Below are 115,343 nucleotides of genomic sequence, written 5' to 3' on the forward strand. Positions count from 1 at the left end.
CGCGCCCGGCCCAGACCAGCCCGACGGCCGCTGCCGGCAACACCACGAGCAATAACGCGATCAGCATGGGCGTGGGTTGCCCTTCCACTCTCGTCGCCGCGCTGACACGGCGACGACGGTCGCACCCCAACGGTCGTACCGGTCGAGTCAACCATCAATCCGGCGACGAGTAACGGGGTTGCAGCCTCCCTTGCGTGGCGCGACGCGGCGCCGACGGGTGGACGCCGTGCACCGTGATCGCCACGGCGATCCGCCTACAACCGCCCCGCCTCCGTCACCCGCCGCAGGAACTGTCGGGTGCGTTCCTGCCGTGGTGCGCCGAAGACCTGTTCGGGTGTGCCGCGTTCGAGGACGACGCCGTCGTGGAGGAAGCAGACCTGGTCGGCGACCGTGCGGGCGAAGGTCATCTCGTGGGTGGCCAGCACCATCGTCATGCCGTCGGCCTTCAGGTCGCGGACGACCGTCAGCACCTCGCCGACCAGCTCCGGGTCGAGGGCCGCGGTGATCTCGTCGAGCAGCAGCAGCCGGGGGCGCAGGGCCAGGGCGCGGACGATGGCGGCGCGCTGTTGCTGGCCGCCGCTGAGGCGGTCGGGGTACTCGGAGGCCTTGTCGGCGAGACCGAGGCGGGCGAGCAGCGTGTGGGCACGCTCCTCGGCCTCGTCGCGGGGCAGGCGGAGCACCCGGCGCGGGGCGAGGGTGATGTTCTCCAGGACGGTCATGTGCGGGAACAGGTTGTAGGCCTGGAAGACGACGCCGATCCTGCGGCGCACCGCGTCCGCGTCGGTGCGCAGGTCGGTGATCTCGACGCCGTCCAGGTGGATCGCACCGTCGTCGATCTCTTCCAGCAGGTTCGCACAGCGCAGCAGTGTCGACTTGCCGGAGCCGGAGGCGCCGATCAGGGCGGTGACGGTGTGCGCGGGCACGTCGAGGGAGACCTCGCGCAGCACGACGTGACGGCGCCCGAAGCTCTTGCGCACCGACTCGAAGCGCAGCACGGGGCCTTCGGCGGGTGGCTGAGGGGACTTCTCCAGGGAGAGGGAGGGGGCGGCCTGAGGGGAGCCTTCCGTGGGTTGTCCCCGGCCCGCGGCGTCGGTCATACGGTTCCTCCCTGGGCGCTGCGGCGGTCGAGACGGGCGGTGATCCAGTCGGTGAGGCGGGTCATCGGGATCGTCAGCGCGACGAAGACCAGGCCGGCGACGACGTACGGCGTGTAGTTGAAGTCCCGGCCCGTGATGATCTGCGCCGCGTACACCGCGTCGACGGCGCCGGCGATGGAGACCAGACCGGTGTCCTTCTGGAGCGACACCAGGTCGTTCAGCAGCGGCGGCACGACACGGCGTACCGCCTGCGGCAGCACCACGTGGCGCAGGGTCTGCGCGCCGGACAGGCCGAGCGAGCGGGCCGCCGCCCGCTGCGAGGGGTGCACGGACTCGATGCCGGCCCGGAAGACCTCGGCGACGTACGCGGTGTAGTTCAGCACCAGCGCGGTGCCGCCGAGCACCACCGGATCGGTGGTGACCCCCTGGAGACGGAGCGCGGGGACGCCGAAGACGATCAGCAGCAGGCAGATGATCAGCGGGAGTCCGCGGAAGAAGTCCGTGTACGCGATGGCCAGCGCACGCAGCGGGAAGAAGACCGGGCCGCGCAGGGTGCGCACGACGGCCAGCAGCATGCCGAGCACGAGCACGCAACTGCCGCAGACCGCGAGCAGTTCCAGGTTGAGGAGCAGGCCCCGCAGGACGTCGGGCAGGGCGATCCGGGCGTAGTGCGCGTTGAAGAAGGTCTCGCGGGTGCGCGGCCAGCCGGGGGAGCGGGTGATGAGCAGGTAGAGCGCCGTGGCCGTCACCACGGTGGAGAGCGCGGCGACGGCGGCGGACCGGCGGGCCCGGGCGCGCCGGTGCCGCTCGCGGGCGAGCCGTCGGGGTGAGGGGGTGTAGGCGTCGGCGGCGTCCGGGCCGGCCTTGGCGGGGGTGCCGGCTCCTGCTTCGGCGTCGGGGGACGAGGCGTCCGGTGTCACGTCAGCTCCGGTGCCGAGACGGCGTCGGAGAGCCACTTCTTCTCCAGACCGGCGAGCGTCCCGTCCTGCCGCAGTGCGTCGACGGCCTTGCTGACGCAGGTCGTCAGCGCGCTGTTCCGGTCGAGGACGAGGCCGAACTGCTCGGCCCGTCCCGAGTCGTCCGGGAGCTGACCGACGATCCGGGCGTCGGTCACCTCGGCCGAGGTGACGTAGAAGGCGGTGGGCAGGTCGAGCACGACGCCGTCCACCTGGCCGTTGCTCAGGGCCTCCTTGACGAAGTCGCTCTTCTGGTAGACGGCCGCCTTCGGACCGGGCTTGATGACGTCGTTCACGGTGTCGAGGCTGGTGGTGCCGACCTGGGCGCCCAGCTTGGCGCCCTTGAGGTCCGCGAGGCTCTTGGCGTGCGCGTACCGGGACTTCTTCAGCGTCACGACGGCCTGGCGCACGGTGTAGTAGCCCGAGGAGAAGTCGACGGCCCGGCGGCGCTCGTCGCTGATCGAGACCTGGTTGATGTCGAAGTCGAACTTCTTCTCGCCGGGGGCGAAGGAGTTGTTGAACGGGACGGTCTGCCACACGACCTGGTTCTCGGCGAAGCCGAGGCGGTCCGCGACGGCGTAGGCGACGGCGGACTCGAAGCCCTTGCCGTTGGACGGGTCGTCGTCCTGGAACCAGGGTGCGTAGGCGGGCTTGTCGGTGCCGACGGTCAGCTTGCCGCGGGTCTGCGTGGCGAGCGAGCCCTTGGCACAGGAGGCGGCGGACGCCCCGGACTTCGACCCCGCCCCGGCACCGTGCGTGGTGTCGGGTTCGGGCGCGCAGGCGGCGGCGGTGACGAGGAGGGCGGCCAGCAGCGCGGAGAGCAACGGCGCGTGCGGCGGGGTACGGAGCGACTGGGGCGTCCGGACGGCGTTCGACATGGCGGGAGCGTGCCAGCAGCCGGGCCCGGCTGTCGAGACGATTCCGGTGTGCGCGGGCGGTCCGGTAGGCGTGTGGACGGCGATCGGTCACCGTCCGTACGCCGAACGCGCCGTTCCTACGCCGACCGAGCGGTTCCCACCGCCCTGAGCCCCATGCCCAGCATCCCCGCCAGCAGGACCAGCGTCCCGGCCAGCGTCGCCGTCAGGCCGAAGGCGTCGGCGCACCGGCCGACCACCACCGGGCCGATCAGCAGGCTGCTGTAGGTGAGGGTGCTGACCCTGGCCAACGCCGCCGGCACTCCGACCCTCGCCGTGAAAGCGGGTCGGCAACGGGCTGTGAAGCAGAAAGCTCAACCCGTGAGGGAAGAATCTCCTTGCGCCAGCTGGGAGAGAGGTCAAGAACCGGTGTCATGCGGCGTGGCGTGGAGCATCGGGCCGGCGATCGGCGCGCTGCTGGATGGTGGCGCGCGCTGAAGGCCGGTCTGTCGATCGCTCAGCAGTATCTGCTGGTGGTGGTCGCCATGGTGGCGCTCGGCGCGATGGCCGGGCGCCACCTGCCGACCGGACCGACGCCACTGAAGCCATCGGCCACGCCGAGGGGACCGACCACTCCGGCCCTGACGCACCGTTGCCGCGAAGGGCCGGAAACTGGCCGACCATCGGTCCTACACAGGCTCCACAGACCTGACTTCCCGCCAGCCCGGCGGTAGACCCGGCCGACTTGGTTGTCGCCGACCAGGCACTGCCGCCTGATCACCGGGCTGGTCTTCGCAAGCTACTTCGTACGGATCCCGTCGCTGAAGATCGAGCTGGGGCTGTCCGACGGCCGGCTCGGCATCCTCCTCATGCTGCCCCTCCTGTCGGGCCTGCTGGCGATGCAGCTGACCGGTCGGCTGGTGGCGCGGCTGGGCAGCGCCTCGATCGTGCGCACCACCATGGTCGCCCCGCCCCTGTCCCTGATCGGTCTCACGCTGGTCGACGGCGCGGAGGAAACGGACTCCCCCGGAGCAGGGCAGAGCGGGAATTCACCCCCGGAGGGAGAGGCCGTTTCGACGGCACCGGAGCCGCCCATGGGACGCGGCTCGGGCGGGTGGGTCGGCCGGGCGGGACAGGTGGCACGCCATCGTCGAGCGCCGTCATCGCGGGGTCGTCCTCTCTGAGAGGCACTGCCGGCGCAGAAGATTGCCATATGAATTGCCAAGGATGCAAAGAGTTATGGCAATATTTGGCAAGGTGCTGACGGCGCTCAGGGAGGGGGTGCCGTGTCGCCGGGCAGCCGGCGGAGCCGCGGCGCCCGGGTCGCGCCGCGGACGGCCCGAGCGTGCGTCGGGCCGTCCGCGTGCGGTGTCACCAGCGGTGGTGCACCTGGGCGCGGATCCGGCTGTCGTACAGCTCGGCGATCTTGGTCAGGGTGGCGTCGGAGAGCGCGGGCAGCTGCGCGGCGGCGGCGTTGCCCCGCACCTGCTCGGTGTTGCGGGCGCCGGGGATGACGGTGGTGACGCCGGGCTGCTGGACGATCCAGCGCAGCGCGGTCTGCGCCGACGTGGCTCCCTCGGGCGCCAGCGCCGCGAACTCCTGGGCCGCGGCCACCCCGGTGGCGTAGTCCACGCCGGAGAACGTCTCGCCCACGTCGAAGGCTTCGCCTTGGCGGTTGTACGTGCGGTGGTCGTCGGCCGCGAAGACGGTGTCGTTCCGGTACCGCCCGGACAGCAGCCCCGAGGCGAGCGGCACCCGGGCGATGATGCCCACCCCGGCCTCCCGCGCGGCGGGCAGGACGCGCTCCAGGGGCTTGCGGCGGAACGGGTTGAGGATGATCTGGACGCTGGCCACGTTCGGCCGGGCGATCGCCGCGAGCGCCTCGTCGCACGTCTCCACGCTCACGCCGTAGGCGGCGATGCGCTTCTCGTCGACCAGGGTGTCCAGCGCGTCGTACACCGCGTCCGAGGAGAACACGGGGGTGGGTGGGCAGTGCAGCTGGACCAGGTCGAGGGTGTCGACGCCGAGGTTCTCGCGCGAGCGGTCGTTCCAGGCGCGGAAGTTGTCCAACGTGAACGCGGCGGGTTCGTGCGGGTCGGCGCGGCGGCCCATCTTGGTCGCGACGAGCATGCCCTTGCCGCGGTCCGGGCCGAGCTCCCGCAGGAACCGGCCGATGAGCCGCTCGCTGCGGCCGTCGCCGTAGACGTCCGCGGTGTCGAAGAAGGTCACCCCCGAGGCCACGGCGGCATCGAGCAGCGCCAGCGCCGCGTCCTCGTCCACCGCTCCCCAGTCGGCACCCAGCTGCCAGGTGCCCAGTCCGACGACGGACAACTGCCGGCCCGTCCTGCCGATCGTTCGCTGCTCCACGGGAACCGTCCTTAGGAAGTGGGGAGGTGTTTCGAGGTGGTGCTGTGGGTCGGTCGTGCTGAGTGGTGCTGTGGTGAGGGGCGTCAAGCATCCTGCCATCCGCGCACGAACGGCTCGTCGGGGGCCGGGAGGCGGAGGTGGCGGAGGCGGCGGGGAACGTACAGGCTGTACAGGTCGCGCGGGCGGTCAGCCGTGTCGACGGTGCGCCGGGCGAACGGTCCGCCGTGTCGACGGTCAGTCGTGCGGACGGTCAGCCGTGCGGGCGGTCAGCCGTGCCGTGCCGTCGGGCCTGGCGCGGTCCGTTCCAGGCAGGCCACGACCTCGTCGTCATCGGTCTGGGTGAAGTCGGCGTAGAACTGCCCGATCGCGAAGAAGTCCAGCGGAGTCTCCAGGCAGACCAGCTCGTCGGCCTCGCCGCCGAGCCGCTCGGCCCAGTCCTGCGGAGCCACGGGCACCGCCAGCACGGTGCGCCCCGCCCCGCGGGCCCGAACGATCCGGCAGGCCGCACGCGCCGTCGAACCCGTCGCCACCCCGTCGTCGATCACCACCACGGTGCGGCCGGCCAGCGGGGTCGGCGGGGCCTCGCCCCGGTAGCGGCGCGCCCGGCGCTCCAGCACCGCGCGTTCGCTCTCCTCGACCTCGGCCAGTTCCTGGGGCGTGACGCGCGCTTGACGCAACACGTCGTCGTTGATCACCCGCACCCCGTCCTCGCCGAGCGCCCCCATCCCCAGCTCCGGCTGGAACGGTGTCCCCAGCTTGCGCACCAGGCACACGTCCAGCGGTGCACCGAGCGCATCGGCGACCTGCCGGGCGACCGGCACCCCGCCCCTGGGCAGCCCCAGCACCACGACGTCCTCGCCGCCGAGGTGCCGCAGCCTGGTGGCCAGCCGGCGTCCCGCTTCGACACGATCCACGAACACGATGCGCTCCTCTCCCTGCGACGGAGCGTGGGCCGCTCTCCCGGACGATCGCCCGCCACCCCGCCGACCGATCACGCCGGCCGCGGGCGCTCGGCAGCCACGTCAGTTCCGCACGCTCCCCTTCCACTGTGACTCCGGTCCGCGGACACGGCACATCCCGTCTTCCGCCCGGCCTCCCGCCGGTGTCCGTGAGCAGAGTGCGGCCGAGCGGACACGCACGGGTGGGCAAAGGCCACGGGGACCATGCAGGGTGTCAAGGAATTGACAGCTTTCGGTGCCGGTGAGGAAGGACGCCGGCATGATCAATTGTCAGCGGTCGTGGCACGAGGTTTGCCGGGCCGACTGAGGGGCGGATACGGTTCAGACCTCGCTGTCCTGCCTCTTTGTCTCTTTGGTCAGCAATCCTGGTCAGCTTCGTGCTCGATGTCCTGGCCGGTGTCAGCGATCTTGGTCAGTATGCAGGGGCAGGAATTGCCTGACTGGTAGGTAACCGGATACATCACCGCACAGTGGGTTCATCATGATGGAGCAGCCGGACTTCGGACGTCGTCTCAGGGAGCTGAGGAGGGAACGCGGGCTCTCCCAGGCCGCCCTCGCCGGTGAGGAGATCTCCACCGGATATCTGTCGCGGCTGGAATCGGGTGCCCGCCAGCCCACCGACCGGGTGGTCACCTATCTCGCCGGCCGGCTCGGCGCCGACCGCACCGTCTTCGACGCGCCGTCCAGCGGCGGATCGCTCACCCGGGCGTTGTCGATCGTCACGTCGTCGGAGGGCGAAGCGGCGATCGAGAGCCTCGTCACCGCGCTGGCCGCATCCGCCGACGAGAAACCGCTGCCGCGCTGGCAGGCCCTGTGGCTCGTCGCCCGGCACTGGCGTGGCCGCGGTGAGCGTGCGAAGGAGCAGCCCTGCCTGGAAGAGCTGGTGCAGATCGCCGACGAGCTGGAACTGCCCGAGTTGCAGTGCCGATCCCGCGCCCAGCTCGCCCGCTGCCTGCGGACGGCCGGTGAGGCGTCGCGCGCGATCGACATCGCCACCGGTGCCTACCGGTTGGCCAAGGACGCCGGGCTGGCCGCCGCCGACACCGGACGGGCCCTGCTGACGCTGGTCTCGGCGGAAACCGAGGCGGGCCGGCTGCCGGACGCCAGCAGCCGTGTCGACGAGCTCGTCGCCCTCGTTTCGAACGACGACGCGCACGGCGCCCTGCGGACCGAGGCCCTCTGGTCGGCTGCCACGGTCCGCTCCCGCCAGGGCGACCACCCGGCCGCCCGGGACTTCCTCGAACGGGCCATGCAGGGCCTGCACATCGAGACCGACCTGACCCTCTGGGTCCGGCTGCGACTGGCCGCGACCTCGCTCTACCTCCAGGCAGAGCCACCCCTGCTGGACCGCGGACGGGCCTGCCTCGCGCAGGCGGAACAGGCCGTGGCGCTGGTCGGCACCCCGGTCCTGCGGCAGGAGATGCTGCTGTTGCGCGGCTGCCTCGCCCTCCTGGAAGGCCGCACCGGCGACGCCCGGACGGCACACACCGAACTCACCCGGGAAGAAGTCCTGCTGGACCACCGCGACCAGATCCGGATGTCCGCGCTCGACAGCCAACTGCTGATCCTGGAAGGCCACCGCGACCAGGGCCTGAACCAGCTGAAGAAACTCGGCGAGCAGGCCCGCCAGGCCGCCAACATCGACCTCGCCGCCTACGTCTGGCGCGTCCTGGCCCAGGCCCTGGAAGCGGTCCTGCCGGCGGCGAGCGACCCCGCCTGACGCCCGCGTCCGAGAGCTGGGGATCGGGGCCTGGGGGCTTCGGGCCCGGGTGGTTTCCCGGTGGACGGCACGGCGCGCCGGACCCCCCGTCCCGGCGCGCCACCCCCGGCCCAGCCCCGTACCCGTTCCGAAAAGCGCCGGGGCGCGGGAGGCGGTCCGGCCCGTCAGCCGCCGGCGAGCGGCGCAGCGGCCGTCGCGTGCGGCGCAGGCAGGGCGGCCAGGCGGTGGTGGTCCAGGGGGGAGGAACGACGCTCCAGGCGCTGCTCCAGGCGGGCGCGTGCCGCGTCGTGACGGCCGCCGGACACCAGCGCGTACAGCAGGGTCTCCTCGACGATCTCGCGCTGCGCGGCGCTGCCGCCCACCGGGCGCAGCCGCGGCAGCAGGTCCTCCAGACGCCGCGCCGCCGCGGACCAGTCCCCCTCGACCAGGTCCGACAGTGCCAGGCACAGCGGTGCGATGACGTCGCGTTGGAGCGCGTCGGCGGCCAGCGCGTGGTCGTGCAGGCGGCGCAGGCCCGGCAGGTCGGCGGCGGCGGCGAGGGCCACGGCGCCGTGCAGGGCGACGAAGGCGTTGGCGGGACGTTCCAGGGCCGATGCGGGGACCACGTCCATGACCTGCTCGATCGGGATGCCGCCCGGCCAGCAGCCGACCGTGCGGGCCCGCCACAGCAGCGAGCCGGAGTCCACCAGGGCCCGGATGCCCGACACCTTCGACGGCGCCAGCTGCTCGCTCCACCTGCGGCGCATCGCGGCACCGTCGGCCAGGGCCAGCTCGTGCAGCCCCGCGTGCCAGGAGAAGTGGGCCCGGTGCGAGCCACCACGGCCCTGGTGCCCCAGCCAGCGGTCCAACTCGCCGCGGCCCTTCTCGTGCTCACCGCGCTCGTAGCGCACATGGGCGAGCGCGTGCATGGCGTGCCCGGAGCCCGGCTCGGCGTTCAGGGCCCGCTCGGCGAGCTCCCCGGCCTCGTCGAAACGGCTCTCTTCCTGGCGCATGAAGGCGAGCAGCGAGGTGTGGAACCAGTGCCCGTCGTGCGCCGGCGCGGTCTGTTCCACCAGCCGCAGCGCGGCGCCGTCTTCGAGGCTGTACAGACCGGAGAAGGCGATGGTTGGCACCGCGAGGGCGAGCGCCAGCGCATCACCCGGGTAGCCGTCCAGGTGGCGCACCAGCGCGGTGTCGCCGTCCGCCGGGGCGCCCTGCACCCGGCGGGCGATGACCTCGGTGAACGCACGCTCGTGCTCGGTGGCCCGCTCGCGTACACAGCGCTGCGCGTCGGCCAGGGCACGCTGGACGTCGACGGCCGCGCCGCACTCGTGGCCGATCAGCGCGAGCGCGGTGTGCGCCAGCGCGAAGCCGGGGTCGAGCCGCGCCGCCCGCAGAAACGCCTCGCGGGCCCCCGCGCGCACCTTCAGCAACCGCTCGACGCCGGTGCGGTAGGCCGCGGCGGCCGCGGCGTGCGTGCTCAGCGGGAAACCGGAGACGTCCAGGGGGCGCCGGCCGCGGCGGGGCGCGGGGGCACCGGGGCCACCGGACGAAACGGCGGCGGCAGCGGGCGCCGCGGGGGCGGGGTCGGCCGTGGCCGCCGGGGCGGGCCAGGCCGTCAGGACGGCCCGGGCGATGCTCTCGGCCTGGACCCGTATCTCCGGCACCGCGGTGGTCTCCCACAGTTCGCCGCGGCGTGGTGCGCCGAGCGTCCACAGGGCACGGTCGGTGCGCCCCGAGGCGGCCACGAGCCGGCCGCCGTCCGTGCCGACGCCCATGCCGAGCGGACCCGGCACGACCGCCCCGCCGGCCAGCAGGCTCTGCCAGAACGGGTCGGTGGTGTCCGTCAGCCGCAGTCCCGGACCGGTACAGTCCAGCACCCAGCCCACTGACAGGGTGCGCAGCTCGCCGTCGTCGTCGATGGTGACGTCCAGGCGGTCGCCGGCCGCCGGGGCGACGGCGGTGATCCGGCCCGCGTAGGGGCGCAGCCGGCGGGTGCGGCGCATCCGGGAGACCGTCTCCGCCGTGGCCGGGGGCATGCGGTGCCGGTGCACGTTCCACAGGGAGCCGTCGCGCTCGATGAACTCGGCCCGTTCCTCGGCCGACAGCGACGCCCACAGCTGTGCGGTCACCGGGCGCAGCCCGTCCAGCGCCGGACGCCAGTCGCCGTGCGCCCGCATCACCCCGGCGATGTGCCGGCGCACGGCGGTGCGCAGCGCGCCCAGGGTCAGGCCCCCGAGCGGGGGGCAGGGCGCGGCGGGCAACGGCGCCACGGCATGCGGCTGCGGCAGCCGCCCGTGCCGGGAAAGGGCGTGCACGGTGCGGCGTGGACGGTCCAGCGTCAGGGCCATGTCGATGGCGGTCAGACCGGTTCCGACCAGCAGGACGTCATCGGGGCGGCCCTCGTGCTCGGCCTGCCGCACGGTGTCGAGGGCGCCCGGCGCCCACGGGTCGGCGATGAAGCGGGCGCTGTCCCGCAGGGCCTGCGGTGCCCAGCCGGCGTCGGCCGCGAAGGGCCCGGTGGCCAGCACCACGCGGTCCGCCTCGACGACGGCGCCGTCGGAGAGTTCGATACGGGCACGCTCGGAGCCGTCCGGCAGCGGCGTCCAGCGGCAGTCGACCGCCCGGGCGCGCAGCCGGCGCACGGTCACCACGCCCTGGGCCGCCATGATGGCGCGGCCGAGGCTGTCGGCGAGATAGGCGCCGTAACGGTGCCGCCGCACGAAGTCGGCGGCGGTCACGGCGGGTTCGCCGTGACTACAGAGCCAGCGCACGAAGTGACCCGGGTCGTCCGGGTAGCAACTCATGTTGCCGGCCGGCACGTTGAGGCGATGGCGGGCGTCGGGGGTCGCGTACGCCGTGCCGCGACCGGCCTCGGGGGCCGGGTCGACCAGGGTGAGGTCGAAGGGGATCCGGCGCCGTGCCGCGGTCTCGCAGAGCTGCATGGCGACCATCGCACCCGCCGCTCCCGCCCCGATGACGACCACGCTCCTGCCCTGCCCGGAAGCCCGCCCCGTTGCTGCCACGCCCAACCTCCCGCCCGGCCCCGCACGTTGGCGCAGCCGCTGGTCGCTGTCGGCGCCGGTCGCAGCGCCGCCGCGATAGTACAGTGTTTCGGTGAACTTAATGATGTTAGCGAGGTCTTGAAGAGGTCAAGGGGTCGCAACGGCGGTGCCCCGTACGGGCGGTGCGCTCGGACGCGTCCGGCGCACCACGCGGATCCTCGCCAGCGCCGTCGTGCGCCCCTGCCCATAGGCCTCTGACCGGGGAAAACGTGGCGGCGTGGTAGGTTGCGGGCGTGCGGATCACAGCCAAGACGGATTACGCGGTCCGGGCGATGGCCGAACTGGCGGCGGCGGACGGCTCACCCCTCACCGCCGAGGAGCTCTCCTCCCGGCAGAACATCCCCATCCGTTTCCTCTTCGGCATCCTGCGCGAACTCCGCCTGGCCCACCTGGTGCGCAGCGTGCGCGGTCCCACGGGCGGATACGCCCTCGCGCAGGCCGCGGCCGAGATTACCCTCGCGGACGTCATACGAGCCATGGACGGACCGCTGGCCAGCGTGCGGGACCTGAGCCTGAGCGACCTGGAGTACCCCGGTGCGGCCGCGGTGCTCCCCGACGTGTGGCGGGCCGTGCGCACCAGCCTGCGGCAGGTCCTGGAAACCACCACGTTCGCCGAACTCGCCGCCGGCAACCTCCCCGAGGTGGTCCGCACCCGCGCCCGCGACTACATCGACGACGTCCGCACCTACGGCGAGTGACGGCCGGAGCGACGGAGCCCCCGCGGGACGGGAGCGTCCCACGACCGGCTCCCGCCCCGAACCGTTGCCGCCGACCGTCCCCGATGTTCGCCTCGATGACACCCCGCCGTGGCCCGGCGTTCGACGCCGCGGCGCCCGCCCGACATGGCATGGGCGTGGCATGGGCGAGGTGCGGACGAGGAGCCGACGGTCCACGCCCGGGATCAAAAACCGGCACCCCGGTTTAGCATGGCGCGCCGGGACGGGCACACCACCCACCACGTGCGCCGCGCCCCGCAGCACGCGCTGATCGCATGACCCCGTACACGCCGAGCGGGGCGTGCGGTGAGGGATGCGCGAACGAGATATGCGGCGAACGGGATGTAATGGAACGTAAGGAAGACCGTACGGCCGAGGCACCTGCCGAAGCCGCCGCGGACCCGCCGGAACGTCGCCGCTGGTACCGGCACCGGAGATGGGCGCTGTCGGCCGGCGCCCTGGTGCTCGCCGCGGCGTCCTTCACCACGGTCGTCCTGGTCACCGGGGCCGACGGCGCCCGCACGGACGACCGGGCGGGCGCGGCCACCCGGATCGACATCTCGCTCGGCTCGTGCGGCGGCGACTGGACGGGCCCGCACCCCGGCACCCAGGTCTTCGAACTGCGCAGCACCATGAACAGGGCCACCGAGGTGCACCTCGTCAACGCGCGCACCGGCGCGGTGTACGGCGAGATCGAGGGGCTCGGCCCCGGCACGACACGCCGGATGACCGCCTCCCTCGGTGCCGGCACCTACCGCTTCCAGTGCCTGCCGGACGACGCCCCGGCGGCCATGGGTCCCGTCGTCCACATCACCGGCGCCGGCCACGCCGGTCAGTCCGGAGTCGTGCCCGTCAACCAGCACGACCTCATCCCGCCCACGCTGGACTACCAGAAGTGGATCGGCGAGCGGATGTCGGACCTGGTCGACACCACGGACCGGTTGCGCACCGCCGTGCACGACGGGGACCGCGCGAAGGCCCGCACCGCCTGGCTCGCCGCACATCTGGTGTACGAGCGGATGGGCGCCGCGTACGGCACCTTCGGCGACGCCGACGAGGCGATCAACGGCACCGACGCGGGCCTGCCGCGCGGCGTCCACGACCCGGGCTTCACCGGCTTCCACCGGCTGGAGCAGGGCCTGTGGCACGGCGAGTCGACCTCCGGACTGCGGCCGATCGCCGACCGGCTCGACAAGGACGTGCGCGCGCTGCGCGACAGCTGGGCCGAGGAGCGGATGGACCCCCTGGACATGGGCCTGCGGGCGCACGAGATCCTGGAGAACACCCTCCAGTTCGAGCTGACCGGACGCACCGACCACGGCAGTGGCAGCAACCTCGCCACCGCACGTGCCAACCTCGACGGCACCAAGGCCGTGCTCACCCGGCTGCGCCCGCTGCTGCGCACCCGTTACCCGCATCTCGCCCGGCTCGACGACTCCCTGCACCACCTCGGGGAGCTGCTCGACGCCCAGCACCACGGCACCCGGTGGACCCCGCTGGACCGGCTGTCCCGGGCGGAGCGCCAGGCGATCGACGCGGCCACCGGAGACGCGGTGGAACGGCTCGCGGACATCGCCGCCATCTGCGACGTACGGAGGACCGCGTGACCGCGACCCCAGACGACGAACGCGACCACACGGGTGCGCAGCGCACCGAAGGCGCCGCGGCGGGGACGCGGTCCCGCAGCCGCCGCGGCTTCCTGCGCGGCGCCGCCGTCGCGGGCACCGTCGGCGCGGTGGGCGCGGCGGGCGCGGCCGGCCTGGCCGCCCGGGACGCCCTGCGCACCGACGACACGGCGGCCCCGGCGACCGGGCGACGGGTGCCGTTCCACGGCGCCCACCAGAGCGGCGTCCTCGCCGCGCCCTGCCGCAGTACCGCCTTCGTCTCCTTCGACGTCACCGCGGAACACCGCGCCGACCTGGCCGACCTGCTGCGCACGGTGACCGACCGGGCCCGGTTCCTGACGGCCGGCGGGACCCCGGAGCCGTCCGGGATCACCGCGCCGCCCACCGACTCGGGCACCCTCGGCCCCGAGGTGCCCGGCGACGGCCTGATCGTCACCGTGGGGGTGGGCGCCGCGCTCTTCGACGAGCGGTTCGGCCTGAAGGACCGTGCCCCGCGGCGGCTGACGAAGATGGCGCCGTTCCCGGCCGACGACCTGGACGAGGCCTGGTGCGACGGCGACCTGAGCGTGCAGTTCTGCGCCGACCAGCCCGACACGGTGCTGCACGCGCTGCGTGACCTCACCCGCCACACCCGCGGCGGGCTTCAGGTCCGCTGGCGCCTCGACGGCTTCTCGGCACCGTCGCGGCCCACCGGAACGCCCCGCAACCACATGGGGTTCAAGGACGGCATCGCCAACCCCGACACGACGGACCGGCGCGCGATGGACCGCCTGGTGTGGGCCGGCCCGTCGTCCGGCGAGCCCGAGTGGGCCACGGGCGGCAGCTATCAGGCGGTGCGGCTCATCCGGATGCTCGTGGAGTTCTGGGACCGGGTCTCGCTCACCGAGCAGGAACGGATGTTCGGCCGCAACCGGGACACCGGGGCACCCCTGGACGGCAACCACGAGACGGACGTGCCGCGCTTCGCCCAGGACCCCAAGGGCGACGTCATCCCCCTGGACAGCCACATCAGGCTGGCCAACCCGCGGACCCCGAAGACCGACGACAGCCGGATCCTGCGCCGCTCGTACAACTACGACCGGGGCATGGACGTCAACGGCAACCTCGACATGGGGCTGCTGTTCTGCTGTTACCAGCAGGACCTCGGCCGGCAGTTCAAGGCCGTGCAGCAGCGGCTCGACGGTGAGCCGCTGACGGACTACATCTCACCCTTCGGAGGAGGCTACTTCTACGCACTGCCCGGAGTGCGCAACGCGGACGACTTCTTCGGCCGCGCCCTGGTGACCTGAGTTCGGCAACGCCGCGCGTCAAGAAGAGATTGCGGCGTGCTGGACAACAGGTAACTCGACCTTCACTTTGGTGTCACGGCAGATCCGCGTCGCGGTCGCGGAACGGTCCGAAACTTCTTGACACGGGCCACCTGCCGACCACAGGTTCTCTTGAGCGAGGGAAGCGAAAACATGGCGAGAGATGCACGACTACCCCAACGCAAGCGCCGGCTGCTGACACGTGTCGGCGGGCTGGCGGGGGCGGCAGCGCTGACCGTGTTCAGCTGTGGCACCGCCTCCTGGGCCGCGCCGCACCACACCGGAACGGCCACGCCGATCAAGCACGTGGTGGTCATCTTCGGTGAGAACATCTCGTTCGACCATTACTTCGCCACGTACCCGAACGCCACGAACGAGGACGGCACCCCCTTCAAGGCGGCCCCGCACACGCCCAAGGTGGACAACCTGGCCAACGCGGGCCTGCTGAAGAAGAACCCGAACCAGTACCTGCCCAAGCGGCTCTCCGCCAAGCAGGGCGTGACGTGCGACCAGAACCACGCCTACTCGCCCGAGCAGTACGCGTACAACGGCGCCAAGGCGGACAAGTTCGTCCAGTACACGGACTCCGGCAAGTGCTCCGGCAACCTCTTCGGCGAGCCGGGCCTGGTCATGGACTACTACGACGGCAACACCGTCACCGCCTGGTGGAACTACGCCCAGCACTACGCGCTGAACGACCACTCCTTCAGCGACGTGTACGGCCCGTCGACGCCCGGCGCCATCAACGTGATCTCCGGCAACACGCACGGCATCGTCTCCATGGACTCGACCACCGGCACGGAGAACCCGAAGCAGACCGACGAACCCGACCCGTACACCGTCGTCTCGCCGGACGAGAACGGCGTCGGCACCATGATCAACGACCCGGACCCGGCCTACGACGACTGCTCCGGCAAGGACCACACGTCGACGGACGCGCTCGGTGCCTACAAGTCCAGCAAGAACATCGGTGACCTGCTGAACGCCAAGCACGTCAGCTGGGGCTGGTTCCAGGCCGGCTTCAAGCCCGGCACCGCATGGGACGGCCAGCAGGGCCACTACGCCGAGTGCGGCTCGGTGACGCACGCCAACTACAACGGCGCGCAGGTCGAGGACTACAGCCCGCACCACGAGCCGTTCCAGTACTACAAGTCCACGGCCAACCCGCACCACCTGCCGCCGAAGAGCGTCAAGGAGATCGGCCACGACGGTCAGGCCAACCACCAGTACGACGTGACCGACTTCGACGCGGCCCTGAAGACGGGCAACCTGCCCGCCGTCAGCTACCTGAAGGCGGCGGCCTCCCAGGACGCGCACGCCGGGAACTCCAGCCCGATGGACGAGCAGCGCTTCCTCATCAAGGAGATCAACGCGATCCAGCAGTCGCCGCAGTGGAAGGACACCGCCGTCGTGCTGGCCTTCGACGACTCCGACGGCTGGTACGACCACGTGGCGGCCAAGGTGCTCAACGGGTCGAAGGACAGCACGGCGAACTCGAAGGGCGACGCCATGGACACCCCCGCCTGCCAGTCAGGACCGGCCGCCGCGGGTGGCTACGCCGACCGGTGCGGGCCCGGAACGCGCCAGCCGCTGATGGTGATCTCCCCGTACAGCAAGGTCAACGCCGTCGACCACACCCAGACCCAGCAGTCCTCGATCGTGCAGTTCATCGAGGACAACTGGAACCTGGGGCGGATCGGCGACTCCTCGTTCGACGCCGGTGCGCGCTCCCTGAACGGCCTGTTCGACTACCGCCACCCGCACCAGGAGCGGGTGCTGCTGAACGACGACGGCTCGGTGAAGTCCGTCAGCCGCACCCCCGCGCACGTCGCCGTACAGAGCGCCGCCGCCGTGGACGCCGCCCAGTACGCGGGCAACGACCTGGTGGTCGCGGACGACGGGCCGGGCGTCCCGACGTACGCGGCAGCCACCGCCGCCGCCGTCGTCGTCCTCGCCGGCGCGGGCGTCGGCTACGCCGTGATCCTCCGCCGCAAGACCCAGGCGGGCGCCGCGGGCTGACGGGCGGTACTCCTACCGACGCACGAATCCGGGGCCGGTCCGCACAGTGCGGGCCGGCCCCGGACGTCGGTGACGGCGGATCAGGTCGCCGACGGCTGGGCGGCCAGGGCCGGTTCCGCCAGCGGCAACAGGGTGCGGTGCGCACCGGTGTCGAGCACCACCGGCACCACCTCGTCGGTCCGGTCGTCGATCACCGTGACCCGCACGGCGGGCCGCGCGGTGGTGTCGACGGTGGCCGAGAGGTCGAGCGCGAACAGCACGCTCACCGGCCGCGCCGCCTCGTCGCCCCCCTTCCCGCCCGCCTGTTGCCCACCCTCGTACACGCCCGTGTAGCGCAGGATGCGCCAGCCGTCCTCGGTCCAGTGGTCGACCAGGGCCGAGCGGACGACGGGCAGGGTGGCCTGCCAGGCGAGCGAGCGCTCCAGCAACTCCACGGAGGCGGCCACCGGAGCCTCGGCGCCGGAGCCCGCCAGCGGGTGCCCGAAGACCTTCAGGCGCATCCGGCGCAGCGGCAGCAGCCACAGCCGGTCCACCTCGTCGGAGAGCACCAGCAGTACCGCGGTGGCCACCACGACGAAGGCCACCGACGCCACCGGGTGCCCGCCGAGCTTCGACCACCACGGGGTGGCCGCGGCCAGCGCGGCCAGCCCGCCGGCCACCACCAGGGCGGCACGGGTGAAGGCACGCCAGCCGATCGGGCCCTCGGACTTCGCGCTGCACCCGCAGGACGACTCGGGCGCGGTCGCCTTGGCGTACCCCAGGTAGCCGAGGAAGCCCACGCCGAGCGCCGTGGCCGCCATGCCGGAGACCGCCGCCGCGGGTGCGGCGAGCAGCGCCGCCGCGACGACGAGCTCCACCGCGCCGGTGGCGCGCAGCACCAGCGTGGCGCGTCCCGCGGTGCCCAGGACACGGAGCAGGACGGTGTTCGCCGCCAGCTGTGCGGTCCGGCGGCCGAAGAGCTTGCCCCCGCCGGTCACGGCCAGCAGACCGGCCAGGACCAGCGGAGCCAGGGAGGTGACGAGTGTGATCATCGGTTCCTCCCTCAGTGACCCGCGGTCACTCGGGCGATGTCGATGCCGCCGTCCTCGGGCCGCCAGGCGCCCAGGATCTGGGCGGTCTGGCCGATCCGCAGCCGGGACAGGTCCGAGGTCTGCGCGCTGCCCAGGTACGACGCGGTCGTGGTGGTCGGGTGGATGTGGCCCACGAGCGCGTGGTCGCCATGAGACAGGTGGAGCCTGTCCTTGGTGATACCGCGGATCGTGGTCACGAGGTTGACGATGTTGACCCAGACGGCATCCGCCGCCAGGGTCCCGTCCGGCATGGTCACGCCCCGGGCGTACATGCCGTCACCGGTGTGGATCGACTCGGCCGTGGTGGTCGTCAGCTTCCAGATGCTGGTGGCGTTGGTCAGCTGGACGAGGTGCCGCTCGCCGTGCGAGCCGTGCACCTCGAGGACGCTGCCCTTGATCTGTCTGACCACCCCTTCGGCGAAGGTGGCCTTGGCGATCGCGGGGTCGAGCGAGGGCATCGGCTCGGCGAACGCGGCATCCGCGTCGATTCCGCCGAGCGCCGTCGCGCCCACGATGGTGGCGCCGCCGAGTGCGGCGGTGGTGAGGAAGCGCCGCCGGTCGAAACCCCGGCGGCCGTCGGACGGGCCGTGCTGGTGGGTGGCACTCATGTCGCTACTCCTCCGCACGCGTCGATCACTCGTAGATGTAGACGGGCACCATGCCCGAGCTGAGGTTCCCGATGGCCGAGAAGGCCGACGGGGTGAGGTCGATGACCCGGTTGGTCCGGCAGGCACCGTTGCAGCAGGTGGCCTCGCCGCAGAAACTCTTCGTCCGGGGACCGCAGTCGGCGATGGTGACGCACACCGTGGCGCCGGAACACTGGTGCTTGACGTTCATCGTGGAACCGCAGCCGCGCCGCGGGATGTTCTCCCCGCACAGGTCGGGGCGGGTGATGTCCCAGCACGCCGCTGAGGCGTTGGGCCAGGCCGCCATGTGCTGGCTGGACTGGCAGGTTCCGCAGGCGCCGGTTCCGGCGCTGCCACAGGATCCCCATGCGTTGCCGCAGCAGAACCATGTGGCTTCCCCAGCCCACAGGCTGGTAGATCCGCAAGCCATCTCGCTTCCCTTCACTGATGCGGTCCGTACGCCGCGCAGGCCGCTGGTGCCGGTGGAGCGGTGGAACGTGGAGCATCCCCGGTGGTGGAGCCGGTGGTGGAGCGAGGTGGCACGGGTGGTGCGGGGTGGTGCCGAGGTGGGGGGAGCCCCGGGTGGGACAGGGCGGCGGAGCGTGGCCGATGCCAGGTCGGCGCATTTCGGTATACAGACCGCGCTGGACTGTTGTGTGGACCGGCACGCGACATCCGGCATCCGCGCGGCCCGCACCTGGCAAGGGTGGGCTCGCGTGATGCCGTGGGAGGGCCGGCGAGATTGCATGCCCATGACAACTCGGCCGCGCCATTGCGACGTTCGCGCATGTCCGGGGGCTGCCTCGTCGGCGGGCCTCCTGCTGGTGCCGGGTGGGGCAGATGCGTCGGCAGTGCAGGTGGAGCACGCACATCATGCTCGCTTCTACGCGCGTCCGCCAGAGGGCGTCGGTCACCTTTTCTACGCGCGTCAGCCACATCCGGCACCCCGCCGCTACGCGCGTCCAGGGGCATCTCCGGGCGTACCGGGACCATCGGGCGCGCCGGCCGCCGCACCGGTGCGGGCGGTGCCGACCGCACCGGCCGGACTGCCCTGAGCGTGCCGGCACGCCACCCGCTCCCGGTTGCAGCGGCCCGGGGCTCGCGCTACCACGGGATAAGACCTCTGCCCTTTGGGAGTAGGTATGGCCACAGAAATACCGTCCCTCGTACAAGGCTCGCGACTGAAGGCCCGGGGCGGTCTCCTGGGCGAGCTCATGGCCGAATTCCTGGGCACCCTGGTGCTCATCGCGCTCGGATGCGGTTCCGTGGCGATGGCCGTCGCCGCACTGCCCGGCTCGGGCCGCACCTCAGGCCCCACCACGTTCTTCCTGGGAGCGGGCGACTGGCTGCTCATCACCTGGGGATGGGCCTTCGCCGTCGTCTTCGGCATCTACGTCGCCGGCGGCGTGAGCGGGGCGCACATCAACCCGGCCGTGACGCTCGCGTTCGCGGTGCGCCGTGGCTTCCCCTGGTACAAGGTGGTGCCGTACTGGTTCGCGCAGTTCCTGGGCGCGTTCGCCGGCGCCGCCCTCGTGTACGCCGTCTACCACGACGCCATCAGCACCTTTGACGCGGCGTCGAAGCCACCGAAGACCAACGGGCACACCCTGGCCTCGTTCTCGATCTTCGCGACCTTCCCGGCGCAGTACTTCCACGGCGGCATCTGGGGGCCCCTGGTCGACCAGATCGTCGGCACGGCGATCCTGGTGATGCTCGTCGTCGCCCTGATCGACATGCGCAACCAGGCCGTCAAATCCAACCTCGGACCCCTGCTGATCGGCTTCGTCGTCGCCGCCATCGGCATCTCGTACGGCGCCAACGCCGGCTATGCCATCAACCCGGCCCGTGACTTCGGCCCGCGGCTGCTCACCTATGCGGAGGGCTGGGGCAGCCTGGCCTTCCCGGGCTCCCTCGCCGGAACCTTCAGCGCGTACTGGTGGATCCCCATCGTCGGCCCCCTGGTGGGCGGCGTGGTCGGTGTGCTGGTCTACGACCTCCTCATCGGAGACGTGCTCAACGCCCGCACCCGCCTGATGGAGAGCCGCGAGGTGGGCGAGGCGGGGCAGCGCTGACGAGGGGGAGCCGACGGGGACGGACAGGAAACGGGGCACGAGCGGTCGTTCCCGGCCCGAACCGGCCGGGAACGACCGCTCGTGTCGCGTGGTGGCCCCTTCGCCCGTACGCCGACCGCGCCGGCACGCGGCCCGCCGCGGTGCACACGCGCCGTGCCGCACCGTGTCGCTATTGGGCCGATCGGGTGAGGTCGCGTAAGAATTGACCGGTGCGGCAGTCAACGAGCGAATCCGGATGGGGTGGGCAGTGAGCGACCACGACGCCACCGACGAGCAGTGGGAAGGACTCGCCCAAGTGGTCCCGCTGCGCGGCGGCCAGGGCTGGCCGAGCTGGCCAGGGCATCGGGCCATCCCCGAGCCACGGACGGAGACGCGCCGCCGCTTCGTGGTCCTGCGGGTCAACGTCTTCGCGGACGCCCGTGAGGTCGCCCAGACCCTGATGGCCCGGATCCCGGTCCTCCTCGACCTGAGCGGCGCGGAGACCGAGGTGGCCAAGCGGGTCCTGGACTTCAGCAGCGGCGTCGTCTTCGGCCTGGGCAGCGCCATGCACCGGGTGGATCGCAACGTCTTCCTGCTGGCCCCGGCCGGCACCCAGGTACAGGGGATGGTGACGGACGCGGCGGTGTGAGGAGCCGCCGGCCCGGGCGGTGGCGGCGTGCTCGTAGGGACCGTCGGGGACCTCAGGACGTCGCGTCCGCCTCCCCGTCCTGCGTGCCCTGCGCGACCGGCGTTTCCTTGCGGCGGCCGACCGCGGTCGTGACCGCGACCACCAGCGCCAGCGCGGTGAGCACGGAGGCGACGAGGAAGCCGCGATCCACCCCGTCGGCCAGCGCCTGGTCGCCGGACGGCGTCCGGTCCGCCGCGACGGTGGTCCAGGTGACCGTGCCGAGCAGCGCCAACCCGATGGCGCCGCCGATCTGCCGGGCGCAGGTGAACACCCCGGACGCGATGCCGGTGGTCCGCTCGTCCACGCCGGCCAGGGCTCCCACCATCAACGGGGTGCCCACCATGCCGAGACCGGCGTACATGAGCGAACTGGGCCCCAGCAGGTCGGTGAGGTAGCCGCCGTCGGCATCGAGCCGGGAGAGCCACACCATCCCGACCACGGCCATGGCCAGGGCGCCGGTCAGCAGCGTACGGGTGCCGAGCAGCCGCATCAGCGGCCCGCCGGCGCGCGCGCCGGCGACCAGCAACCCCTGCATCGGCAGGAACACCAACGCCGTGTTCAGCGGGCTGTACTCCCAGACCCGCTGCACGAACAGGGTGATGAAGAACGAGATGCCCACCATCGCCATGCTGTACAACACGGCGGTGACATACGTGCCCAGCCGGGCGCGGTCGGCGAACAGGTGCAACGGCACCAGGGGCTGCGCGCTGCGGTGCTCCACGGCGACGAACACCGCCATCAACACGGCGGCGCAGCCGAGGGCGCCGAGCACGGTCGGCTCGGCCCAGTGCACCACGCCATGGGAGTCGGCCGCCGCCCTGGTGAGCGCGAGGACCAGCATCGTCATGCCGAGCGTGCCGGTCAGCGCACCCGACACGTCGAAGCCGCGGCCCGGCCGGTGGTCGGTGTCGCGCAGCACGCGGGGCGCGGCGGCCAGGATGACCGCGCCGATGGGCACGTTCACCAGCATGATCCACCGCCAGGACAGGAAGCTGGTGATCAGGCCGCCGACCAGCAGCCCGACACCGCCCCCCGCGGTGCCCAGCGCGGCGTAGATGCTCACCGCACGGTCACGCAGCGGCCCTTCCGCGAACGCGGTGGCGAGCAGCGACAACGTGGCCGGGCTCGCCGCGGCGGCACCGACGGCCTGCACGCCCCGCGACACGATCAGCTGCCAGGGCGCCTGGGCGAGGCCGGCGGTCAAGGACGCCACCGTGAACAGCACGAGACCGATGACGAAGACCCGCCGACGCCCGAAGACGTCACCCGCCCGGCCCCCCAGCAACAGCAGCCCGCCGAACACGAGCGTGTAGGCGTTCTGCACCCACTCCAGCTGGGGCCCGGAGAAGTGCAGACCCGCCTGGATACGCGGCAACGCGATCGTCACGATCAACGTGTCCAGCAGGAACATCATCTGCGCGCCGCAGATCACCGCAAGCGTGACGGTGCCGGCCGCGCGCCCTCCCCCCGAGCCGGCGGGGCCGTCGGGGGAGGTGCGCGCGGTCGGCGCCGGTGTGTCGCTCATCGGGGCGCCGCGGCCAGCTCCAGGCGCTTGCGGAGCGGGGCGCGCAGGATCTTGCCCACCGAGTTCCTCGGCAGCTCCCGCACGTACTGCACCCGGTCCGGACAGCTCAGGCGCGTGATGCCGGTCGCCGCGAGGAACTCGTGGATGGCCTCCAGGGACGGTGGCTGGTCGGTGGGCACGACGACGGCACAGCACAGCTCGACGCCCGGTACCGCGGGGTCGGGATAGCCCACCAGGGCGAGCTCGGCGATGTCGGGGTGCTTCAGCAGCAGCCCCTCCACCTCCAGCACCGGCACCTTGAAACCGGTGGCCCGGACGATCATGTCGTCGCGCCGCCCGACGATGCGGATGCCGTCCCGCCCGTCCGGGCGGGCCATGTCCCCGGTGTCGAACCAGCCGTCGTCGTCCAGGCAGGCCGCGTACGTCTCGTACTGGCCGAGGTAGCCGAAGCACTGGGAGGCGCCGCGTACCAGCAGCCGGCCGGCGCTCGGATCGTCGTCGAGGTCGATGCGCACCTCCATCCACGGCTCGCCCCGCCCGTCGCTGCTGGTCGCCCAGTCGTCCGGGTCGTCCGGGCGGGTCATGGTCACCGCGCCGTTCTCCGTCATGCCCCACAGGGCGTGCAGCGGCACCCCCAGGACCTCGCGGGCCGCGGCGACGAGCTCCGGCTGGATCGGTGCCGAGCCGGTGACGATCCGCGCCAGCGACCCGGTGTCGTGCGGCTTCGCCCGGTTGGCGGCGAGCAGGTCCACCAGATAGGCGGGCGACATGTACGCCCAGCTGACCCGGTGTCGCTCGATCATGTCGAGCAGCCGTGCCATGTCGGTGTGCTGGAGGTCGGCCAGGCACGTGCCGCCCAGGTGCAGCGGCATGAGCACGCCGTAGGTCAGACCCGCCATGAACGCGTGCGGATGGGGCACGGCGATCACGTCGTCCGCGCCGAGACCGCACGGCTCGGACACGCTGCGGATGGCGGCGTAGAGCGTGTTGTGGCTGTGGATGGCGCCCTTCATCCGGCCGGACGTGCCGGAGGTGCACACCATGACGGCCGGATCGTCCGGGCCGAGGGCGAGCGCGGGGTCGGGCGCCGGATGCGTGGTGTCGAGGAAGAACTCGGTGAAGTCCACGGCGCCGGTCGCCGCCGCGTCGCCGATCACCACCCGGTGCCGCAGCGTCTCGGGCGCCGCCTGCTCGAGCCGCTTGCCGAAGTCGGCGGAGTTGAACTCGTCGACGGTGATGCAGACGGCGGCCTTGCTCATCTCCAGGTTGAACGCCAGCTCCCGCTGGGCGAAGAACGGGTTCAGGATCCCGCAGACCGCGCCGATCCGGGCACATGCGTAGACCAGCACGGGCAGCTGCCACAGGTTCGGCAGATACAGGACGACGACGTCGCCGCGTCCGACCCCGAGCGCGGACAGGCCGGCGGCGAACCGCTCCACGAGGGAGGGGAACTCGCCGTAGGTGACCGTGCGCACCGTGTCGTCGCGGTAGGCGATCATCGCGGGATGTGCCGGCCGGGTGCGGGCCGCATCGGCGAGATCGTCGAGGAACGTCTCATCCCGCCACCAGCCGGCCGCCCGGTACTCGGCCAGCACTTCGGCGCTCGGCAGATGGAGTGACGCGACATCAACCATGGTCCGCCTCCGCGTCGTGGCCCCGCCGGTCGGACAGCGAGCCGAGTTGCTTCTCCACCCAGTCGAAGATGCCGGCCAACCCCTCGGTGCAGCCGGGCTCGCCGAACATGTTCAGGAACCCCGGCACCGCGTTGACCTCGAGGATCACCCAGCCACCTGAGGGGTGCGGCAGGATGTCGAGGGCGGCGTAGGTCAGTCCCATGTGCCGGGTGGCACGGATCGACAGGTCGATCAGCTCATCGGGTGGGTCGATGCGCTCCCAGCTGGCACCCTCGTACGTCTTGCACCGCCAGGTGTGGGCCGGCGGCAGCTTCAGCATGTTGATCGGGGTGGTCTCGCCGGCCACCGAGATCCGGTACTCGCCGTACTGCGTGGAGTAGAACGGCTGGCACATCATCGTCCCGTGCGCCTTCAACAGGCCCTCGACCAGGTCGCGATCGGCCGCCAGGTCCGTCACCCGCTCGACGTTGATGCCGCGCAACCCGTACGACGGCTTGATGATGACGTCGCCGTCCCAGTCGGCCAGGGCCTCGGCGACCTCGTCCATCGTCGTCACCGAGCGGAACGGCGGGACCGGGAAGCCACCCTCAGCGAGCCGGTGGAGCATCAGGAACTTGCTCCACACGTTCAGCCAGGTCTCCACCGAGTCGAACAGGCGCGGCCCCAGCGCCCGGCTGATGATGCTGAGCCGTTCGACGCGGTCCCGCCAGGAACTGGTGTCGTGCAACGCGTCGTGCCAGTGGTCGCCGAAGAGGTTCGCACGCGAGATCACCGCGTCGAAACGGTCCGCGTCCACGCCGCCGAACAGCACCTTCGCCGCGCCGTCGGACCGCCGCACGCTGACGTCCTCCAGCAGGAACGTCGACATCTCGTGCCCGTGCGCACGGCCGTACTCGATCAGGCCGGCCCCGTCGGTGTCGATGCCGGATTCGTCCCAGAGCAGTATGCCGACCTTCATGACGTCGCCCCGCCCTCCGCCGAGGCCTCGGCCGTGGTGAGGGTCTCGATCGGTGCGGGGACGCTTTCGGGCGCCAGGGTGAGCAGGGCGAAGTGCTGGGGCAGATGGACGGCGAGGCCGATGCGGCCGCCGGCCTCGATCTCGGCCAGCTCGTCACCGCGGCGCAGGGTCAGCGTGCTGCTCGTGCCGTCCAGGAGCGTGACGCCGGCGCGGAAGTCGCCGAGCAGGACCTGCTCGGGCGCGATCATGCGGGTCCGGGTGATGCGCAGCCCGGCCGCGTCCAGGGTGGGCAGCGCGCCCAGGGCGACCAGCTGCCAGTAGACGCGGGGGTGCATCACCAGTGCGTCGCAGGAGCCGCCCTGGTCCTCCACGTCGGCGGCTGCCGCCATGATGCTGCCGAGCAGGTCCGGTCTGCCCCGCAGATGGCGCAGGCCCGGCAGCCGGAGCAGACCGGTGACGGCGCCGTCGGCACTGCCGTGCAGCAGGACGTCGTTCTCCACCGTGCACAGCCGCACGATGACCCGGTGGTCGAAGAACCTGGCCAGCAGGGCCGGATCGCGGCAGATCTGGTCCGGCAGCGGGACGCGCACGGAGACGGTCGTGAGCGCCGCCTTGACCGCGCGGGGCTGTTGATGGGCCTCGGGAGTGCCGGCGTACGCCGTGTCCCGGGTGGTGACATGGGCGAGGGCCTGCCGCTCCTGGACGAAGCTCACGGACTCGTCGGTGAGCGTGGCCGACTTCAGCAGATCACGGATCGGCGGCCGGGGCCGTGTCGAGGCGAGCGGAAAGTGTCGGGCCAGGGGCTCGTGCACGGTGGTGGCCACAACGCCGGTGCCGGAGCGGCTGGCGGCGATGGCGAGCTCTTCGCCCGGTGTGCGGCTGGCCAGTGCAGGATCGTCGATGAGGTAGTGCACCAAACCTCTTTCTCCGCCGGGCCCGCCGCAGGTCCGGATGCGGACCAGGCGGAAACCCAGAGCCGTGTCGGTGTGGAGGTGTGCCGCGCCGCAGTGAACGCGCTGTCGATAGCGGAACATTCGCGCCACTCGGCAGCCGAACAGTAAACCCACCCTCGGAGTGTTGTGAAGTGACGTGCCCTCACCAATCCCCCATGCCCGGTTCATGCCGATCCGCGCGTCCCGGGCGCCGTTGCGCAACCATTTCCCAAGCTCCAACGGGACGGTGACGGCGCTGCTCAGACGCGCTTTCCGGGGCGCCGCTGACCCGTCGGGAGCAAGGTCAGCAGGAAGTGGGCGTGAGGTATGTCTTGCCAACTGGCCTGGTCCTGCTGTCGGATGACCCGGCACCGGCATATGGCCGGAATGACAGACCGAACGTTCGGACCAGTTGTGGAGGAAGTCGCCGATGACCACACCGACGCGCACCGCACCACTGGCGATCGACGGCGGGCCACCCATCCGCCAGAGCGTCTGGCCGACGTACGACAACGGCGACGCCTACGTCTTCGAGGAAGACATCGCCGCCGTTGTCGATGTTCTACAAAGCCGTCGTTATTTCCGGTATGACACGCGTAGACACGAGGACACGGAGACCGGCGCACTGGAAGCGGCCCTGTGTACCCACTTCGGGTCCGCGCACGCCCTGGCCTGTGCCAGCGGGACGACGGCGCTCGCGCTGGGACTGCTCGCCCTCGACCTGCCGCCGGGCTCGGAAGTGGCCTGCCCGGCCTTCACCTTCGCCGCCACGCCCAGCGCGATCATGCTCGCCGGCCACCGCCCGGTGCTGGTCGAGTGTGACGACAACCTGCACCTGGACGTCGCCGACCTGCGACGCCGGATGGCGGGCGGGGCCCGCGCCATCGTGGTGGTGCACATGCGGGGGTTCGCCAGCGACATGCCGGCGATCTGCGCCGTCGCCGAGGAGTTCGGCGTTCCGATCGTGGAGGACGCGGTGCCGGCGCTGGGTGTCCGGCTGCACGGCCGCCCGCTCGGCACCTGGGGGAGGTTCGGCGCCTTCTCCACCCAGTCGGACAAGGCGCTCAACACCGGCGAAGGCGGATTCCTGGTCACGGACGACACCGAGGCCTACGCCCGCACGCTGGTCTACTGCGGTGCCTACGAGTCGCGGATGGCACGGCACTTCGTCGACCCCCCGAGCCTCGACGACCTGGCGCTGCCGCTGTTCAGCTGGCGGATGGACGAGATACGCGCGGCGCTGGCACGCACCCAGCTCGGCAGGCTGCCGGACCGGCTGGCCGCGCACCGGCACAACTACGAGCGGGTCGCCGCCGCCCTCAAGGACCGCGACGACATCGTGGTACGGCAACCCGTGGCGCCCGGCGCCTACCTCGGTGAGGCGCTGCTGCTGCGGCTGCCGGACGCACCGGTCTCCACGGTCTCCTGGTTCGCGCGCGCCCTGCGGGCCGAGGGCATCTGCGTACGCGCCCTCGGCGACCCGGACGACGTCAACGTCCGGGCGTTCTGGAACTGGCGCTTCCTGTTCCCCGACGCGGCGGAGGCACGCGCCGCGTACCCGGTGACTGCCGCGTTCGTCGACTCGACGGTCGACATCCCCCTGTCGGCGAACCTGACCGACGCCGACTGCGACCAACTCGTCGAGGCGCTCTGCAAGGTCGCCGACGCCCTCCCGGGTCGGCGCCGGTGACGACACGGCCCGTCGTCGTCTACCTGACCGGCTGGTGCCGCAGCGGCACGACCCTGATCGGGAACCTGATCGGCGAACTGCCCGGCGCCGTCCACGTCGGCGAGGTGCATTACCTGTACCGCCACGGCGTCCTGACCGACGGGACCAACGACAGCTGCGGCTGCGGCACCCGGATCGCCGAATGCCCGCTGTGGTCGGGGGTGCTGGCCCGGCTGGGCGCACCGGACTCCGTGCCCGAGCTGACCGGGCGGCAGCGACGGTTGCTGCGCACCCGGCACACCGCGGCACGGCTGTCCGGGGCCGCGGGCCCGCGCCGGGCCACCGCGGCCGCCCTGGCCGACCTGGAGCGTCTGCACACGGCGATCGCTGCGGAGTCGGGCGCGTCGATCATCGTGGACAGCGGCAAGTACCCGGCCGAGGCCGCGACCCTGTGCGGCAGCACCGCCGTGCGCACCCACGTCCTGCACGTGGTGCGCGACCCCCGCGCGATCGCGGAGTCATGGCGGCGTCCGAAGGACTACATCCCGGCGATGTCGGCGTGGCGCAGCACCGCTTACTGGGTCGCGTTCAACCGGGCGTCGCACCTCGTCGGTCAGGCGTTCCCCGACCGGTACCGATGCATCCGGTACGAGGACTTCGCCGCCGAGCCCCGGGAGACCCTCGGCGCCGTGCTGGCGGACTGGGGCCTTGCTGACGAGCCGCCCGTGACGGCGGACGGCACCGCGGAGCTGTCGGTCAACCACACCGTCACCGGCAACCCCGACCGCTTCCGCCACGGCGCGGTGACGATACGGCCCGACGATCGTTGGCGGGCCCGGACACCACCGGCGACCCGGCTCGTCTCCGGGCTCGTCGCCGCGCCCTGGCTGGGCCGGTACGGATATCGGCGAACTGTTGAAAAGGGTTGATAAAGGGAGGTTGACCATGGATCTGGGGATCGCCGGCAGGGTGGCCCTGGTGTCCGGAGCCAGCAGCGGGCTGGGGCGTGCGATCGCCACCACGCTGGCCGCCGAGGGCGCCCACGTGGCGATCTGCGGCCGCGACGCCGACCGTCTCGCGTCCGCGGCGGACGAGGTGGCCGCCGCCGGATCCGGGCGGGTGCGCGCCGACCAGGTCGACGTCCGCGACCACGACGCGGTCCGCGACTGGGTCGACGCGGTCGCGGCCGACCTCGGGGGACTGCACATCGTGGTGACCAACGCCGGCGGCCCACCGGCCGGTCCGGTCACCGCCTTCGACCTGCCGGCCTACCGCGCCGCGGTGGAACTGTCCCTGCTCTCCCACATCGGGATGGTGCAGACCGCGTTGCCGCACCTGCGCGCGGCGGGCTGGGGCCGCGTCCTGCTCGTGGCCTCCGAGACCATCCGCCAGCCCAGGCCCCAGTACGGGCTGTCCAACACGGTACGGCCCGGACTGCTCGGCTTCGCCAAGTCGCTGGTCCCCGAGGTCGGCCCGGACGGCATCACCGTCAACGTCCTCGCCCCCGGCTACCACCGGACGGGAACGCTGGAGGCGCAGTTCGCCGATCCGGACAAGGGCCTGGCCGAGATCGCCGCGACCCTCCCCGTGCGACGTCTTGGCACCCCGGCCGACCTGGCCGCCACCGCCGCGTTCCTGGCCAGCGACCGGGCCGGCTTCATCACCGGCAGCACCGTGCTGGTCGACGGCGGCGCCACGCAGGGAATGTGACCGTGCGCCCCGTGGCGCCGCCGCACCACCGCCCCGAATCCCCCGAACGTGGGAAACCTCCCTGATGTAACGGTTTATCTGATCATCGCGTCCCTACGGTCCTGCGCATGACCGTGCCGACCGCCGCAGCCCCGACCGTCACCCGTCCGGCCCTCACCCGACTCGACCTCACCGCGTTCGCGGGACACCACAACACCACCCTCCAGCTGGCTCCGCTGACCTTCGTGGCGGGCCCGAGCGGCAGCGGCAAGTCCACCGCGCTGGCCGCGTACGCGGCCCTGGCACGGCTGGGCGCCGGCGCCGAGCTGGCGGAGGCGTTCCCCGATCCGCACGCCTGCGTCCCCGAGCGGGCCCGGCCCGAAGCGGGCCGGCGGGGCTTTCGCATCGGCTGCACGGCGGGCGGGCCGGTCGGCCCGGTCCGGCTCGACCTCGCCGTCCAGGTCGAGCCGGACCTGCGCATCGTCGGCGAGCGCCTCACCGCAGGGGGCCTGACCCTCCTGGAGACCGCTCTGAGCCACCCCGGCCGGCCCGCCGTGCAGGCCGCCTGGCACACCAGGGGCGCCGCACCGGTGACCTACGGCCGGCTGCCTGACGACCGGCTCGGCACGGCCCTGCTGCCGCTGCGGGTGGCCGGCAGCACCGAAGGGCAGCGGCGGGTGGTCGCGGCGGCGGAGCAGATGGTGCTGGCGCTGCGGTCGGTCTTCGTCTGCGACCCACGCCCGCGGCTCATGCGGGCCGTCCCTGCGGCGGCGTGCGGGGGACGGCTGCTGCCCGGCTGCGACAACCTCGCCGAGGTGGTGGCCAGGACCAGGACGGAGTGCGGACGGCGACACGCCCGCCTGGTCGCGGCGTTACGGGCCGGCTGCGCGGGTCCGGTGCGTGACCTGTGCGCCCGGCGGGACGGCGAGGGCGTGCTGCGGGCGGTCGTGGAGCGCGGCGAGGGCGTTGCGACCCCCGTCGAGCGGCTGGGCGACGGTGAACTGCGGTACCTGGCCCTCGCGCTGGTGCTGCTCACCGGACCAGCGGTGCTCCAGGTCGACACGGTGGCCGAGGTGCCCGCCGCCTATCAGACGCTCACCGTGCTCGCCGACGGTTTCGACCGCTGCCTCGACGCGCGCCAGACCCGTGAACTGACTCGGCTGGCGGGCGACATGTGCGGTCGGGGACACATCCGGCTGGTGGCGACGGTGGCCGGCCGCCCGTCGTCGGCCGGGGGCGGGGGAGCGGCAGAGGACGGTCGAGCGACAGGAGGCGGGGGAGCGGCAGGAGACGGGGGAGCGACAGGAGACGGGGGAGCGACAGGAGACGGGGGCAAGGCGGCGACGATGGGCCGGGCCACGGTGGTAGACCTGGGACGGTGACGGACTCCTCTGACGCTTCGCCGACTTCCGCCCCCGCCTCCCCTCCTTCTCCCCACCCCGCACCCGCCCCGGCCGCCGGCGGCGCCCTGGACGTGGCCACCCTGCAACGCAGGCTGGTCGACTTCGCCGCGGCACGCCGCTGGCAGCCCTTCCACACCCCCAAGAACCTGACCTCCGCGCTGATGGTCGAGGCCGCCGAACTGGGCGAGATCTTCCAGTGGCTGACGCCGGAGCAGTCGGCCCGGGTGATGGACGACCCGGACACCGCCCACCGCGTCAGGGACGAGACGGCGGACGTCCTGTCCTATCTGCTGCAACTGTGCGAGGTGCTGGGGATCGATGTCCTGGAGGCACTTCAGGCCAAGATCGACCGCAATGAGCGGAGATTCCCGGTGCCGGATGATTCCTCCCCGTCCGGTCAGGCTTCGTGAGCGCTGCCGCCTTCACTGATCTTGCCCGGCACGCCCGTTCGTCACTCTCCGGAGTTACGAACTTATCAACATTGGATTTTCTGTCCACAGATTTCGGGTTTCCTCTGGCTTTTCGTCACGGCGGGCCTCACTCTTAGTAGTGACCACGGGAGTTGGGAAAACCGCGCGACGCTCGCGTGGCGGAGGCCCTTCAGGAAGACGGGGACGGCGGATGGATGCGGTGCGGCTCATCGGAGTGGGCAGACGTGCACTGGCACAGAGCCATGAGGTCCCGGACATCGTGGCCGAGGCCTGGCAGGCACAGGCCCTGGCGCAAGCGGTCGGCAGCCGGCTGGCGGTAGGTGGTCCGCCGGAGCTGCGGGGCGAGGCACTGGGCCTGAGCGAGGTGGGCGGTCGAGGCTGCGGAGCCCTCGGCGACCCGGAGTTGAAGACCGAAGAGATCCGAGCCAGCCAGCTCACGGAGATAGGCGACGCCCGCCAGTCCCTGCTGGAACTGGGCGTGATGCTCGGCGAAGTCGGCATGGCGCTCGTCGGCATAGCCTGCTCGGCCGAGGAGGACAGCGTCTACTGGCAGTGCATGGAAGGCATCGACGCGGCCGACGAGGCACGCGACCGCGTCGTGGACATGCTCCGCAAACTCGCCGCACGCGACGAGAACCTCCCGGAGCGCGATTCGGCAGGCACCCCGTGACCCGGACACCACCTCGCGCGCGTGGCCGCCAGGCGATCCGCTGCGTCAGGGCGCGCGGCGCACCGTCCGGGCGGTGCGTCCGCCCCCGGGCGTCCGCCCCTTCCGTGCGGGCCGGACGGTGGAAACGGCCCACCACCCGTGCCGGGTCGCATCCTCACCATGCAGGATGTGGGCATGGATCTGCGTATTTTCACTGAGCCCCAGCAGGGCGCTTCCTACGACACCCTTCTGACCGTGGCCAAGGCGACCGAGGATCTGGGCTTCGACGGGTTCTTCCGGTCGGACCACTACCTGCGCATGGGTGAGGTGGACGGGCTGCCCGGGCCGACCGACGCCTGGGTCACCCTCGCCGGGCTGGCCCGCGAGACCCGACGGATCCGGCTCGGCACGCTGATGACCGCCGCCACCTTCCGGCTGCCCGGTGTCCTCGCGATCCAGGTCGCCCAGGTGGACCAGATGTCCGGCGGCCGTGTCGAGCTGGGCCTGGGTGCCGGCTGGTACGAGGAGGAGCACACGGCGTACGGGATTCCGTTCCCCGCGGAGAAGTTCGCGCGGCTGGAGGAGCAGCTGGCGATCGTCACCGGCCTGTGGGCCACGGAGGAAGGCAAGACCTTCAGCCACCAGGGCACGCACTACCAGCTCACCGACTCGCCCGCACTGCCCAAGCCCGCCCAGGCCAAGGTTCCGGTCCTCATCGGGGGGAGCGGGCCGGTCCGCACCCCGCGACTCGCCGCCCGGTATGCCGACGAGTTCAACATGCCGTTCGCCTCGATCGCCGACAGCGAGAGCCAGTTCGGCCGCGTCCGCGCCGCCGCCGAGCAGGCCGGCCGCCAGGGCGACGACCTGGTGTACTCCAACGCCCTGGTGGCCTGTGTCGGCCGTGACGAAGCCGAAGTGGCACGCCGGGCCGCCGCCATCGGCCGGCAGGTCGACGAACTCAGGACCAACGGCCTGGCCGGCACCCCGGCCGAGGTCGTCGACCGGATCGGGCAGTACGCCGCGGCCGGATCGCAGCGGATGTACCTCCAGATCCTGGACCTGGCCGACCTGGACCACCTGGAGCTGATCGCGTCCGAGGTGCAGAGCCAGCTGCCCTGACGGGCCGCACGGGGCGTGCGGGGCGTGCGGGGCGCACGGGGCGTGCGGGGCGTGCGCCCATGCCGCCCGGACGGAGCACCGCGCTGCCGTACGTCGCACGGTGCCGTGTGCCACGTGCCCCGTGGCACAGGGCCCCGTCGCACCAGGGGCCCGTCCAGCCGCGCCGTGCCGACTCGCGCCGTGCCGGTCGACGGCGCGCCCTTCGTCCCGACCCGCGCCGCGCCGTGCCGGTTGACGGCGCGCCTCTCGTCCCGACCCGCGCCGCGCCGTGCCGCAACGTCATGCAAGGCCTGCCCACCCTGCCCACCCTGCCCGCCCTGCCCCGCACCCCGAAGCGGCGGGGCGGGCCGCGGCGACCGGGAGGAAACCGGAGCGGCTTCGACCGGGCGGCGTCCTTCACCCATTCGGCAGGCGCCGCGATCCGCCCGATAACTCGTAGCCAAAACCCCCTGCCGGGCCTCGGAAACCCAGGAACGCCGGGCTCGTGAGGTCGATCGCCCTGCTTGTGCCGCGCCATGGCAATCACCATGGGAACCGGGCACGAGTAGTTGGTTTCGTCTGGTGATGCTTTGGTGGCTTTCGTCGGGGTGTCACCTATGTGGCACCACTTTCGAACCCAGGGAGCAAGACATGCTCGACCAGGCTCTCAAGACGACCGGCCTCGCACTGGATCAGGACATGCTCGAAGGGCTGATGCTCCAGCCCTCGACACCGCTCAGCGACGCACCCGTCCCGTCGCCCGACGGCAAGGGATTCCTCCTCGCCCTGCTGCTCCTGGCCCCGAAGGAGCCGAAGGGCCGGTGATCACCGAGCGGGCCCGTACGGCCCATCACAGTTCGGCCGACGGGTTGGCCCGCCGTGCCCTCGGTGTCCTCGCGGACGCCGAGGGCACGGCGCCCGTTGCCGCCGCCCACCTGGCGGAGGCAGCAGACCGGTCCGAGGGCGATCTCGCGGTCGCCCTCGGCGCCGTGCGCATGCTGGGCGCCGACGTCCTCGCACCCTGCCTGCTCGCCGGTCACGCCGCGCCGCCCGACGAGGTGACGGCCGTCGGCCTGGCCCTCGCCGCCCTACCGCCCGCCGACCCGCCGCCCCCGGCACCTCCCGAGGGCTCCGAGCAGGCCTGGGTACGGGCCTGGCTGGACTGGGGCCTGGTCACCGCGCTGTCCCGGACCGGTGCCGAGTGCACGGCGAAGGCGCCGCTGCCACCCGGACCACCGCTGTGCGACGACGACGCCGACCACGGACACCCGCCCACCACGCACGCCCACCCACGCGAAGGCTGGCTGCCGTGGTCGGAGCGGATGGGCCAGCTGTCGTCGCTGGCGCTGCCCGGTCTCGACTCCGCCGTGCACGACGCCGCGCGCGCCGGCGTACTGGGTCTCGCGCGCGGTGCCACCCGCGCCATGCTGCGGCGCGACTTCCCGACCGCCGGACGGATCGCCCGCTGGCTGGCCTGGCTCGGTGCCGAAGGCGCGGTGCTGCCGCTCGACCTCGTCCCCCTGACGGCCCGTCTCGGCCTGCTCGGCGGTGGCGAACGACTCGCCCTGGACGTCGCCATCGCCCGTCGGCTGCTCGACCTGGAGCACGAATGAACCCCGCATCCGCACGCCTGGCGCACGACGTCGGATCCCGCGCCCTGGCCTGGCTGCACGCGCACCGGGAGTACGGCACGCTCGACCGGCTCATCGACTCCTACCTCGGTGAGGACGCCGACGCCTACAAGGCCCTCGGGGAGACGGCACTCGCCGCCTCGCTCGTGCTGCGCGGCGGCCTGGCCGGCGCCGCCGACCTCGAACGCGCACGTGACCTGCTCGACTTCGGCTGGGCCCAACTCGGTGAGGGAAGCCTGCTGTACGAGCGGCTGCTGCGCCATCCGCTGCACACCGATCCGCTGGAGCTCTACCTCCCCTTCGCCCGCGCCGGCTACCGGTACCCGCCGCTCGACCGGCTGCTCGCCCACACCCGCACCCTGCCGTCCGTGCACGCCGTGGAGATGCTGCCGAACCGCCGGCTCGCCATCGCCAACGCGCTACGCGTCACCGGCTTCGACGACGGCGGCAGGACGACCGACTGGGCAGCGCTCGCCCGCGCCACCTGGCTCGGCAACACGCCCGAGCCATGGAACATCGACTGGATCACCGGCTACACCGTCACCCACACCGTCTTCCACCTCACCGACTGGGGTGCCCTGCCCGACGGCCTCCCGAAGAACCTGGCCGGCTACGTGGCCAACTGGCTTCCGGTGTGGACGAACGTCTGGGCCGAGATCGGCCAGTGGGACCTGATGGTGGAACTCATGATCGTGGGCGCCTGCCTGCCGGAGCCCCAGATCACGACGGACGCCTGGCAACGGCTCGCGGGACTCCAGCACGACGACGGTCTGGTGCCGCGCGACGGTGAACCCGTGGAGGAAGACCCGGCCCGCCGCTTCCACGCGCATCAACACCCCACCGTGGTCGCCGCCGTCGCCGGCACCCTCGCCCTCATGCGGACGCTCGACACCCCCCGGCCCGCCTGATGCCGCCCACGTCCCGCCGGCGCACCCACGGCGACGACGGGCCCACCGGCACGCACCCCCCTGCGCTCCATGGGCCCACCGACCCGAACGCGCAAGAGCAACGCCCCCGTCACGCCCGTCACGCCCGCCGCGCCCGTCCGGGGCAAGACCCCAGGCAGGCCCCCGGGCCAGACCACCACGCGAGTACGGGACGGTCCCCGAAGGCCTCCCTCGACCCCGCCACCGTGCGCCGTCTGACCCGTCCGCTGCTGACGGCCGCCCCGGGTGCGAGCGCGCTCGCCGTCGGTCTCCATCGGGACGGGCAGCGGGCGTTCGTGCTGCGCGGCACCACCGCGCACGGCGGCGGGGTGCCGGTGGGGGCGGCGACCCGGTTCGAGGTGGGGTCCGTCACGAAGACGTTCACCGCGCTGCTGCTGGCCGAGCAGGCCGGCCGCGGCGAACTCGCCTGGCACACCCCGCTCGCCGCCCTCCTGCCGCCCGGCACCCGCATGCCCCGGCGCGGCGACGCGATCACCCTCACCCAGCTGGCCACCCACACCGCCGGCCTGCCCCGGCTGCCGCCCGGCCTGCTCGGCAGCATCGGCACCCGCTGGTTCTCGAACCCGTACGCGGCCTTCGGCGCCGAGGACGTGCTGGCCGCCCTGGCACGCACCCGAGTGCGCTCCCGGCCGGGCTCCCGCGTGCGGTACTCCAACTTCGGGGTCGGCCTCCTCGGGTACGCGCTGAGCGGCGCGGCGGGCGGCACACCGTACGGGGCCCTGCTCGCCGAGCGAGTGCTCGACCCGCTGCGGCTGCGCGACACCACTGCCTGCGCCACCCCGCCGGCCGGCACCACCCAGGTCACCGGCCACTGGCACGGCCGCCCACGACCACCGTTCCACATCCCGGGGCTGCCGGCGGCCGGCGCGGTCCGCTCCAGCGTGCGGGACCTGCTGACGGTCACCGAGGCGCTCATGGGTCCATATCCGGACATGGACCCGAACCCGAACCCGGGCCCGAACCCGTACCTGGACCTGGACCTGGACCTGGCCACCGACCCGGACACGGCCGACGCCCCGGTGCCACCGCCCGCCGTCCTGCGCTCCGCCTTGCGCTCCGCCCTGCGCGAGGTGACCGTCCCCCGGCTCGTGCGACCGCACGGCCAAGGGCAGCTCGCCCTGGTGTGGAACATCCGCCCACGCCCCGACGGCTCGCGGCTCTACCACCACTCGGGCGGCACCCGCGGCTGCACCGCGTTCATCGCCTTCAACCCCGAGCGGCGCACCGCCCTGGTGGCCCTCGCCAACACCGCCCCCAGCTGGGACAACAGGCTCATCCAGCGGGCCTACGAGGCCGTACTGCACCTCGCTGGCAGCGGCTGACCGGCCCACCGACTGACCGACTGACCGACTGACCGGCCCACCGGCCGACCGGCGACCGGCCGGCCCGCCCGCACGCCCCCGACAGTCTCAGCCCCGTCCGGTGTCGATCACGCAGAAGCGGTTGCCGTCCGGGTCGGCCAGGACCACGAAATCGGGGTCGTCCGGGTACAGGTCCCAGTCGACCCGGCGGGCCCCCAGCGTCACCAGCCGTTCCACCTCCGCGGCCTGGTCCGCCGCGTCCCCCGCGTACAGGTCCAGATGGATACGGGGGTGCTCCTGGACGGGCGTCTCGCTGCGGCCCAGCGAAAGATGCACCCCGCCTCCGGCACCGTCCACGGGCTGTAGCACCGCCCAGCCGTCCTCGACCTCGCCCCGTGGCACCAGCCCCAGGGCCTTCGTCCAGAAGGCGACCGCACGCGGCACGTCCGAGACACCCAGGACAACGGATCCGATTCTCAACATGGACCGATTCTGGCCAAGACCGACCTCCCTCGGAACCGGAAGCCGTATCCCGCACGAAACGGCCCATGACGGAAAGTCCATAGCCAGGCCCTGTGGACGCCGCGATACTCAGGCAGGTGTTCTTGACGATCGGTACCACCGGAACCCCTGAGCGGCCGGCGAGCGACCTCGGATTTCTGCTGCACAAGCACCCCGACCGCGCGCAGGCCTTCGCCACGTCCTACGGCACCGCGCACGTGCTCTACCCCGAGGCGTCCAAGGAGCGGTGCACCGCCGCGCTGCTGCTGGAGGTCGACCCGGTGGCGCTGGTGCGGCGCGGCAAGGGCAGAGGGCGCGGGGGTGCGCCCGACTCGGCGCTCGCCCACTACGTGAACGACCGGCCGTACGCCGCCTCGTCGCTGCTGGCCGTCGCGCTCGGCAGCGTGTTCTCCAGCGCCATGAAGGGCCGCTGCGAGGCCAGGCCGGAGCTGGTCGACCAGACGCTGCCGCTGCACATCGAGGTGCCCGTGCTGCCGGCACGCGGCGGTGCCGCGCTGGTCACCCGGCTCTTCGAGCCGCTGGGCTGGACGGTGACCGCCGAGCCGCTCCCCCTGGACGACACCTTCCCGGACTGGGGGGACTCGCGGTACGTGCGCCTGGTCCTGGCCGGCGAGCAACGCCTCTCCCAGGCGCTGTGCCACCTGTACGTGCTGCTGCCGGTGCTGGACGCCGCCAAGCACTACTGGGTCGCACCCGACGAGGTGGACAAGCTGCTGCGCGCCGGTGCGGGCTGGCTGCCCGGGCACCCGGAGGAGTTCCTGATCACCAGCCGCTATCTCGCCCGCCGAAGGACGCTGACCCGCGAGGCCCGCGAGCGCCTGGAGCTGATCCGGCTCGCGGAGTCCGACGACAGCGAGGTCGACGAGATCGACAACGCGGTCGACGGGGACGTCGACGGAGATACCGTGGAAGAGGACGCGACCACCGGAAAGGCCATGCGCCGCGGCTCCGACGAGGCGGCGGGAGCCACGTCCGAAGCGGTCTGCGACCCGGGTGCGCAGAGCGCCGCGACGTCCCCGCCGCCCCTCGGGGTGCAGCGGCGCGCCGCGCTCGTCGCCGAACTTCGGGCCGCCGGTGCCGGCCGGGTACTGGACCTGGGCTGCGGCGAGGGCCACCTGGTGCGCGAGCTGCTGGCCGACGCCCGGTTCACCGAGGTCGTCGGCGTCGACGTGTCGCTGCGCGCCCTGGCCGTCGCCGGCCGGCGGCTGCGTCTGGACACCATGGGCGAGCGGCAGGCCGAGCGCGTACGGCTCCTCCAGGGCTCGCTCGCCTACACCGACCAGCGTCTGAAGGGCTACGACGCGGCCGTGCTGAGCGAGGTGATCGAGCACGTGGACCTGCCGCGGCTGTCCGCCCTCGTCTACGCCGTCTTCGGCGCAGCCCGGCCCCGTACCGTGCTCGTGACCACGCCGAACGTCGAGTACAACGTGCGCTGGGAGAGCCTGCCCGCCGGGCACGTGCGCCACGGCGACCACCGCTTCGAGTGGACCCGCGAGGAGTTCCGCGGCTGGGCCCGGGCCGTCGCCGCACGGCACGGATACGACATACGCGTCGAACCGATAGGCCCCGACGACCCCGAGGTGGGCCCGCCCACCCAGATGGCCGTCTTCACCCGGGTGGACCGGACCGAGGGCACCCGGGACGGCCAGCAGGACGAGGCCCGCACGGACGGCACGGCACGACCGACCACCGCGGCCGTGCCGCCCCGGTCACCCGCGCCGACACCGCAGCTGGCGCCCTCGGCCCTGGAGCCGACACCGCAGCCGGCACAACAGCCTCAGCAGGCCCCGACGGCACAGGAAGGACGGGTGGCATGACGACGACCGCCACCGGCACCGACACGCGCGCCCGCCGTGTCCTGGCCGTCACCGACCTCGCTCTCGTGGTGCTCGTCGGCGCCTCGGGCTCCGGAAAGTCCACCTTCGCCCGCCGGCACTTCAAACCGACCGAGGTGATCTCCTCGGACTTCTGCCGCGGCCTCGTCTCGGACGACGAGAACGACCAGGAGGCCAGCCGCGACGCCTTCGACGTGCTCCACTACATCGCGGGCAAACGGCTCGCCGCCGGCCGGCTCACCGTCGTCGACGCGACCAGCGTGCAGAGCGAGAGCCGCCGGCAGCTGGTCCGGCTGGCCCGCGAGCACGACGTGCTGCCCATCGCGATCGTCCTCGACGTCCCCGAAGAGGTGTGCGTCGAGCGCAACGCGGCCCGCGCCGACCGGGCGGACATGCCGCGCCGGGTCGTGCAGCGCCACATACGCGAACTGCGCCGCTCGGTGCGCCAGCTGGACCGCGAAGGCTTCCGCAAGGTGCACGTCCTGCGCGGCGTGGACGAGGTGGACACCGCGGAGATCGTCCGTGAGCGGCGCTTCAACGACCTCAAGCACCTCACCGGTCCCTTCGACATCGTCGGCGACATCCACGGCTGCGCCGCCGAGCTGGAGGCCCTGCTCGGCAAGCTCGGCTACGTCGACGGGGCGCACCCGGAGGGCCGTACCGCGGTCTTCGTCGGCGACCTCGTCGACCGCGGCCCGGACACCCCCGGGGTGCTGCGCCGGGTGATGTCGATGGTCGCTTCCGGAGACGCGCTGTGCGTGCCCGGCAACCACGAGAACAAGCTGAGCCGCTGGCTGAACGGGCGGACGGCGCAGGTGAGATACGGCCTCGCGGAGACCGTCGAGCAGCTGGGACGGGAGAGCGAGGAGTTCCGCGCCGAGGTGCGCACCTTCATCGACGGACTCGTCAGCCACTACGTGCTCGACGGCGGGCGGCTCGTGGTCTGCCACGCCGGGCTGCCCGAGAAGTACCACGGACGCACCTCCGGCCGGGTCCGTTCGCACGCGCTGTACGGCGACACGACCGGGGAGACCGACGAGTTCGGCCTGCCGGTGCGCTACCCCTGGGCGCAGGACTACCGCGGCCGCGCCGCCGTCGTCTACGGCCACACCCCGGTGCCCACCGCGACCTGGCTGAACAACACCATCTGCCTGGACACCGGCTGCGTCTTCGGCGGCAAGCTCACCGCACTGCGCTGGCCCGAGCGGCAGCTCGTCGACGTACCTGCCGAGCGCGTCTGGTACGAACCCGTGAAGCCGCTGCGGACCGAGGCGCCCGGTGGCGGCGACGGCCGTCCGCTCGACCTGACGGACGTGCACGGGCGCCGGTCCGTGGAGACCCGGTACGCGGGACGCGTCACCATCCGCGAGGAGAACGCGGCGGCGGCACTCGAAGTGATGAGCCGCTTCGCCGTCGACCCCCGGCTGCTGCCGTACCTGCCACCGACGATGGCGCCCACCGCCACCGCCCCCGCCCGCCGGGAATCCCACGGCCCGGCCGTCGACGGTCCCTACCTGGAACACCCCGCCGAGGCGTTCGCGCACTACGCCGCGGACGGCGTGGCGCGGGTCGTGTGCGAGGAGAAGCACATGGGCTCCCGTGCCGTGGTGCTGGTGTGCCGGGACGCCGGCGTGGTGCGCGAGCGCTTCGGGATGGACGGCGCCGGCGACCCCACGGGCGCGCTGTACACCCGGACCGGCCGTCCCTTCTTCGACGACCCGGAACTCACCGAGGAGATCCTGCGACGGCTCCGGGCCGCAATCGACCAGGCCGGCCTCTGGGAGGAGCTGGCCACCGACTGGCTGCTGCTCGACGCCGAGCTGATGCCCTGGTCGCTGAAGGCCTCCGGCCTGCTGCGCACCCAGTACGCGGCGGTGGGCGCCGCCGCGCGAGCCGTCTTCCCGGGTGTGCTCGACGCCCTCGAAGCGGTGGCGGCGCGTGGTGTCGACGGCGCCGGGGAACTGCTGGCGCGCCAGCGGGCTCGGGCCGAGGCGGCCAGCGCGTTCACCGACGCGTACCGGCGTTACTGCTGGCCGACCGACGGTCTGGAAGGGGTGCGTCTCGCCCCCTTCCAGATCCTGGCGTCCCAGGGCCACAACCGCGCCCTGTTGCCGCACGACACCCAGCTGGCCCTGATCGACCGGATGGTCGAGCACGACGTCGATTCGCTCCTGCACACGACGCGGCGGTTGTATGTCGACACCGGTGAGGAGGCGTCGGTGCAGGCGGGCGTTGACTGGTGGCTGGAAATGACCGGGCGGGGCGGCGAGGGCATGGTCGTCAAGCCGGTCGGCGCGGTGGTCAGGGACGAGCGGGGCCGGCTGGTGCAGCCTGGCCTCAAGGTGCGTGGCCGCGAGTACCTCCGCATCATCTACGGACCCGAATACACCCGCCCCGACCAGCTGGAACGGTTGCGGTCCCGGTCCCTCGGGCACAAGCGGTCGCTTGCGATTCGTGAGTACGCGTTGGGGTTGGAGGCGTTGGATCGGTTGGCGGACGGGGAGCCGTTGTGGCGGGTTCATGAGGCGGTGTTCGGCGTCCTCGCCCTCGAGTCGGAACCGGTGGATCCCCGGTTGTAACTGCTGCCCGACATCGACGGTCCGGGCGTCCGGGCTGTCGGAGCCGTCCGCGAAGATCCCGAGTTCGGATGGCTACGCTGGATCCGCAAGCTGGAGGAGGTTGCGATCTGTATGGGTGACGGGCCCGGGCCCGGACGGACTGAGCAGGAGGACGGGCTCGGGGCCGGATGGGAGAGGCACCGGCCCGCGGTTTTCGGTGTGGCCTACCGGCTGCTGGGGAGCGTGGCCGATGCCGAAGACGTGACCCAGGATGTCTGGCTGCGGGCGGCCGGCGCGGATCTACAGAGCGTCGATGATCTGCACGCCTGGCTGGTGACGGTGGCCGCGCGGCGGTCGTACGACATTCTCAAGAGCGCTCGTTTCCGGCGGGAAACCTATGTCGGGCCGTGGTTGCCGGAGCCGCTGCTGACGGGGCCGGACGCGTCGCAGCCGGTGCTCGTCGACGAGTCCGTCAGTTCGGCGATCCTCCTGATCATGGAAGAGCTGAGCCCGCCGGAGCGGGTGGCCTTCGTCCTGCACGATGTCTTCGGTCTTGAGTTCGGCCGGATCGCCGAGGTGCTGGACGTCTCCGTGCCGGGTGCCCGGCAGCTCGCCTCCCGGGCGCGACGGCGGGTGGCCAAGGCGAAGCGGTCCACGCCGCAGGCGTCGAAGGCGGAACGCGAGAGCGTCCTGGCGGTTTTCCGTGCCGCTTACGAGGCCGGGGACCTGGCCGGCCTGATCAGGCTCTTGCATCCGGACGCCGTCTACGTCACCGACGGCGGCGGCAAGGCCTTCGCGGCACGCAAGATCATCCACGGCGGCGAGCGCGTCGCCGAGGTCATGGTGCGGGTGGGGCGCCAGTGGCATCCGGACCGCATCGACTTCGCGGAGATCGGCGGCGAGCTCGCCCTGGTGTTCTACCGCGAAGGGCGGGTCTACTCCGTGGACACGGTCCAGATCACGGACGGTCTGATCACCGCGTACCGCCGGGTCATCAATCCCGACAAACTCGGGTGCGTCTGAGCTGTCACACCCGCAGGGGCTACCTCGTCTCCCTGGTGAAAAGCAGAACGGACGACGAGGAAGTGCGCGCGAGCGGATGCCATCGATCCGATGGCGAGCCGCGGTGACCCCTGCATGTGCACGGGCTGTGCGCTTGAGTCGCCCCTCCCAGTAAGGACCTGTATGCAAGCCATCACTGTTCGGGACCGTGACGCCGGTACTGCCGGGATGTCCCTGACGGACCTGCCCTACCCCCATGCGGCCGAGAACGATGTCATCGTGCGCGTGCACGCCTCGGGATTCACCCCGGGCGAGCTGGACTGGCCGGCAACGTGGGCCGATCGCGCCGGCCGCGACCGGACGCCGAGCGTGCCCGGGCACGAGCTGTCCGGTGTCGTCGTGGAGCTGGGGTACGGCACCACCGGCCTGAGCGTCGGGCAGCGGGTGTTCGGCCTGGCCGACTGGACCCGCAACGGCACGCTGGCCGAGTACACCGCGGTGGAAGCCCGCAACCTCGCCCCCCTGCCCGCGGACATCGACCACACCCTGGCCGCCGCACTACCGATCTCCGGGCTGACCGCCTGGCAGGCCCTGTTCGACCATGGCCGCCTCACCACCGGTCAGACCGTCCTGATCCACGGCGCCGCCGGCGGCGTCGGCTCGATGGCGGTACAGCTCGCTCGCGAGGCCGGCGCCCGCGTCATCGGTACCGGCCGGTCCGCCGACCGGGACAGGGCACTCGGTCTGGGCGTCGACACCTTCCTGGATCTGCAGGCAGGGAGACTGGAGGACGCGGGCGAGGTCGACGTCGTGCTGGACGTGATCGGCGGCGACATCCTCGACCGCTCGGCCGCCCTGGTGCGCGCGGGCGGCACGCTTGTCACCATCGCCATGCCGCCCAGGGTCCAGCCTGCGGACGGGCGGGCGGTCTTCTTCGTCGTCGAACCCGACCGCGCCCGGCTCGCCGATCTCGCGACGCGGGTAAGGGACGGCCGGCTCAAGCCGGTCGTCGGCGCTGTGCGGCCGCTCGCCGAAGCACCCGCCGCGTTTGCGCCCGGCAAGCGCACATCCGGCAAGACGATCATCCGCGTCACGCAGGACTGAACAGGAGACCGCTCGTGATCGGAACAGTACGCGAACAGCCCCCTCGGGCTGCCCGAGCTTGCGCACGTCGTTGAGCTTGGTGATCTAGGCCAGCAGAGAGCCCGGACCAACTGCGCCCGGGTCGCGCTTGGGCGTGGCGAGCAGGTGGCGCCCGGGTAGTTCTGGGCGGTCAACGGCCGGAACGAACGAGGACAAGGCTCAGCCCAACCCTCTGCGGGCAGTCGTTCCGCAGGGCGGAACGGGTGGGCACAGCCCACGACGGATGGTCGCGTGAACGGTTCCGGGCGCCCCAGACGAACGCAACCCACGACACGGTCACGTGCGACCCGGGCGCACCGGACAAGCGGCCCAGCCACACCGCACGGTCACGTGCGACCCGCGCACCCCGAAAGACTCCCGATGCCCGGGGCACCGCAGGAGCCCCGGGCGCGGCAGGATGGACCCATGGGATTCCACGTCGACTCCGAGGCGGGCCGCCTGCGCCGCGTCATCCTGCACCGCCCTGACCTGGAGCTGAAGAGGCTCACCCCGAGCAACAAGGACGCTCTGCTCTTCGACGACGTCCTCTGGGTGCGTCGCGCCCGCGCGGAGCACGACGGCTTCGCGGACGTCCTCCGCGACCGTGGCGTGACCGTCCATCTCTTCGGTGACCTGCTCACCGAGACCCTGGACATCCCGGCCGCACGGGAACTCGTGCTCGACCGGGTCTTCGACGAGAAGGAGTACGGGCCCCTGGCCACCGATCACCTGCGCGCCGCTTTCGACGCACTGGACTCGGCCGAGCTGGCCGAGGCGCTGGTGGGCGGGATGACCAAGCGCGAGTTCCTGGACCGGCACGCCGAACCCACCTCCGTGCGCTTCCACGTCATGGACCTCGACGATTTTCTGCTCGGCCCACTGCCGAACCACCTGTTCACGCGGGACACCTCCGCCTGGATCTACGACGGCGTGTCGATCAACGCGATGCGCTGGCCGGCCCGGCAGCGCGAGACGGTCCATTTCGAGGCGATATATCAACATCACCCGCTTTTCCACGGCGATCGGGCGGGGCCGTTCCGTATCTGGTCGCGAGGGCAGGCGGACTATCCGTCCACCATCGAGGGCGGTGACGTGCTGGTGATCGGCCAGGGCGCCGTACTCATCGGGATGAGTGAGCGGACCACACCGCAGGCCGTGGAGATGCTGGCGCACAAGTTGTTCGCCGCCGGTTCTGCGACCACCATCGTGGCCCTGGACATGCCGAAGCGGCGGGCGGTGATGCACCTCGACACGGTGATGACGATGATCGACGGGGACACGTTCACGCAGTACGAGGGATTGGGCATGCTGCGCTCGTACACCATCGAACCCGGCGACAACGGCAATGAGCTGAAGGTCACCGACCACCCTCCGGAGCACATGCACCGTGCGATCGCCGCGGCGCTCGGACTCAGCGAGATCCGGGTGCTCACGCCCACCCAGGACGTGCATGCCGCGGAGCGCGAGCAGTGGGACGACGGTTGCAATGTCCTGGCCGTCGAGCCGGGCGTCGTGGTGGCTTATGAGCGCAATTCCACCACCAACACCCATCTGCGCAAGCAGGGCATCGAGGTGATCGAGATTCCCGGTAGCGAACTGGGCCGGGGAAGGGGCGGTCCCCGATGCATGAGCTGCCCGGTGGAGCGGGACCCGGTCCGGGCCTGAGTTCTGAGACCGAGCGCAACGAGACCGAGCCCGGCGAGGCCGAGCCCGCCGCGGCGGGCTCGGAGCCGGCAGTCGGGCCGCGGGTCGAGAGTCGGCTCTGCGTCGGGGCCTGAGAGTCGGTTTTCGGCCGTGGTTCCTCTGGGTGATCCCGGCCACTGGTCGGGGTCGGAGGGGCGGTCTCGGGGCTGCGCCAAAGATAGGGGGTGCATAGAAATGCTGAGTAACGTATATACTTTCACCCTTCGATCACCTCAGGAGCACCCCATGGCGACTGTCCCGACCAAGCTCATCGGCCGCCACTTCATCAAGGAGCTGGACTACACCGCCGAGGAGTTCCACGGTCTGCTCGAGCTGGCCGCTGAGCTCAAGACCGCCAAGCGGGCGGGGAACGAACCCCGGTATCTGCATGGCCGGAACATAGCGTTGATCTTCGAGAAGACCTCCACCCGCACCCGGTGCGCCTTCGAGGTCGCCGCCGCGGACCAGGGTGCCTCGACCACCTATCTCGACCCGTCCGGCTCGCAGATCGGGCACAAGGAGTCCGTGAGGGACACCGCGCGGGTGCTCGGTCGGATGTTCGACGCCATCCAGTACCGCGGGGACAGCCAGGCGAACGTGGAGGAGCTGGCCTCCTACGCCGGGGTGCCGGTCTACAACGGTCTGACCGACGACTGGCACCCCACCCAGATGCTGGCCGACGTGCTCACGATGGTGGAGCACGGCAGCCGGCCCGTCACCGATCTGAGCTTCGCCTACCTCGGTGACGCCCGCTTCAACATGGGCAACTCGTATCTGATCACCGGCGCCCTGCTCGGCATGGACGTCCGGATCGTCGCCCCCGAGGCGTACTGGCCGAATCCCGAGGTGGTGGCCGAGGCCCGCCGCCTCGCCGCTTCCAGCGGTGCCGTCGTCACGCTCACCGAGGATGTCGCGGAGGGGGTCCGGGGCGCCGACTTCGTCGCCACCGACGTCTGGGTCTCCATGGGCGAGCCGAAGGAGGTCTGGGGCGAGCGCATCGCCGCGCTCCGGCCGTACGCGGTGACCATGGACGTACTGCGCGCCACCGGCAACCCGGACGTGAAGTTCCTGCACTGCCTGCCGGCCTTCCACGACCTCGGTACCCGGGTCGGCCGTGAGATCCACGAGCGGCACGGCCTGGATTCGCTGGAGGTGACGGACGAGGTGTTCGAGTCCGCTCACTCGGTCGTCTTCGACGAGGCGGAGAACCGTATGCACACCATCAAGGCGCTCATGGTCGCCACGCTCGCCGGCGCACCCTGACCGGCGATCGATGATCCCCGTGCCGGCTGGCCCGACCGGCCGGCAGCCGGGTCGATGCGGTTCGCCATGGGTTGGCGTGATCCGCTCCCTTTGCGGCACATCCGGGATGCGGCGGGCGGTGCGTTTGCGAAGGCGAGCGTTGGCCGGCGTTCCGGAGCGTCTCCCGGCCCGGTCCGTGCGCGAGGCGCGTGAAGTGTGCGAAGTGCGCGCCTTGGGACCGGCGCCCGGTCGCGGCTCCGCGTGTTGGGCAACGTTCCTCGTCAGGAGCGTGCCCGACCCTTTGCCGGGTGGTCGGACCTGCCCGCGGTGGGCCTGACGAGTCCCGGTGCCCGGCCTCCTGACGGCCCTTGCGAACGATCTTCCTGGACGGCCCCCTCGCCTGCGGATCTGCTGCAAGATCTGCGGACCGTCTTGCCACAACCCCCAACTGCCCCCTACAGTCCGGCACCGGGAGAGTTTGGGAGCGCTCCCATGGCGCGCAGGGAAGCTTCCGAACCTCAGCCCGACATGTGCGCCCCAGATGTACGCCCCACCTGTGCGTGAGAGCCCCAAGCCACTTGCGCACGCCTGCTCCACTCGCTCCACCCGTTCAACCCCGGTTCCCCCCACGCTCCCCCACTTCATTCGAAGGGACGACCGAATGAACCCCCTTGCTCGTGCGACACGCCCCACACGTGCCGCCCTGGCCTCGCTGGTCCTGGCCGTGGGTTCGCTCACGGCCGTGGCGACGACGACGGGCTCCGCCCACGCCGACACCCAGATCTGTGAGGCCTACGGCACGACGACCATTCAGGGCAAGTACGTGGTCCAGAACAACCGTTGGGGCACGAGTCAGGCCCAGTGCATCAACGTCACCGGCAGCGGCTTCCAGGTCACCCAGGCCGACGGGTCCACCTCGACGAGCGGTGCCCCGAAGTCGTACCCGTCGGTCTACAACGGGTGCCACTACACCAACTGCTCGCCCGGCACCAACCTGCCCAAGCAGATCAGCCAGATCGGCAGCGCTCCGAGCAGCGTGTCCTACACGTACGTCAGCAACGCCGTCTTCGACGCGGCCTACGACATCTGGCTCGACCCGCAGCCGAAGAAGGACGGGGTGAACCAGACCGAGATCATGATCTGGCTCAACCACGTCGGCCCGGTGCAGCCGGTGGGCTCCCAGACCGGCTCGGCGAGCGTCGGCGGCCAGAACTGGGCCGTGTGGACCGGCAACAACGGTGGCAACGACGTCGTCTCCTACGTGGCGTCCTCCCCGATGTCGAGCTACAGCTTCGACGTCAAGGAGTTCATCCGGAACGTGATCAGCCTCGGCAAGGCCCAGGACTCGTGGTACCTCACGAGCGTCCAGGCCGGGTTCGAGCCGTGGGAGAACGGAGCCGGCCTCGCCGTGAACTCCTTCTCCTCGAGCGTGAACTGATCGACATGACCACGGGCTTCGGGCGCCCGCCTGCGCGCTGAAGCCCCTTCCGCCGGGCCGCCGACGGGCCGCCCGGCCCCGCCCCTGCCCCGCCGCTCCGCATCCGGCCGGGCAGGGGCGGCCATGTGTCCGGCAGCTGTCCGGCGAGCCCCGGCGGGTGCCGGCGGGCCGCCCCTCTTCCGATGAGCCGGTCTACGCCGGACGCTGCTGCTGCCGGGGCAGCGACGAGAGGGTGAACCACACGGCCTTGCCCGACTCGGTGGGGCGGTGCCCGCAGGCCGAGCTGAGGGTGCGCAACAGCAGCAGCCCCCGGCCGTGCTCCTGCCACGGGTCCGGCGCCTCGGAGGGACCCGGCAGGCCGAGCTCCCCGGGCGGCACGGGGTCACCGTCGTGCACCTCGACGTGGCAGCCGCCCGGCAGTATCCGGACGACCAGCTCTATGGGCCCGCCGGTCACGGTGTGCTCCAGCGCGTTCGCGACCAGCTCGGCGGTGAGCAGCTCCGCGGTGTCGCTGTCCGTGGGGCGCCCGGTCGGCCCGGGGCGCCGCTCGTCCGCCAGCGCTCGGCGCACCAGCGTGCGGGCGACCGGAACGGCGGCCCTGTCACGCGGCAGGGCCAGGCGCCAGACGGTCTGAACAGGTGGTGTGTGCACGACGGAACATCCAGGAGAAAAATACGGACCGATCCATGGCCGAGCCATCTTTCGGCCTTGTGCATGGTACGGGGGGTATGGGAAAACTCTCCCGGCGGGTCCGGTTCGACTGCTCTGACCTGCGTTTTCAGGGCGATCGTCAGGCGTGTCGACGATCATGTGTGGTGCGGTGGTGACCATCGGGTGAAGCCGTGGCGACCGTCGTGCACCGCCGCTGTGCCCGCCGATCGCACGGGCTCGGACGGTGTCGTGGGCACGCTCTGCGCGGGTGTCGTCGTTGTCGCCGTCGCCGTCGCCGTCGCCGTCGCCGTGTGCGGTGCGCCCCGTAGCGCGCCTGTCGCTACGGGGCGTGTCCGCGGTGTCCGCGGTGCGTGGAACCGGTGGTGCGTGGGATCGGTGGCGCCGGCGCTGGGCCTCAGACGTCCATCCGCGCCGCGATCTCCTCCACGCACGCCTGCAAGGCGGGCACGTGCGCGTGCAGCTCATCGGTTCCGGTGAGCACGACGGTCGCGCCCAGCGACACGGCCAGGAGCGGTGCCGGGCCACCGGAGCCGGCCGGGGTGGGCACCGCGGCGGCGATGGAGCGGACCCCTATCTCGTTCTCCTCGTCGACGTCCGCCCAGCCGGTGAGCCGGACCCGGGCCAGCTCCTCGCGCAGCTCCTGGGGGTCGGTGCGGGTGTGCGGGGTCACCGGGACCAGCGTGCCGGCGAGCAGGTCCTCGCGCGCACGCTCGGGCAGCGCCGCGACCAGGGCCTTGCCCAGCGCGGTGGCGTACCACGGGTTACGGGTGCCTTCGGCGCTGCGCAGCTGGAGGTGCTGGGTGCCCTGCACGGTGAGCACCAGCACGACGTCCTCGCCGTGCAGCACGCCCGCGATGGCCGGCAGCCCGGTGGCCGCCGCGAGCCGGCGCATCGGTGCCGCGGCCGCCGAGTAGCCGGCCGGGGAGCGCTGGAAGCCGCGGGACAGCTCCAGGACCCGGATGCCGAGGGAGTAGCGCCGGGCGCCCTCGTCGTAGGTGACGAACCGCTCGGCCGCCAACCGGCCCAGCAGCCGGTGCGCGCTGCTGACGGGCAGCGCGGCAGCGCGGGCGGCCGCGCTGACGCCCAGTCCGTCGGGGTGGTCGGCCAGCACCGTCAGCAGCCGAAGGCCGCGGCCGAGCATGTCGTCTCCGGCCGGCCTGGCTTCTCGCACGATTCGCGCCCCGGATCCTCCCGGCGTCATTGCCACCCCCGTGCCCTTCCCCTCATCGCCCGGCCGTCGCCGAGCGCTGCGGCTTCACCGTACCGGCAGCGCGCCCCGCGTCGCCCGGCTCCCGGACCGCCAGCGTCAGCACCGCGGAGGCCAGGGCGCACACCGCCATGAAGGCGAACGCGCCCGCGTCGCCCAGCGAGGTGCCGCGCACCCAGCCGACCAGGTAGGTGCCCGCGAACGAGCCCAGCGCACCGAAGGAGTTGACCAGCGCCACGGCCGCACCCGCCACACCGCGCGGCGCCAGCGTCGAGACCAGCGCGAAGTACGGCCCGTAGGGCGCGTACAGGCAGGCACCGGCCACGACCAGCAGGGCGAAGGCCACCGGGAAGTGCGGTCCGGCCGCGTACGAGGCGAACAGGGCGATGCCGCCGCCGGCCAGCCACGGCCACACCGCCGCCCTGCGCCGTCCGCTGCGGTCCGACTGGCGGGAGTTCAGCAACATCACCAGGGTCGCGACGGCGTACGGCACGGCGGTGAGCAGTCCGGTGGCGCCGATCCCCTCACCGGAGCCCTTCTTCACGATCGCGGGCAGCCAGAAGATGAAGCCGTACATGCCGAACGACCAGAAGAAGTACTGCGCCGCCATGATCAGTACCGGCTTGGAGCGCAGCACCTTGCGGTACTCCTCGCGCAGCGGCCCGGCCAGGCGGGGCGCGTTGGCGCGCTCCTCTTCCAGGGACTGGCGCAGCGCGTGCCGTTCGCTCTCGGCCAGCCAGCCGGCGTCCTCCGGGCGGTCCTTGATCAACCAGAGGCAGGCCACGCCCCAGAGCATCGACGGCAGTCCCTCGGCGACGAACATCACGCGCCAGTTCGACACCTCGATGAGCCAGCCGGACAGCGCCGAGAGCCACATGACGGTGACCGGGTTGCCCAGGATGAGGAAGGTGTTGGCGCGGCCCCGCTCCCGGTGGGTGAACCACCGGCTGAGCAACATCACCAGCGACGGCAGTACCGCGCCTTCCACGATGCCGAGGCAGAACCGCACCGCGATCAGCTGCCCCGGGCTGCTCAGCAGACCCTGGAGCACGGCGAGCAGCCCCCAGGCGATCGTCGAGAAGGCGATCAGACGGCGCGCGCTGCGCTGCTCGGCGTAGATCGTGCCGGGAATCTGGAAGAAGAAGTAGCCGAGGAAGAAGGACGCGGCTATCAGCGAGTCGAGTCCCGCGGACAGATGCAGGTCGTCCGCCATGCCACCGGCCGACGCGATCGCGTAGTTGGACTTGTCGAGGTAGGCGAGCGAGTAGGTCACGAAGGCGACCGGGATGAGGTACCGGGCACGCGACGAGCTCCAGAAGCCACCGCCTTCCGCGCTCCCGGCGGCGCCGGAGGAAGTGGGGGACGCGGGCGGACCGGGAGAAGGCGACGGCGTTGTCATTCCTGCCTCTTTCCGTCAGGTGGAAAATGTTTCACTAGACGGGATGTGACGTTACGAGAAGGAGCGCCCGATGACCAGAGCCAATCTCGACGTGCTGATTCCCTGGCCGGACCTGGCGGTGCGGCACGGCAGCTGGCCGGACGGCCTGGGCGTGCACGTCTGGGACGCTGTGACGCCGGACTCCGAACCGGACCAGGAGGTGCTGGACCGGATCGGGCTGTGGGTGATGCCCTACGGCGTGGGTGGCGCCGAGCGGTTGCTGGAACGGCTTCCTGCGCTGCGTGCCGTGCAGTCGCTCAGCGCCGGTGTCGAGAGCCTGGAGCCGCTGCTGCCGGCGGGCGTGCGGTTGTGCAACGGCCGTGGTCTGCATGACGCTTCGACGGCCGAACTCGCCCTCGGGCTGATCCTCGCCGCCCAACGGGAGCTGCCGCACTGGGCGGCCGAGCAGGCCGCGGGGCGCTGGGCACCGCACCGCACCCGCTCGCTCGCCGACAGCCGGGTCGCCGTGATCGGTTACGGCTCCATCGGCTCCGCGCTCGCGACCCGGCTGCGGGCCTGCGAGGCCGAGGTCGTCCCGGTGGCGAGCCGTGCCCGGCCGGACGAGGGGGTGTACGCGGTGAGTGATCTCACAGCGCTGCTGCCCGACATCGACGTCGCGGTGCTGGTGCTGCCCGAGAACGCCGCCACCGTCGGGCTCTTCGGCGCGAAGCAGCTGGCCGCGCTGCCGGACGACGCCCTCGTCGTCAACGTCGGCCGCGGTCGCACCCTCGACACGGACGCCCTGCTCGCGGAGGTGGCGACCGGCCGGTTGCGAGCGGCCCTCGACGTCACCGACCCCGAGCCGCTACCGGCCGGGCACCCGCTGTACACGGCGCCCGGCGTCTTCATCACCCCCCACGTGGGCGGCGGTTCCGCCGCTTTCCGGCCGCGCGCCGAGCGGCTGATCGTGGCCCAGGTGCGGCGCTGGGCGGCGGGGGAGGAGTTGCTGAACCCGTTCCCGCGGGGCTGAGCCGCGGCGAAAGGGCGCCCCGGCGCGCGGTGCTGCGCGGGTGGTGCGGTGCCGTGGGCGGAAGCGCCGTGCGCCCGGCGCCGTCACGCCGTCCTGGTGCGTCCGGCCGGGTGTCCCGACGCCGCGGCCGGGCCGACGGCGTGTCACGTGGCCTGCCAGGGGCGTCTCCTGCCGGACCGGCGTGGCGTGCGAGGTGCGGGTTGGCCCGGTCGGCTCTGCGGGTGCCACACGTTCGACATTCCCGACATGACAGTCCGTGGGTGGGTCAGTACGTTCAGTCACAGGCCGGTTCTCTGCCGGCGTCTCTGCAACAAGGAGAAGTGACATGAGCAAGCGTTATGTCGCCGTGACCGCAGCCGCTGTCGGCGCGGCGGCTCTGGCTGCCACCGGCATCACCTATGCCTCGGCCGCTCCCACCACGAAGGAGGCAGCCCCGGTCGCCGAGGCTGCTCCGGTGGCGGTTCCCATGGGGGGCGACAGCGGACGGCACGAGGAGGAGAAGGAGAGGGGATTCATCCACTTCAACGAGCGGACCTACTCGGCCGACCCGGGTGGCTGCGTCACCGTGGTGAGCGGTCTGGGGTCTACCAGCTTCAACGTGCGTAATGACAGCAAGAAGACCGTTGAGGTCTTCACCGGAGCCACCTGCGACAACGGCGCCCCGATCGCCACCGTCGGTCCGCACAGCTCGGCCAACGGCGTCGTCACCGGCACCGTCATCGGTGGCGTGATCGTCCCCGGCGGCGTCGTCGGCAGCTTCCGCGTGGTCGACAACCACGAGGGCGACAGGTACTGACCGCGGCACTTCCCGCTCATGGAACCCCGGCCCGCCGCAATCGGGCCGGGGTTCCGGCATAGGGGGCGGCCTTCCGGACCCGGCCGGCCGCTTCGCGTGGCGCCGTGCCGCGTGCACCGCGCCACCCCCGCGACCGGTGTCCGAAGGTGTGGTCCGAGGGGGACGATACTCGCGGTGCCTCCGGGCGGGGTCGACATGGAGGCCTTGCGGCGGCTCAGCGCTGCCGCATTCCTCCATTCAGGGAAATCGGCAGATTATATGCGCGTCATCTGCGCGTCCCTGTCGGAATGCATGGGCCGGGCGGCCACCATGGATGCACTGCCCGCCGACGATGAGAGCGCCATGACACGGTTGCCCACTTTCTTCAGACAGTCGAGGAACTCGGCTGACGCGGCGCTGTCGCGGCGACTGGAGGAAAGCATCGAAAGCGCCGGCTACTGGGTGCAGAGAATGCCGAGGGAAGCCGCTCGCCTGGCGCGCCGAGCCCGCGTGTGCACCGTCGCCGCGGCGGTGCTCGCCCTCCTCGCCGGCCTGCTGGTCTGGCCGGTCATCGCCGAATCGTCGCAGCTCACGGCACAGGTACTGCTGTCCGCCCTCGCCGGTCTCGCCGCACTGGCCTGCGTCGCGCCGCATCTCATGGGCCTGGCGGACCGCAGCGACGAATCCATCAGACTGTGCGCCACGTACGCGACCATGTACCGCGAACTGCTGGACACGAAGACCATGCTCAACGATGGATCGATCAAGGATCCGTCCCATGTGGCCGATATTCTCGGCCTGTTCGATCGCATCCATGCCCGCAACGGAAAACTCGCACTTCCGGCGGGGACGGAATCCGCGGACGACGCGCCCGCCGGGCCTTTTGCGCTGGAAGGCGGGCGGCCGGAAGAGCATCCACCGGACCTCGCGTGGCGGGAGCCCGCTGAGCCGTCGATGCCGCCGGAGACGTCGCACACCCGGCCGGCGGTGGCGCCGGCGGGCATCGACGCCCAGGACCTCCTCGCCGCACTCCTCCAGGCGCTGACCAACGGTCACTTGGAGGTGCAGCAGCGTATGCCCGCCATTCACGTGTACCGCCGGTTCCCCTTCCGGGCGCGCATCAGGCGCTCTGGTCGAACGCTGCCGGGCGGGACGCGGGTGCTGCTGGACCCGTCCAGGATGCGGATCACCGGGGACGGCCGGCCCGCTGGTGCGGGATTCGTGGACGACGACGGTGGGGTATCGGGCGCGGGCGTACGCCTGTTGCCCGGATCGCCCGGATCGCCCGGATGGCGCGGATCGCCCGGCGCACCCCGTGTGCTCGACGGTTCGACGAGCGCCGCCCCGTACGCGTCCGTCTGAAGGATCGGCGGCCGGCCTGCACGCGCGCTGGGCGCCGAGCGGGGGTGAGCGCCGTCAGGGGAGGATCGAACGGACCGCTTCTTCGGAGCGTCCGATCACGGTGGTGCCGTCGTCCGCGGTGATGATCGGCCGTTGGATGAGCGCCGGGTGGGTGGCCAGGGCCTCGATCCAGCGGTCGCGGGTCTCCGGTGCGCGCTCCCAGCCCGCCAGGCCCAGCTCGGCCGCCACCGACTCGCCGGTGCGGGTGATGTCCCAGGGCTCCAGGCCGAGCCTGGCGAGGACGTCCCGCAGTTCCTGCGCGGTGGGCGGCTGCTCCAGGTAACGGCGCACGGTGTACGAGGCGCCCTCGGCGTCCAGCAGGGACAGTGCGGAGCGGCACTTGGAGCAGGCGGGGTTGATCCAGATCTCCATGGACCTCGGTCTCTCGGTCTCTCGGGGGTTCTCGGGTTCTCGGTCTCTCGGGGCGACGCATGCCCGTGTGCGGCATGTGGCGGACGACGCCCGCAGGTTATCGGTGTGGAGGCCGGGCGGGGTACCGGTGGGCGGGTCGCCGGGGGGACGTGACCTTGGCCGCAGCGGAGCCCGCGCCTTTGAACTCTCGCCATTAATTCATATTTAATATCGGCTGTCCCTCAGGCCACCGTGATCCGCCGGAGTCCCCCGTGAGCACACCTCTCCCCGCCGCGCCGACAGCCGCGGCACCCCGATTCGACGGCCGGTGCGCCCTGGTCACCGGGGGCGCCTCCGGTATCGGAGCGGCGACCGTGCGGCGGCTGGCCGCCGAAGGCGCGGGCGTCCTGATCGCCGACGTCGACCGGGACCACGGCGAAAGCCTGGCCGACGAGGTGCGGAGCGTCGGGGGGCGGGCCCACTTCCAGTACGGCGACGTCTCCGACGAGACCTCGTGGGACGAGCTGGTTGCCGCGGCACACCGCACCTTCGGCCCCGTCGCCATGCTGGTCAGCAACGCCTACACGGTGCGGGTGGCGCCTGCGGACGCCATCGATCGCCAGGAGTGGGACCGGCAGCTCGGGGTGTCCCTCACCGGCTCCTTCCTGGGGGTGCGCGCCTGCCTCGACGATCTGCGCGCGACCGCCGGAAGCGCGGTGCTGGTCTCCTCCGTGCACGCGCTCATCGGCCTGCCCGGACGGCCCGCGTACGCCGCCGCCAAGGCCGGGCTGACCGGCCTCACCCGCCAGTTGGCGGTGGAGTACGCCCCTCGGGTGCGGGTCAACGCCGTCCTTCCCGGCCCCGTCCTGACCCGCTCCTGGGATGGCATCGACGCGGGTGACCGCGAGGCGAGCGCGCAGCAGACGGCGACCGGCCGGCTCGGCCGGCCGGAGGAGGTCGCCGGTGCCATCGCCTTCCTGCTGTCGGAGGACGCCTCGTTCGTCACCGGCACCTCGCTCGCCGTCGACGGTGGCTGGAGCGTCTACAAGACCTCGTCCTGACGGCGGGTGCCGAGAGCACCGCGGGCCCCGCCCCTTACGGAGGCGGGGCCGTCGCCCTACGGATGCGGGCCCTTCGCCGACCGGATCAGGGCCCGATGGTGGTCCGGCCCGCCACCGGCGCGGGTCCCGCCCACTCGTCGGGGCCTGACCAGCCCTGGGGCGCCGGCCACGTCTTGTCACCACCCCAGTTGCGCCAGTCGCCCAGTTCGCCGTCGTGCGCCCCGACCGCCGTCGGGTCGAGCGCGGCGCAGTCGTCGGCCAGGAGCGTGTCGGACCGGTACAGGAACTCGCTTCCGTCCAGTCGCGCGGCCAGGATCCGGCCGCCGAGCTGCGGCGCGAGCACCGGGGAGAGGCGCTCGTTGGCGAGGTCGACGACGGTGGGGCCACCGGCCCGACAGGACTGCGCGCGCACGCCGCCGCTGGTCATATGGGGTCTCCTCAGTCCTCGAACGTGGCCGTCAGTCCTCGAAGACCAGGCACACCTTGCCCGCCGCCCGACCCGCTGCCGCCTCGTAGGCTCGATCGGCCTCGGACTGCGGGAAACGGTCGCTGACCAGCTGCTCCGGGTGGATCTCCTGGCGGGCCAGCAGCTCGGCCAGCCGGGTCATGCCCTGGACGGAGGTGACCCAGGAGCCCGAGATCAGCGCCTGCTTGTGGAGCACGTCGTCGGAGACGTCGATCGTCATGTCGCCGCCTTCGCCGACCAGCGCCAGCCTGCCGCGTGTCCGCAGCGCCTTGAGGGCCAGGGAACGGGCCGCCGCGTTCCCTGAGCAGTCGACGGCGGTCTCGACACCGGTGCCGCCGGTGAGCCGTTCGACGGTCTCCAGGGGTGCGTCGCGCGAGTCCAGCACCTCGTCGAAGAGGCCGAGCCCACGGGCCCATTCGATGCGCTGGGGCACCACCTCGGCGCCGTACACGGTCGACACGCCCAGCGCCCGCGCCACCATCGCGGCCGCGGCGCCGACCGGGCCGAGCCCGGTGACCAGCAGCCGGTCGGCGCCGCTGACGGCGATCCGGGTCAGCGCCTCGTACACGGTCCCGATGCCGCAGGCGATGAACGCGCCGTCCACGAACGTCAGCGGCTCGGGGAGCGGAACGCAGGTGTTCTCGTCGGCGATCAGGTAGGGGGCGTGACCACCGTCCCGCTGCCAGCCGTACGCGTGACCTGCGTCCCTCGGGTCTCGTGGGATGCCGAGGGACGGGCTGGGTAGGCCACGTCACGGCACCGTGCCCGTCTTGCGCGGTGCCGTGACGGGCTGGTTCGCGCAGTGTGTGCGGGGTCGTGCGTCCGGGCGCCCCCTGCGCATCCGCCGCCGCGTTGCAATGATCTTTTCTTGGTCATAAGAATTGCCGCGCGGCACGGCCCACGTCGTGGCCGTGCCGGAAGGGAAGAGGCGCAGATGGTGTTGTACGCGGGCCGGGGCGTGCACGGGCAGGTGGTCGAGAGCCTCGGCTACCGGATCGTCTCGGGTGCGGTGCGCGAGGGCGTGACCCTTGATCCGCGCGCCTTGGGGGAGGAACTGGAGGTCAGCCTCACGGTGATCCGTGAGGCGTTGAAGGTGCTGGCGAGCAAAGGACTCCTCGCCGCGCGCCAGAAGCGGGGGACCTTCGTCCTGAGCCGCGCGGACTGGAACATGCTGGACTCCGACGTCATACGGTGGCGGGTGGCCGGCGGCCAGGGGGAGTCACTGCTGCGGGACCTCGCGGAGGTGCGCGCGATCGTGGAGCCCGCGGCGGTGCGGTGCGCCGCCCTCCGCCGCTCGGAGGACGACCTCGCCGTGCTGGAGAGCACGCTTCAGGACATGGCGGCGGCGGGTGACGACGCCCACGCGGCCGTGACCGCGGACACGGCGTTCCACCGCAGGCTGCTGGCCGCCTCGGGCAACGAGATGCTCACCGCCCTGCACCAGCTGATGGAGCCCGCCCTACAGGCGCGCGACAGCATCGTGCACACCACGCACGCGCACACCGGCGACCCCGTCCCCAGCCATCGCGCCGTGCTCGACGCGATCCGGGACGGCGACGCCGACCGCGCAGCCGAAGCCATGGTCGGTCTGCTGGCCAAGGCGTCCGCCGACTTCGACCTCGCGGTCCGCAGCGGCCCGCCGGCCGACGCCACCACGGCGCCACCGGCCGCTCCCGCACCCACCAGCTGACCCCGCGCGCACCCCTCCGCGCCCCTCGCGCGCCCACATCCGCGCGCCCCGCCCTCCGCACACCACACGGCTCGGCACCCACGCACTCCGCCCGACCGGCACGCAGGCCGGTCGGGCGGAGGGGGCAGCGGATGTGCCGGTCACGCTGTGCCGGTCAGATGTCCCGGAACGTCTCGATCTGGGCGCCCACCGAGTTCAGGCGCTCCGCCAAGTCCTCGTACCCGCGGTTGATCACGTAGACGTTCCGCAGGACCGAGGTACCGTCGGCGGCCATCATCGCGAGCAGGACGACGACCGCCGGCCGCAGCGCCGGTGGGCACATCATCTCGGCGGCGCGCCACCGGGTCGGGCCCTCGACCAGCACCCGGTGCGGGTCGAGCAGCTGGAGCCGGCCGCCGAGGCGGTTGAGGTCGGTCAGATAGATCGCGCGATTGTCGTAGACCCAGTCGTGGATCAGCGTCTTGCCCTGCGCGGATGCCGCGATGGCCGCGAAGAACGGGACGTTGTCGATGTTCAGGCCGGGGAACGGCATCGGGTGGATCTTGTCTATCGGCGCCTGGAGCTTGGAGGGCCGGACGGTGAGGTCCACCAGCCGGGTGCGGCCGTTGTCGGCCACGTACTCCGCGCCCCGGTCGTGGTCAAGACCCATCTCCTCCAGGACCGCCAGCTCGATCTCCAGGAACTCGATCGGCACCCGGCGCACCGTCAGCTCGGACTCGGTGACCACCGCGGCGGCCACCAGGCTCATCGCCTCGACCGGGTCCTCGGAGGGCGAGTAGTCCACGTCCACGTCGATGGTGGGCACGCCGTGCACGGTGAGCGTGGTGGTGCCGATGCCCTCCACCTTCACGCCCAGGGCCTCCAGGAAGAAGCACAGGTCCTGGACCATGTAGTTGGACGAGGCGTTGCGGATCACGGTGACGCCGTCGTGCCGGGCGGCGGCCAGCAGCGCGTTCTCGGTGACGGTGTCGCCGCGCTCGGTCAGCACGATGGGGCGCCCCGGCGTGACGTCGCGCTGCACGACCGCGTGGTAGAGCCCCTCGGTCGCCGTGATGTCGAGCCCGAAGCGGCGCAGCGCGATCATGTGCGGCTCGACGGTACGGGTGCCGAGGTCGCAGCCGCCGGCGTACGGCAGCTTGAAGTGGTCCATGCGGTGCAGCAGCGGCCCCAGGAACATGATGATCGAGCGGGTGCGCCGCGCGGCCTCGGCGTCGATCGCGTCCATGTCGAGCCGGGCGGTCGGCACGATCTCCAGATCGACGCCGTCGTTGACCCAACGGGTGCGGACCCCGATCGAGTTCAGCACCTCCAGGAGCCGGTAGACCTCTTCGATACGGGCCACCCTGCGCAGTACGGTCCGGCCCTTGTTGAGCAGGCTCGCGCAGAGCAGCGCCACGCAGGCGTTCTTGCTCGTCTTGACGTCGATGGCGCCGGAGAGGCGGCGGCCGCCGACGACGCGCAGGTGCATCGGACCTGCACAGCCTAGGGAGACGATCTCGCTGTCCAGAGCTTCTCCGATCCGCGCGATCATCTCAAGGCTGATGTTTTGGTTCCCGCGCTCGATACGGTTCACGGCGCTCTGGCTGGTGCCGAGTGCCTCGGCAAGATGCGTTTGCGTCCAGCCACGATGCTGACGTGCATCGCGGATGAGCTTGCCGATGCGTACGAGGTAGTCATGTGACATAAGCGCAGGGTATCTCAGATATGAGATGACGCGCATTGAGGGGTGCGCTGGCGGGGCGGGCCGGCACAGCGAAAGGGGGATGGGGGGAGAGGGTTGGCGTGGGGGGTTGGAAGGTGGTGTGGGGGTGACGGGGGTGCGGGCACGGCCGGAACATGCCCGGGTCGCGCGCACCGTACGTCCTTCGACAGTCCGTCGAAAAGCTCCCGCGCGCAACCGAGGTGGAACCGACCGGGTGGTGCTCCTGCCCTTATCCGTTGCCCGCGGGGCCGGCGGTTCAGTCGTCCTGCCGGGCGCTGGTGTGCGGGCGGCACGCGGCGGGCGGGGCCGGCCGGTTTCCGCCAGAGGAAAAACCCTGGTGTCCGGAACCGCGACACCCCCTAGGGTCCGTGTGCTGCCGGCTCCAGTGGGGGGCGGGGGCATCCCAGGGGAGGGACACGTGGGGACACTGGAAAGGCGCACCCTTGCGAGGTGGGGGCGGCGGCGCGCGGCGGTCAGGGCCGGACTGCTGGCCGTGTGCGGTGCCGTCGTCGTGTCGTGTTCGACCGGCACGGACGACGCCGACCCCGAGGCGACCGGCACGGTCAAGGTGCTCCCCGCCGACTACCGCACCACGGAACCGGCCGGCAGCTTCGACTATCCCGGCACCAGGAAGTACCCCGGCGGCTCGGCCGAACTCGTCGGCCCGCACTACGCGATCCGCTTCGACGAGGTGGCCACCGCGACGTCACTGGATCGCGACCATGCCTTCAAGTTCTACGACCCCGACTGGAACCACCCGGAGGACTTCGCGACCATGAAGGCGGCGCCGGGGCACCGTCTCCTGTTCCTGCACGGTGTCGAGCCCCGGCGCAAACCCGCCCTGCCCGAGTACGCGGAGGCCAACGCGACGGCCGAGAAGGTCAAGGCCACCGTGCGGGTGGGGGACGGTGCGGGCCGGGCGATCCCGGGCGGTCTGGGCGGGCTCACGGGGGCTTCCGGGGCGACGCTCGTGATGAGCGTGCCCACCGGCGCCCATCCCGTCCTGTCGGTCGAGGACGCCGGGCGCACCCAGTCCATCGACCTGATCACCGGCAAGCGGGATCCGGACGCGCCTGCGGGCTACTACCCGTTGCGGCACGGCGGCGACTGCAACCTGCGCAGCACCCACCAGACGAACCGGGACGCCCAGCAGCTGGAGGCCGACTGCAAGGGATACACCCTCCAGCCCTACGTCCCGGACGGCGGCTGGGCGCCGAAGGGCAAGGCGTGGCTGTACCTGGAGGGCAGCCTGTACGGCGCGTCGACGGACGTCAGCGGTGCGGCCAAGACCTTCGGCGCCGACCTCGACGCCGGGCGCAGTTTCTCGCTCACCTTCAAGGGCACGACGGTGACCGGACGGGGCTTCGCCGCCACCTCGGGCAAGCCGACCGGCGGCACCGCGGCCGGCACCGTGGACCCCGGGTCCCTCGGCGTCCGGTTCCTGGTCCCCGACGCGTTCCGCTCCGGCACGCTCCACTTCACCCCGCAGGGCACCTTCACCTACGACGGCAAGCGGATCTCCTGGCAGCCCGATGAGCCGACGCCTCCCTTGGACATCCGGCTGAGCTGACCCGCGCACACCGGACGGGACCAGGACGGGCCCGTGGACGTGCCCGGCACCACTGCGGGCGAAACGCGGGGCTCCCTACGCCCCACAGGTCACTCGGGGCCCGCCTGCGCGGCCCTCCCCGCCCCTCCGGACATGCCCGCCCCGGCCCCATGTACTAGAGTTATCTCGACATCGAGATATCTGCCGGGCGCACCGGCCGCCGTTTCGGGTACCGGAGGGGCGGGGGAGCCGTGACGGCACCGCGCGGTGGCGGTCGCACCTGTACGGTGCGACGGCCGCAGGCATGCGCGTACACGTAATACACGAAGGAGACTGTCGTGTCGGCGAACAGCTTCGACGCCCGCAGCACGCTGCGCGTGGGCGACGAGTCGTACGAGATCTTCAGGCTGGACAAGGTGGAGGGCTCCGCGCGCTTGCCCTACAGCCTCAAGGTGCTGCTGGAGAACCTGCTCCGCTGCGAGGATGGCGCGAACATCACCGCGGACCACATCCGGGCGCTCGGCACCTGGGACTCGCAGGCGCAGCCCAGCCAGGAGATCCAGTTCACGCCGGCCCGCGTGATCATGCAGGACTTCACCGGTGTGCCCTGTGTCGTGGACCTGGCCACCATGCGTGAGGCCGTCAAGGAGCTGGGTGGCGACCCCGCAAAGATCAATCCGCTGGCGCCGGCCGAGCTGGTCATCGACCACTCCGTGATCGCCGACAAGTTCGGCACGCCGGACTCCTTCGCGCAGAACGTGGAGCTGGAGTACGGGCGCAACCGTGAGCGCTACCAGTTCCTGCGCTGGGGCCAGACCGCGTTCGACGAGTTCAAGGTCGTCCCGCCCGGCACCGGCATCGTGCACCAGGTCAACATCGAGCACCTGGCCCGTACCGTCATGGTCAGGAACGGCCAGGCCTACCCGGACACCCTGGTCGGCACCGACTCGCACACCACCATGGTCAACGGCCTCGGCGTGCTCGGCTGGGGCGTCGGCGGCATCGAGGCCGAGGCCGCGATGCTCGGCCAGCCGGTGTCGATGCTGATCCCGCGGGTCGTCGGCTTCAAGCTCACCGGTGAGCTCAAGCCCGGCACGACCGCCACCGACCTGGTGCTGACCATCACCGAGATGCTCCGCAAGCACGGTGTGGTCGGCAAGTTCGTCGAGTTCTACGGCGAGGGCGTGGCCGCCACGTCGCTGGCCAACCGCGCCACCATCGGCAACATGTCCCCGGAGTTCGGCTCCACCGCCGCGATCTTCCCAATCGACGACGAGACGCTGAACTACCTGCGGCTGACCGGCCGCAGCGACCAGCAGGTCGCCCTGGTCGAGAGCTACGCCAAGGAGCAGGGCCTCTGGCTGGACCCGGCCGCCGAGCCGGACTTCTCCGAGAAGCTGGAGCTGGACCTGGCCACCGTCGTGCCGTCCATCGCCGGCCCGAAGCGCCCGCAGGACCGGATCGTGCTGGCCACCGCCGCGCAGCAGTTCGCGCAGGACGTGAAGAACTACGTCGCCAATGACGAGGAAGCCGGCAAGGAGTCCTTCCCGGCATCCGACGCGCCCGCCACCACCAACGGCGTGCCGACCCGCCCGACCCCGGTGACCGCCCCCGACGGCACCACCTACGAGCTGGACCACGGCGCCGTCACCGTCGCCGCGATCACCTCCTGCACCAACACCTCCAACCCGTACGTGATGGTGGCCGCCGCCCTCGTCGCCAAGAAGGCCGTCGAGCGTGGCCTGACCCGCAAGCCGTGGGTGAAGACCACCCTCGCCCCCGGCTCGAAGGTCGTCACCGACTACTTCGAGAAGGCGGGCCTGACCCCGTACCTCGACAAGGTCGGCTTCAACCTGGTCGGCTACGGCTGCACCACCTGCATCGGCAACTCGGGCCCGCTGCCCGAGGAGGTCTCCAAGGCGGTCAACGACCACGACCTCGCCGTGACGTCGGTGCTCTCCGGCAACCGCAACTTCGAGGGCCGCATCAACCCCGACGTCAAGATGAACTACCTGGCGTCCCCGCCGCTGGTGGTGGCCTACGCCCTGGCCGGCTCGATGAAGGTCAACATCACCAAGGACCCGCTGGGCACCGACCCGGACGGCAAGCCGGTCTACCTGTCCGACATCTGGCCGACCGAGGCCGAGGTCAACGACGTGGTGGCCGGCGCCATCGGCGAGGACATGTTCAACAAGTCCTACGCCGACGTCTTCGCCGGCGACGCCCAGTGGCAGGCGCTGCCGATCCCGACCGGCAACACCTTCGAGTGGGACGCCGAGTCCACCTACGTCCGCAAGCCCCCGTACTTCGAGGGCATGGCCATGGAGCCGTCCCCGGTCACGGACATCTCGGGCGCCCGGGTGCTGGCCAAGCTGGGCGACTCGGTCACCACCGACCACATCTCCCCGGCCGGCGCCATCAAGGCCGACACCCCGGCGGGCAAGTACCTCACCGAGCACGGCGTCGCCACCCGTGACTTCAACAGCTACGGCTCGCGCCGCGGCAACCACGAGGTCATGATCCGCGGCACCTTCGCCAACATCCGGCTGCGCAACCAGATCGCCCCCGGCACCGAGGGCGGCTACACGCGCGACTTCACGCAGGACGGCGGACCCGTCTCCTTCATCTACGACGCCGCGCAGAGCTACCAGGCCGCGGACGTTCCGCTGGTGGTGCTGGCCGGCAAGGAGTACGGCTCCGGCTCGTCGCGCGACTGGGCCGCCAAGGGCACCGCGCTGCTCGGCGTGCGGGTCGTCATCGCCGAGTCCTTCGAGCGCATCCACCGCTCGAACCTGATCGGCATGGGCGTGCTGCCGCTTCAGTTCCCGCAGGGCGAGACCGCCGAGACCCTCGGCCTGACCGGCGAGGAGACCTTCACGTTCACCGGCATCACCGCCCTGAACGACGGCGCCACCCCCGCCACCGTCAAGGTGACCACCGACACCGGCAAGGAGTTCGACGCGGTCGTGCGCATCGACACCCCCGGCGAGGCGGACTACTACCGCAACGGCGGCATCCTGCAGTACGTGCTGCGCAGCCTGATCACCAAGTGACGGGCCACCAGCACGCCTAGCACACGGACACCGGCACGGACGGGCCGCACTCCCCTGGGGGTGCGGCCCGTCCGCCGTGTGGGCACCGGGGTCGGGCGCGATTCCGGTGCGGAGAGGGACGGGCGGGATGACGGTTGTTCCGGATACCGGGGCACACGAGCCCAGGGATGTGAGGAAACATTTCTTCCGTGGGCCGGGCAATCTCCCCGCCGTGCAGGTGGATATGAATATTGCATATGCCTGTAGTATTTAGGCGTCGGCGTCACGTGGCGCGTCTGAGTCGTTGCTCCGCTTGGTCCAGGCACCTAAAATGCGCTGGAGATCTCATCCACGACGACTGGAGGCGGCCATGGCCCGTGCATGGGAGGCGGATCCGTCCGCGTTATTCGAGCGCCGACTGGGAAAGTCAGCCGCAGAGTTGGGGAATTCCGACGGCCACGACGAATGCCCGGACATCTGGCAGCTTGACAACGGAGATATCGCGGTGATCGGAAGAGACCTCACCACGGCTTATGCGTCACGCCTGCCCCAAGGTGTGGCGATTGGTTGCGATGAGCGACTCGTCGTCATTCCGGGAAATATGCTCAGCGCGGCACGATCGGATATTCCTGATGCTTGATCTGCGCGCACCCACGCTCTCCGTCGACCGGGGCGAGCGGCTCACCCGGGAAGGGTACCGACGCGAATTCCGGGAACGCGACGCCGCGATCAGGAACCGGGACTCCTGGAAGCTGGAGCGGCGCCAGCACTTCGAGGAACTGGGCAACGAAAGTTGGGCGGCGGTACGCCGAGGGGACTGGACCGAAGCGCTTCGGCTCCTCGACACCGAGCAGCGACGGAATGCCCTGACCGAGGTCCACCAGGGCGACGTGCGTCGCCGTACCGTCTTCCATCGGGTACGCGTGGCTCAGAAGCCGCTGACTCCCTACATGCAGTGGGAGCTGAATTCGCAGCGGGTACGCGCAGAATGCGGCGAGCACATTCATGTGGTGAGTGCGGACCAGGTCGCCGAATCGGAGCGCGAAGGGCTCCTGCCCGAAGTGGTCGTGCTCGGTGGCGGCACGCTCTACCACGTGATGTACAGCGAGACGGGCGTTCCGGACGGAGCGATTCGTCATACGGATCCCGAACTCATCGAACGCTGGGAGAACTACATCCGAGCGCTCTACAGAATCGGCGAAGACGTACGCGACTACGTCCGGCGTGAAGTGGCGCAGCTGCCTCCGCCCGAGCAGTGGAACACTGCAACCGACGCGAAGACACGGGTGGAGTAGAGACATCAACGAGCCCACAAACGATCGGAACCAGCCCGGCAGAACCGAAAACGATCTGTCGGGCTCGTCGCACGATGTGGTGCAGGCGGGAAACATCAGTGGAGGAGTCCATTTCCACGGGAAATCCGCGACCGGAGACCGCGGCATCGCCACCCCCACACCGCGACAATTACCCGCCGATATACATGGTTTCGTCAACCGCAGCAGCGAACTCGCCCAGCTGGACGCCGTTCTCGCGGACGGCGACGGCAGCCCACTGGTCATTTCGGTGTTCGTCATAGCCGGAACCGCCGGAGCCGGAAAGACCTCACTGGCCCTGCGGTGGGCGCACCAGGTGCAGAGTCGCTTTCCCGATGGACAGTTGTACGTCAATCTGCGCGGCTACGATCCCGCGGAGCCGGTCACGGCCCAAGAGACCCTCCATCGATTTCTGAACGCACTCGGCGTACCCGCTTCAGCGATTCCCCCGGACCTGGACGCGGCCGCCGCGCTGTACCGGTCCATCCTGGCCGACCGCCGCATCCTCGTCGTGCTGGACAACGCCGCCACGGTGAGCCAGGTCCGGCCCCTGTTGCCCGCCAGCGCGGGAAGCCTGGTCATCGTCACCAGCCGGAGCCGGCTGTCCGGTCTCGCCGTCCGTGACGGGGCACGCCGGCTCACCCTTGGCACGCTGCCCCAACCGGAGGCCGTCGCTCTCCTGCGCGCCGTCACCGCCGGATACCGTCCCGAGGACGACGAAGAACAGCTCACCGAACTCGCAGAGCTCTGCGCCCGGCTTCCCCTGGCCCTGCGCATCGCTGCGGAGCGCGCCGCGGCCCACCCGTATCTCCGGCTGCACGACCTGATCGCCGACCTCCGCGACGAATCCGCACTCTGGGACGCCCTGAGCACGGGAGACGACAAGGAGGCCGAAGCCGTACGGACCGTGTTCGCATGGTCCTATCGAGCGCTGTCCGCGGATGCCGCCCGACTCTTCCGGTTGCTCGGACTGCACCCGGGCCCCCACTTCGGCCTCCACGCCACGGCCGCCCTCGCCGGTCTACCCCCGAACCGCGCACGACAGTTGCTCGACTCCCTCGTCGGTGCGCACCTCGTGGAACAGACCGCCCCGGACCGTTACGAGTTCCACGATCTGCTGCGCGCCTACGCCACCGACCAGGCTCAGCACGAGGAACTGCCCCAGGACCGTGACGCCGCGCTGCACCGCGTACTGAGCTGGTACCTCCACTCCGCTGACGCCGCCCAAGGCTGGATCAACCCGTCGGAGCCCCGGCTACCGCTCGGCGCACCACCCGAAGGCGTGCAGGCCACGCCCTTCGCCGACTACGACGCGGCGGTGGACTGGGCGGAGCGCGATCACGACAACCTGCTCAGGGCGGTGCGCGCCGCGTCCGACGCAGGGCATGTCCGGCTGGCCTGCCAGCTCTGCGAGATCCTCTGGTACGCAGGGTCCCCCTCCGCCCCCGGAGCCGACTGGATTGCGATCAGCGACATCGGCCTGTCCGCGGCCGAGCGCCTGGGGGACCGGGGCGCAGAGAGTCGACTGCTCACCGCCCTGGGCATGAGCTACACCAGAATCAGCCGGCCCACCGACAGCCTCAGGTGCTACCGCAACGCGCTGAGCATCTGCCGTGAGACCGGTGACCGGCTCGAAGAGGCGCACGCGCTCAACCTCATCGGCCTCGTCCATCTCGCCACCCGACGTCTGGCCGAGGCGGCAGACCACTTCCAGCAGGCCATCGACCTCTTCCACGAGCAGGGCTCCGACCGCTGGGAAGCCGGCGCACGATCCAACCTTGCCAGTGCGTACCAGGGCGCCGGCCGCCCCGACGCCGAGGCCGCCATCCGTGCCGCGCTCACCGCGCACCGTGCCCTGGCCAACCAGCGCGGCGAGGGCAACATCCTGCGGGTGCTCGCCGAGTGGCAGGTCGAGCACGGCGAGGTCGAGCAGGCCCTGGTGTCCGCTCAGGCGGCACTCGACCTCGCCCTCGGCCTGCGCGATCAGCGACTGGAGGCCTACTGGCTCCTCACCCTGGGGGACGCCCAGCAGACCGCGGGCCATCTGGAGGATGCCCTCACCTCCTACCACCGCTCCGCCGTGCTCCACCGCCGCCTCGGCAACCGCAACCGCGAGGCCCGGGCCTGGCACGGCACCGGCGAGACCTGCACGCGCATCGGCCGCGCCGAGGAAGCCGTCCACTTCCACCGCCGTGCCGCCACCGTCCACCACGAACTCGGCGACCCCTGGAACGAGGCTTTGGCCCTGGTCGGCCTGGCCGCGGCCCTCGAGGACAAGGACCAGGAGGCGGCACGTCAGGCCTTGTCGCAGGCGGTCCGACTGCTCACCGAAGCAGACTTCCAGGACCCTCGGGCGGTGGGCATGCGGGAGCGGCTCCGTCGCAGTCTGGACGGCAACGGGTCCTGACTACGCCGCCGTGAGCTGCACCTGGCCACCCACTTCCGTGATTTCCTGGGCAAGCTGACGGCCTCCCAGGCCGTCAGCGTTGCCGCACTAGTAGGTCACCGTGGCACTGATCAGCCGATGGTCCGACGCGCTGGAGTCGGTGACGGTGCACGCGTAGGAAGCCGCCTTGGAGCCGAAGACGTAGTCGATCTTCAGGGTGCCGTGGGTCGGGTCCCCGGACCTGGGGGAGTCGGCCGCGGGCTGGTCGCACTCGTGGTAGCTCGCGTAGAGGGCGGTGAGGGTGGAGCGCACGTCGGGATTCTCGATCGTGCTGGAGTCCGGCGGGATGACGTTCAGGTCACCGCCGAAGAGCGGCTCGAACCCGGCCTGTTGAACGCCCTGGATGTCCGCCTGCAAGCTGTCGGCCTGCTTCTTGCGCCAGGTGCCGTCCGGGTCGTCCCAGTTCGCTCCGCCGGAGCTGAAGTGGGTGCCGCAGTAGGCGATGCCCTTGGACGGCACGGTGGCGCACAGCGCCGGTCGCTGCTGCTTGCCGGTGGGCGAGGGCAGCAGGTAGGCGCGGTACCAGGTGTTCTCGTCCGGAACGGCCACCGCGATTCCGAAGGCCCCGCGGTCGACGCCGGCGGTGTCGTTCTGGCAGTTCTTCTGCGCCATGAGACCGCTCGCCCCGCTGACCTCCAGGTAGACGGGCGCGAACCGCACGTCCCAGCCGAGGCCCGTGTCCTGCTCCAACCGCAGTTCGAGCGGCTTGGCCGCCTTTTCGCAGAATTCCTGGAGGAACACCGCCTCCGGGCCGTTCTTCTCGATCTGCGGTGCGATGGTGTCGGTGATCCTGGACGAGGTCGCCTGGTCGAGTGAGCAGCTCCCGTTGTGGTCCGCGCAGACGTTCCAGGAGGTCACGTGGTGGGTGCCGCCGGCCGCACCGCTGGGTGCCGGCGGTGCGGTGGTGGAGCCGGTGCCGCCGGCCTTCTCCAGGGTGATTCGCTCCCAGGACCCGACCGTGTCGGAGCGGGCCCGCAGCAGCCCCTCGTCGTCCCCCGTGAAATTGAACTCGGCGGTGACGTACTTCCCGTTCGCGGCCGACTTGAGGGCATAGCTGCCGTCGCTGCCGGGGACGACCTCGAAGCGTTCCCACGAGCCGGTGGTGGTGCCCCGGGCCCGCAGCATGCCGGCGTGGTCACCGCTGTCGTTGATCTCTGACGACACGTACAGCCCGTTGGCCTGGGACCTGATCGTGACCGTGTCACCGCCGGTGTCCGTGTGCAGCGTGAACTCTTCCGTGCCGCCCGGCGAGGTCGTCCGGGCCCGCAGCTTGCCCGCGTCGTTCCCGGACGCGTCGATCTCGGCTGAGACGTACAGCCCGTTGACCTTGAGCCGCCATTTCTGCCCGGTGGCGGAGAGCGGGGCACCGGCCGCCTGCGCGGGAGCGGACGACGACACGGCGACGACACCGGCGGCGAGCACCGCCAGGACGGTGACCAGGACGAGACGTAACCGGCGCATCCCGAACGGGGTTCTTGAGAGCACGTGGATCCCTTCCGTGTTGATGCGAGCTTGATGCGAGCGCTGTTGAGACGCGAGCACCGTCGATTCGAGCAGGTGGAGAGTGGCGGGGGAGCCGGAGGCTGCGGAGGCGCGGGGGCGCAGACGGTCGGACCTCTCGAACGCCCTCCCCCCACGGGCGCTTCCGCGCGCCGTTTCAGCCCAGCAGTTCCACCTCCGCCAGCGTCCCTTCGCCGCCCCCGCCGATCACCAACCGGTAGTGCGGGTACGAGCCCGGCTTCGGCACCGAGAACACGCGGGTCTGCCGGTCCCACGGGAAGGACTCGCCGTCGCGTCGGTCGACGTCGGTCCAGGTGCTGCCGTCCTGGGACCCCTGGAGGACCCACGACGTCGGCGCCTTCGTGTGGTCGGCGGACGTCAGCGTGTACTGGACGGCGCGGGTGGCCGACGGGACCGGCAGGTCCACGGAGGTCACGGGCGCCGAGGTGTCCGACGTGTCGTCGAAGAGGGGACCGTCCCCCTCGATGGCGTCGGCGCGCGGCGTCGGCACCGTGTCGTCCTGGGCGATGGAGGTGGGCGCCGCGTCCGCTCCGGAGCCCCAGGCTGACGGCTTCGGGCCCATCGTGAAGTCCAGGGTGCCGCCCTTCGCCAGCAGCGCATGCGGCAGAGCGGTCGACGACCAGGGCCTGCCGTTCACCTTCAGGCCCTGCACGTACACGTTGTGCGCGCTGTTCCCGTGGGCGTTGACGACCAGGTCATGGCCGCCGTCCAGGTGCACCGTCGCCTTGGTGAACAGGGGGGAGCCGACGGCGTACTCGCCGCCCCCCATCACCAGCGGGTAGAAGCCGAGCGCGGAGAAGACGTACCAGCCGGACTGCTCACCGTTGTCCTCGTCGCCGTGGTAGCCCTGACCGATCTCGCTGCCGGTGTAGAGCCGGGAGAGCACCTCACGGATCTTCTCCTGCGCCTTCCACGGCTGGCCGGCCGCGTCGTACATGTACGTCACATGGTGCGCCACCTGGTTGGAGTGCCCGTACTGGCCCATCCGGACGTCACGGGCCTCGCGCATCTCGTGGATGACGCCGCCGTACGAGCCGGGGAAGGCGGCCGTCTCCGGGGTGGCGAAGTACGTGTCCAGCTTCTTGGCCAACGCGGGCCGGCCGCCGTAGAGGCTGGCCAGGCCGCGGGAGTCCTGCGGGGCCGTGAACGCGTAGCCCCAGCCGTCCGTCTCGGTGTAGTCGTAGCCCCACACGCGCGGGTCGTACTGCGCCGAGGGCACCCGCCAGTCGCCGTTGGCATCGCGCCCCTGGAAGAAGCCGGCGTCGCGGTCGAAGAGGTGCACGTAGTTCTGGGCGCGGTTCAGGAAGTACGCCGACTCCTCGCGGTACCGGGACTTGCCGGTCTTCTGATAGAGCGCCTGGCCCATCCGCGCGATGCCGTAGTCGTTGACGTAGCCCTCCATGGCCCAGGACAGGCCCTCGCCGGTGTCGGTGCTGGTGTAGCCGAGGAACGGTGAGGTCGTCATGCCCTTGCGGCCCACGCCCGACGACGGCGGGACGACGGTCGCGTTCTTCACCGCGGCCTCGTAGGCGGCCTCCGCGTCGAAGTGCACGCCCTTGACGTAGGCGTCGGCGAACGCGACGTCGGAGGAGGTGCCGGTCATCAGGTCCGCGTAGCCCGGGGACGACCAGCGAGACGTCCAGCCACCGTCCTTGTACTGCTGGACGAAGCCGTCGACCAGCTCACCCGCCCGCTGCGGGGTGAGGAGCGAGTAGGCCGGCCAGGTGGTGCGGTACGTGTCCCAGAAGCCGTTGTTGACGTACGGGCGCCCCTCGACGATCTTCGCGCCGGTGCGGGTGGGGGTGTTCGCGCCGGCCGGCGGCGAGAAGGGGCTGGCGTACTCGTCCTTGCCGTCGACCCGTTCGAAGGCGGAGTTCGGGTACAGGTACAGCCGGTAGAGGTCGGAGTAGAGCGTGGTCAGCTGGTCCTGGCCGGCACCCTCGACCTCGATACGGCCCATCAGGTCGTCCCACTGCCGCTGCGCGGCGCGCTCGACCCGGTCGAAGGGCGTGCCGGTCGGGATCTCCCGGTGCAGATTGGCCCTGGCCTGGTCCGTGCCGATGAGCGAGGTGGCGAGCCGCAGCGTGACCGTGTGGTCGGCGCCGGGCCGCAGCCGCAGATAGCCGGTGTTGTCACCGCCCTCGTCACCCGGCAGGGCCCCGCCGTCCGTGACGGGCGCGTCGAACTCTCCGTAGACGAACAGCCGGGTCGCGCCCGTCGACAGCCCGGACTTGACGTCCGAGTAGCCCGAGACGATGCCGTGGGCGCGGTCCAGCGTGAGTCCGCCCTGGTCGGTGACGTTGTCGAAGATCACGCTCGCCTCGTCGCCGGGATAGGTGAACCGCAGCATCGCCGCATGATCGGTCGGCGTCAGCTCAGCCCGCAGACCGTTCACGAAGGTCACCCCGTAGTAGTACGGGCGGGCCGTCTCGTCCTCGTGCCGGAAGGCGAGCGCGCGGCCCGTCCGGGACGCGTCCGGGGTGCCCTTCGCCACCGAGGGCATCACCTGGAAGGTCTGCCGGTCACCCATCCACGGGCTCGGCTCATGGCTGGCGCTGAACGCCTGGACGGTGGGCAGGTTGTCCGCGTTGTTGCCGCGCGCGTACTCGTACAGCCAGCTCAGTGACGAAGCGTCGGTCACCGGCGTCCAGAAGTTGAAGCCGTTCGGCACGGCGGTGGCCGGGAAGTTGTTGCCGCGTGAGAAGTCACCGCTGGAGTTGGTGCCGCGGGTGGTGACCGCGTAGTCCGACAGGTGCGCCTTCGGCGGCTCGGGGCGGTGCGGCTGGAGCGTGATGTCGTCGACCCAGCCGTGGAACGCCGCGGGGCCCCGGGGCGAGTCGTAGGCGACGAGGATCCGGTCGACCGTCTTCCCGGCGGCGACGGCTCCGATGTCGGCGGCAACGGCGTTCCACTCGTTGACGTACAACGACTTGGCCGTGCCCTGCCCACGCGGACTCAGGCGGAAGCCGTGCTGGTCGACGGCGCCCGACTCGCTCAGGTAGGTGCCGTCCGTGAAGGCCAGGTCCACCGACGCCCAAGTGGCGTCGTAGTCCCGCACATCCTCCGCCATCGCCGGAAACAGCTCGTACGACAGCCGGGTGTCCTTCCGCACGGCCACGTCGACGTCGAAAACCTTGGTGGTGGCGTACGCCCGGCCGGCCGAGCGGTGCGTGCCGCCGTAGTACAGGGCGTGTCCGCCCCTGAAGCCGGCGTTCGTCTTGGCGGTGGGGGAGGAGGTCGGACCGGTGTCCAGGGCGGACTGCGCACCGTCGACGCCCGACGCCTTGGGCGTGCCGTCAGGCAGCGTCTCCAGCGTATCGGTCCAGTCCGGCGCCGGATCACCGTCCTCGAACGACGAACGGAACTCGCCGGCACCGCCCGGACCGTCCACCGCCCGGCCCGCCCCGGCGAGCGCGGCCTGCGGCGTCCACGCGACGAGCAGCCCCGCCGCCACACACCCGGCGACCACAGCCATGGCCCTGCTGCCGACTCTGCGCCGAACGCGCCACAACGGTGTGCGTGACATACGGAACCCCTCCTTGCGATCCGACCTCGCGGTTCGGGTCCCGGGCCGGACACCGTTTCATCACATCGCTGGACAAGCAGGTTCAGTAGTGCGGCAAGTGAACGGCGATGTCAAGGCGTCAGCGGAGATGTCCGGTAGGGCGGGGGCGAGTCAGGTCCGGACGGGGGTATGTGACGGACGGGAAACGGAGCGAGCGAGGGGAGCACTCTGAAAAAGGCGGGGAAGGGGGCAGGGAAAGGGGCGGGGACGACAAAGGGGGCCGAGGGCAGAGCCCCCGGCCCGAGTGGAAACGGCCGACGTCAGGCCGTGACCACACCCCCCGCCAGCGCAGCGCTCGGCGCCCCCGTACGCACCCGCGTCAGGGTGATGCCGGTCACGACCAGCCCGCGCCGGGCCAGCCACCGGCCCGTGAACGAGTGCACGGGCCGGCCGTCCACCGTCGGACAGGGCACCAGGAGCCGTGCCGTGAACGTGCCGGTCAGCGGATCGATCCGGATCTCCGCCTCGTCGAAGTCGAGCTCCCGCCGGGTCAGCGGAAACCAGGTCTTGTAGACGCTCTCCTTGGCGCTGAACAGCAGCCGGTCCCAGCACACGCCGGGGTGGCAGTCGGTCAGCTCGCGCAGCCAGATGGCTTCCTTGCGCAACGCGATCGCGTCCAGCACCCCTGCGGGAAGCGGCTGGTCGGGCTCGGCGTCGATGCCGACCGAGGCGACGTCCGCGCTACGGGCCACCGCTGCACCGCGGAAGCCCTTGCAGTGGGTCATGCTGCCGACGATGCCGTCCGGCCAGACGGGGGCGCCCCGGCGGGCCCACACCAGCGGCGCGGGCGGCAGTCCCATGCGGCCCAGGGCGCGCCGTGCGCAGGCCCGTACGGTGGCGAACTCCTGCCGGCGCTCCGGCACGGCACGCGCCACCAGAGCGGCCTCCTCGGGGAACAACCCGAGTTCGGGACCGGACGGAAGGTCAGAAAAAGCTTCTTCGGCGACAACCCGGTCAGGCACTATCTCCTCTATCACCTGGCCATCACCTGGTTCCTCGTCATTCTCCCCACGGACCGCACTCCCCCGATCCTTGAACAGCCCGGGAGCTTCCCGGCCCAGTGCCGGAACGGCCTGAGACATGCCCCCGTTGCCGCGCGTCTTCGATTCGGCAAGTTTCTCGCGCATCGGCAGGTGTTCTTACGCATTCGGTTCGCACGCTCACCGCCCGTATCGGGCTCACGCCTTACGGACGGGCGCCGCTCTGCATGTCACGCGGCCGTTTCCGCGGGCCACGGGAACACCTGCTTCAACTGTCCATCATGGTGTGCCGGCCGGGTGTGGGGTACCCCTGTTTCTCGTCCCCCTACCCCTATAAAACCCTTATGTTTGCAGGCCAGGGCGGTGTAGGAGTGACCTGCGTCACTTCGGGGGCGGGGCTGTGGGGGGTGGCGGTGCCGTACCGCCCAGGAGAATCACGAGGCGTATTCCCCTACGGGTTAGGGGGACGATTTCGACGCCGAGTTAGGGGGAGCTAGGGGTTACCCCCGTCGACACAGAACCGTAACCTGACTGGCCGTAGAAGTGGGACGGCCAGCTGAGGCGAGACGGGAAAGGAGAGCCCGACAGTGAGCGATCTCCAGTATTGGGAAGAACTTCGTTCCGCGGATTCGGATCAGCTCGTTCTCGTTGTCGACTGGCCGGTCACCGAGACCGATGTAGAGGGATACCGCGACCTCGTTTCGCTGATGGACACCCCGCACACCGTCTGGCGTACCCGGGGGACAGCGCGCGCCCTGCCATGGGATGCCGAGATCGAGGAATACGTCCGGCCCCTGACCCGGGAAATACGGGAGAGCGGCCTGAAAGTCCGTGCGGTGCTCGCCTGCGGCGTGGCCGGTGTGCTGGCGGCCGTGCTCTCCGAGACCGTGGCCGCCTGGCAGGAGACCTTTCCCGAGATCCTGCTGATCGACCCGGAGTTCGTGGACACCGACGGCGTCTACGACGAGTTCCTCGCGCTCATCGACGATCTCTCGCAGCCGGCCGGACCGGATCGGCTGACGCGGCTGAGGGAGAGCGCCGCCTCGGTGGTGGCGGCATGCGGCGACGATCCGACCGCACTCGCCACCCGACTGCACGCCCTGCTCGTCGAGGCCGGCACGTCGCCCACATCCGCGGCGGACCGACCGTCAACCCCCCGGACCACCATCGGCACGCCGTCCACCACGCAGGTGAGCGGGGCCATGGGCGCCCTGGAGCGGGCGGCTGCCCGGCTCTGCGTGCTCGCCGTGGCCGACCGGGCCGACGTGATCCAGCTGTGGGCCCGGGGCACCGCCCTGTGCTCGTCGACCACCAGCAGCGGACTGAGCCGCACCCGCGCCGCGCTGCTGCTGCCGGAGGCCGAACTCGTCGGCACCGAGATCACCTTCGACATCGAACACGACGGGATGCTCAAGGACGCGTCCGTCGCCCGCACGGTCCGCGAGCTGATAGGCGCCTGACCGGAGCCGACCACCCGCAGGACCGCACGGCCGCACCCGGAGCCGTTGCCGTACGACCGTTCACCGCTGCCGTCGCGAGACGACCAGGAATCGAAGCCACCGGCACGCGGCCTGAACGGAACCCTGACCCGAACGGCCTCATGACCTGAACGGCGCCGTGAAAGGCCGACCGTCACGGAGCCGCGACGGGGTGCCGGTACGCGACCGCGCGCGGCGGTCGCCACAGCACCCCGAAGGGGGACCGATTCCATACCGCAAGGGATGACGAAGACCATGACGCCGTCACAGCGCCTCCGACGCATCCATCGGATGCAGATCGAGGCGCGCCGGCAGATCCTGGCGACGCGAGATGTTCAACTTGCGGTAGACACGCGTCAGATGCTGCTCCACGGTGCTCACGGTGATGTGCAGGATCCCCGAGATCTCGCGGTTGGTGTACTTCAGGGCCGCCAAGGACGCCACCCGGCGCTCCGACTCGCTCAGGGTCGAACCCGCCTCCTTCTCCCGCCCGGCAACCGGGTGGACGGTACCGGGCTCGATCCGCGGGCCGAGCTCCGGCGGGGCGCCGTGCAGGATCCGCTCATGCAGCACCGCCGCCTTGCACTCCGCCGCCAGGCTCAGGGCCTCCTTGCGGATGGTGCGGGCCAGCGGATCGCCCAGCGCGACCAGTGCGTCGCCCAGGTCGGCGAGGGCACGCGCCAAGGCCACCTTGTCCCCGGACTTCCGCAGCTCGGCGATCGCCTGGTGGAGCAGGTGGGGCCGGCGCTTGGGGTCGCTCGTGGCGGCGCGCAGCCGCAGCGAGGTGCCCCGGACCCAGGGGTGGCGCCCGTCGGTCATGGAGAGTTGCCGGTGCACCAGCTGCTCGGCGCGGGCGACCTGGCCGAGCTGGAGCAGTACCTCGGCGACGTCCGTGCGCCACGGCAGGACCAGAGGACGGTCGATACCCCACTTCTTCATCAACCGCCCCACCTGGAACAGATCGATCAGCGCCGCCTGGAACTGCCGGGTGGCCATGTAGTACTGGGCACGGGAGCGGAAGTAGGCCAGGCCGTGAACGGTCAGGTGCAGGGTGTCCGGGACCGGCTGCTCCACGATCGCCGCAGCCTCCGCGTACTTCCCCATCTCGGTGCGCGCCCGCAGCAGCGTGGAGAGCACGGAGTACGAGAAGTCGCTGGGCTTCTGGTCGGAGAGCCGGTCCAGCGCCTCCAGGGAGTGCTGCTCGGCACCGGACAGATCCCCGAGCCGCAGCAGCCCCTGGGCATGCAGCCCCGAGAACAGCGACTGCCAGCCGGGCGCGTCGAAGCGCTGTGCCTCATCCCGGAAGACCCGGCACCAGTGCGCCCCGCGCTCCAGGTCCTCCGACGTGGTCAGGGCCATGATGGCCTGCACGATCGGCGGCACCGTGGCGCCGGTCAGCTTGGTGCTCTGCAAGAACCGCGTGATGTCGGCGCTGCTGGAACCGACCACGGCGAACGCCTGCTCGTCGTGCTGCTGCGCCGCGGCCAACTCGTCCGGCGAGCCGGCCAGCCGGGTGGGCAGGAGGAAGTCCGGTTCGGTGCCCACCGGGGTGCCGTCCGGGTCCATCGCCGCCCGGTACACCCGGTCCGAGGCGTCCGCCGTGACGTCTTCCGGCAGCGACGAGATCAGCCCGCGCACGTCCGCGGCCTCCGCCATCCGGCCCTGCGCCACCAGCAGGTGCAGCAGCGGCAGCAGCTGGGACACCGGGACCGCACCGGAGCGGGCCCCCTGGACCGCGTCCGCCAGGTGCTGCTCCGACAGGCCCGGGTCGAGCCGCCAGACGATGGCCGCCAGCCGGGTCTTGATGGCCACGCGTTTCTCGGTGTCCGCACAGGCGTGGTGGGCGAGCTCCAGCAGCCCGACGGCCTGCTCGATGTCGCGCTCCACGAACTCCTCCGCGGCGCTGCGCAGCACGTCGCCGGCCCACGTAGGGAAGTCCGGCGTACCGCCCTCGGAGACGACGGCCAGCAGGTGTCGTGCCACCTCGCTCGCGTCACAGCCCTGGGTGTGCAGGATGTCCGCGGCGCGGCGGTGCATCTCGGCCAGCGTGCCGGGTGGCAGATGGTCCAAGACGGTGGTCCTGACCACCGGATGCCGGAGCCCCTCGCCACTCAGCCCGGAGGACTCCAGCGCGGACATGCCCTGCGACACGGCGGTCCTGGTGGTGCCGATCAGCCGGGCCAGCAGCGACGTGGTGGCGAGCTGCTCCAGGACGATCATTGCGGCGGCCAGCGTCAGCACGTTCTGCCCACAGCTCTGGAGACAGCTGACCACGGCACGGGCGAACGCCCCGCCGGGCTGCGGCTCTATGACGGTGGGCCGCAGGGCGGCCGGCGTACGCACACCGGTGTGCTCGGAGAGCAGCGCGCGCAGCAGCAGCGGATTTCCCCCGCTGATCCGGTGCAACGCCGCCGCCATTCCGTCCTGCTCGGTCAATCCCGGATAACGGGAAAGTGCGTGCACCACTTCATTGGCGGTCAAGGGCTGAGGCTGAAGTCGACTCAGGGTCGGACGGCGCAGGAGTTCCGTACTGAACTTCGCGTCGAAAGGGCTGTAATGCAGAGTCTGCGTGACGACCAGGAGAATCCTGGTCGAACGATTGTGATGGCGTGCCACATAGACCAGGAACTGTTGTGTGGCGTCGTCCACGTATTGCAGATCGTCAATGCAACAGACAACGGGAGCACACTCCGAGATCGAACAAAGGCGCAAGTGCAGCTCGCGCATCCCTCCGATCGAGAGGGGGCCCGTGCCCTGCCTGTGCACCTCGTCCAGATCGAGCGAGGGTATGCCGTCGAGCAGCTGACGCAGCGTGCTGAGAGGTACCTCCCGCTCTGCGGTGGAACCCGTCGCGAACAGTACGTTTGCCCCCGTGGCCGTGGCTTGCTCCGCAAAGGTCGCGAGAAGCTCACTCTTGCCGCATCCGGCGGCGCCCTCGATGAGGACGATTCGGTTCCGGCCGTCCCGACAGTCCTCCAGAGCAGACTCCAGAGCCGTGATCTCGGCCTTTTGGTCGATGAGTTGCATGGATCCCCCGATGTACCCATATGCATCTGTGTGCAGTCTTGCTGCGTCGTTGCCGTCGTTCGTGCAGAGCCCTCTCGTTATCCTCCTGGACGCCCATGTGGTGGGATCCGGGACGCTTTAGCGCCCTGGGCACGGGAACAATCCAGCCAGCAGCCAACCCGCAAGCGGAGGCGAGTCTAGATCGCGCACAGATTGATCCGCGCGGCAACAACCTGCATGGCAGGAAGTTCCTACCTGCTTGTTACAGGCTTATCGCTTGGTCAAGACATCCTCAACCGTCCCTCCTGTAATGCGATGAGTGGTAGGCCGGACGCCGGCGTGGACGATAAGGGACAGGCCAAACGACCGTCCTCGCATCCGCACCCCCGACACCCTCCTGACCACGGCGGACGCGCGGGGAGGCGGCTGTCGGGACAGGGTCCCGGCGACTGCCGGAACCCCGCGTCACCTCATCGCGACGAGTGCTGTCAGGCCACGTCCGAGTCGGTCTGCTCCCATGTCACCGAACCGGCCAGGGCCAGCTTCGCGCCCGCCTGGAAGCGACTCGCCGCGTCGAGTTCATCCATGATTTCCTTGACATACCGTCTGCACTGACGTACAGACAGGCCCAGTCGCCTGGCCACGACTTCATCCTTGTGACCCTGAGCCAGCAGGCGCACGATCGCCACCTTCAAGTCGTCGGTGACCGAAGCGTTCCTGGCGGTGCCTTCGCCGAAGGGTTTGGCATCCTGCCACAACAGATCGAAACCGGCGCCGAGTGCGGTCAGCGTGGTGGGCTCGTTGATCGTGACGGCCATGGGCCCGTCCTCGCAGGCCTCGGTCGGACCTGTGGGCCGGGTCGCCGGCCCGTCACCGGCAGTGGCGTCGGTGGCGTGTGCGTCCGTGTCCTCGCGTGCGCCCGCCTCGGCACCCAACCCCTCGTTGAACACCACGGCGAACTCCCGGTCGACGATGACCAGTCGACCGGCCACCTCCGGACGCGACCGGATGCTGGCGCCCAGAGCGGCGAGTTCGGCCGTGCAGGTGAGCGCGGCGGGATCCGCGAAGGTGGCGTGGCTGCAGAGCACGCGGATGCGGATGCCGCGCCGGGAGGCCTCGCGGAGCTTCTCCCGGACGATCTCCAGGATGTCCTCGGGTACGGGTACGGAGGTGCCGCTGATCAGGATCTCGCTGCGGCACTCGCTGAACTGTTCCTTGAGCACCCACTTGATCTGACCGGTGGCCGTGATCGGCTCGAACCCGCGCCGGGCACGGCTCAGCTGTCTTCGGCCCTCGCTGAATGCGGGCGTGAGCCGGCCCAGACGGAGCTTCACCTCGTTGATGCCGGCGCGGAGTTGGCGTATCTCGTGCTCCGCCGGGCTGGTCAGCTCTGTCGCTGCGACATCGGGGTGTACCGGAATTAGTAATTCCGGATTATGCGCGGACGGCTGGAGGAGGCCCAGGTCCCGAAGTTCCTGACGAATGGTCTCGACCGTTTCGAGCGGAACTCCGAGTGATTCGGCGATACCGTCGGCGTGAAAATATCCGATACGTGCGGCTTGCCCGAACACCAGAGCGCTCATGTGATCACGATCGGCATATTCAGACATGCGTGCTTCCCCTCCGAGCTTCGCGCGCCCCTCCCGCGGGTGCGGGGTGCCTCCGGCGGTTCGGTGTGATGCCTCCGGTGGTCCGGCAAGGGCGCTGCCCGGGGTCACATTAGGGGTTGGAGATGTCCTGCGACGAACGGGAGTCACTCCGTTGGGGGGAATCGGTGCCGTGAGGGGTTTAAACGGTGCCCTCTCCTCGGGGCGCCGCCCCGTGGTTGCCCCGCTGGGGGCTTTGCCCCCAGGCCCCCCTTGTCGGCCTTGACGGCCTCGTCCTCAATCGCCGGACGGCTTTGATGCGCGCGGCGTGTGCCGGTGCGCGTTGCCGACTGCGGGTCGGCTCTGGCTGGGGTCGCCTTCTGTTTCGTTGTGGGTCGGGGGCGTGGGGGATGTACGTGCTCGGCCGGCGCGATGATCGTGGACCGTTAGTTCACCGGCACTCGGCGGCGGTCCTGCGCGCGCACATCCCCCACGCCCCCTCCCGTTTCGTACGCGACCCGCACCCCGGTGGGGCTTGTTCCATGCCCGTGGGGGGCGACACCCCGAAAGGGGTGGAGGAAGGAATAACGAACCACCGGGGGAGAGTCGCGAGTGAGACGGGAGGTGTCGTGGGGGTATGTGCGCGCGCAGGACCGCCGCTGGGTGCCGGTGAACTGGCGGTCCAGGGCAATCGCGCCGGCCGAGCACGTACATACCCCCGCGACACCGACCCACCCACCCCAGCAAAGGCGGCCCTTCGGCACCCCAGGACAAAGGGGTACCCCCGAGGCGGACCGCATTCGGCTCGCGCAGGGGCCCGCGGGAGGTGCGTCCCGCGGGCCCGTGGTGCGGTGGTCACGGGGGCTGCGCCCGTGACCCCGGTCGTGCGCGGGTCAGCCGTTCAGGCCGAAGAAGGCGATCGCCTGGGCGGCCTGGCCGGACAGCGGCAGGGAGTGCCCCACGCCCGAGATGCTGTAGGCCTCCACGGGCGCCTGGGTGGAGTCGGCACCGTAACGGGTCCGGGTGGTGTTACCGGACGTCTGGGTCGACACGGGCGTCTGGCTCACGCCCAGCACGTTCGTCCACTGCTTTATCTCCTCGCCGAAGTTGTGGTAGTTCAGCGTCGTGTCCGACGTGCCGTGCCACAACTGCACCCGCGGCCGCGCCCCCGAGTACCCCGGGTAGGCGTTGCGGACCATGTCGCCCCACTCCTGGGCGGTGTGGGTGATCTGCCCGCTGGAGCACTGGCTGTTCCAGCCCGAACCATCCGTGGTGGCGAAGCACGCGAACGGCACGCCCATGAACGCCGAACCGGCCTTGAAGATGTCCGGGTAGTCCCCCAGCAGCACATCGGTCATCATCGCGCCCGAGGAAGCGCCCGCCACGAAGACCCGGCTCGCGTCGGCCTGGTTGTGCTGCTCGACGTACGTGACCATCGAGGCGATCGACGTCGGGTCGCTGCCACCGTCGTGCTTGAGCGCCTGCGGCGAGGAGACGTCGAAGCACTGGCCCGAGACGTTGGCGTCCGGGTAGATCACGATGAAGCCGTACTGGTCGGCCAGCGAGTGGAACTCGCTGCCGGAGAAGAAGCCCGGACCGGTACCGGTGCAGTAGTGCACCGCGACCAGGATCGCCGGGTTGGGCTTGACGTTGCTCGGAACGTACTCGTACATCCGCAGGTTGCCCGGGTTGTTGCCGAAGTTCGTCACCTCCTGCAACGAGGCGGTGGCACCGGACGGCGCGGCGCTGGCCGACGTCGCGGCCATCGCACCGGCGGTCAGCAGCAGCGTGGCCGCCACCGCGGTCACGGTTGCCCTCAATCTCTTGAGCATGAGCATGCCCTCTCTAAACTGATGGGTGTGAAGGGGTTGCTGCTGCGGTTGTCGGCCCTGGACGCGGATGCAGCTGCCGCGGTCCGGGTCATCGCCCACTTCCAGGCACTGCTCGGCCGGGGCCTCGATGCGACCGCGCTGGTGCGGTCCACCGCGGGGCTCGCCGAGTGCCCGGCCGGCCTGGAACTGGCCGACGGGCGGAGCGTGCGCGCCGGTCCGGACGGCACGGCGCTGACCGGTGGACCACGGCGGATCTCCGGCAGTACCGGCCTGCGCCCGACCGGCCGTGTCTGGCTGGAACGGCCGGGCGTGCCGGGCCCGTTCGACGACCTGGTGCTCGAATGGATGGCGATCGCCGCCGGAACCCTGGAATCGGGGTCCGGGCACGGCGTCGCACCGCAGGTGGCCGATCCCGCGCTCGTCGAGCGGGTGCTCTCCGAGCATGAACCCGTCGCCGACCGGGCGCATGCGCTGCGCGGGCTCGGTCTCGATCCCGCTGCGCCGCTCCGGGTGACGACGGTGACCTGTTCGGACGGCGTGGACGCCGGGCTTGCGGCGGTCGCCCTGTTCGGCCGCGGGCGACTGCCCGGCACCGTCCGGGTGGCCCGGCTGGGAGCCGAGGCCGTGGTACTGCTGCAACGCAGGGACGGTTCGGACTCGCCCTGCGAGACCTTGCGCACGGTGCTGTGCGAACGGGCCGGGGAGCGCGCCGTCCGCCGTGGCCGGCCGGCGGGCCGGGAGGCTCGTCCGGGTACCGCGGCTCCACTGCCCGGGACGGTCGCCGGCGAGGTGCGGGCCGGGGTGGGGGGCGCGGCGCCGGCGCTGACCGCGCGCACCAGCTGGAAGCAGGCCCGCAACGCACTGCGGTTCGCGGTGGCGGAGCCGCCGCAGGAGGCGATCGTCGACCACGACGAGCTGGGTCCGGTGGCACTGCTCGCCGAGATTCCGCTGCCGCAGCTGCGGGACCAGCCAGATGTGCGGGCCCTGGTGGCGCTCGCGGAGCAGCCGGGCGGCCGGGCGGTGATCGAGGCGCTGGCCGCGTTCTGCCGGACCGGCTCGCTCCGCCAGGCCGCTTCGGGCATGTACCTGCACCACAGCTCGGTCGCGGCACGTCTGGTGCGCGCCGAGCGCGCGCTGGGTCGCGGGCTGAGCGACCCGCAGGACCGCTTCGCCGCGCAGCTGGCGCTGTACGCGTACCGGCTGGGCACGGCGCCGCTGCCCTGACACCACCGCGGGCCACGCCGCTCGGGTACGGAGCCTGCGCCGCACCGCCCCGGCCTCATGGCGACAACGCCCGGCGCAGCGCCGCAGTGGCCTCGTCGGTCACCCGGCGGATGACCGCGGCGTGCTCGACCATGACGGCGCCGTGGAAGGTGCCCGGGTACACGTGCAGTTCGGCCAGTACACCCGCGGCGAGCAGCTCCTGCGCGTAGTGGATGCCCTCGTCGCGCAGCGGATCGAAGTGCATCACCGTGACCAGCGCGGGCGGCAGGTCGGTGAGCTGGCCGGCCTCAGCGCGGGCGGGCGCGGCGTACACGGGGACGTCCTCGGAGCCGGCTGCCTCGCCCAGGTAGGCCCACCAGCTCAGCTCCGCGTTGCGGCGGTTCCACACCGGTGTGTCGGTGCAGGACACGGCACTGGGGGTGGTCAGGCGGTCGTCCAGGGCCGGGCTGCACAGGTACTGGAAGCAGATCGAGGGGCCGCCGCGGTCCCGGCTCAGCAGGGTCAGCGCGGCTGCGAGCCCGGCACCCGCGCTGTCCCCGCACACCGCGATCCGATCGGGCCTGAGGTTCAGCTCGGTGGCGTTCTTCTCCAGCAGGCACAGGCCGGCGTAGCAGTCCTCCAGGGCTGCCGGGTACGGGTGTTCCGGCGCGAGCCGGTAGTCCGGGGAGACCACGAGGACGCCGAGGTCGCGGCAGAGGCGGAGGTTGGTCTCGTGGTCGACGTCGGGAGAGCCGAGCACGTACCCGCCGCCGTGCAGCGAGTAGAGCACGGGCAGCGGCCCGGGGCACGGCGCGGGATCCGGGCGGTACAGGCGCAGCGGCACGTCGGGGGCGTCAGCGGGCCCCGGCGCGCGCAGCTCCGTCACCATCACACCGGTGGTGTCCACGGCCGCCAGCCGTGCGGCCACCTCGCGTGCCTGGGCGGCTCGGGCCGCCGTCAGGTCGGTGATGTCCACCTCGGCCATCATCGTCAAGGCCGCGGCCAGCTCGGGATCGTAGGGGTAGCGCATGCCCGTCCTTCGGTAGGTCACACCGCCGCACGGCGGTGTTACTCAGGTTTCCCGCGCGATGTCCGCGCCGGCCACCCCGGCCGGCCTGCCTTTCCGGCTGGGAGTCCGGGGGCATCCCCCGGAAAACGCAGTATCGGCACCGTGCCACGGTGTTCACCGGCCGGTCATCAGACGGCCGTCGGAACCAATCGCCCGATGCCCCGACAGCCGTTCGCCAAGCGCCGTATGGTCTCGCGCGAACGCTGCGAACCGTATGAGACTCCGGGCACCCCCCGCACCGGGTGGGGTTCGCCAGCCAGGAAGGCGCACACCACTATGAGAAGACGTTCGTGGATCACGGCCGGCCTGTTCGGCACGGCATCCTTCGCGGTGTCATCCGCAGGGTCGACCGTCGCGCACGCCGCCGGCGGAGGCGATCCGGGGACGGCCACCCCGTCCACGGTCACCGCCGATCCGGCCGTCGCCGGCGCGCGGCACCACCCCGAGCCGGCGACGGACGCCCGCTGGGTGCACACCTGGACCGCGATGCCGCAGCTGACCGAGCCGTCCAACATGCCTCCGGCGCCGTTCACGCAGTCCGGTGGGGTGCTCGTCGACAGCACCCTGCGGCAGACCGTGCACGTCTCGCTCGGGGGCGCGCAGGTGCGGCTGCGGCTGTCCAACGTGTTCGGTGGCGCCCCGCTGCCCGTCACCTCGGTCTTCGTGGCCCTGCCGCAGGACGGGAGAGCCGGTGTGGACCGCATCCAGGAGGGCACCTCCCAGCAGGTGACCTTCCAGGGCCGGAAGTCGGTGACCGTGCCGGTCGGGCAGGAGGCGGTCTCCGAGCCGCTGGAGCTGGCGGTGCAGCCGGACTCGAACCTGACGGTCACGATGTACCTGGCGACCGGGCAGGCGTCACAGGACATCACCTCGCACCCCGGCTCGCGCACCACCTCGTACCTGCTCGCCGGCGACCACGGCCAGGATGCCGCGCTGCCCGGTGCCACCACCGTCGAGCACTGGTACTTCCTCAGCGGCGTGGAGGTCACGGCCCCGGGCTCGGAACGTGCCACCGTCGTCCTGGGCGACTCGCTCACCGACGGCCGCGGCTCCACCACCAACGGGAACGACCGCTGGCCCGACCAGCTGTTCGACCGGCTCAGGGCGAATCCCGGCACGGCGGGCGTGGCCGTGCTGAACCAGGGCGCCGGGGGCAACCGGGTCCTCAACGACGGTCTCGGCCCCAGCGCGGTGTCCCGCTTCGACCGCGATGTGCTGGGCCCGAGCGGTGTCACCTCGGTGATCGTCTTCGAGGGGATAAACGACATCGGAACCGCCGGCGCCACCAGTCAGGCGCAGCAGGCGGTGACCGGCCAGCTGATCGCCGCCTACGGTGAAATGATCACGAAGGCCCACGACCGTGGGCTCAAGGCATACGGGGCGACCCTGACGCCCTTCGGCGGCAACGGCTACGACGACCCCGGGGGGACCCGCGAGGCGGCCCGGCAGGCGGTCAACGACTGGATTCGCACGAGTGGCCGTTTCGACGCGGTCGTCGACCTCGACCGGGCCGCACGTGATCCGCAGCAGCCACGGCGGCTGAACCCCGCGTTTGACGTGGGGGACCACCTCCACATGAACCCTGCGGGTTACGCGGCGCTGGCTGGGGCGTTTCCGGTGGAGCTGTTTGCGTAGGCTCTGCGGCCCGGTGGCCGAATACGGCTGAGACAGCCCCCTTGGGACGGTGGCGATCTGACGGTTGCGTCATGGCTGGTCGCGCAGTTCCCCGCGCCTCTCATAGGTGCGCCGTGGGCGAGGATGGCGCCGAAGGCGCCTGAACAGGGGCGCGGGGAACTGCGCGACCAGCCACCCACCGGCCCGGTGGTCCGGACACGACACAAACCACCTCCCTCGGACGGAGACGCCCCCCCGGCACAACCGGAGCGAACCCGCCGTCCGGGTGGCGTCCCCGGCGACACGGCCGGCGGTCGGAAGGGTGCGCGCCGGGCGCGCATACCGTGGCGGGGATCCCGCGCGCGGCGGCAGGGCGAGGCGGTCCCCGGCGCCGGCACCTGGAGGTACGCAGATGCGCCTGCTGCTCGTCCACCCGAGCGCCCTGATGTACTCGGAGATCTTCCTCCGTCTGGAGCCCCTCGGCCTCGAACGCGTGGCGGGCGCCGCGGTCGCCGCCGGGCACCAGGTGCGGATGGTCGACCTACAGACCGACCGGCACGCCATGCTCACCCGTGAGCTGACCGGCTTCCGGCCGGACGCGCTGGGCATCTCGCTGAACTACCTGGCGAACATCCCGGAGGCCATCGACATCGCCCGGAGCGCCAAGCGGCTGCTGCCGGGCGTGTTCGTCTTCTTCGGCGGGCACAGCGTGTCCTTCGTCGCCGACGACGTCATCGAACAGGCCGAGGGGGCGGTCGACGCGGTGGTGCGCGGCGAGGGCGAGACGGCGGTCGTCCCCCTGCTGGAGGCGGTTCCGGACCGCGCTGCCGCCGCCGGGGTGCCCGGCGTGGTGACGCCGGACGGCAGCGGGCCCGCCCCGCAGATGCTGCACAGCATCGACGCCCCGAAGCCCGCGCGCGATCTGCTGCGGCACCGGCGCCGCTACTTCATCGGGGAGCTGGACCCGTGCGCGTCGATCGAGTTCACCCGCGGCTGTCCCTGGGACTGCTCGTTCTGCTCGGCGTGGACGTTCTACGGGCGCAGCTACCGCAAGGCGTCTCCGGAGGCGGCGGCCGAGGAGATGGCGAGCATCCGCGAGCCGAACGTCTTCGTCGTCGACGACGTGGCCTTCATCCGGCCCGAGCACGGCGACGCCATCGCCGCCGAGTTGGAGCGCCGGCGGATCCGCAAGCGGTACTACCTGGAGACCCGCGCGGACGTGTTGCTGCGCAACACGGAGGTCTTCGAGCGGTGGGCGCGCCTCGGCCTGCGGTACATGTTCCTCGGCATGGAGGCGATCGACGCCGAGGGCCTGGACCTGTACCGCAAGCGGGTCAGCCCGGACGACAACTTCCGGGCCCTGGAGGTGGCGCGGCGGCTCGGCATCAGCGTCGCCATCAATCTGATCGTGGATCCGGCCTGGGACCACGAGCGGTTCCGGACCGTCCGGGAGTTCGCGCTGGCGGTGCCGGAGATCGTCCATCTGACCGTCATGACGCCCTATCCGGGCACGGAGGTGTGGCACACCGAGTCGCGGCGGCTGACCACCCGGGACTACCGGCTGTTCGACATCCAGCATGCGGTGGTGCCCACCACGTTGCCGCTCGCCGAGTTCTACCGCGAGCTGGTGCGCACCCAGGCCGTCATCAACCGCAAGCACCTCGGTCTGCGGACCGCGGTCGGCGCGGCCCGGGTGCTGGCCGGGAACCTGGCGCGTGGCCAGACGAACTTCGCCCGGATGCTGTGGCGGTTCAACCAGGTCTACAACCCGCGCCGCCAGCTGGCAGACCACGCCCGTCCGGTCCGCTACGAGCTGCCGCTGCCCGAGCGCCTGGACGTGGGCGACCGGCGGCAGCTGTTCATCCACACCCGGCCGACCGGTACCCGCCCGGCGAAGGGCGCGGCGTCGGCGCCCACCGAGACGGAGGAGGCCGCGGGAGACACCGCGGAGTAGTCGCCGGATCGGCGGTGCCCGCGGCCCGCCGAAGCGGTCACCGACGTCAAACGGTCACCGCCGTCAGGGACGCGGCGTCGCCCGCAGCATCTCGATCACGCTGTCCACATGGGTTCGGGCGGCGGCCTCGGCGCCGGGCGGATCCCCGGCCACGATCGCGTCGATGATCGCCAGGTGCTGCGGCAGCGACTGGGCGGGGCGGCCGGGGCGCAGCGCGAGCCGGAACTGGTAGCGCACCATCTGGCCGTTCAGCCGGTCGAGCAGGGTCTGCGCCACCTGCTGGCCGCTCACCTCGGTGATGAAGTCATGGAGCCGGCGGTTCAGCGCGGAGTAGGCGTCCCGCTCGCCGTCGGCCACGGCCCGGCGCATCTCCTCGCCGATCTCCTTCAGCGTGACGCGGTCCGCGTCCGTGGCGCGTTCGGCCGCACGCCGGGCGCACACGGCCTCCAGCGCGGCGCGGCACTCGGTGATCAGGACCGCCTCGTCGACGGAGATGACGCGCACCCTGGCGCCGCGGCGGGGAACCAGCTCCACGAGACCGTCGGCGGCGAGGTCCTGGAGGGCTTCGCGCACCGCGCTGCGGGTGACCTGGAAGGTCTCGGACAGCTCCTGCTCCACCAACCGCTGTCCGGGCACCATGTCGCCCACCGCCAGTGCTCGACGGATGCCCGCGCAGACCGCGCTCCGCCCCTCCCGACCGGTGACCTGGTTCTGCGCCACCGCTACCGCCTTCCCTCGTCGTCCGGACGCAACCGAAACGCAGTCTAACGACGCCGTCCGGGCCATTGAAACTTTTTCGTCGAGCATATTGTCAACAATTTCGTCAATGGTTAGGTTGGGCGCGGGGGCACCTCCCACGCCCGTTCAGGGCAGTGGGGGAGACCGCACAGCAAGGGAGAGCAATGGTGCAATCCAGGACGACCCGGCCGGCCGGCGTGCGCAGAGGCGCCCTGTCACCGAGCGAGGCCCGGCGCCGGCCACACCGTGAGGAGCAGCGATGATCATCGACTGCCACGGTCACTTCACCACGGCACCACCGGCGCTCGGGCAGTGGCGCGAGGCGCAGATCGCCGCGCTCACCGACCCGAGCGCCACCGCCCCCACCCATGCCGACCTGCACATCGGCGACGACGACCTGCGCGGCGGCATCGAGCCCAACCAGCTTCGGCTGATGGACGAGCGGGGCATCGACGTCACGGTCTTCTCGCCCCGAGCCTCGTTCATGGCCCACCACGTCGGCGACTTCGAGACCTCCGCACGCTGGGCCGCGCTCTGCAACGAACTCTGCTTCCGGGTCAGCCGGCTCTACCCGGAGCGCTTCGTGACGGCCGCGATGCTCCCCCAGTCGCCCGGCGTCGACCCGGCCACCTGCATCCCCGAGCTACGGCGCTGCGTCGAGGAGTACGGCGCCGTCGCGGTGAACCTCAACCCGGACCCGTCGGGCGGCCACTGGACGGCCCCGCCGCTGACGGACCGTTCCTGGTACCCGCTGTACGAGAAGCTGGTCGAGTACGACGTACCGGCGATGGTGCACGTGAGCACCAGCGTCAACCCGGCCTTCCACACCACCGGGGCGCACTACCTCAACGCCGACACCACGGCGTTCATGCAGCTCGTGCAGGGCGATCTGTTCCGGGACTTCCCCACCCTGCGGCTGATCATCCCGCACGGCGGTGGCGCCGTCCCGTTCCACTGGGGCAGGTTCCGTGGTCTGGCCATGATGCTCGACAAGCCGCCGCTGGAGGAGCATGTGCTGGGCAACGTGTTCTTCGACACCTGCGTCTACCACCAGCCCGGCGCCGACCTGCTGTTCGACGTCGTGCCGGTGCGCAACATCCTGTTCGCCTCGGAGATGATCGGCGCGGTCCGCACCGTCGATCCCCGCACCGGCCACCACTTCGACGACACCCGCCGCTACGCGGAAGCCGCCCGGCTCTCGCCGGATGACCTGGCCGCCGTGCAGGAGCACAACGCCCGGGCCGTCTACCCGCGCCTGGACGCGCTGCTGAAGCGTCAGGGGCGCTGAGGAACCCCGCCCGCGAGGGCCGCCAGAACCCGTCCGTCCGCCCAGGACCCGTCACAGGAAAGACCGGACCATGCACGAACTCGGAGTCGTCCACCGCTCCATCGCCCGCCCGTCGCCCGCGGACGTGGCGGCGCTCGCCCCGTTCGGGGTCGCCACCCTGCACGAAGCGATGGGCCGCACCGGCCTGATGCGCCCCTACCTGCGGCCCGTCTATCCGGGTGCCCGGTTGTGCGGCCCGGCGGTGACCGTGCTGATGCAGCCGGGCGACAACTGGATGTTGCACGTGGCCGTGGAGCAACTACAGCCGGGTGACGTCGTCGTGGCGGCCTGCACCACCGAGTGCGAGGACGGCTTCTTCGGTGAGCTGCTGGCGACCTCGATGCGCGCGCACGGCGGCAGCGGCCTGGTGATCGACGGCGGCTGCCGCGACGTCGCCGAACTGGCCGAGATGGACTTCCCCGTCTTCAGCCGCGCGGTCCACTCCCGGGGCACGGTCAAGGCCACCATCGGCTCGGTCAACATCCCCGTCGTCTGCGCGAATGCGCTGGTCAACCCCGGTGACGTGGTCGTCGCCGACGCCGACGGGGTGGTCGTCGTACCGGCCGGGGAGGTCCGCTCGGTCGCCGAGGCCGCCCGCCGCCGCGAGGACAACGAGGCCGACAAGCGCCAGCGGCTCGCGTCGGGCGAGCTGGGGCTCGACATCTACGAGATGCGGGACCGGCTCAGGTCCGCCGGCCTGCGCTACGTCGACTAGTCGACCAGCGGACACCGATCACCGCCACAAGGCCCGGAGAACCACCATGAGCACACCGTCCCCCAAGACCGCGGGCTGGCTGGACTGGCACCCGAACCCGTCCGAGCCCGCCTTCCGCCTTCCGCCGGGCACCGTGGACGCGCACTGTCACGTCTTCGGCCCGCAGGCCACGTTCCCGTTCGCCCCGGAGCGCAAGTACACCCCCTGCGACGCCGGCAAGGACCGGTTGTTCGCGCTGCGTGACCACCTCGGCATCGCCCGCAACGTCATCGTGCAGGCCACCTGCCACGGCGCGGACAACAGCGCCATGGTCGACGCCGTGCGGGCGGCCGGCGGCCGGGCACGCGGCGTCGCGACCGTCCGCCCCGACGTCACCGACGACGAACTGCGCAGGCTGGACGCGGCCGGGGTGCGCGGGGTGCGGTTCAACTTCCTGCGGCGGCTGGTCACCGCCTCCCCCAAGGACGACCTGACCACCATCGCCAGGAAGGTGGCCCCGCTGGGCTGGCACGTCGTCCTGTACTTCGAGAGCGCCGACCTGCCGGAACTGGCGGACTTCTTCGGCGCCCTGCCCACCGCGCTGGTGGTGGACCACATGGGGCGGCCGGATGTCACCGAGCCGGTGGACGGCGAGCAGTTCACCGGGTTCCTGCGCTTCGTCGACCGGCACGACGTGTGGGTGAAGGTGAGCTGCCCGGAGCGGCTCACCGTCACCGGTCCCGCGGCCCTCGACGGCGAGCGGAACGCCTACACCGACGTCGTGCCCTTCGCGCGCCGGGTCGTGGCGGAGTTCGAGGACCGGGTGCTGTGGGGCACCGACTGGCCGCACCCCAACCTCACCGACCACATGCCGGACGACGGCCTGCTGGTCGATCACGTGCCGCACGTGGCCACCACCGCGGCACGGCGGCAGAAGCTGCTGGTCGACAACCCCATGCGCCTGTACTGGCCCGGCGAGGCCAACTGATCCGCCCCGTTCGGGGCTCGATCCGCCCTCCTCCCCCTGACCCTCCCTGACGACAAGGGCCCCGTCATGCCACACACACCGCAACCGCAGCACGCCAATGCGCTGAACCGGCTGGACAGACTGCCCATCGGCCGGTTCCACAAGATCACCCTGCTGGCCGTCTCGTTCGCCTACTTCTTCGAGTTCGCGGACATCAACAGCTTCGCGACGACCGCCCCCAAGCTCATCGATCTGTGGGGGGTCACGGTCGACCAGGTCGCCTACGTCACCTCGCTGTCGTTCGTCGGCATGTTCCTCGGCTCGGTCGTGGCCAGCACCCTCGCCGACCGGTGGGGGCGCAAACGGGCACTGGTCTGGACGACGTCGTTCTTCGGGGTCTTCTCCTTCGTGTCGATGTTCTCCTGGGACATCGTCTCGCTGGGGGTGTTCCGGGTGCTCACCTCGGCGGGCCTGTCCGCGATGACGGTCGTCGCGGTCATCTACGTCAACGAGATGTATCCGGCCGCCGTGCGCGGCAAGTACCAGGCGTACGCGATCGTCATCGGCATCTGCGGCACACCGGCCACCAACTTCGTCGCCAGCGGGGTCGTGCCGCTCACCGACTGGTCGTGGCGTCTTGTCTACCTCTGGGGCTCGCTCGGCGTCCTCCTCGTGCTGTTCACGCGGCGTCTCAAGGAGTCACCGCGCTGGCACGAGAGCCGGGGCGACCATGCCACCGCCGATGCCGTGCTGAAGGAGATCGAGGCCCAGGTCGCCGCCGAGCAGGGGCCGCTGCCCGAGCCTGCGCCGCCCGTCGACGAGGCTCCGCAGACCAAGGCGCCGCTACGACTGCTGCTCCAGAAGAAGTACCTCGCGCCGACCCTGCTGCTCACCGTGCTGTGGGTGACCCAGACCATCGGCTTCTTCGGCTACTCCAGCTGGGCGCCGACGCTGCTGGCGAAGGAGGGCTTCAGCGTCGAGAAGTCCGTCTTCTACGTGGCCCTCACCACGGCCGGCGCCCCGCTCGGCTCCTACCTGGCCTCGCTCGTCACCGACCGGTTCGAGCGCAAGTGGTGCCTGGTGGCCTTCGGCACGGTCATCTCGCTCTGCGGACTGCTGTACGGCCTGACGTTCGACCCGGTGCTGATCGTGGTCTTCGGCTTCCTGGTCAACCTCTTCGAACGCGGCTACACGGCACTCGGCTACGCCTACTCCCCCGAGCTGTTCGACACCCGCGGCCGATCCCTGGGCACCGGGGTCTCCTACGGCCTCGGCCGGCTCTCGAACGCCGCGGGACCGCTGATCATCGCGGCCCTCTACCAGGGCAGCGGCTACCACAGCGTCTTCTTCTTCATCGCCGGCACCTGGCTGCTGGGCGCCGCGATCCTGGCCGTCTTCGGCCCCCGCACCCGGCCGGCGGCCCGGCCCGCCCCCGCCGAGCAGGCCGGACCCGGCGATTCAAGGTCCGTTCAAGATGTGCCCCGGGTGGGTCGTGCAGAGTGAGTGCCTCGTCGACGGGCTCCGCCGGAGCACCGTGCTCAAGGGGGTTCACTCATGCGTATGTCCGCCTTACCAGCACTTGCCCTGACTTGCCTGGTGTTGGGAGGCGCGGCGCCGTCGGCACCCGTCGCCGCCGCCACCGACCCGGGCGGGATCACGGTCTACGTGAACCCGGCCGACTCCGTGCGGAAGGACGCACGGGCCCAGGACGGCCGCGCCCCTGAGCGACCCGCCGCCTCCTTCGCCGCCGTGCAGCGACTCCTGGCGGGCATGGGTGCCACCGAGGCCAGGGTCCTCATCCACGGCGGCACCTACCATCCCCGGGAGGAGGTCAACTGGACCTACTCCCCGCCCGGCGGGCACATCACCTTCGCGCCGGAGCCCGGCACGGGACCGGTCGTCTTCGACGGCTCACGGCTGAAGCCGAGCCGGCTGAGCACGGCCGCCCGGCAACGGCTCGTCAACGATCCGGCAGCGGTCGCCGCCGCGCCCGGCTACTTCATGACGATCACGTCCGCCGGCAGTGGCATCACCATCTCGGGCGAGACGATCCAGAACTACGTCAACGGCGGCATCCGGATCCGCGGCGCGGCCGGAGACCGCGTCACCGACGTCACCGTCAGCGGCAACACCTTCCAGCACCTCGGCAACAAGTACGTGTCCGGAGGCACCGGCTACGGCGGTGTGCACATCACCAACTCGTCCCACACCGTGATCGAGAACAACAGGTTCTACAACCTGGAGAACACCACGAGCCCGGGCAACATCCACGGCGTCTACCTGGCCGACTACACCAACGACAGCACGATCCGCGGCAACAGGTTCGGCTACGTCTCCGGCGACCCCGTCCGCACCCGGCACAACAGCAAGGACAACCTCGTCGACGGCAACAAGTTCTGGCACACCGGAACGTACGCGATCTTCAGCGACTGGCGGTTCGACGGCGAGGACTGCGGCCGGGGCAACGTCTTCAAGAACAACCAGGTCGGCACGGTCTCCTACTACGGCAAGAAGTTCAGCTCCGGCACCCAGGGCCAGGTGAGCCCCATCAAGGTCTGGTTGTGGGGCCACGACGACCCGAAGAACGCCAACCTGGGCGGCTGCACGCCCGACCCCATCACGAGCGGCGGAGGCAACGCGTACGTGACGACCCGTCCCTGGTGACGGCGCCGTCATCGTTCTCCCGGTCAACGTGTGCGGCCGTCGCCGAGGACGTCGGCCGCTGCCGATCGCAGGCCCTTCACGGCCTGGTACAGCAGGTGCTCGCGCTCGGCGGCGAGGGCGAGGTCCGCGGCCTTGCGGGAGGTGTCGCCGTCGTGGGCGTCCCGCACCATCCGCCGCGTGACCTCGGCGAGGTCGTCGGCCGCGTGCACCACACCGTAGAGCGCCTCCACCACGGACGACGGCCCTTCGAGGAGGACGAGTTCGGCGGCGCGGTGAACACCGCGGGCCCGGGTGGCGAAGTGTTCCATCTTCTCTTCGACGTCCCGCAGGTCCGGCCGGTCGGCCCGGAGCGCGTCGCGCACGGCGTCCAGGGCGACATCCCGGTCGTACACCGCGCCCAGGTAGTTCGCGTAGGCGTCCCGGCGGTGCTGCCGGCGCCACTGGCCGAACTGCGCACGCGCCGTCGCGCGCCCGGTGACCATCGCGGAGCCCAGGGTCGCGAGGGAGCCGACCGCGGCGCCGAGCAGTGCGGTGAGTCCAGCGTCCATGGCCCCATTCTGCCGACGGCCGCCGCGGCGCCGGAGCCACGGTGGGTGTGGGGACGTCAGTCCACCGGCGGTGTCCCGTGGGTGTGGAACGACGCGATCGTCTTCAACCCCCACGCCTGTCCCTTGGCCCGCTCCGCCTCCGTCCAGGTGACGAGCGGCCAGTCGGGGGCCAGCACCAGCCGGGTGAGCGGGTTGCAGAGCTCGACGCGGTTGCCGCCGGGCTCGTAGACGTAGAGGAAGAACGTCTGCTGGATGGCATGCTTGTGCGGGCCGGTCTCGATGTGGACGCCGTTGTCCAGGCAGAGGTCGGCCGCGCGCAGGATGTCCTCGCGGCTGTCGGTGGCGAACGCCACGTGGTGCAGCCGGCCGTGCGCGCCGGACCAGTCCTCGGTGTAGACGATGTCGTAGGACTTGTTGGTGAACGTCAGCCACTGCGCGGCGGTCCGGCCGCTGTCGAGCACGATCTGCTCGGTGGGGCGGGCGCCGAGCACCTCGTGGGTGAAGGCGGCGTTGGACGCGACGTCGGCGGCGAGGAAGTTGACGTGGTCCAGGCGGCGTACCCCCACGCCCTGCACGGGCTTGGCCTGCGGCTGGTTCTTCAGTCCTGGCCGCAGTTCGTCGGGCGCCTGGTACCACTCGCTCTCCCAGTACAGGGCCTCCTCGTGGCCGTCGGGGTCCTGGGTGACGTAGAGCTTGCCGATGCCGGGTTCGTCCTCGACCCAGCGGCCGGGCAGCCCGGCCTGCCGGAGCGCCTCGACCCGGCGTTGCAGGGCCGCTTCGCCGGAGGCGCGCAGCGCGGTGCGCCGGATGCCGGACGTGGTGTGGGCGGTGAGCGTGAGGCTGTGGTGCTCGTAGTCGTCCCATGTCCTCAGGTAGACCGAGTCTCCGGAGCGGCCGTTCTCGGTGAGCCCGAGGATCGTGGTGAAGAACCACAGGCTGCCGTCGAGGTCGGGGGTGAGCAGCTCGACGTGGCCGAGATGGGCGATGTCCCCCAGCGGCGGTGCCATGAGGACCTCCTTCAGCGGAGCGATGGCGGGTGGGCGGCGGTGCGGTGGGCGGCTGAGCGGACCGGGCGGGGTCAGGTGGGCCGGGGGAAGACCGTGCCGTCGAAGATCTTCCGCGCCGTGCGCACCAGGGCCGTGTGGCGGGCCACGGGGACGCCGGAGGTGCCGAGTGCCACGGCGCTCTCGACGTCGAGGAAGCCGGTGGGGTGCTCGATGCGCAGCGGCTCCCCCTCCGCGGGCAGGTCCGCCACGCCCTCGCCGACGCTGCCGGGGATGCGCACCCCGGCGGCGACGCTGGCCGCACCGAGGACGCCGATGGCCGTGTGGCAGCGCACGGGGATGAAGGTGCGGGTCATGACGGTGCCGCCGTGCACGGGCGGCGCCAGCAGCGTCAGCTTGGGCACGGTCGTGTCGTGCACCTCGCCCAGGCCCATCAGCGGGCCGGCGGCCAGCCGTATCTCGTTCAGCCGGGCGGCGAGGTCCTTGTCGGCCTCCAGTTCCGCGGGTTCCTCGTAGCCGCTGACGTGGAGTGCGGACGCGGCGATGAGCACGGTCGGCATGCCGTTGTCCACGCAGGTGACGGGGGTGCCGGCGATCGTGTCACGGGCCCGGCCGGTGGGCAGCAGGGCCGCGGTGCCCTGTTCGAACCCGATCACGACCGCCGCCGCCGCGCCCGGTACGCCGGAGATCTCCGTGCTGCCGGTGTAGTCCACGCGCCCGTCCACGGTCGGGAAGGTGGCCGTGGCGAGGCCACCGGTGTTGAGCATGCGGATGCGCACCGAGGTCTGACCCGACCCGGCCGGGACGAGGCCGCGTTCGACGGCGAAGGCGCCGATGCCGGCGAGGAGGTTGCCGCAGTTCTGCCGGTCGGTGACGGTCGCCTCGGCCACGCCGAGTTGCAGGAACAGGTAGTCGACGTCGGCCCGTTCGTCGTCCGATGCGCTGACCACGGCGACCTTGCTGGTCAGCGGGTGGGCCCCGCCCAGGCCGTCGATCTGGCGCGGGTCGGGGCTGCCCATCACGCGCAGCAGCAGATCGTCCCGGGCGGCGGTGTCGGCCGGCAGATCGTCGGCCAGGAAGTAGGCCCCCTTGGAGGTGCCGCCGCGCATCAGCATGCAGCGCACCTCGGAGTAGGTGCCCGGACGCGCTTCGTTCGGCATCGTGCCCTCCCTGGGTGAGTGCCTGTCGACCGTAAGTCCCGCCCCGAAAAATTGTCAACAATTTTGTTGCTCATGTCGCCGACAGGGGTGGCGGACAATGCCGCTCCGCCCCTCCCCCGCCACGGGAGGACTCGGGCACGGGGCCGGGGAGGACTCAGATACGCGGCGCGAGCAGCGCGATCGACGCCTGGACCGCGTCCTCGGCGATGTCGCCGGCACGGCCGCCGTCCTCGACCGTGGTCGCGATCAACTCGCGCAGACCACCGAGCAGGACGACCGCACGCTGCCGGGGCAGCGGGCCGATGCCGGCGGCGCGCAGCTGCTCGGTGTCGCACAGCGTCTGCATCATGACGACGAGGGCTTCCATCATCTGGCGCTGCAACCCGCGCGCCCGGGCGCCGAGCGAGGGCAGATCGCGGATCCAGCTCAGCATGGTGGCGGGCCGGGACTCCGCGCAGGCGATCCACGCCTCGATGGCCTGCCGTACCTGCGTCTGCCAGGGTGCGGCCGGGTCCACCGCGTCGGAGATCTGTTGCACCATCGCCGCGTTCGCGTCGGTGTGCAGGGCGATCAGGCAGGCTTCCTTGTCGGCGAAGTGCTCGTAGAACGTGCGGCGCGAGGTGCGCGCGTGGCGGACGATGTCGGCCACGGTGGTGTTCCGGTAGCAGTCCTCGGCGATCGCTGCGGCGAGGCCGTCGAGCAGCCGCCCACGCGGTCCGACCGCGCCGCCGGACGCGGGCGCCGGCCGTGCCGCGGGGTGCCCGTCGCGCGCAGTCGTCACGGCGCCCACGCTACACGCTGCGGTCGGAAGCCTTGACGGACTGGTACGTCGGCGTACCGTACGAGTGGTACGTGAACGTACCACTGGAAGGTGCTCGCGGATGGCGACGACTGGGACACTCCCTCCGGGCTCCACCGCACCGCGCTGGGCACAGGGCGCGTATGCGCTCTCCATGCCCCAGCGCGGCATGCGGCGGTTGCGCGACCGTTACGGCGACACCTTCACCGTCGATGTGCCGATCTTCGGCCGCAGCGTGGTCATCAGCGAGCCCGCCGAGGTCAAGCAGCTGTTCCAGGCCGGTACCGACGACGTCGACAACCTCGAACGCAACCTCGGCAGGGTGCTCGGCCCCGGCTCGCTCTTCGCCCGGGAGGGCGAGGACCACCGCCGGCAGCGCAAGCTGCTCGTGCCGCCCTTCCACGGTCGCCGGCTGGCCGCCTACGAGAGGATCGTGGAAGAGGAGACGGTCCGCGAGATGGCCGGCTGGCCGCAGGGCCGGGCCTTCGCCACGCTGCCGTCGATGATGCGCATCACCCTCAACGTGATCCTGCGCGCGGTGTTCGGCGCCGAGGGCGCGGAGTTCGCCGAGCTGCGCGCCCTGCTCCCCCGCATGGTCACCCTCGGCTCCCGGCTGGCCGTGCTCCCCGTCCCGCCGCGTGGCCGCTTCAGCCCGTGGCGGCGTTTTCGGGCCATGCGCCGCGAGTACGACGCGATCGTCGGGCGGCTCATCAGCGCGGCGGAGCGCGACGGTGCCCTGGACGAGCGCGACGACATCCTCGCCATGCTGGTGCAGAGCCGCTACGACGACGGCTCGGCGATGGGGCGCGGCGAGCTGGCCGACCAGCTCATCACCCTGCTCACCGCCGGGCACGAGACCACGGCGACCACCCTGGCCTGGGCCGTGGAGCGGCTCCGCCGCCACCCCGCCGTGCTGCACGACCTGGTCGCCGAGGCAGACGCCGGCGGCAGCGCGCTGCGGGAGGCGGCGCTGCTGGAGGTGCAGCGCACCCGCCCGGTCATCGACATCGTGGGCCGCCAGGTGAAGGCCGACGGCGTCACACTCGGCCGCTGGACGCTGCCCAAGGGATACACGGTCCTGGTCAGCATCGTCCTGATGCACGACGACGACCGGAACTTCCCCGACGCCCGGGCCTTCGACCCGTCCCGTTTCCTCGGCAGCAAGCCGGACCTGTACCAGTGGGTCCCGTTCGGCGGCGGCAGCCGGCGCTGTCTCGGCGCGGCCTTCGCCACCATGGAGATGAACGTCGTCGTGCGCACCCTGCTGCGCGACTTCGTCCTGGCGCCGACCGACGAGCGGGACGAACGATGGCACTCCCGAGGGGTGGCCAGCGCCCCGGCCAAGGGCGGCCGCGCCGTGGTGCACCGCCGGGCCCACCGCGCTGCGCCGTCCACCGCAGCCCCGGCCGCCGCGCAGTCGCGCACCCCGGCCACCTCCCCCACCGATCCGACGGAGGCCGGATGACCGACACGACCACCGGGCAGGACGAACCCGCCGCGGACGCAGACGTCCGGGTGGACGTACTGATCATCGGAGCCGGGCTGTCCGGCGTCGGGGCCGCCCACCACATCCAGACGGCCTTCCCGCGACGCAGCTATCGCGTCCTGGAGGCACGCGACAGCATCGGCGGCACCTGGGACCTGTTCCGCTACCCCGGGGTGCGCTCCGACTCCGACATGCACACCCTGGGCTACCGGTTCCGGCCCTGGACGCAGGCGAAGGCCATCGCGGACGGGCCGTCGATCCTCGCGTACATCCGTGCCACCGCGACCGAGGCCGGCATCGACCGGCACATCCGCTTCGGGCACCGCGCCGTGCGTGCCGACTGGTCGAGCGACGACGCGCACTGGACCGTCGAGGCGCGGCACGACGGCCGCACGGTCCGGCTGACGGCGCGGTTCCTGTACGTCTGCACCGGCTACTACGACTACGACGCCGGCCATGAACCGCACTTCCCGGATGCCGAGCGGTTCACCGGGACGGTCGTCCACCCCCAGCGGTGGCCCGCCGACCTGGACCACAGCGGCAAGCGGGTCGTGGTCATCGGCAGCGGCGCGACGGCCGTCACGCTGGTCCCCGCGCTCGCCGAGCGGGCCGCCCACGTGACGATGGTGCAGCGCTCGCCCACCTACGTCCTCGCCGCCCCGGCCCGGGACCCGCTGGCGCACCGGCTGCGCCGGCTGCTGGGCGCGCGCCGCGCCTACACCGTCACCCGGTGGAAGAACATCGCCGTGGGCACGGTGATCTACCGGCTCAGCCGGCGCCGCCCGACCATGGTCACCTCGTGGATCCGCAAGGCAGCGATCCGGCAGCTGCCGCCCGGCTACGACGTCGACACCCATTTCAAACCGCGCTACCGGCCGTGGGACCAGCGGCTGTGCCTCGCTCCCGACGGCGACCTGTTCACCTCGATCCGGCACGGCCGGGCCTCCGTGGTCACCGACCAGGTCAGCGCCTTCACCCGCACCGGGCTGCGGCTGTCCTCCGGAGCGGAGCTCGACGCGGACATCGTCGTCACCGCGACCGGGCTGCGGCTGCTGGCGTTCGGCGGGCTGCGGCTGTGCGTCGACGGTGCCGACGTCGAACTGCCGCGCACCATGGCCTACAAGGGCCTGATGCTCAGCGGGGTGCCCAACTTCGCGTTCACCATCGGATACACCAACGCCTCCTGGACCCTCAAGGCCGATCTGGTCGGCGAGTTCGTGGTGCGGCTGCTGCGCCGTCTCGACGCGCACGGCTACGACCAGTGCGTGCCCGTGGCCGACGATCCCACCGTCACCGAGCGGCCCCTGCTCGACTTCGACGCCGGCTACGTGCTGCGCTCCGTCGACGCCTTCCCGCGCGCCGGATCACGGGCACCCTGGCGGCTCGGCATGAACTACGCCCACGATCTGCTGACGCTGCGGCACGGCCGCGTCGACGACGGCGTCCTGCGCTTCAGCCGGCGCCCCGCGGCACCGGGCGCCGCAGGGACCAGCGACCACCCCACGGAGCGCACCGCCACACCGTGACGCCCGCCGTCACCCCATGAACAGCGACTCCAGCCGCTTGGCCGCCGCCGCCAGCGGCGGGTGCAGGGCCAGCACCTCCTCGCGTGCCACCACGAACGTCACCGTGGAGATGCTGACCGCGCCCATGACCCGGCCGTCGGCGCCGTGGATCGGGGCGGCGATGCAGCGGACGTTGGGCTCGTTCTCCTGGTCGTCGAGGGCGAAGCCGGCGCAGCGGACGTGGTCCAACTCCTCGGTGAGGGCGGGCAGCGTCGTGCGGGTGTGGGGCGTGCGGCGTTCGAGGCCGGTGCGGGCGACGAACTCGGCCAGTGCCGCCACGTCCAGGTCGGCCAGGATGCACTTGCCGATGGCGGTGGTGTGCAGCGCCTGCTGCATGCCGACCCGGGAGGCGATGGCGAAAGGCTGGTCGCCCTCGACCTTGTGCGTGTAGACGACCCGGTCGCCGCTGCGCATCCCGACGTGCACCGTCTGTCTGACCTGGTGCTGGAGATCGACGATCACCCGCTCCACGCTGTCCTGCCGGCCCGTGCTGGTCAGCGCCGCGCCCATGCCGCGCAGGGCGGGCCCGATGCCGTAACGGCCGCCGTGGTGAGCGATGGCCCAGCCCTCGGCGGTGAGCACACCGAGCAGGCGGTGGGCCGTCGGCTTCGACAGGGCCGCCGCGGCGGCGAGGTCGGCCAGGCGCATGGGTTCGCCCGCGTAGCAGAGCACGTCGATCAGCCGGAGGAGCCGCCGGGGGCCGGCTCCGTCGCTTGCGGAGGCGGACGACGGTGCAGCTGAAGCGGAAGACGACTTACCAGAAGGCATTGACACCACCACGGGCTCTGAATAGCTTCGGCCGCATTCTACTTCTCGGAACTCCATTCCGGGAGGCGAAACGTACGACGTGTAGGACCAGTCCCAGGAGTCCTCTTGACCACTCAGGCAGAGCTGCGACACCTCTCCGATGCCGCGGCACGACATGTCCTCAGCGAGCACGGCACGAACACCGGCCGCCGTACCGGATGGCTGATGATCTCCACGATCCTCATCGAGGCCTGGGATCTGTACGCCATCTCCTTCCTGCTGCTGTTCGTGCAGGACGATCTGCACCCCAGCTCCAGCATGCTGGGCCTGGCCTCCGGAGCGGTGCAGGCGGGAGCGCTGATCGGTGCCGTCTGCGGAGGCTGGTTCGCCGACCGGTTCGGCCGGCGCAAGGTCTTCATCACGACCATGAGCCTGTTCGTCGTCCTCGCACTGGCCCAGGCCTTCGTCTCCAACATGTGGGAACTGGTCCTGGTGCGGTTCCTGCTGGGCCTGCCGCTCGGCAGCGACATCTCCACCGGGTACACGTACATCATGGAGACCATGCCCAAGGGCAAGCGGGAGGTGATGGGCAACCGCTGGCAGGGCATGTTCGGCCTGGGTGAGATCGCCGCCATCGCCGTCATCACCACGATGTACCTCAGCGGCATGGACCACAGCCTGCTCTGGCGCGTCGGGCTCGGCATCGGCGCCCTGCCCGCCCTGATCCTGCTGATCGGCCGTCTCGACGTGCCCGACACCGCCCTGTGGCTCATCCAGCGCGGCAAGTTCAAGCAGGCCAAGGCCGTGGCCACGAAGATGTTCGCGGACAACCTGGAGATGCTGCCCGACGAGGACTTCGTCATGGAGCGGCCGCGCACCAGGGACTTCCTCGCCGGCATCTGGAAGGACCGGACCCGCCGCCGGGCCAGCATCTTCGCCTGGATATCCAACGCGATGCAGGGCGCCGAGTTCGCCGCCTTCGGCTTCTACCTGCCGTTCATCCTGGTGCTCACCGGTGTCTCCGGGATCGGCGCCACCAACTTCATCACCGGCGCCATCTACATCCTCGCCACCATCAGTGGCTTCGTCGGCCCGGCCATCACGCCCAAGCTGGGGCACCGCGGCATCGCACGCTGGGGCTACGGCACCGCGTTCGTCTCCCTGCTGCTGGCCGCGGCCTTCCTCCAGGTGCACTGGACCGCGCTGGTGCCGTTCGCGGCGGCCGGCCTGATGTGGGGTCACTACTGGGCGGCGTCCAACGGCATGACGATCGCCTCCATGGTCGCCCCGAGCCGCTACAAGGCGACCGCGTCGGGCTTCGGCTACGTCTTCGTCAAGCTGGCCTCCTTCGTGTCGATCTTCTTCTTCCCGATCCTCTTCGACCACCTGGGCGTGCCGCTGGCCACCGTCATCGTCTCCCTGCTGTCCCTCACCGGGTACCTCGCGGCCACGTACATCCTTCCCGAGGTGTACGGCTACGTGGAGCAGGAGGACAAGGAGGGCGAGGGGGCGTCCACGCCGCTCGCCGGGGAGGCGCATTGAGCAGCTCCGTGCAGGCCGTCGTCGTGCACGCCGCCGGAGACGTGCGCATCGAGGAGCGTCCGAGGCCCGTCCCCGGACCGTCGGAGGTGCTGCTGGCCATGAGCCATGGCGGCATCTGCGGATCCGACCTGCACTACTACCGGCACGGCGCGGTCGGCGCCTTCACGCTGGCCGAGCCGCTCACGCTCGGCCACGAGGTGGTCGGCACGGTGGCCGAGGACCCCTCGGGGCGGCTCGCCCCGGGGACGGCGGTCGCCGTGCATCCCGGCACGTCGTGCGGCGACTGCCCCGAGTGCGGTCGCGGGCTGCCGCAGGTGTGCCGGGACTCCCGCTATCTGGGGTCCGCGGCGCACCGGCCGCACACCCAGGGCGGCTTCACCGGGCAACTCGCCGTGCCGGGCGACCGGCTGCGGGTGCTCCCGCCGGAGCTGCCGCTGTCCCGGGCGGTCCTGGTGGAACCGCTGGCCGTCGGCATCCACGCCGTCGGGCGCGCCGGCGACGTCACCGGGGCGCGGGTCCTGGTCAACGGCGCAGGGCCGATCGGGATCCTGGCCGGGGTGGCCGCGCGGGCGGCCGGCGCCGGCGAGGTGTGGGCGGCCGATCTGCTGGACCACCCGCTCCGGTTGGCGGAGCGGACCGGCGCCGACCGGACGGTCCGCATCGGCGCCGGCACCCTGCCGGAGGACTTCTTCGACGTCGTCGTCGAAGCCTCCGGTGCGCCCGCCGGACTGGCGTCCGCGCTGGCCGCGGTGCGCCGTCGCGGGGTGATCGTCCAGCTGGGCTCGCTGCCCGGCGGCCCGGTCAACGCGCCCCTCGCCTCGCTCGTCGCCAAGGAGGTCGACCTGCGCGGCACCTTCCGCTTCGACACGGAGATCGACGACGCCATCGCGCTGCTCGCCACGACCGACGGTCCCGAAGCGGTGATCACCCACACCTTCCCGATGCGGGACGCCGCCGAGGCGCTCGCCGTGGCCGGCGATCCGGCGGCGTCCGGCAAGGTCGTCCTGCGGCTCGACGGATCCTGAGCCCGGCCGGCCCGTCGCCGCACCCCGTCCGCACCCGGCCCAGCCCGCACCACCCCCCGCTCGCACACGGAAAGCCCCACCCATGACGAAGCTCCAACGCCAACTGCCGCGCCGCAAGGACCTCGCCCCGCTGCTGAAGTTCAAGCGCCGGGTCGGCGACGCGAACCAGCGGCGGCTGGCGACGGCACACACCATCTGGGACCTGCGCCGGCTGGCCAGGCGACGCACTCCGGCCGGCCCGTTCGACTACGTGGACGGTGCGGCGGACGGCGAGGTGGGGCTGCACCGTGCCCGTGAGGCGTTCGAGGACCTGGAGTTCCGGCCCGGCATCCTGCGGGACGTCTCCCGCACGGATTTGTCCACGACCGTGCTCGGCGCCCGGTCCGCGCTCCCGTTCGGCATGGCGCCCACCGGCTACACGCGGATGATGCACGCGGCCGGCGAGCCTGCCGTGGTGGCGGCGGCCGAACGCGCCGGGATCCCGTACGCGCTGTCCACCATGGGCAGCACCTCGATCGAGCAGGTGGCCGAGACGGCGCCGAGCGCGCGGAAGTGGTTCCAGCTCTACCTCTGGAAGGACCGCGAGCTCTCCCTCGAACTGGTCGCGAACGCCAGGGACGCGGGGTACGAGGCCCTCATCGTCACCGTGGACGTGCCCGCCATCGGCAACCGGCTGCGGGACCTGCGGCACGGCATGACGATCCCGCCCCAGCTGACGCTGCGCACCTTCGTCGACGCGTCGTACCGGTGGGAGTGGTGGTTCAACTTCCTGACCACCGAACCGCTCAGGTTCGCCTTCGACAGGAAGGGCGAGGGGGCGCTCACCGACATCGTGGCCAAGCTCTACGACCCGACGGTCACCTTCGACGACCTGGCGTGGATCCGCGAGGCCTGGGACGGGCCCCTCGTCATCAAGGGGATCCAGACGGTGCGGGACGCCGAACAGGCCATGGACCACGGCGCGGACGGCATCGTCGTGTCCAACCACGGCGGGCGGCAGCTGGACCGCGCCCCGGTGCCGCTGCACCTGCTTCCGGAGATCGTCGACGCGGTCGGCTCGCGCGGCGCCGTCATGCTCGACACCGGCATCATGAACGGGGGTGACATCGTCGCGGCCCTCGCCCTGGGCGCCGACCTCGCCCTCGTCGGCCGTGCCTACCTCTACGGGCTGATGGCCGGTGGCGAGGCGGGGGTGACCCGCTGCATCGAGATCCTCGCCGCGGAGGTCGAGCGCACCATGAAGCTCCTCGGCGTCAGCTCCGTCGACGAACTCGGCCCGGACCACGTACGGCTGATGACCCGGCGGATGCCGGTCTGACCCGACCCCGCCACACCGCCCACCGCCCACCGCCCACCGCCCATTGACAGGCGCCGGGCCCCTGTTACATTCCCGATGGATAGATCCGACCTTTCAACCCGTCGCTCCCGCAGATGGGCCACCCCACAAGGAGGATCATGAAGAGGCAAGCTGCCACACGCCGCTTAACTCGCTTTGACCTGCGCACACTTCGGTCCGCTCGGAGCGCCCTGGGAGACCCCGGCAGGTTCCGGCCAGATGACACCTCGGAGCTTATGGGACGAGGCGCGCCTACCGTAGGCGTCCACGGCACCACCCGTAGGCACCCCGCGCTGCTGCTGCTCGCGGCGGTGCTCTGCCTCGCCGCACTGCTCACCACGCCCGCCGCACGCGCCGCCGCCCCGCCGGCCGCTCCGGCTCCCGGCACCTCGGCCGCCGCGACCGACTGGTCGGTGGCCATGGTCGAGTCGACGATGGCCCGCTACACCGCCGAGTCGATCGGCGGCTGGTCGTACCCGACGGGGCTCTATCTCTACGGCCAGTACCTGGTGTACGAGCGCACCCACGACCCACGCTACCTGGCCTACCTCAAGCGCTACGTGGACCGGTTCGTCGACGCGGACGGGAACATCGACCAGAACTTCGACAGCCTGGACAGCATGCAGAACGGTCGACTGCTGGTCATCCTGCACCACGAGACCGGCGAGCAGCGGTACCAGACCGCGGCCGACACGATCCGCAAGCGGCTGGACAGCTATCCGCGCACCTCCGACGGCGGCTTCTGGCACGCCACGTCGGCATCGCGTGCGCACCAGCTGTGGTCCGACGGGGTGTACATGGTCAACCCGTTCCTCGTCGAGTACGGCGCCGAGTTCGGCGACACCGCATACACCTCCGACGAGGCCACCCGGCAGCTCGCCGTCTACGGCAGCCACCTCCAGGTGGACAACGGGCTCCTCAGGCACGCCTACGACGAGTCGAAGGCGGCGAGCTGGGCCGACCCGAGCACCGGCCTGGCGCCGGAGCACTGGTGCCGCGCCATCGGCTGGTACGCGATGGCGGTCGTGAACGTCCTGGACGCCGTGCCGGCCGACCAGCCGCGCCGGCCGCAGTTGCTGTCGATCCTGGGCAGGCTGGCCGCCGGCATCGAGCACTACCAGGACCCGGCCACCGGCCGCTGGTTCCAGGTCGTCGACAAGGGCTCGCGCACGGACGACTGGACCGAGACGTCCTGCTCCAGCATGTTCACGTTCGCGCTGTCACGCGCCGCCGAGCAGGGCTACGTCGACGCGCACTACGCGGACGTGGCCGAACGCGGCTACCAGGGCGTACTGGCGAGGATCTCGCTGGGAGACGACGGCCGCACCAACCTCACCGACATCTCCGTCGGCACCAACGTCGGTGACTACGCCTTCTACGTGGCGCGTACCAGGGCGACCAACGACTTCCACGGCCTCGGCGCCTTCCTGATCATGAACGAGCAGATGATCCGGCAGGGCACGCAGGAGCGAACAGGGCGGCACATCACTCCGCTCTGCGCGAACGGTCACCCCATGTGAGGGGTGACAGCGGTACGTGCCGCTATACCTCCCCCATGCGCACCATCGAACTGTCGCCTCGGCTCCACCTCATCGGCTTCGACTTCGGGCAGGCCTACCTGTGGCGGGACGCCGACTCGCTCACCCTGATCGACACCGGGACGGTCGGCTCGGGTGAGGTGATCGCCGAGGCGATCAGGGGGCTGGGGCTGGTTCCGGGAGACCTTGACCGTGTGGTGCTCACGCACGCGCACGAGGATCACGCGGGCGCGGCGGCCGAGGTCGAGGCCTGGCCGGGGGTGACGGTGATAGCGCACCGGCTCGACGTCCCCGTGGTCCGCGGCGAGAGCACCGCCGCGGCGCCGGTGTTCGACGGGGCACCCGAGTGGGAGCGGGAGCTGTACGCGAACAAGCCCGCGCTGCCGCCCGCCCCGCCGGCCCGGGTGGCGAGGGAGCTCGAGGACGACGAGGTGCTGGACTTCGGCGGTGGCGCCCGGGTGATCGGGGTGCCCGGGCACACCGCCGGCAGCATCGCGCTCCATCTGCCGGAGAGCGGGGTGCTGTTCACCGGGGACGCGGTGGCGAACGTGGGCGGGCGCACCACCCTGGGCGTCTTCAACACGGAGCGCGCCCGGGCGGTCGCGTCCCTGCGCAGGCTGGCCGAACTCGACGTGGAGACGGCCTGCTTCGGCCATGGCGAGCCCATCACGCGGGGCGCGTCCGTGGCTCTGCGGGACGCGGCGGCCGCACACGTCGCCGGCGGCTGAGGGACGCGCCCGGTCCCGGACCGCCCCGGCGGGCGGGCTCAGGCCCGATCCGGTCGACGGGTCAGGACCAGTCCGGCTGCGCGACGCTCTCCAGGATGGCGCACCCGAAGGAGAAGCCGGTACCGACGCCGGAGAGCAGGACCTTGTCGCCCGGGCCGACGGCCTTCGTCTCCAGCAGATGGCTGAGCCCGGCGATCTGGTCGCCCGCTCCGAGGTGACCGAGTTCGCGCCCGAAGTCCCAGGTGGTCTGGGTGATGCTGATGCCGGAGGTGCGTTCGACCATGTCCCAGTCGACCACCGACCGGCCGGCGTGGGCGTACACGAACCGCGCGATGTCCTTGACGTCGACGCCGGCGTCCGCCATGGCCCGGTCCATGGCCGTCTGCTGTCCCACGCCCAGGGAGCGGGCCAGGTCCGTCACGTCCACGCCGGTGCTCAGGTACTGCTTGAGCCGCTGGCGCATGTCGACGGGCCAGCCGTGCCCGCCCGCCTCGGCGGTCCACGACCGGGTGCCCCGGTAGGCGCCCTCGTGCGTGGAGTCGGAGACGACGGAGGTGGCCAGCAGCCGGGCCACCCCGGAGCCGCGGGTGAGCACCAGGGCCGTGGCGCCGTCACCACGCGGCAGGCCCTTGTCCGACCGGTAGCGGTCGAACATGGGCGGCTGGTACTTGTCACTGGTGGTGATCAGCGCGGCGCAGGGCGCCTGGCGGACCGTCAGGTGTGCCGCGGCGAGGTCGAGCGCCGCGATGGCGCCGTTGGACGCCTGCTGGATCTGGATCGCCGAGCCCTGGCCACCGACGGTGCGGGCCTGGATGTAGGAGGCCGGGATCCAGTGGTCGAGGCCCTGGTGACCGGCGCTGGTGACATGGGCGACGAGGTCGAAGTGCTCGTGCGGCGTACGGGTGCGGCCCAGCGCGCGCTGGGCCGCGGCCACGGCCATGTCCGGTTGACTCATGTCGTCGACGACGCTGACGCTCGCGAAGTCGTCGGCCCGGCACTCCTCGGCGGAGTACCGACCCTCCGCCACGGCGTCCCGTACGTCCTCCCGGCGGCCGGTGAAGACCGCTGCGGCGTCCACGTAGACATCGTTCCAGCGCATCGGTCAGGCCTCCTGGTCGGCTGGGGCGGTGGGGGCGGGTGCCTCGGCCGGAGCCGGCTCGGGGGAGGCCATGCCGAGCGCGGTGGCGGCGCTCACGCACATGCACACCACGATCGCGTACCAGACCCGCATGAAGACGGTGTGCGTGGCGTGGTAGGTGAGGGGTGCGCCGATGAGGGCGACGAAGAGGCTGACGCCCAGCACCGAGCCGACCTGCCGGCTCATGTTGACGATGGCGCTGCCGGTGGCCAGCCGTGGCCGGGGCAGGTTGGCGGTGGCCAGGCCGAGCATGTAGGGCAGCGAGAGGCCCACGCCGATGCCGCCGACGAACCAGCCGGGCAGCAGCTCCGTCGCGTAGTGGGGCGTCCGGCCCAGCAGGAGTCCCTGGCTGAGCACGCTCGCCGCGATGACGACGCATCCGAGCGCCGCCAGCCGGGCCGGTGGCACCCGCTTGGCGAAGCGTCCGGCGAGCTCGGTCACCAGCGGGACCACCACGGGTCCGGGTGCGATCGCCAGCCCGGTGCGCAACGCGGAGTAGTGCCAGACCTGTTGCATCCACAGGATGGCCGCGAGGAGGTTGGCGGCGAAGCCGATGCTGAACACCAGGGCGGTCGCGTTGGCCCAGGCGAAGCTGCGCACGCGCAGCAAGGCCGGCTCCACCAGCGGGTTCTGATGGCGCAGCGAACGCAGCCAGAACGCGCCGCAGGCCAGTACCCCGGCGCCCAGCGTCAGGACGGTGTCCAGCGCTGACCAGGTGCCGATCTGCACCATGCCCAACGACACCAGGCCGATGCCGGCGGTGAGCAGGACGGTGCCGAGGGCGTCGGGCACCCGCTCGCCGCGCTCGTCCCGTGAGCCCGGCAGGATCTTCGCGGCCACGGCGATCACGACCGCCCCGATCGGGAGGTTCACCAGGAACACCCAGCGCCAGGAGACGCTGGTCAGCAGCCCGCCGATGACCGGGCCCACGGCGGCGGCCAGGGCGCCGGTGGCGGCCCAGGTGCGGACCGCGCCCGCGCGTTTCTCGGGTGGCAGCACCGACAGCAGCAGGCCGAGGCTCGCGGGGGTGAGCATCGCCGCGCCGGCCGCCTGGACGAGCCGGAAGACGATCAGCAGCCAGAGCGAGGGTGCCGCGGCGCAGCCGAGCGAGGCGACGGTGAAGACGGCGACGCCGAGCAGGAATCCGCGCTTGCGGTCGTACCGGTCGGCGAACCGGCCGAGCGGCACGAGCAGTGCGGCGAAGATGATCGCGTACCCGTTGAGCACCCAGGAGACCCGGGACAGCGGCGCATCGCCGAAGGCGGCACTGATCCTGGTGAAGGCCACGTTGACGATGAAGAGATCGAGACTGCCCATGAAGGCGGCCAACGACAGGACGGCGAGAGCCGTACCCGGGTGCACCCTCCTCGGCTTGGCTGCCGAGGAGGACGATGAAGACGATGAAGACGATGAAGACAAGGAATCCTCTGTCCGTCGGTCCGTTCTTCTCTTCGTGGGAACGCGCGGCAGGCGCAAAGGGGAGTCTAGGTCGCCGCACAGCCGGTCATCCAGGCAGTCAGAAGCCTGGTATTCCTACTGCCAGGATGACATCGGAATCTCCGAACAAATACGGACGGGCGCCCACGAACAAGGCGGATGACGGCTCGGAACATTGAGGCTTTTCCCCGGGGACGCACCAAAAAAGATTGCGGAATCAACAATTCTATTCCACGCCATGGGGCCCGGTATAGCATCGATAACGGCAAGCTGGTTATCGGCCATCCACGCCATGGCTAAAACCAAACCCCCTTGTCTGCCGCACATCAACCGAGTACTTTTTAGGTCACTTTTGATCATTACGGGGGAGGGCATTGTGTCCGAATCTGACTTCCATCGACGGGAGCGCGCACACTTCCTGCGCACTCGCCGGGAGTCGGTGACGCCCGAGGCCGTCGGTCTGCCGAAGGGCGCACGAAGACGCACACCGGGGTTGCGCCGCGAGGAGGTGGCAGTGCTCGCCGGGGTGAGCCCCACCTGGTACACGTACCTCGAGCAGGCAAGGGATGTCTCCCCCTCGCAGGAGGTGCTGGACAACCTCGCACAGATCCTCGGCCTGTCGGACTTCGAGCGGTTATACCTGCACAACCTGTCCCGTGCGGCGCCCCCGCTGACCGCCGGAGCCACCCACCGCTCGGTGGTGGTGGAGAACCTGACCCGGGTCGTGGAGTCGCTCTCCCCGCTCCCCGCCTATCTCTGCTCCCAGCTCGGTGACCTGATGGCGTGGAACGACGAGGCCAGGGACTGGTTCGGCGACTTCACCTCGCCCCACCAGGCGCTTTCCCAACCGAACCTGCTGGTGTGGATGTTCACCTCGGCATCCGCGCGCGAACGCTTCGCCGACTGGCAAGATCAGGCCAGGAACATGGTGGCCTGTTTGCGGGCCGACACCCTGGACTGTCGTGACGCCGGACGTGTCACCTCTCTGGTGCACCGGCTCACCGAACTCAGCCCGCACTTCCGCCGCTGGTGGGACGAGCACGCGGTGGACGGGCAGGGGCTGTGGCAGTGCACCATCCGGCATCCGCGCGAGGGCACCGTCACCCTGCGCCGGACCGACCTGCGCCACCCTGCGGTGCCCGAGCCGCTGAAGCTGGTCATTCATATGCCGGTACCGGTCGGCGTCCCCTGCGAGGTGCCCTTCGGCCCGGCACCGGTGGGCTCCGAACTACGCGGTGCCGGCGCCCACTGAGCCGTCGGGCACAGCGGATTCATCGCCTGGGGGCGGTTACGAACATGGGGGTGCCTCCCACGCCCTTCAGGCAGTGGGGGAGCTCAACATGGCGTGGAAAGTACCAGGATATTCACTTTCTGGATAGCCGCCCCCGGGCTGCGGAAGTCTGTGCAGCGGCCGCGTCCGGGCTTCCGGCCGCTGACCGGTGTGAGGGCTGGCGAGCGCACTTCCTCCCAGCCAACGCTTTCCCGCGTAATGCGGCTGCTCTTTCGGTGGCACAGGCACGGGATGCCGAAGGCTGTTCTGGGAGGAATTCCTTTGTTGACACGCCGTACTGAGATCCATTCCTGTCTGATGTCGGGAACCGACGTGTCACCCGGGCAACGCTCCCGCCTGGACCGGCTCAGGCGGTCACGGCTGGAGGCGCTGGCGGAAAGCACCGGATGCGATCTGCCGCCGTGGGACGCCCGGCGTTACCCCGTACTCGCCGTGCTCGCCCCGGTCATGACATCGACGGAAGGCGAGATCACCTACCCCGGCGACCCGATGTGCCTGTACGCCGCCCTCTCGGTCGCGGTCGACCACGCACTGCTGTCAGCCCGCCAGGGCGCCGGCCCGCACGTGCCGTTCAGCGATCTCTGCCCCGACTGGGGGGAGGTGCCGAGCAGGCCCGAGCGGCTCGCCGCCGAGCATGTGTTACGCGCGTGGAACGAGCGGGAGAGCGTCGTCGACCGCACCGTGTTCGACCCCCGCGTCTGGGATGACGCGGCGCAGCACGCGTACCGCCGGGAACTGCGCAGCCGCAGCCCGCGGGTCCTGCTCATCAGCACGGTCTCGCCGGGGCACCGCTACGCGCTGGAGATGGCCCGGATCGCCAAGGAGGAGGTACCGCACTGCCTGGTGGTCCTGGGCGGCCGGCACATCGACGAGACGATGCGCTACCTGCCGGCGGCGAAGAACCGCGCCGGGGACCCGGCCGCGGACGCACCGGATCCCCTGGGCACCCTGGACGTGCAGTACAGCAGTCCGCTGCGGGCCATGACCGACGGGCGGATCGGCCCCGTCGTCGACTTCCTCGTCGCCGGGGAGGGCCACCTGGCCCTGGACCTGCTGCTGCGGGCGGTGTCCCTCACGATGGACCTGGACCGCCGGCGGGCCGATCCCACCGATGTCGTCGGCGTCCTGGACCTGCTCGGCGAGGCCGGCGAGCGCATCCCCGGCTCCTCCCTGATCTGCGCGGTCACCGACGACGCCGTGCACGCCTTCCCGGTCCGCGGACCGGCCCACGACCTCGCCGACCTGCCCTCCCCCTACCAGGGCTTCGCGATCCGCTCGCGCTTCCCGGTCTTCCCGCTCGCGGACGGCTCCCCCGCCCGCACCGCCCATCTGACGGTGTCCAACGCGTGCCCGTACCACTGCGACTTCTGCTCCGAGGCGGCCACGGTGGTCGGCGGGCTCAAGCGGTTCGGGCGGGATCCGGCGGCCGTCGCCGTCGAGCGGGTCTGCGAGTACGTCAGTTACGGTGCGCAGGCCGTCTTCTTCGACGACTCCATCTTCTGGTCCGGCACCTTTCCCCTCATCCGGGCCTTCTGCGCCGAGCTGACCGCGGTACGGCAGGCCACCCAGCCCGACGACCTGCCGCCCGCCTGCCTCAAGTGGATCACCGAGGACGACGACTGGCGTCGCCTGCGCGGCCTTCAGTTCGGTGCCCAGGTCACCGTCGATCTGATGACGGTGCTGCACAAGGAGGACGAGGTACGGCAGGTGCTGGCCGCGATGCGCGAGGCCGGCTGCACCTACATCTACATGGGCATCGAGAGCATGGCCTCCGATGTCATGCAGCATGTGCACAAGAACGTCCGCCGGGTGGCGGGCCGGCCGTGGAAGGCGAAGGTGCGCCGGGCCCTGGAGCTGATCAAGGAGGCCGGCATTCCGGTGGGCAGCTCCGTGCTGTTCGGCCTGGAGGGCGAGACCAGGGAGACCATCCAGGAGACCGTCCACGAGGTCGGTCTCCTCATCGACGACGGCCTGATAGGCCTGGCCAGCCCGAACATCCTGACGTACCACCCGGGGACCGCCATCACCCGCGCGCACGGCATGGCCGACCGGCTCGACTACCACTCCCCGCAGGTGGAGAACCGGCCCCCCTACATCTACTTCGAGGAGGCCTTCCCCGAGGTGGTCTCGCGGCGGCTGACCGAGGACGACATCTGGTTCATCCACGAGGCCACGGCGAAGCGCTGGGGCATCGTCCGCAACTCGGCCGCCCCGGACTGACCCACCGCCGGCTCCCCGCGCACCATCCCTCCCTCACCGTCCCTCCCTCACCGTGCTGGAGCGCATCCGTGCCAACCATCGTGGACACCTTGCGGACGATCGTGGCCGAACGCAGCCACGACCTGCCGGACGACGACTTCCGCCTGCGCGCGCTGTGGGGGGTGGACTACCGCGCCCAGCCCACCCCGTACGAACGGTTCATGGTCTACAGCTTCGTCATGGCGCAGACCCTCCGGCAGGGCTGCTGCTACGCCGACTTCGGGACGGTCTCCATCGACGCCGGCAGTGACGCGTTGATCGGCGGCGATGCCCGGGAGACCACCGGCCGCACGCACGAGGAGAGCATGGCCATCCTGGACGCGGCCTTCGCCGTGCTCCCGCACGATCCGCAGCGGCGCCTGGTCATCGAGGGGCTCCCGTCCGGCAAGGCCCTCGCACGCGCCGAGGTCATCGTCGAGGAGACCATGCGGCAGTTGCGGCGCACCGGCGGCGGCAAGCGCGTCGCGCAGATCGGGGTGCTGGGCAACCTGCTCCACCTGCTCCAGCAGGAGGACGTCACGCTGGCCGCGAGCGACTTCGACCCGGAGCTGATCGAGCACGGCATGCTGGGCGTGCCCGTGCAGCACGGCGACCGCAGCGCGGAGCTGGTGGCCGACGCGGACGTGGCCCTCGTGTGCGGCGAGACGCTGGCCAGCGACACCCTGGACGAACTCGTGGCCGCGGCCCGGGAGCACGGCACGCGGATGGTGGTCTTCGCGGTCTCGGGCTGCCATTTCGCCGAGGAGTACGTCCGTACCTTCGGCATCGACGCGGTGGTCTCCGAGCCGCAGCCGCAGTACCTGTTCCAAGGGTCCTCGGTCCTGGAGGTCTTCCGACGCGAACCGTGAGCTCCGGCACGCCGCGCCCGGGTGTCTCACGACGACACGGCCGTACCGCCCTCCTGAGGAGAGCGGTACGGCCGTCGGCATGTCGTGGCGTGCGCTACCCGTCGAGCTCCCCGTGCAGGTACTCGGCCAGCTCGGCCGTGGTGGGGTAGTCGAAGACGAGGGTGCTGCTCAGCCGTAGTCCGGTGAGCCCGTGCAGGCGGTTGCGGAGTTCGACGGCGGTCAGGGAGTCGAAGCCGAGGTCCATGAGCTCCTC

The 115,343-nt window shown here is 71.3% G+C and carries 90 protein-coding genes and 4 pseudogenes (1 of these 94 running past the window's edge); 55 read left to right on the forward strand and 39 right to left on the reverse strand.

Translation table 11 applies throughout. The features are described from left to right. Positions 1-254: 254 nt before the first annotated feature. From NQO67_RS37640 to NQO67_RS37655, 4 genes are all read right to left on the reverse strand, one after another. Positions 255-1,097: an amino acid ABC transporter ATP-binding protein gene (locus tag NQO67_RS37640; RefSeq protein WP_255954982.1), complete on the reverse strand. Its 843-nt coding sequence runs from the start codon at positions 1,095-1,097 to the stop codon at positions 255-257. Continuing rightward, the gene (locus NQO67_RS37645; protein ID WP_374119262.1) at positions 1,094-2,053 is read right to left on the reverse strand and encodes an amino acid ABC transporter permease; all 960 of its coding nucleotides are present in this window, start codon (positions 2,051-2,053) and stop codon (positions 1,094-1,096) included. The genes NQO67_RS37640 and NQO67_RS37645 overlap by 4 nt, the downstream gene beginning before the upstream one ends. After that, positions 2,014-2,931, reverse strand: coding sequence for an ABC transporter substrate-binding protein (locus tag NQO67_RS37650; protein ID WP_255954983.1), 918 nt, complete (start codon positions 2,929-2,931; stop codon positions 2,014-2,016). Before NQO67_RS37650 ends, NQO67_RS37645 begins: the two co-directional genes overlap by 40 nt. A 116-nt stretch (positions 2,932-3,047) precedes the next feature. Continuing rightward, a complete protein-coding gene (locus NQO67_RS37655; RefSeq protein ID WP_255954984.1) occupies positions 3,048-3,218 on the reverse strand; it encodes a hypothetical protein in 171 nt (56 codons plus the stop codon). Positions 3,219-3,656: 438 nt separating this feature from the next. On the opposite strand from NQO67_RS37655, the gene NQO67_RS37660 reads away from it, so the two are divergent. Further along, positions 3,657-4,091, forward strand: a complete 435-nt coding sequence (locus NQO67_RS37660; protein WP_255954985.1) for an MFS transporter — start codon at positions 3,657-3,659, stop codon at positions 4,089-4,091. A 187-nt stretch (positions 4,092-4,278) separates the two neighbouring features. Here NQO67_RS37660 and NQO67_RS37665 read toward each other — a convergent pair whose 3' ends face one another. Beyond that, the gene (locus tag NQO67_RS37665) at positions 4,279-5,274 is read right to left on the reverse strand and encodes an aldo/keto reductase (RefSeq protein WP_255954986.1); all 996 of its coding nucleotides are present in this window, start codon (positions 5,272-5,274) and stop codon (positions 4,279-4,281) included. Between the two features lie 287 nt (positions 5,275-5,561). Further along, positions 5,562-6,197: pseudogene (locus NQO67_RS37670) on the reverse strand (phosphoribosyltransferase); the annotation flags it as partial. Between the two features lie 517 nt (positions 6,198-6,714). Here NQO67_RS37670 and NQO67_RS37675 point away from each other — a divergent pair. Then, on the forward strand, positions 6,715-7,953 hold the full coding sequence (locus NQO67_RS37675) for a helix-turn-helix domain-containing protein (protein ID WP_255954987.1): 1,239 nt from the start codon (positions 6,715-6,717) through the stop codon (positions 7,951-7,953). A gap of 164 nt (positions 7,954-8,117) precedes the next feature. Here the strand turns inward: NQO67_RS37675 and NQO67_RS37680 are convergent, their stop codons facing one another. Further along, the gene (locus tag NQO67_RS37680) at positions 8,118-10,958 is read right to left on the reverse strand and encodes an FAD/NAD(P)-binding protein (RefSeq protein ID WP_255954988.1); all 2,841 of its coding nucleotides are present in this window, start codon (positions 10,956-10,958) and stop codon (positions 8,118-8,120) included. Between the two features lie 272 nt (positions 10,959-11,230). On the opposite strand from NQO67_RS37680, the gene NQO67_RS37685 reads away from it, so the two are divergent. The 4 genes from NQO67_RS37685 to NQO67_RS37700 all read left to right on the forward strand — a co-directional run bounded on the left by NQO67_RS37685 (position 11,231) and on the right by NQO67_RS37700 (position 16,664). Further along, on the forward strand, positions 11,231-11,695 hold the full coding sequence (locus NQO67_RS37685) for an RrF2 family transcriptional regulator (RefSeq protein WP_255954989.1): 465 nt from the start codon (positions 11,231-11,233) through the stop codon (positions 11,693-11,695). Between the two features lie 365 nt (positions 11,696-12,060). Further along, complete coding sequence (locus NQO67_RS37690; RefSeq protein WP_255954990.1) at positions 12,061-13,320, forward strand: EfeM/EfeO family lipoprotein; 1,260 nt, start codon at positions 12,061-12,063, stop codon at positions 13,318-13,320. Then, the gene (gene efeB / locus NQO67_RS37695; RefSeq protein ID WP_255954991.1) at positions 13,317-14,627 is read left to right on the forward strand and encodes an iron uptake transporter deferrochelatase/peroxidase subunit; all 1,311 of its coding nucleotides are present in this window, start codon (positions 13,317-13,319) and stop codon (positions 14,625-14,627) included. The genes NQO67_RS37690 and efeB overlap by 4 nt, the downstream gene beginning before the upstream one ends. Before the next feature lie 171 nt (positions 14,628-14,798). After that, a complete protein-coding gene (locus tag NQO67_RS37700) occupies positions 14,799-16,664 on the forward strand; it encodes a phospholipase C (protein ID WP_255954992.1) in 1,866 nt (621 codons plus the stop codon). Positions 16,665-16,744: 80 nt separating this feature from the next. Here the strand turns inward: NQO67_RS37700 and NQO67_RS37705 are convergent, their stop codons facing one another. The 3 genes from NQO67_RS37705 to NQO67_RS44690 are packed head-to-tail and all read right to left on the reverse strand — an operon-like array spanning position 16,745 to position 18,667. Continuing rightward, positions 16,745-17,695, reverse strand: coding sequence for a MauE/DoxX family redox-associated membrane protein (locus tag NQO67_RS37705; protein ID WP_255954993.1), 951 nt, complete (start codon positions 17,693-17,695; stop codon positions 16,745-16,747). An 11-nt stretch (positions 17,696-17,706) separates the two neighbouring features. Beyond that, complete coding sequence (locus NQO67_RS37710) at positions 17,707-18,342, reverse strand: cell wall protein (protein WP_255954994.1); 636 nt, start codon at positions 18,340-18,342, stop codon at positions 17,707-17,709. A 25-nt stretch (positions 18,343-18,367) separates the two neighbouring features. Continuing rightward, entirely contained in the window at positions 18,368-18,667 is a 300-nt protein-coding gene (locus tag NQO67_RS44690; protein ID WP_374119263.1) for an RlpA-like double-psi beta-barrel domain-containing protein, read from the reverse strand. A gap of 835 nt (positions 18,668-19,502) precedes the next feature. Between NQO67_RS44690 and NQO67_RS37720 the strand changes: the two genes are divergently transcribed. Together NQO67_RS37720 and NQO67_RS37725 are read left to right on the forward strand one after the other, a co-directional pair. Then, positions 19,503-20,432, forward strand: coding sequence for an MIP/aquaporin family protein (locus NQO67_RS37720; RefSeq protein ID WP_255954996.1), 930 nt, complete (start codon positions 19,503-19,505; stop codon positions 20,430-20,432). A 247-nt stretch (positions 20,433-20,679) separates the two neighbouring features. Then, positions 20,680-21,060: a cell division protein SepF gene (locus NQO67_RS37725; protein WP_255954997.1), complete on the forward strand. Its 381-nt coding sequence runs from the start codon at positions 20,680-20,682 to the stop codon at positions 21,058-21,060. A 52-nt stretch (positions 21,061-21,112) separates the two neighbouring features. Here the strand turns inward: NQO67_RS37725 and NQO67_RS37730 are convergent, their stop codons facing one another. Genes NQO67_RS37730 through NQO67_RS37745 form a run of 4 tightly spaced genes read right to left on the reverse strand, consistent with a single transcriptional unit; the run spans position 21,113 to position 26,130 of the window. Next, positions 21,113-22,624, reverse strand: a complete 1,512-nt coding sequence (locus NQO67_RS37730) for an MFS transporter (protein ID WP_255954998.1) — start codon at positions 22,622-22,624, stop codon at positions 21,113-21,115. Further along, on the reverse strand, positions 22,621-24,258 hold the full coding sequence (locus tag NQO67_RS37735; RefSeq protein WP_255954999.1) for an AMP-binding protein: 1,638 nt from the start codon (positions 24,256-24,258) through the stop codon (positions 22,621-22,623). The genes NQO67_RS37730 and NQO67_RS37735 overlap by 4 nt, the downstream gene beginning before the upstream one ends. After that, entirely contained in the window at positions 24,251-25,216 is a 966-nt protein-coding gene (locus tag NQO67_RS37740) for an ATP-grasp domain-containing protein (RefSeq protein ID WP_255955000.1), read from the reverse strand. The genes NQO67_RS37735 and NQO67_RS37740 overlap by 8 nt, the downstream gene beginning before the upstream one ends. Then, entirely contained in the window at positions 25,213-26,130 is a 918-nt protein-coding gene (locus NQO67_RS37745; RefSeq protein ID WP_255955001.1) for a family 3 encapsulin nanocompartment shell protein, read from the reverse strand. Before NQO67_RS37745 ends, NQO67_RS37740 begins: the two co-directional genes overlap by 4 nt. Before the next feature lie 448 nt (positions 26,131-26,578). On the opposite strand from NQO67_RS37745, the pseudogene NQO67_RS37750 reads away from it, so the two are divergent. From NQO67_RS37750 to NQO67_RS37800, 11 genes and pseudogenes are all read left to right on the forward strand, one after another. Then, positions 26,579-27,739, forward strand: a pseudogene (locus tag NQO67_RS37750) (DegT/DnrJ/EryC1/StrS family aminotransferase); the annotation flags it as partial. Positions 27,740-27,834: 95 nt separating this feature from the next. Beyond that, positions 27,835-28,746, forward strand: a complete 912-nt coding sequence (locus NQO67_RS37755) for a sulfotransferase (RefSeq protein WP_255955003.1) — start codon at positions 27,835-27,837, stop codon at positions 28,744-28,746. 16 nt (positions 28,747-28,762) lie between these two features. Continuing rightward, positions 28,763-29,527 (forward strand): SDR family NAD(P)-dependent oxidoreductase, encoded by a 765-nt coding sequence (locus NQO67_RS37760; RefSeq protein ID WP_255955004.1) that lies wholly within the window; start codon positions 28,763-28,765, stop codon positions 29,525-29,527. Between the two features lie 107 nt (positions 29,528-29,634). Further along, the gene (locus tag NQO67_RS37765) at positions 29,635-30,888 is read left to right on the forward strand and encodes an AAA family ATPase (protein WP_255955005.1); all 1,254 of its coding nucleotides are present in this window, start codon (positions 29,635-29,637) and stop codon (positions 30,886-30,888) included. A gap of 86 nt (positions 30,889-30,974) precedes the next feature. Further along, positions 30,975-31,319, forward strand: coding sequence for a nucleotide pyrophosphohydrolase (locus NQO67_RS37770; RefSeq protein WP_255955074.1), 345 nt, complete (start codon positions 30,975-30,977; stop codon positions 31,317-31,319). A 211-nt stretch (positions 31,320-31,530) separates the two neighbouring features. Beyond that, positions 31,531-32,010, forward strand: coding sequence for a DUF6099 family protein (locus NQO67_RS37775; RefSeq protein ID WP_255955006.1), 480 nt, complete (start codon positions 31,531-31,533; stop codon positions 32,008-32,010). A gap of 174 nt (positions 32,011-32,184) precedes the next feature. Then, complete coding sequence (locus NQO67_RS37780; RefSeq protein ID WP_255955007.1) at positions 32,185-33,108, forward strand: LLM class F420-dependent oxidoreductase; 924 nt, start codon at positions 32,185-32,187, stop codon at positions 33,106-33,108. Positions 33,109-33,738: 630 nt separating this feature from the next. Beyond that, complete coding sequence (locus NQO67_RS37785) at positions 33,739-33,912, forward strand: hypothetical protein (protein ID WP_255955008.1); 174 nt, start codon at positions 33,739-33,741, stop codon at positions 33,910-33,912. Continuing rightward, entirely contained in the window at positions 33,909-34,700 is a 792-nt protein-coding gene (locus NQO67_RS37790) for a hypothetical protein (RefSeq protein WP_255955009.1), read from the forward strand. Before NQO67_RS37785 ends, NQO67_RS37790 begins: the two co-directional genes overlap by 4 nt. Further along, positions 34,697-35,626, forward strand: coding sequence for a DUF6895 family protein (locus NQO67_RS37795; protein ID WP_255955010.1), 930 nt, complete (start codon positions 34,697-34,699; stop codon positions 35,624-35,626). The genes NQO67_RS37790 and NQO67_RS37795 overlap by 4 nt, the downstream gene beginning before the upstream one ends. A gap of 224 nt (positions 35,627-35,850) precedes the next feature. Then, positions 35,851-36,987 carry a serine hydrolase domain-containing protein gene (locus NQO67_RS37800; protein ID WP_255955011.1) on the forward strand — a complete coding sequence of 379 codons (1,137 nt, stop codon included), beginning with the start codon at positions 35,851-35,853 and terminating at the stop codon, positions 36,985-36,987. 87 nt (positions 36,988-37,074) lie between these two features. Here the strand turns inward: NQO67_RS37800 and NQO67_RS37805 are convergent, their stop codons facing one another. After that, positions 37,075-37,449 (reverse strand): VOC family protein, encoded by a 375-nt coding sequence (locus NQO67_RS37805; RefSeq protein ID WP_255955012.1) that lies wholly within the window; start codon positions 37,447-37,449, stop codon positions 37,075-37,077. Positions 37,450-37,565: 116 nt separating this feature from the next. Between NQO67_RS37805 and NQO67_RS37810 the strand changes: the two genes are divergently transcribed. From NQO67_RS37810 to NQO67_RS37840, 7 genes and pseudogenes are all read left to right on the forward strand, one after another. Continuing rightward, complete coding sequence (locus NQO67_RS37810) at positions 37,566-39,305, forward strand: 3' terminal RNA ribose 2'-O-methyltransferase Hen1 (protein WP_255955013.1); 1,740 nt, start codon at positions 37,566-37,568, stop codon at positions 39,303-39,305. Next, positions 39,302-41,902: a polynucleotide kinase-phosphatase gene (locus NQO67_RS37815; RefSeq protein WP_255955014.1), complete on the forward strand. Its 2,601-nt coding sequence runs from the start codon at positions 39,302-39,304 to the stop codon at positions 41,900-41,902. Before NQO67_RS37810 ends, NQO67_RS37815 begins: the two co-directional genes overlap by 4 nt. Before the next feature lie 111 nt (positions 41,903-42,013). Then, positions 42,014-42,904, forward strand: a complete 891-nt coding sequence (gene sigJ / locus NQO67_RS37820) for an RNA polymerase sigma factor SigJ (RefSeq protein WP_255955015.1) — start codon at positions 42,014-42,016, stop codon at positions 42,902-42,904. 162 nt (positions 42,905-43,066) lie between these two features. After that, positions 43,067-43,987, forward strand: a complete 921-nt coding sequence (locus NQO67_RS37825; RefSeq protein WP_255955017.1) for an NADP-dependent oxidoreductase — start codon at positions 43,067-43,069, stop codon at positions 43,985-43,987. 444 nt (positions 43,988-44,431) lie between these two features. Then, positions 44,432-45,670: an arginine deiminase gene (locus NQO67_RS37830; protein WP_255955018.1), complete on the forward strand. Its 1,239-nt coding sequence runs from the start codon at positions 44,432-44,434 to the stop codon at positions 45,668-45,670. Between the two features lie 264 nt (positions 45,671-45,934). Continuing rightward, a complete protein-coding gene (gene argF / locus NQO67_RS37835; RefSeq protein ID WP_255955019.1) occupies positions 45,935-46,951 on the forward strand; it encodes an ornithine carbamoyltransferase in 1,017 nt (338 codons plus the stop codon). A 640-nt stretch (positions 46,952-47,591) separates the two neighbouring features. Continuing rightward, positions 47,592-48,365, forward strand: a pseudogene (locus NQO67_RS37840) (GH12 family glycosyl hydrolase domain-containing protein); the annotation flags it as partial. 195 nt (positions 48,366-48,560) lie between these two features. On the opposite strand, the gene NQO67_RS37845 reads toward NQO67_RS37840, so the two are convergent. From NQO67_RS37845 to NQO67_RS37855, 3 genes are all read right to left on the reverse strand, one after another. Then, complete coding sequence (locus tag NQO67_RS37845; protein ID WP_374119264.1) at positions 48,561-49,067, reverse strand: ATP-binding protein; 507 nt, start codon at positions 49,065-49,067, stop codon at positions 48,561-48,563. 367 nt (positions 49,068-49,434) lie between these two features. After that, entirely contained in the window at positions 49,435-50,211 is a 777-nt protein-coding gene (locus NQO67_RS37850; protein ID WP_255955021.1) for an IclR family transcriptional regulator, read from the reverse strand. Between the two features lie 52 nt (positions 50,212-50,263). Further along, a complete protein-coding gene (locus NQO67_RS37855) occupies positions 50,264-51,646 on the reverse strand; it encodes an MFS transporter (RefSeq protein ID WP_255955022.1) in 1,383 nt (460 codons plus the stop codon). Positions 51,647-51,716: 70 nt separating this feature from the next. On the opposite strand from NQO67_RS37855, the gene NQO67_RS37860 reads away from it, so the two are divergent. From NQO67_RS37860 to NQO67_RS37870, 3 genes are all read left to right on the forward strand, one after another. Next, a complete protein-coding gene (locus tag NQO67_RS37860; RefSeq protein ID WP_255955023.1) occupies positions 51,717-52,655 on the forward strand; it encodes a 2-hydroxyacid dehydrogenase in 939 nt (312 codons plus the stop codon). Between the two features lie 325 nt (positions 52,656-52,980). Next, complete coding sequence (locus tag NQO67_RS37865; protein ID WP_255955024.1) at positions 52,981-53,451, forward strand: hypothetical protein; 471 nt, start codon at positions 52,981-52,983, stop codon at positions 53,449-53,451. Between the two features lie 258 nt (positions 53,452-53,709). Then, positions 53,710-54,792 (forward strand): hypothetical protein, encoded by a 1,083-nt coding sequence (locus NQO67_RS37870; protein WP_255955025.1) that lies wholly within the window; start codon positions 53,710-53,712, stop codon positions 54,790-54,792. 54 nt (positions 54,793-54,846) lie between these two features. Here the strand turns inward: NQO67_RS37870 and NQO67_RS37875 are convergent, their stop codons facing one another. Then, entirely contained in the window at positions 54,847-55,203 is a 357-nt protein-coding gene (locus NQO67_RS37875; RefSeq protein ID WP_255955026.1) for an arsenate reductase family protein, read from the reverse strand. Between the two features lie 251 nt (positions 55,204-55,454). Here NQO67_RS37875 and NQO67_RS37880 point away from each other — a divergent pair, with 251 nt between their 5' ends. Further along, positions 55,455-56,243, forward strand: coding sequence for an SDR family NAD(P)-dependent oxidoreductase (locus tag NQO67_RS37880; protein WP_255955027.1), 789 nt, complete (start codon positions 55,455-55,457; stop codon positions 56,241-56,243). 85 nt (positions 56,244-56,328) lie between these two features. Here the strand turns inward: NQO67_RS37880 and NQO67_RS37885 are convergent, their stop codons facing one another. Further along, entirely contained in the window at positions 56,329-56,670 is a 342-nt protein-coding gene (locus tag NQO67_RS37885; RefSeq protein ID WP_255955028.1) for a hypothetical protein, read from the reverse strand. Between the two features lie 31 nt (positions 56,671-56,701). Further along, the gene (locus tag NQO67_RS37890; RefSeq protein WP_255955030.1) at positions 56,702-57,313 is read right to left on the reverse strand and encodes a zinc-binding dehydrogenase; all 612 of its coding nucleotides are present in this window, start codon (positions 57,311-57,313) and stop codon (positions 56,702-56,704) included. A 330-nt stretch (positions 57,314-57,643) separates the two neighbouring features. Between NQO67_RS37890 and NQO67_RS37895 the strand changes: the two genes are divergently transcribed. Beyond that, positions 57,644-58,399, forward strand: coding sequence for a FadR/GntR family transcriptional regulator (locus NQO67_RS37895; protein ID WP_255955031.1), 756 nt, complete (start codon positions 57,644-57,646; stop codon positions 58,397-58,399). A gap of 154 nt (positions 58,400-58,553) precedes the next feature. Here NQO67_RS37895 and NQO67_RS37900 read toward each other — a convergent pair whose 3' ends face one another. Beyond that, positions 58,554-60,083 (reverse strand): helix-turn-helix domain-containing protein, encoded by a 1,530-nt coding sequence (locus NQO67_RS37900; RefSeq protein WP_255955032.1) that lies wholly within the window; start codon positions 60,081-60,083, stop codon positions 58,554-58,556. 436 nt (positions 60,084-60,519) lie between these two features. Here NQO67_RS37900 and NQO67_RS37905 point away from each other — a divergent pair, with 436 nt between their 5' ends. The 5 genes from NQO67_RS37905 (at position 60,520) to NQO67_RS37925 (ending at position 68,402) form a co-directional block, all read left to right on the forward strand. Continuing rightward, positions 60,520-61,671 (forward strand): hypothetical protein, encoded by a 1,152-nt coding sequence (locus NQO67_RS37905; protein ID WP_255955033.1) that lies wholly within the window; start codon positions 60,520-60,522, stop codon positions 61,669-61,671. A 317-nt stretch (positions 61,672-61,988) separates the two neighbouring features. Continuing rightward, on the forward strand, positions 61,989-64,703 hold the full coding sequence (acnA, locus tag NQO67_RS37910; RefSeq protein ID WP_255955034.1) for an aconitate hydratase AcnA: 2,715 nt from the start codon (positions 61,989-61,991) through the stop codon (positions 64,701-64,703). A 349-nt stretch (positions 64,704-65,052) separates the two neighbouring features. Further along, complete coding sequence (locus NQO67_RS37915) at positions 65,053-65,322, forward strand: hypothetical protein (RefSeq protein ID WP_255955035.1); 270 nt, start codon at positions 65,053-65,055, stop codon at positions 65,320-65,322. Beyond that, the gene (locus NQO67_RS37920) at positions 65,315-65,977 is read left to right on the forward strand and encodes a DUF6879 family protein (RefSeq protein WP_255955036.1); all 663 of its coding nucleotides are present in this window, start codon (positions 65,315-65,317) and stop codon (positions 65,975-65,977) included. The genes NQO67_RS37915 and NQO67_RS37920 overlap by 8 nt, the downstream gene beginning before the upstream one ends. 76 nt (positions 65,978-66,053) lie before the next feature. Next, entirely contained in the window at positions 66,054-68,402 is a 2,349-nt protein-coding gene (locus NQO67_RS37925) for an ATP-binding protein (protein WP_255955037.1), read from the forward strand. A gap of 87 nt (positions 68,403-68,489) precedes the next feature. Here NQO67_RS37925 and NQO67_RS37930 read toward each other — a convergent pair whose 3' ends face one another. The 3 genes from NQO67_RS37930 to NQO67_RS37940 all read right to left on the reverse strand — a co-directional run bounded on the left by NQO67_RS37930 (position 68,490) and on the right by NQO67_RS37940 (position 74,504). Continuing rightward, the gene (locus NQO67_RS37930; protein ID WP_255955038.1) at positions 68,490-69,926 is read right to left on the reverse strand and encodes an endonuclease/exonuclease/phosphatase family protein; all 1,437 of its coding nucleotides are present in this window, start codon (positions 69,924-69,926) and stop codon (positions 68,490-68,492) included. Positions 69,927-70,098: 172 nt separating this feature from the next. Beyond that, positions 70,099-73,488, reverse strand: coding sequence for a GH92 family glycosyl hydrolase (locus NQO67_RS37935; RefSeq protein WP_255955039.1), 3,390 nt, complete (start codon positions 73,486-73,488; stop codon positions 70,099-70,101). A gap of 299 nt (positions 73,489-73,787) precedes the next feature. After that, on the reverse strand, positions 73,788-74,504 hold the full coding sequence (locus tag NQO67_RS37940; protein WP_255955040.1) for a 4'-phosphopantetheinyl transferase family protein: 717 nt from the start codon (positions 74,502-74,504) through the stop codon (positions 73,788-73,790). A gap of 590 nt (positions 74,505-75,094) precedes the next feature. Here NQO67_RS37940 and NQO67_RS37945 point away from each other — a divergent pair. Then, a complete protein-coding gene (locus tag NQO67_RS37945; RefSeq protein ID WP_255955041.1) occupies positions 75,095-75,967 on the forward strand; it encodes a hypothetical protein in 873 nt (290 codons plus the stop codon). A 282-nt stretch (positions 75,968-76,249) separates the two neighbouring features. Here the strand turns inward: NQO67_RS37945 and NQO67_RS37950 are convergent, their stop codons facing one another. The 4 genes and pseudogenes from NQO67_RS37950 to NQO67_RS37960 all read right to left on the reverse strand — a co-directional run bounded on the left by NQO67_RS37950 (position 76,250) and on the right by NQO67_RS37960 (position 82,409). Further along, complete coding sequence (locus NQO67_RS37950) at positions 76,250-78,466, reverse strand: LuxR family transcriptional regulator (protein ID WP_255955042.1); 2,217 nt, start codon at positions 78,464-78,466, stop codon at positions 76,250-76,252. 105 nt (positions 78,467-78,571) lie between these two features. Beyond that, positions 78,572-79,012, reverse strand: a pseudogene (locus NQO67_RS44695) (AAA family ATPase); the annotation flags it as partial. 467 nt (positions 79,013-79,479) lie between these two features. Next, complete coding sequence (locus NQO67_RS37955) at positions 79,480-80,709, reverse strand: helix-turn-helix domain-containing protein (protein WP_255955043.1); 1,230 nt, start codon at positions 80,707-80,709, stop codon at positions 79,480-79,482. 761 nt (positions 80,710-81,470) lie between these two features. After that, entirely contained in the window at positions 81,471-82,409 is a 939-nt protein-coding gene (locus tag NQO67_RS37960; RefSeq protein ID WP_255955044.1) for an extracellular catalytic domain type 1 short-chain-length polyhydroxyalkanoate depolymerase, read from the reverse strand. A 27-nt stretch (positions 82,410-82,436) separates the two neighbouring features. On the opposite strand from NQO67_RS37960, the gene NQO67_RS37965 reads away from it, so the two are divergent. Then, positions 82,437-83,633: a PucR family transcriptional regulator gene (locus tag NQO67_RS37965; RefSeq protein ID WP_255955045.1), complete on the forward strand. Its 1,197-nt coding sequence runs from the start codon at positions 82,437-82,439 to the stop codon at positions 83,631-83,633. Between the two features lie 55 nt (positions 83,634-83,688). On the opposite strand, the gene NQO67_RS37970 is transcribed toward NQO67_RS37965, so the two are convergent. Further along, a complete protein-coding gene (locus NQO67_RS37970; protein WP_255955046.1) occupies positions 83,689-84,642 on the reverse strand; it encodes an alpha/beta hydrolase in 954 nt (317 codons plus the stop codon). 315 nt (positions 84,643-84,957) lie between these two features. Here NQO67_RS37970 and NQO67_RS37975 point away from each other — a divergent pair, with 315 nt between their 5' ends. Both NQO67_RS37975 and hpnR read left to right on the forward strand, forming a co-directional pair. Then, complete coding sequence (locus NQO67_RS37975; protein WP_255955047.1) at positions 84,958-86,316, forward strand: SGNH/GDSL hydrolase family protein; 1,359 nt, start codon at positions 84,958-84,960, stop codon at positions 86,314-86,316. 391 nt (positions 86,317-86,707) lie between these two features. Next, positions 86,708-88,249, forward strand: coding sequence for a hopanoid C-3 methylase HpnR (gene hpnR, locus NQO67_RS37980; RefSeq protein ID WP_255955048.1), 1,542 nt, complete (start codon positions 86,708-86,710; stop codon positions 88,247-88,249). A 63-nt stretch (positions 88,250-88,312) separates the two neighbouring features. Here the strand turns inward: hpnR and NQO67_RS37985 are convergent, their stop codons facing one another. Further along, positions 88,313-88,969 (reverse strand): GntR family transcriptional regulator, encoded by a 657-nt coding sequence (locus NQO67_RS37985; RefSeq protein WP_255955049.1) that lies wholly within the window; start codon positions 88,967-88,969, stop codon positions 88,313-88,315. Between the two features lie 277 nt (positions 88,970-89,246). Between NQO67_RS37985 and NQO67_RS37990 the strand changes: the two genes are divergently transcribed. The 5 genes from NQO67_RS37990 to NQO67_RS38010 all read left to right on the forward strand — a co-directional run bounded on the left by NQO67_RS37990 (position 89,247) and on the right by NQO67_RS38010 (position 94,639). Next, positions 89,247-90,275, forward strand: a complete 1,029-nt coding sequence (locus NQO67_RS37990; protein WP_255955050.1) for an amidohydrolase family protein — start codon at positions 89,247-89,249, stop codon at positions 90,273-90,275. Between the two features lie 70 nt (positions 90,276-90,345). After that, on the forward strand, positions 90,346-91,029 hold the full coding sequence (ligK, locus tag NQO67_RS37995; RefSeq protein ID WP_255955051.1) for a 4-carboxy-4-hydroxy-2-oxoadipate aldolase/oxaloacetate decarboxylase: 684 nt from the start codon (positions 90,346-90,348) through the stop codon (positions 91,027-91,029). 46 nt (positions 91,030-91,075) lie between these two features. After that, positions 91,076-91,996 (forward strand): amidohydrolase family protein, encoded by a 921-nt coding sequence (locus tag NQO67_RS38000; RefSeq protein ID WP_255955052.1) that lies wholly within the window; start codon positions 91,076-91,078, stop codon positions 91,994-91,996. Between the two features lie 66 nt (positions 91,997-92,062). Continuing rightward, complete coding sequence (locus NQO67_RS38005; protein WP_255955053.1) at positions 92,063-93,478, forward strand: MFS transporter; 1,416 nt, start codon at positions 92,063-92,065, stop codon at positions 93,476-93,478. Positions 93,479-93,535: 57 nt separating this feature from the next. After that, the gene (locus NQO67_RS38010; RefSeq protein ID WP_255955054.1) at positions 93,536-94,639 is read left to right on the forward strand and encodes a right-handed parallel beta-helix repeat-containing protein; all 1,104 of its coding nucleotides are present in this window, start codon (positions 93,536-93,538) and stop codon (positions 94,637-94,639) included. Between the two features lie 23 nt (positions 94,640-94,662). On the opposite strand, the gene NQO67_RS38015 is transcribed toward NQO67_RS38010, so the two are convergent. From NQO67_RS38015 to NQO67_RS38030, 4 genes are all read right to left on the reverse strand, one after another. Continuing rightward, a complete protein-coding gene (locus tag NQO67_RS38015) occupies positions 94,663-95,187 on the reverse strand; it encodes a proline dehydrogenase (RefSeq protein WP_255955055.1) in 525 nt (174 codons plus the stop codon). Positions 95,188-95,243: 56 nt separating this feature from the next. Further along, positions 95,244-96,194, reverse strand: coding sequence for a catechol 2,3-dioxygenase (locus NQO67_RS38020; protein WP_255955056.1), 951 nt, complete (start codon positions 96,192-96,194; stop codon positions 95,244-95,246). Between the two features lie 71 nt (positions 96,195-96,265). Continuing rightward, entirely contained in the window at positions 96,266-97,351 is a 1,086-nt protein-coding gene (locus tag NQO67_RS38025) for a 4-oxalomesaconate tautomerase (RefSeq protein ID WP_255955057.1), read from the reverse strand. Between the two features lie 154 nt (positions 97,352-97,505). Next, positions 97,506-98,132, reverse strand: a complete 627-nt coding sequence (locus NQO67_RS38030; RefSeq protein ID WP_255955058.1) for a TetR/AcrR family transcriptional regulator — start codon at positions 98,130-98,132, stop codon at positions 97,506-97,508. A gap of 100 nt (positions 98,133-98,232) precedes the next feature. Here NQO67_RS38030 and NQO67_RS38035 point away from each other — a divergent pair, with 100 nt between their 5' ends. Both NQO67_RS38035 and NQO67_RS38040 read left to right on the forward strand, forming a co-directional pair. After that, entirely contained in the window at positions 98,233-99,615 is a 1,383-nt protein-coding gene (locus NQO67_RS38035; RefSeq protein WP_255955059.1) for a cytochrome P450, read from the forward strand. After that, the gene (locus tag NQO67_RS38040) at positions 99,612-101,162 is read left to right on the forward strand and encodes a flavin-containing monooxygenase (RefSeq protein WP_255955060.1); all 1,551 of its coding nucleotides are present in this window, start codon (positions 99,612-99,614) and stop codon (positions 101,160-101,162) included. Before NQO67_RS38035 ends, NQO67_RS38040 begins: the two co-directional genes overlap by 4 nt. A gap of 9 nt (positions 101,163-101,171) precedes the next feature. Here the strand turns inward: NQO67_RS38040 and NQO67_RS38045 are convergent, their stop codons facing one another. After that, complete coding sequence (locus NQO67_RS38045; RefSeq protein ID WP_308295736.1) at positions 101,172-102,125, reverse strand: IclR family transcriptional regulator; 954 nt, start codon at positions 102,123-102,125, stop codon at positions 101,172-101,174. Between NQO67_RS38045 and NQO67_RS38050 the strand changes: the two genes are divergently transcribed. The 5 genes from NQO67_RS38050 to NQO67_RS38070 all read left to right on the forward strand — a co-directional run bounded on the left by NQO67_RS38050 (position 102,075) and on the right by NQO67_RS38070 (position 108,117). Further along, on the forward strand, positions 102,075-103,490 hold the full coding sequence (locus NQO67_RS38050) for an MFS transporter (protein ID WP_255955062.1): 1,416 nt from the start codon (positions 102,075-102,077) through the stop codon (positions 103,488-103,490). The two genes, NQO67_RS38045 and NQO67_RS38050, sit on opposite strands and share 51 nt — an antisense overlap. After that, positions 103,487-104,515, forward strand: coding sequence for an L-idonate 5-dehydrogenase (locus NQO67_RS38055; RefSeq protein ID WP_255955063.1), 1,029 nt, complete (start codon positions 103,487-103,489; stop codon positions 104,513-104,515). Before NQO67_RS38050 ends, NQO67_RS38055 begins: the two co-directional genes overlap by 4 nt. An 82-nt stretch (positions 104,516-104,597) precedes the next feature. Next, entirely contained in the window at positions 104,598-105,833 is a 1,236-nt protein-coding gene (locus NQO67_RS38060) for an alpha-hydroxy acid oxidase (protein WP_255955064.1), read from the forward strand. A gap of 254 nt (positions 105,834-106,087) precedes the next feature. Continuing rightward, positions 106,088-107,371 (forward strand): glycoside hydrolase family 88/105 protein, encoded by a 1,284-nt coding sequence (locus tag NQO67_RS38065; RefSeq protein ID WP_255955065.1) that lies wholly within the window; start codon positions 106,088-106,090, stop codon positions 107,369-107,371. Between the two features lie 35 nt (positions 107,372-107,406). Next, positions 107,407-108,117, forward strand: coding sequence for an MBL fold metallo-hydrolase (locus NQO67_RS38070; protein WP_255955066.1), 711 nt, complete (start codon positions 107,407-107,409; stop codon positions 108,115-108,117). A 61-nt stretch (positions 108,118-108,178) separates the two neighbouring features. Here NQO67_RS38070 and NQO67_RS38075 read toward each other — a convergent pair whose 3' ends face one another. Both NQO67_RS38075 and NQO67_RS38080 read right to left on the reverse strand, forming a co-directional pair. After that, positions 108,179-109,216 carry a ketoacyl-ACP synthase III family protein gene (locus tag NQO67_RS38075; protein ID WP_255955067.1) on the reverse strand — a complete coding sequence of 346 codons (1,038 nt, stop codon included), beginning with the start codon at positions 109,214-109,216 and terminating at the stop codon, positions 108,179-108,181. Positions 109,217-109,219: 3 nt separating this feature from the next. After that, on the reverse strand, positions 109,220-110,617 hold the full coding sequence (locus NQO67_RS38080) for a DHA2 family efflux MFS transporter permease subunit (RefSeq protein WP_255955068.1): 1,398 nt from the start codon (positions 110,615-110,617) through the stop codon (positions 109,220-109,222). Positions 110,618-111,068: 451 nt separating this feature from the next. Between NQO67_RS38080 and NQO67_RS38085 the strand changes: the two genes are divergently transcribed. The 3 genes from NQO67_RS38085 to NQO67_RS44445 all read left to right on the forward strand — a co-directional run bounded on the left by NQO67_RS38085 (position 111,069) and on the right by NQO67_RS44445 (position 115,090). After that, a complete protein-coding gene (locus NQO67_RS38085) occupies positions 111,069-111,944 on the forward strand; it encodes a helix-turn-helix transcriptional regulator (RefSeq protein ID WP_255955069.1) in 876 nt (291 codons plus the stop codon). Between the two features lie 336 nt (positions 111,945-112,280). Continuing rightward, positions 112,281-114,203 (forward strand): B12-binding domain-containing radical SAM protein, encoded by a 1,923-nt coding sequence (locus NQO67_RS38090; protein ID WP_255955070.1) that lies wholly within the window; start codon positions 112,281-112,283, stop codon positions 114,201-114,203. Positions 114,204-114,271: 68 nt separating this feature from the next. Then, complete coding sequence (locus tag NQO67_RS44445) at positions 114,272-115,090, forward strand: Rossmann-like domain-containing protein (RefSeq protein ID WP_255955071.1); 819 nt, start codon at positions 114,272-114,274, stop codon at positions 115,088-115,090. A 94-nt stretch (positions 115,091-115,184) separates the two neighbouring features. On the opposite strand, the gene NQO67_RS38100 is transcribed toward NQO67_RS44445, so the two are convergent. Then, positions 115,185-115,343: part of an SDR family NAD(P)-dependent oxidoreductase coding region (locus NQO67_RS38100; RefSeq protein WP_445195116.1), annotated on the reverse strand (this coding region is incomplete at its 5' end). 5,461 nt of the annotated region lie beyond the right edge of the window; the window shows 159 of its 5,620 annotated nt.

This window comes from Streptomyces odontomachi, from assembly GCF_024435355.1.
Taxonomy (GTDB): domain Bacteria; phylum Actinomycetota; class Actinomycetes; order Streptomycetales; family Streptomycetaceae; genus Streptomyces; species Streptomyces odontomachi.

Excerpts from the sequence above, each read along its gene's own strand:
- NQO67_RS38025 (WP_255955057.1), bottom strand. The coding sequence starts at position 97,351 with ATGCCGAACGAAGCGCGTCCGGGCACCTACTCCGAGGTGCGCTGCATG.
- NQO67_RS37935 (WP_255955039.1), bottom strand. The coding sequence starts at position 73,488 with ATGTCACGCACACCGTTGTGGCGCGTTCGGCGCAGAGTCGGCAGCAGG.
- NQO67_RS37780 (WP_255955007.1), top strand. The coding sequence starts at position 32,185 with ATGGATCTGCGTATTTTCACTGAGCCCCAGCAGGGCGCTTCCTACGAC.
- NQO67_RS38020 (WP_255955056.1), bottom strand. The coding sequence starts at position 96,194 with ATGGCACCGCCGCTGGGGGACATCGCCCATCTCGGCCACGTCGAGCTG.
- NQO67_RS38060 (WP_255955064.1), top strand. The coding sequence starts at position 104,598 with ATGACGAAGCTCCAACGCCAACTGCCGCGCCGCAAGGACCTCGCCCCG.
- NQO67_RS37735 (WP_255954999.1), bottom strand. The coding sequence starts at position 24,258 with ATGGTTGATGTCGCGTCACTCCATCTGCCGAGCGCCGAAGTGCTGGCC.
- NQO67_RS37705 (WP_255954993.1), bottom strand. The coding sequence starts at position 17,695 with ATGATCACACTCGTCACCTCCCTGGCTCCGCTGGTCCTGGCCGGTCTG.
- argF (WP_255955019.1), top strand. The coding sequence starts at position 45,935 with ATGGCGACTGTCCCGACCAAGCTCATCGGCCGCCACTTCATCAAGGAG.
- NQO67_RS37855 (WP_255955022.1), bottom strand. The coding sequence starts at position 51,646 with ATGACAACGCCGTCGCCTTCTCCCGGTCCGCCCGCGTCCCCCACTTCC.
- NQO67_RS38010 (WP_255955054.1), top strand. The coding sequence starts at position 93,536 with ATGTCCGCCTTACCAGCACTTGCCCTGACTTGCCTGGTGTTGGGAGGC.
- NQO67_RS37775 (WP_255955006.1), top strand. The coding sequence starts at position 31,531 with ATGGATGCGGTGCGGCTCATCGGAGTGGGCAGACGTGCACTGGCACAG.
- NQO67_RS37915 (WP_255955035.1), top strand. The coding sequence starts at position 65,053 with ATGGCCCGTGCATGGGAGGCGGATCCGTCCGCGTTATTCGAGCGCCGA.
- NQO67_RS38005 (WP_255955053.1), top strand. The coding sequence starts at position 92,063 with ATGCCACACACACCGCAACCGCAGCACGCCAATGCGCTGAACCGGCTG.
- NQO67_RS37970 (WP_255955046.1), bottom strand. The coding sequence starts at position 84,642 with ATGCGCTACCCCTACGATCCCGAGCTGGCCGCGGCCTTGACGATGATG.
- NQO67_RS37720 (WP_255954996.1), top strand. The coding sequence starts at position 19,503 with ATGGCCACAGAAATACCGTCCCTCGTACAAGGCTCGCGACTGAAGGCC.
- NQO67_RS37785 (WP_255955008.1), top strand. The coding sequence starts at position 33,739 with ATGCTCGACCAGGCTCTCAAGACGACCGGCCTCGCACTGGATCAGGAC.
- NQO67_RS44690 (WP_374119263.1), bottom strand. The coding sequence starts at position 18,667 with ATGGCGGCCTGGCCCAACGCCTCAGCGGCGTGCTGGGACATCACCCGC.
- NQO67_RS37875 (WP_255955026.1), bottom strand. The coding sequence starts at position 55,203 with ATGGAGATCTGGATCAACCCCGCCTGCTCCAAGTGCCGCTCCGCACTG.
- NQO67_RS37795 (WP_255955010.1), top strand. The coding sequence starts at position 34,697 with ATGAACCCCGCATCCGCACGCCTGGCGCACGACGTCGGATCCCGCGCC.
- NQO67_RS37650 (WP_255954983.1), bottom strand. The coding sequence starts at position 2,931 with ATGTCGAACGCCGTCCGGACGCCCCAGTCGCTCCGTACCCCGCCGCAC.
- NQO67_RS38000 (WP_255955052.1), top strand. The coding sequence starts at position 91,076 with ATGAGCACACCGTCCCCCAAGACCGCGGGCTGGCTGGACTGGCACCCG.
- NQO67_RS38065 (WP_255955065.1), top strand. The coding sequence starts at position 106,088 with ATGGGACGAGGCGCGCCTACCGTAGGCGTCCACGGCACCACCCGTAGG.
- NQO67_RS37845 (WP_374119264.1), bottom strand. The coding sequence starts at position 49,067 with ATGGCTCGGCCATGGATCGGTCCGTATTTTTCTCCTGGATGTTCCGTC.
- NQO67_RS37830 (WP_255955018.1), top strand. The coding sequence starts at position 44,432 with ATGGGATTCCACGTCGACTCCGAGGCGGGCCGCCTGCGCCGCGTCATC.
- NQO67_RS37740 (WP_255955000.1), bottom strand. The coding sequence starts at position 25,216 with ATGAAGGTCGGCATACTGCTCTGGGACGAATCCGGCATCGACACCGAC.
- NQO67_RS37960 (WP_255955044.1), bottom strand. The coding sequence starts at position 82,409 with ATGCTCAAGAGATTGAGGGCAACCGTGACCGCGGTGGCGGCCACGCTG.
- NQO67_RS37990 (WP_255955050.1), top strand. The coding sequence starts at position 89,247 with ATGATCATCGACTGCCACGGTCACTTCACCACGGCACCACCGGCGCTC.
- NQO67_RS38090 (WP_255955070.1), top strand. The coding sequence starts at position 112,281 with ATGTCGGGAACCGACGTGTCACCCGGGCAACGCTCCCGCCTGGACCGG.
- NQO67_RS38045 (WP_308295736.1), bottom strand. The coding sequence starts at position 102,125 with ATGTCGTGCCGCGGCATCGGAGAGGTGTCGCAGCTCTGCCTGAGTGGT.
- NQO67_RS37885 (WP_255955028.1), bottom strand. The coding sequence starts at position 56,670 with ATGACCAGCGGCGGCGTGCGCGCGCAGTCCTGTCGGGCCGGTGGCCCC.
- NQO67_RS37920 (WP_255955036.1), top strand. The coding sequence starts at position 65,315 with ATGCTTGATCTGCGCGCACCCACGCTCTCCGTCGACCGGGGCGAGCGG.
- NQO67_RS38015 (WP_255955055.1), bottom strand. The coding sequence starts at position 95,187 with ATGGACGCTGGACTCACCGCACTGCTCGGCGCCGCGGTCGGCTCCCTC.
- NQO67_RS37860 (WP_255955023.1), top strand. The coding sequence starts at position 51,717 with ATGACCAGAGCCAATCTCGACGTGCTGATTCCCTGGCCGGACCTGGCG.
- hpnR (WP_255955048.1), top strand. The coding sequence starts at position 86,708 with ATGCGCCTGCTGCTCGTCCACCCGAGCGCCCTGATGTACTCGGAGATC.
- NQO67_RS37700 (WP_255954992.1), top strand. The coding sequence starts at position 14,799 with ATGGCGAGAGATGCACGACTACCCCAACGCAAGCGCCGGCTGCTGACA.
- NQO67_RS38035 (WP_255955059.1), top strand. The coding sequence starts at position 98,233 with ATGGCGACGACTGGGACACTCCCTCCGGGCTCCACCGCACCGCGCTGG.
- NQO67_RS38070 (WP_255955066.1), top strand. The coding sequence starts at position 107,407 with ATGCGCACCATCGAACTGTCGCCTCGGCTCCACCTCATCGGCTTCGAC.
- NQO67_RS37765 (WP_255955005.1), top strand. The coding sequence starts at position 29,635 with ATGACCGTGCCGACCGCCGCAGCCCCGACCGTCACCCGTCCGGCCCTC.
- NQO67_RS37760 (WP_255955004.1), top strand. The coding sequence starts at position 28,763 with ATGGATCTGGGGATCGCCGGCAGGGTGGCCCTGGTGTCCGGAGCCAGC.
- NQO67_RS37675 (WP_255954987.1), top strand. The coding sequence starts at position 6,715 with ATGATGGAGCAGCCGGACTTCGGACGTCGTCTCAGGGAGCTGAGGAGG.
- NQO67_RS37690 (WP_255954990.1), top strand. The coding sequence starts at position 12,061 with ATGGAACGTAAGGAAGACCGTACGGCCGAGGCACCTGCCGAAGCCGCC.
- NQO67_RS37710 (WP_255954994.1), bottom strand. The coding sequence starts at position 18,342 with ATGAGTGCCACCCACCAGCACGGCCCGTCCGACGGCCGCCGGGGTTTC.
- NQO67_RS37640 (WP_255954982.1), bottom strand. The coding sequence starts at position 1,097 with ATGACCGACGCCGCGGGCCGGGGACAACCCACGGAAGGCTCCCCTCAG.
- NQO67_RS37900 (WP_255955032.1), bottom strand. The coding sequence starts at position 60,083 with ATGTCACATGACTACCTCGTACGCATCGGCAAGCTCATCCGCGATGCA.
- NQO67_RS37815 (WP_255955014.1), top strand. The coding sequence starts at position 39,302 with ATGACGACGACCGCCACCGGCACCGACACGCGCGCCCGCCGTGTCCTG.
- NQO67_RS38040 (WP_255955060.1), top strand. The coding sequence starts at position 99,612 with ATGACCGACACGACCACCGGGCAGGACGAACCCGCCGCGGACGCAGAC.
- NQO67_RS37865 (WP_255955024.1), top strand. The coding sequence starts at position 52,981 with ATGAGCAAGCGTTATGTCGCCGTGACCGCAGCCGCTGTCGGCGCGGCG.
- sigJ (WP_255955015.1), top strand. The coding sequence starts at position 42,014 with ATGGGTGACGGGCCCGGGCCCGGACGGACTGAGCAGGAGGACGGGCTC.
- NQO67_RS37825 (WP_255955017.1), top strand. The coding sequence starts at position 43,067 with ATGCAAGCCATCACTGTTCGGGACCGTGACGCCGGTACTGCCGGGATG.
- NQO67_RS37805 (WP_255955012.1), bottom strand. The coding sequence starts at position 37,449 with ATGTTGAGAATCGGATCCGTTGTCCTGGGTGTCTCGGACGTGCCGCGT.
- NQO67_RS37730 (WP_255954998.1), bottom strand. The coding sequence starts at position 22,624 with ATGAGCGACACACCGGCGCCGACCGCGCGCACCTCCCCCGACGGCCCC.
- NQO67_RS37975 (WP_255955047.1), top strand. The coding sequence starts at position 84,958 with ATGAGAAGACGTTCGTGGATCACGGCCGGCCTGTTCGGCACGGCATCC.
- NQO67_RS37870 (WP_255955025.1), top strand. The coding sequence starts at position 53,710 with ATGCGCGTCATCTGCGCGTCCCTGTCGGAATGCATGGGCCGGGCGGCC.
- NQO67_RS38075 (WP_255955067.1), bottom strand. The coding sequence starts at position 109,216 with ATGCGCTGGAACGATGTCTACGTGGACGCCGCAGCGGTCTTCACCGGC.
- NQO67_RS37895 (WP_255955031.1), top strand. The coding sequence starts at position 57,644 with ATGGTGTTGTACGCGGGCCGGGGCGTGCACGGGCAGGTGGTCGAGAGC.
- ligK (WP_255955051.1), top strand. The coding sequence starts at position 90,346 with ATGCACGAACTCGGAGTCGTCCACCGCTCCATCGCCCGCCCGTCGCCC.